Below are 115,343 nucleotides of genomic sequence, written 5' to 3'. Positions count from 1 at the left end.
GGCGCCGAGATCGTCACCGTCGCGGTGCGCCGCGTCAATATCGGCCAGGACGCCGGCCAGCCGAATCTGCTCGATGCCGTGCCGCCGTCGCAATTCACCATCCTGCCCAACACCGCCGGCTGCTACACGGCCGACGACGCGGTGCGCACGCTGCGTCTGGCGCGCGAACTGCTCGACGGCCACCCGCTGTGCAAGCTCGAAGTCCTCGGCGACCCGACCAATCTTTTCCCGAACATGCCGGAAACCCTCAAGGCCGCGGCAACCCTGGTCAAGGAAGGTTTCGAGGTCATGGTCTACTGCGCCGACGATCCCATTCAGTGCAAGATGCTCGAAGACATCGGCTGCGTCGCGGTGATGCCGCTCGCCTCGCTGATCGGCTCCGGCATGGGCATCGTCAATCCGTGGAACCTGCGCCTGATCATCGATAACGCCAAGGTGCCGATCATCGTTGATGCCGGCGTCGGCACCGCTTCGGACGCCACCATCGCCATGGAACTCGGTTGTGACGGCGTCCTGATGAATACCGCCATCGCGCACGCCAGAAACCCTGTCCTCATGGCCAGCGCCATGAAAAAGGGCATCGAGGCCGGGCGCGAGGCTTTCCTGGCCGGCCGCATGGCCCGCAAATACTACTCGGCCGACCCTTCGTCGCCGACCACCGGACTGATCGGCTCATGAGCGATACCCCCCTGATTCAACCTGCCGTCGAAGGCGACGGCACCTACACCGAGGGCCGCGAGGGCCACGGTCATATCAAGAGCTACGTGCGCCGCGCCGGCCGCATGTCATCTGCGCAGGAAAACTACTACGCCGACATGATGCCGAAGATCGGCATCGTCTATGCGCCACAGCAAATCGACCTGGCAGCGGTCTACGGCCGAAATAACCCGAAAATCCTCGAAATCGGCACCGGCATGGGTGAAACCACCGCCAGGATCGCCGATGCCAATCGCGACAACGACTACCTCGGCGTCGAAGTGCATGTGCCGGGCGTCGGCGCGCTGTGCAAGCAGATCGCCGAACGCGGTCTGACCAACCTGCGCATCTGCCAGCACGATGCCGTGGAAGTGGTGCGCGATATGCTGCCGGAAGGCTCGCTCGACGGCGTCCATATCTTCTTTCCCGATCCCTGGCACAAGACGCGCCACAACAAGCGCCGCCTGATCCAGTCGCCGTTTGTCGCGCTGCTCGCCTCGCGCCTCAAGCCGGGCGGCTATTTCCACTGCGCCACCGACTGGGAAAACTACGCGCTGCAGATGCTCGACGTGCTCGGCCGCGAAGCCAGCCTGGAAAACAGCGTTTCCGGTCCGTCGACCGCTGCGCTGGCTGCCGCGATCGAGGCAGACCGCGCCGAAGGCCTGGCCGGCTTCGCCCCGCGTCCGGAATACCGGCCGCTGACCAAGTTCGAGAATCGCGGTCTGCGTCTCGGACACGGGGTCTGGGACGTCATCTTCCGGAAGCGTTAAGCCGGCATGCTGGTCCGCAACGCCCAGGCCGAACTTGCCATCGTGATTCGTCACGACGGCGAAAACGTTCGCCTGGTGCCGATGAAAAGCGGCCGGCTGACGGTCAACCGCCGTAGCAAGCAGGAATTCAACGCCGTCTGGCGGGAATCGGAGGCGCCGCTCATGCCGGCGCTGAGCGATTTTCTCGCGCATGCGGCACGCCAGGGGGCCTCTGCCGAAGTCGTCAAAGGCCTGGAAAAACTCGCCCTGCGTGAACAGCAGGCGATCAGCAAACTTTTTTGAAAGCATCAATACTGTCATGTGGTTCAAGAATCTTCAGGTTTACCGGCTGCCGACGCCGTGGAATATCGATCTCGCCAAGTTCGAGGAATTGCTGGCGCGCGGCCCCTTCGTGAAATGCCCGAGCAACCAGCCGATGAGTCGCGGCTGGGTGTCGCCGCGCCGCGACGGCGCGCTGGTCTTTTCGCTCGGTCGGCAGTGGATGATCGCCCTCTCGGTCGAGCAGCGCCTGCTGCCGTCCTCGGTGGTCAATGAGGAAGTCAAGGAACGCGCCGAAGCGATCGAGGCGCAGCAGGGTTACGCGCCGGGCCGCAAGCAGCTCAAGGAACTGCGCGAGCGCGTTACCGAAGAGCTGATGCCGCGCGCCTTCACGCGCCGCCGCACCACCTTCGTCTGGATCGATCCGCAGAACGGCTGGTTCTGCGTCGATGCCGCCAGCCCGGCCAAGGCTGAGGAAGTCATCGAGCACCTGCGTCACTGCCTCGACGAGTTCCCGCTCAGCATGCTCCACACCAAGCTTTCGCCGCAGACGGTGATGGCCGACTGGCTGGCCGGCGGCGACGTCCCGGCCGGTTTCACCATCGACCGCGACTGCGAACTGAAGGCGGCCGGCGAGGAAAAATCGGCGGTGCGTTACGTCAAGCATCCGCTCGACGGCGACGAGATTGCCGGCGAGATCAAGGCCCACCTGGCGAGCGGCAAGCTGCCGACCAAGCTGGCCCTGACCTGGGACGACCGCATCTCCTTCGTGCTCGGCGAAAAGCTGGAAATCAAGCGCCTCGCCTTCCTCGACCTGTTGAAGGAAGAAGCCGAGAAGAGCGCCGAGCGCGCCGACGAGCAGTTCGATGCCGATTTCGCGCTGATGACCGGCGAATTCGCGCGTTTCCTGCCGCAAATCGTTGAAGCTCTGGGCGGCGAAGTCGTCGACACGCCATGAAGCCGGCAGCGGCTTGTCCCTGCAATAGTGGCAAGCCCTACGCGGCCTGTTGCGGTCCACTGCACGCCGGGGCCGAAAATGCCCCGACCGCCGAAGCGCTGATGCGCTCGCGTTACAGCGCCTACGTGCTCAGCCTGGAACCTTATCTGCTGAGCAGCTGGCACGCCTCGACGCGCCCGCCCGAACTCGATCTGAGCGACGACGGCACGAAATGGCTGGGCCTCAACATCAAGCGCCACCAGGTGATCGACGAGAATCACGCCGTCGTCGAATTCATCGCCCGCTACCGCATCGGCGGGCGCGGCTACCGCCTCTATGAAATCAGTCGCTTCGTCCGCGAGGACGGGCGCTGGTTCTACGTCGACGGCGACCTCAATCCCCAGGAAAAGAATTCCGCATGATCATTCTCAAGAACGTCACCCTGCGCCGTGTTTCCAAGGTGCTGCTCGACAAGGCCTCCGTCACCATCAATCCAGGTGAGAAGGTCGGCCTGGTCGGGCGCAACGGCGCCGGCAAATCGACGCTGTTCGCGCTGCTCAACGGCACGCTGCACGAGGATGGCGGCGACTATTCGATTCCCAAGCAATGGCAGATGGGCCAGGTGGCGCAGGACATGCCGGAAACCGCGCAATCGGCCACCGACTTCGTCATCGACGGCGACACCAAGCTGCTCGCCGCCCGCAACGAGGTGCACGACGCCGAAGCGAGCGACGACGGCATGCGCATGGCCGAAGCCTACATGGCCTTGAACGACGCCGGCGAGCACGATGCCGAAGCGCGCGCCCAGTCGCTGATCCTCGGTCTCGGCTTCAAGGTTTCCGAACTGCACAACCCGGTGGACAGCTTTTCCGGCGGCTGGCGCATGCGCCTGCAACTGGCGCGCGCCCTGATGTGCCCGTCCGACATCCTGTTGCTCGACGAGCCGACCAATCACTTGGACCTGGATGCCCTGGTCTGGCTCGAAGCCTGGCTCAAGCGCTATCCGGGCACGCTGATCATGATCAGCCACGACCGCGAATTCCTCGACGCGATCACCGGTGTCACGCTGCACATCGACAATGCCAAGCTGGTCCGCTACGGCGGCAATTACAGCAAGTTCGAAGACATGCGTGCCGAACAGATGCTGCTGCAACAGGCGGCGATGGCCAAGCAGGCCGACAAGATCGCCCACCTGCAGTCCTTCATCAACCGCTTCAAGGCCAAGGCGAGCAAGGCCAAGCAGGCGCAGAGCCGGGTCAAGGCACTGGAGCGCATGGAGAAGATCGCGCCGGTGCTGGCCGATGCCGAATTCACCTTCGAGTTCCAGGAACCGCAGAACCTGCCCAACCCGATGCTCTCGATGATGGACGTCAGCATCGGCTACGCGCCGGCGGAAGATGCGCCGGCCGGCACGCCGCCGACCACCATCGTGCGCGGCATCAACCGCTCGGTGATGGCCGGCCAGCGTATCGGCATCCTCGGCGCCAACGGCCAGGGCAAGTCCACGCTGGTCAAGACCATCGCCCGCGACATCGCGGCGATCAGTGGCGACGTCACCGAAGGCAAGGGCCTCAACATCGGCTACTTCGCGCAGCAGGAACTCGACGTGCTGCGGCCGCAGGACACGCCGCTCGAACACATGGTGCGCCTGGCCAAGGAAGCCATCGCCAACGGCCGCAGCAACGTGCCGGGCCGCGAGCAGGAACTGCGCAATTTCCTCGGCACCTTCAATTTCGGCGGCGAAATGGTCAAGCAGGCGGTCGGCACCATGAGCGGCGGCGAAAAGGCGCGCCTGGTGCTTTGCATGCTGGTCTGGCAACGCCCCAACCTGCTGCTGCTCGACGAGCCGACCAATCACCTCGACCTCAATACCCGTGAGGCACTGGCCGTGGCGCTCAACGAGTTCGAAGGCACCGTCATGCTGGTCAGCCACGACCGCGCCATGTTGCGCTCGGTATGCGACGAGTTCTGGCTGGTTTCCAAGGGCGGCGTCGAACCCTTCGATGGCGACCTCGAGGATTACCAGCGCTACCTGCTCGAAGAAGCCAAGCGCGTGCGCGAAGAGGCTGCCTCCGCGCAGAAGAAGCTGGCCGCCTGAGCGCCGGGAACGCCGTCGGATGGACGGGGAATGTTCGCAAATTTTCACATTTCCCGTCATGTTGATCGGCTAGCATGCCCTGACAATCATTCATTGGAGCAACAGTCATGGGCTTATTTGATCAGGTAGTTGGTGCGCTCTCCGGCGGCCAGTCCGGCGGCGGCAATGCCTTGCTGGAAACGGTGCTGCAACTCGTCAACAACCCGCAAACCGGCGGCCTGGGCGGTCTCGTTCAGTCCTTCCAGCAGGGCGGCCTGGCGGAAATCGTCAATTCCTGGGTGTCGACCGGTCAGAACCTGCCGATCTCGGCCGAGCAGATCCAGTCCGTGCTCGGCAACTCGACGCTGCAGGATCTCGCCGCCAAACTCGGCATGTCGAACGAGCAGATCTCGGGCGGCCTCGCTTCCATGCTGCCGCAGGTCGTCGATCAACTGACCCCGAACGGTGAAGTCCCGCAAGGCGGCGACTTGCTGGCGCAGGGACTGGATCTGCTCAAGGGCAAGCTGTTCAGCTGAGTTGGTTTGCCAGACCCGAAAAGCCTCGCCGGAATGGCGGGGCTTTTTTGTTTTTGGGGCGGAATCTGGCCGATTCGAGAAGATATGAATATGCCAAATATGAACGGCCGATTTAGAATGTTGCGGTCATTAATATTCTCGAGGCATTAAATGTTGCTGCGTGCCCTTTGCTTTCTCCTGTTCTTGCCAATTTCTTCGGCGCTGGTCATGGCCCAATCGGTTAGCCAGCCGCAAATCCGTGTTGGCGATTCATGGCTCTTTCAGCAGACGCTGCAAACAGCCAAGGATGGCTGGAAACAAGTCCGCTTCCAGTTGGATGTTTCACGCGTCACTCCCTCACGAATCTATTATTCAGTTGCCCAGGTGGGTTTGGCGCGTCCCCCGGTTGAATTGATGGCGGCCCATGACTGGAGTGTTGCCAAGAGTGTGAATGGTAAAGAAACCATCGTTGCGAGACCGCTCGATTTTCCGCTGAAAACGGGGAAGGACTGGAAGGTCGAACTGGAGGAAAAGGAAAACTTGGGGAGCGAGAGTTTCAAATCAAGGAGTTCGAATCTGCTTTATCAGGTTGTTGGCATGGAGAATGTTGATGTCCCCGCCGGTAAGTTCAAGGCCTGGAAAATCGAGGCGGAAGGTAACTGGACTGAAACCAGGCCCCCTGCTGTTTCCTCGTCCCAGCAAACGCAGATGACGGCGAACCAGGTTGTGACTGTCACTGCTGCGAAAAAGGCAGGCGAGACGACTGTGACCGGTCGTATTTACGAAGCGGTGTGGTACTCGCCCGAGACAAAAAATTACGTCAAGTATGTCAAGGAGCGCTTTGATCCTGCCGGAGTGCGCTATTTCAGCGACGTGAGAGAGCTGGTTTCGTTCAAGGAAGGTTTGCCACCTTCAAACGATTGATTTTCTCGGTTTGGTGACTGTCATAACGTCCGGGCTGGCCGCGATCCGGCCTATTCCCGTTCCAGAAACCGCTCCAGCAACACATTCAAAAAGCGCCGTCCCTTGAGCGTCGGCGCAATCTTTTCCGGGCCGACCTCAAGCAGTCCTTCGGCTTCCGCCGCTTTCAGTTGCGGCAGGATCAGGCCGAGCGGTTGCGCCGTGCGCGCTTCGAACAGGCTTGGGTGAAAGCCGTCGGCCAGGCGCAGGGCGTTCATCATGAATTCGAAGGGCAGGTCGGTGGCGGCGACTTCGTTCGATTCCTGCACCGGATTGCCGCTGGCGATGTTTTCCAGATAGGCCTTGGGGTGTTTCCAGCGCATCTGGCGCAGCACGCGGTCGTGCAGCGTCAGTTTGGAGTGGGCGCCGGCGCCGATGCCGAGGTAGTCGCCGAAATACCAGTAATTGAGGTTGTGGCGGCATTGCCGGCCGGGCTGGGCAAAGGCCGAGGTTTCGTAATTCGTGAAGCCGGCGGCAGCGAGCTTTGCCTCGATCGCATCCTGCATGTCGGCACAGGTGTCGCCTTCCGGCAGTTCGGGCGGGAAGGCGGCGAAGCGGGTGTTCGGCTCCAGGGTCAGCTGGTAGCACGAGAGATGGCTGGGCTTGAAAGATAGCGCTGTATCGACGTCGCTGAGCGCCTGCTCCAGCGTCTGGCCGGGCAGGCCGTACATCAGGTCGAGATTGAAGGCGGGGAAATGCTCGCCGGCCAGTTGCGCGGCGCGTTTCGCTTCGCCGGCATCGTGGATGCGGCCGAGCGCCTTGAGATGGCCTTCGTTGAAGCTCTGGATGCCGAGCGACAGGCGATTGACGCCGGCAGCGCGAAAGCCGGCGAATTTCTCCGCTTCCACCGTGCCGGGATTGGCTTCGAGCGTGATTTCGGCTTCCGGCGCCAGCATGGCGAGGGTGCGGAAGGCGGTGATCAGTTCGTCGACGGCCGCCGGCGAGAGCAGGCTGGGTGTGCCGCCGCCGAAGAAGACGCTGACCACCGGCCGGCCCCAGATCAGCGGCAGGGCGGATTGCAGGTCGGCAATCAGCGCGTCGACGTACTGCCGTTCGGGAATCTCGCCGTTGGCCTCATGCGAGTTGAAGTCGCAGTAGGGGCATTTCTGCACGCACCACGGCACATGCACGTAGAGCGCGAGCGGCGGCGAGACGCGGAATTCGAGCGCCTGGGCGGTCGACACCGCTTTTTGGGCAAAAATGGGAATGGTGCGGGCCATGGGCTTTCCGGAATGGGGCAATCGGACAGAGAGCGGTCAGCGCGCCCGGAAGTTCAGTTTTTGCGGTTTTCGGGGCGTCGACCGCTGGCCGGGTCAGAGCGCCGGCAGCCGCTCGATCAGCTTCTGCATGGCCTGGCCGCGATGCGAGACACTGTTCTTGGTGTCGGCATCGAGTTCGGCCGCGGTCTGGCCGAAGGCCGGCACGAAGAACAGCGGGTCGTAGCCGAAGCCGCCATCGCCGCGCGAGGCGGGCAGGATTTCGCCGTGCCATTCGCCTTCGGCGATCAGCGGTTGCGGGTCGTCGGCGTGGCGGACGAGGACCAGTACCGAGACGAAATGGGCGCGACGGTCCGGGTTGCTGCCGAGTTCGGCGAACAGTTTCTCGTTGTTGCGCGCATCCGATTTCGGCTCGCCGGCATAGCGTGCCGAATAGACGCCGGGCGCGCCGCCGAGCGCCGCGACGCACAGGCCGGAATCGTCGGCGAGGGCCGGCAGGCCGGACAGCTTGGACGCATGGCGCGCCTTGGCCAGCGCATTCTCGACGAAGGTGCAGTGCGGCTCTTCCGCTTCCGGGATGCCGAGCTCGCCCTGCGCGATGACCTCGAAGCCGAGCGGCGCGAGCAGCGCGTTGAGTTCTTTCATCTTCTTGGCGTTGTTGGAGGCGAGGACGAGTTTTTTCATGGTTCAGGTAGCGGAAAAAGTGCCTTTTCCAGCGGTCGACCGCTGGAAAACAGTAAAAATGCTCAACTGGCCAGCGCGCTTTGCTGCGCGGCGATTAGCTGACGGATGCCGGCTTCGGCGAGGTCGGTCAGCACGTTCATCTGCTGGCGGGTGAACGGTTCGCCCTCGGCCGTGCCCTGGACTTCGACGATGCCGCCAGCGCCGGTCATGACGACGTTCATGTCGGTATCGCAGTTGGAGTCTTCCGGGTAATCGAGGTCGAGCACCGGGGCGCCGTTGTAGATGCCGACCGAAACGGCGGCGACGTGGTCGCGCACCGGGTTGGCGGGCAGCTTGCCGGCGGTGACCAGCTTCTCGCAGGCTTCGTAGAGCGCGATCCAGGCGCCGGTGATCGAGGCGCAACGCGTGCCGCCGTCGGCCTGCAGCACATCGCAGTCAAGCGTGATCTGGCGTTCGCCGAGCGCCTTGAGATCGACCACGGCGCGCAGGCTGCGCCCGATCAGACGCTGGATTTCCTGGGTGCGGCCGGTCTGCTTGCCCTTGGCGGCTTCACGCGAGCTGCGCGAGTGGGTGGCGCGCGGCAGCATGCCGTACTCGGCGGTGACCCAGCCCTGGCCCTTGCCGCGCAGGAAGGGCGGCACGTTTTCTTCGACGCTGGCATTGCACAGGACGCGTGTGTCACCCATCTCGATCAGCACCGAGCCTTCGGCATGGCGGGTGAAGTTGCGGGTGATGCGGACCTGGCGGAGCTGGTCGGCCTGGCGTTGGCTGGGGCGCATGGGGATTCCTTATTTTTTCGGGTTGTATTTGTCGATGGCGTTGCGGATTTCCTCAATCGCCTTTTCAATTTCGTCTTCGGTCAGATCGCTCTTGTAAGCCGGGTTGCGCCCGAACTCTTCAAGTCGCGTCGTCACTTCGCCCTGGGTCATGGTCTGCGTCGAGATCGAGCTGGTTGCTTCCTCGACATAGCTTTGCTCCCAGCGCACGGCAACCACGGAGAGGTTGTCGCCATGCGGTCCACCCTTGATTTCGGCCTGTTTCATCAGGGTCGGTACGGCTTCGAGCAGGTTGGTGCCATGCAGGCTGATCGCCATCTGCTCGCCGGAGGTGACGCCCCACAGGCCGTCGCTGCACAGCAGCAGGATGTCGCCGTGTTCGAGTGGTGTCTTGCGCGAAAACTCGATTTCCGGCGGCGTCGGGCTGCCCAGGCAACTGTAGATCTTGTTGCGATCCGGGTGGTGCGCAGCCTGGATTTCGGTAATCAGGCCTTCCTCGATGAGCAGGCGGACGCGCGAGTGGTCGCGCGTCTGGGTGATCACCTTGCCGTCGCGCATCAGGAACAGGCGCGAGTCGCCGGCGTGTGCCCAGTAGGCGACATTGTCCTGGACCAGGCAGGCGACGCAGGTCGTGCGCGGCGAGTCTTTCAGGTGATGCAGGGTCGCGTAGTCGAGAATGGCGTGGTGCGCATTGCTCATTGCTTTTTGCAGGAAGCGGAACGGGTCGCCGATCAGCGGCTGCGCTTCGTGCTGGAAGCTGTCGGCCAGCGTCTGGATGGCGATCTGCGCGGCGATCTCGCCGTAATGGTGGCCGCCCATGCCGTCCGCCACCGCCATCAGCAGTGCGTCGCGCGAGTAGCAATAGGTGGTGCGGTCCTCGTTGTTGGCGCGGCCGCCCTGCAGGCTGTCCTGATAAATGCTGAATCTCATTTAGTCGGCTTCCGGAATTTTCCGACCAGGCGGTCCAGCCAGTGCTCGGCATCCTTGGGGCTGGGCGGCGTAATCGTTTCGACCAGTGCCTTCTGCAGCGTGAAGACACTTTGCGGCCGGTAAAGATGGTTGAGGTTCAGGCACCAGTCGATGATCTCGAGCAGGCGGTCGGAGTACTGGCCTTCCCAGCGCATCATCGCCGGGCCCAGGGTGTCTTTTTTCATGCGCTCGTCGGCCGCCTGCGGCGCAGAGCCGGCCAGGCAGGCGTACATCGAGGCGCCGACGCTGTAGATGTCGCTCCACGGCCCGAGATCCTTGCGCGAACCGTAATGCTCGGGCGAGGCGAAACCCGGCGTGTACATCGGCTTGAGGATCGGCTGGTCGGTGATCAGGGTCTGGCGCGCGGCGCCGAAGTCGATCAGCACCGGCGTGTTGTCGCTGCGCAGGTAGATGTTGGAAGGCTTGAGGTCGAGGTGCAGCAGCTTGTGCGCATGCACCTCGCGCAGGCCGTTCAGCATGCGGGTGAATACGCCGCGGATGAAACGTTCCGAAATGTGGCCCTGGTGCTTGTGGATGAATTCCTGCAGCGTGCGGCCATGCTCATATTCCATGACCATGTACACGGTGTCGTTGGCGCGGAAGAAATTCAACACGCGGATCACGTTCGGGTGCGACAGCTTGGCCAGCGAACGGCCTTCTTCGAAGAAGCATTTCATGCCGTAGCGGAAGGCGCCGAGGTGTTCGGCGGTAATCACCGGTTTGACGTCGCCGTCATTGCGCAGTGCCAGACTGTTCGGCAGGTACTCCTTGATCGCGACCTGCTGGTCGTCGGCATCGGTCGCCAGGTAGACGATGGAAAAGCCGCCGAGCGAGAGCTGGCGGTCTATCGTGTACTCTTCCAGTTGGAAGCCGTTGGGTAACGGCTGATTGGCTTGTTGCGCCATTGGGCTCGCGGTTATGATGCGTATCAGGCATTTTCGGGCGTGTTGTCCGGCCTGTAAAGCGGAGACACTCCAGACATGATTTCCAGTATGACCGGTTATGCAGTTAAAACGCGCGATATCGAGCGCGGAACGCTGCAACTTGAGCTTAAAAGCGTCAATTCCCGCTATCTCGATTTTCATTTTCGCATCAGCGAAGATTTGCGTGCGCTCGAGATGCCGTTGCGTGAACTGCTTGCCTCGCGTCTGGCGCGCGGCAAGATCGAGTGTCGGCTGTCCTTCAATGCGTCGGCGGCACGCGCCGATCAGCTCGAACTCAACGCCGACCTGCTCGGCTCGCTGACCGTGCTCAACGCGCGCGTTCGCGAAGCGATGCCGGAAGCGCGACCGCTCTCGGTCAATGACGTGCTGCGCTGGCCGGGCATGTTCGGCGACCAGTCGATCGACTTTGCCACCTTCAATGCGCCGGTGCTGGCGCTGGCCCGCGAGGTGCTGGACGAATTCACCGCCAGCCGCGGCCGCGAAGGTGAAAAACTGGCTGCAATGATCGTCGACCGGGTGAACGCCATGCGCGACATCGTCCGCAACGTGGCGCCGCGCATTCCCGAAGCGCAGGCCCTGTTCGCCGACAAGCTGCGCCAGCGTCTGCAGGAAGCCCTCGGCAACGCCAGCGACGACCGCATCATGCAGGAAGTCGCCGTGTTCGCGACGCGCATCGATGTCGCCGAAGAACTGAGCCGTCTCGGTACCCATCTCGACGAAGTCGAACGTGTTCTCCGTCAGGGCGGCGCCAGCGGCAAGCGCCTCGATTTCCTGATGCAGGAACTCAATCGCGAAGCCAATACGCTCGGTTCCAAATCGGCGATTACCGAGGTGTCGCAAGCCTCGGTCGATCTCAAGCTGCTCATCGAGCAGATGCGCGAACAGATCCAGAATCTGGAGTAGTTCCGGCGTTTCCCGGTCGGGCAAAAGTCCGGCCGGTTCTTGCTCTCGGGCGTCGCATGCCCGATGCATTCCTGCTGTGCAGCGGGGCCTCTTTTTGCGCTAGACTGGCAATGCCTTTTTCATAAGGGTGTTTGCTTCCCAGGTGCGTTCTTCATTCGCATTTCGGGTTTTTCAGGTCTTGCAAAGGAGGCTGTCCGGCATGCCGACCCCGATTCAAAATGCCTCGACGGTTTCGCCGCGGACGCTGGCCTGGCAACTGTTTGCCGGCTGGCTGACGGTGGTCCTGTGCATTTGCGCTTTCGCCGGCTTGTTCCTGCAAAGCGGGCTTGAGCACGTTCGCTCCAGTGCCACACTGGAGGCAGAGAACCTGACCCAGGTGCTCGAGCGCGATGTCGCGGCTTCGCTGGAAAAGGTTGATCTGATCCTGCGCTCGGTGGCCGATGAATATGAGCGGCGGGCGCAGCTTGGTCCGGTGGGGCGCAGCGACATGGATGCGTTCCTGGCGCGTCTGGCGGCGCGCCAGGAGTCGATGCAGCGCCTGAGCATTGCCGATGCCGGCGGCGAGACAGGCGCCAGTTCAAGCCTGGCGGATCGCGACTATTTCAAGCTCTTACGCGCTGACGCCAGCACCGGGCTGGTCATTTCCAAGCCGATCGTTGGCCGGATCAGCGGCAAGTGGGCGATTGTGCTGGCGCGTCGACTCAGTGACCGGCATGGCGCGTTTGCCGGGGTTGCCTACGCCAGCCTGAGCCTCGAACATTTCGAAAAACATTTCGGCGCCTTGCAACTGGGGGCGCATGGCACGGTCAGTCTGCGTGATGCCGATCTGGGGGTCATGGTTCGCCTGCCGAAGATCGGGGCGCTGGTGAACTATGGTTCGACGGTAGTTTCCGATGATTTTCACACGGCGCTGGCGGCGAATCCCCTGCACGGGGTTTACCGGGCCGGCGTCAGCAGTGTTGATGGCATGCCGCGCCTGCACGTTTTTCGTTTCAATCCGCAGTACCGCTTCTACGTCAATGTCGGGGTGGCCGAGGACGATTACCTGGCCCCCTGGCGCAACCAGGTGCTGACGACGCTCGTGCTGCTGCTCGTCTTCATCGTGCTGAGCGGTCTGTGTGTGCTGCTCCTGCAGCGCTATGCACGGCGTCTGGCGGATCGCGAGGGCATGCTGCGGACCATCTTCGAGGCGTCCGACGGCGCCATCTTTCTGCTGGATGCGCAGGGGCGGATCACGCATGCCAACGAGCGCATGGCCGGCATGCTGGCTTGCCGTCTCGAGCAGCTGATGGGCAGCGATTACCTGACCTATGTCGTTGATGCCGAGCGCGCGGAGGCCGCAGACTGGTTGCGGCGCCTGCTCCGTGCCGAAGTCCCCTTTGCCCGTCACGAACGGGTCTATCGGCGGGCTGATGGCGGTGTGTTCTGGGGCTTTCTCTGTGCCCGGCCCTTGCAGGATGGGCGCGGTTGTCCGGTCGGGCTGGTCGGGCTGATGACCGATATCGACGAGCAGAAGAAAAATGCGAAGGAGCTGGAAAACTATCGCCTGCACCTCGAATGCCTGGTTCGCGAGCGAACGGTCGAACTGGAGAGCGCCAAGGACGCCGCGGAGTCGGCCAGTCGCGCCAAGAGCAGCTTCCTGGCCAACATGAGTCACGAGATCCGCACGCCGATGAATGCCATCATCGGCCTGACTCACCTGTTGCAGCGTGAATTGCTGGTGCCGGCGCAGGTCGACCGTCTGGACAAGATTTCGAGCTCGGCCCATCATCTGATGGCGATCATCAACGACGTGCTCGATATCTCGAAAATCGAGTCCGGCAAGCTGGTCATCGAATCGGCGCCTTTCGCCGTGGCCGATGTGCTGGCGGAACTGAGTGGTCTTTACGCCGGTCGGGCGCAGGTCAAAGGCTTGTCATTCACGACCTCGACGGGTGATCTGCCGGCGCTGCTGGTGGGCGACCGGACGCGTTTGTCGCAGGCGCTGCTCAATTACCTGGCAAATGCGATCAAGTTCACCGCGACGGGCGGCATCGAACTGCGGGCGCGGGTGCTTGAAGAAAATGAAAGCTCGCTGCTCGCCCGTTTCGAAGTGCAGGACAGCGGGATCGGCATTGCGGCAGAGGTATTGCCACGCCTCTTCATGGCCTTCGAGCAGGCGGACAACTCAACGACTCGCCAGTATGGCGGTACCGGTCTCGGGCTGGCGATCAACCGGCGTCTAGGTGAGTTGATGGGCGGCGCCGTTGGTGTCGAAAGCACACCGGGTGTCGGTAGCACCTTCTGGATCAATGTCCGTTTTGGCAAGCTGGCAGCGGTCGACCGTCCGGAAGAGGCGGATTCCGCAGTGCTCGCCGACAATGAAGCGACGCTTCGGGAAAACTGCTGCACTGCCCGCCTGTTGCTGGTGGAAGACGACCAGATCAACCAGGAGGTGGCGCTTGAGCTGCTGCGCGATTTCGCCGGGCTGCAGGTCGATCTGGCCGAAAACGGCGCGCTTGCCGTGCGCATGGCCAGTAATGCCTGCTACGACCTGATCCTGATGGATCTGTTGATGCCGGAAATGGATGGTTTCACTGCCACGCAGCAGATTCGCGCCTTGCCTGCGTACGGCCAGACACCGATTCTGGCGATGACGGCCAACGCCTTCGATGCCGACCGGGCACGCTGTCTGGCGGCGGGAATGAACGATCACATACCGAAGCCGGTCGACCCGGAGCTACTTTTCAGTAAACTGCTGCACTGGCTGCCGCGGGCAGTCGCTGATCAGAAACGTCCAACCCAGGAATAAACCATGGCCGGAAATCTTTATGTCGTCGCCGCCCCGTCCGGCGCCGGCAAGACCACGCTTGTACGCCTCCTGCTCGAAGCCGAGCCGGTGCGCCTGTCGATCTCCTTCACCACCCGCCAGCCGCGGCCGGGCGAGCAGGACGGCCGCGAATACCATTTCGTCGACACGACAACTTTCCGCGCCATGATCGAGCGTCAGGAGTTTCTCGAATGGGCCGAAGTGCATGGCAATTTCTACGGCACTTCGAAAAAATGGATTGCCGACCAGCTGGCGGTCGACGCCGATGTCCTGCTCGAAATCGACTGGCAGGGCGCGCAACAGGTGCGGCAGCAGTTTCCCGAGGCGATCGGCATCTTCATTTTGCCGCCCTCGATGGAAGAGCTGGAACGCCGTCTGACCGGGCGCGGCACCGATGCCGCCGACGTCATCGCGCGTCGTCTGGCCGCAGCACAGGCCGAGATGCTCCATGTCGGGGAATTCGACTATGTTATTATTAACAACCAACTGGAAGAGGCGCTGCTTGATCTGCGCGCCGTGGTGCGTGCATCCCGTTTGCAGTACGCCGCGCAAGCTGCCCGGCACGCTGCCCTCTTCGACCGAATGATCTGATTTTCCGAGGTTTTACATGGCTCGCGTTACGATTGATGACTGCCTGAAAAGAATTCCCAACCGCTTCCAGATGACCCTGACGGCGGCCAACCGTGCCCGTCAGCTGGCCAATGGCGCGACCCCGCTGGTCGAAGCCGGCAAGCACAAGCCGACGGTTGTTGCCCTGCGCGAAGTCGGCGCCGGCAAGGTCGGCATCGAAATCCTCAACCGCAGTCTGGGCTGAGTTCGGCGCGGTGAATGCTGATGGGGTCAACGCCGTCATCACCACCGCCTGCCATGGAAGAACCCGCCTACCGGGTTTTTCTCGATAGTCTCGACTATCTTTCTCCGGAAGAAGTAGCGCAGATCGAGAAGGCGTATGCCTTCTCGGCCAAGGCGCATGCGCACCAGAAGCGCATGTCCGGCGAAGCCTACATCACGCATCCGCTGGCTGTGGCCGGCGCCGTCGTCGAATGGCGGATGGATGCCGATGCCGTGATGGCGGCACTGCTCCACGACGTGCTGGAAGACACCGGCACCAGCAAGCGCGAACTGGCCGACCTGTTCGGCAAGGAAGTCGCCGAGCTGGTCGATGGCCTGTCCAAGCTCGACAAGATGGAATTCGCTTCCTACCAGGAGGCGCAGGCCGAGAATTTCCGCAAGATGCTGATGGCGATGGCGCGCGACCTGCGCGTCGTGCTGATCAAGCTCGCCGACCGCCAGCACAATCTGGCGACGATGTCGGCGATGCGTCAGGACAAGCGCGCCCGCATCGCCCGCGAAACCCTGGAAATCTACGCGCCGATCGCGCTGCGTCTGGGCTTGAACAAGCTGTACCGCGAGTTGCAGGACACCTGCTTTCGCCTGATCCACCCGCATCGCGCCGAGGTGCTGACCAAGGCGATGAAGGCGGCACGCGGCAATCGCAAGGAACTGCTGTCGCGCATTCTCGACGGCATTCGCGACAAGCTGACGAGTGCCGGTCTGAAGTCCGAGGTGTTCGGGCGCGAAAAGAGCCTGTACTCGACCTTCTGCAAGATGAAGGAAAAGCACCTCTCCTTCTCACAGGTGCTCGATATCTATGGTTTCCGGGTCGTCGTCGAGAATGTGCCGACCTGCTACCTGGCGCTCGGCGCCCTGCATGCGCTGTACAAGCCGGTGCCCGGCAAGTTCAAGGACTACATCGCGATTCCCAAGGCGAACGGCTACCAGTCGCTGCACACGACGCTGATCGGTCCGTACGGTACGCCGGTCGAGGTGCAGATCCGCACGCACGAGATGCATCATGTCGCGCAGGAGGGCGTTGCCGCTCACTGGCTGTACAAGGACATCGAGGATAGCGGCGCCGATCTGCAGATCAAGACGCACAAGTGGCTGCAGTCCCTGCTCGAAATGCAGAGCGGCGACTCGTCCGAGTTCTTCGAGAACGTCAAGATCGACCTCTTCCCGGACGAGGTTTACGTGTTCACGCCCAAGGGCAAGATCATGGCCCTGCCGCGCGGCGCCACCGTGGTCGACTTCGCCTACGCCGTGCATACCGACGTCGGCCACCACTGCTCGGCGGCACGCGTCAATCACGAACTGGCGCCGCTGCGCACCGAGATGCGCAATGGCGATCTGGTGGAGATCATCACCTCGGCGCAGGCCAGCCCGAATCCGGTCTGGCTGACTTACGTCAAGACCGGGCGGGCGCGCAGCAAGATCCGCCACTTCCTGCGCACGATGCAGAACGAGGAATCGTCGCGTCTGGGCGAACGCCTGCTGCGCCAGGAACTGCTCTCGCTCGGCGTCGTGCCGATCTCGATCCCGGCCGATGCCTGGGACCAGATGGTCAAGTCGAGCGGCCAGAAGAACATCGAAGAGATCTACACCGACATCGGCCTCGGCAAGCGCCTGCCTTCCGTGGTTGCCCGTCGCCTGCTGGCGCGCGAGGACATGGGCACCGACCTGCCGGGCAACATGGCGCTCGCCATCCACGGTACCGAAGGTATGGCCATCCAGCTGGCGCGCTGTTGCCAGCCGATTCCGGGCGATCCGATCATCGGTTCGATCAGGAAGGGCAGCGGTCTGGTGATTCATACCCATGACTGCCCGAGCATCCGCAAGTCGCGCTCGACCGAGCCGCAGAAGTGGATCGATGTCGAATGGGAGCCGGAAGAAGGCAAACTGTTCGACATCCGGATCAAGGTCGAGGTCAAGAACACGCGCGGCGTGCTCGCCCAGGTCGCCGCGGCGATCGCCGAAGCCGGCTCGAACATCGAGCATGTTTCGATGGATGCCGATTCCGAGCATCTGTTCACGCTGCTCCGCTTCACCATCCAGGTCGCGCACCGCAACCATCTGGCAGCCGTGATGCGCGGCATGCGCCATATTCCGGAAGTCACCCGCATCGTGCGGGAGCGCGGGAGCGAAGTTTGAGGGTACTCGTGCTGGGCGCCGGCGTCGTCGGCACCACGACCGCATGGTATCTCGCCCGCGCCGGACACGAGGTGACGGTCGTCGATCGCCAGCCGGTGGCCGGCAACGAAACCAGCTTCGCCAACGGCGGCCAGATTTCCGTCTCGCATGCCGAACCCTGGGCCAATCCGCATGTCCTGCCGCGCCTGCTGAAATGGCTGGGGCGCGAGGATGCGCCGCTTCTCTGGCGCTGGCGGGCCGATCCGGCGCAACTCGCCTGGGGCCTGCGTTTCCTGCGCGAATGCCTGCCCGGCCGGACGCGCCACAACATCGCGGCGATCGTCGCCCTCGCGCTTTACAGTCGCAGCCAGCTGCAGGCGCTGCGCCAGGAGCTCGATCTGCGCTACGACCATCTCGAGCGCGGCATCCTGCATATCTACACCGAAGCCGACGAGTGCGAACGCGCCGTCGAGGCGGCGCGCATCATGCGCGAATTCGGGCTGGATCGCGAGACGGTCGACGTCGAAAAATGCCTGGAAATCGAACCGGCCCTGAGCGGCGCCCGTCATCTGCTGGTCGGTGGCGATTACACGCCGTCGGACGAGTCGGGCGACGCCCACAAATTCACGCGCGCACTGGCCGACAAGGCGCAGGCGGCCGGCGTTGATTTTTGCCTGAATACGACGGTCGACCGTATCGTCGCGGCCGACGGCAAGATCAGCGGCGTGCAGGTGCATGACGCCGACGCTGCGCGCATGCTGCAGGCCGATGCCTACGTGCTGGCGCTGGGCAGCTATTCGCCCTTGCTGCTCAAGCCGCTCGGCATCGGCTTGCCGGTCTATCCGGCCAAGGGCTATTCGGCAACGCTGACTTTGGCCGATGGTTGTGTCGCGCCGACGGTCAGCCTGACCGACGACGAGCGCAAGCTGGTCTTTTCCCGCTTCGGCAATCGCCTGCGTATTGCCGGCACGGCCGAGTTCAACGGCTACAACCTCGAACTCAATCCAGTGCGCTGCCGCGCCTTGATCGAGCGCACGCAACGCCTGTTTCCCGGCCTTGATCTGGCGGCCGAACCGGAATACTGGTGCGGCCTGCGTCCGGCGACGCCGTCCAATCTGCCGTACATCGGTCGCACGCGCTACGCCAACCTGTGGCTCAACACCGGCCACGGCACGCTGGGCTGGACGCTGTCCTGCGGTTCGGCGGCGGCATTGGCCGACTTGATGAGCGGCCAGCGCGCGGCACCGGATTTCCCCTTCATCCGATGCTGATCGACACCCACTGTCATCTCGATGCGGCCGAGTTTTCGCCGGATCGCGATGCAGTGCATGCGGCGGCACTGGTCGCCGGCGTCGAGCGCATCGTCGTGCCGGCCGTAGCGGTCGACAACTTTCTGGCGGTCAAAACCACGGTCGCCCGCTATCCCGGTTGTGTCGCCGCTTACGGTATTCATCCGCTCTACGTGATGTCGGCCAAAGACGAAGATCTGGCCGTATTGCGCGACTGGCTGCGCGCCGAGAAGCCAGTCGCGGTCGGCGAGATCGGGCTCGATTACTACGTTGCCGGACTCGATCCCGAGCGCCAGGCATTTTTCTTCGTCGAACAACTGAAACTGGCGCAGGAATTCAACTTGCCGGTATTGCTGCATGTCCGGCGGGCGGTTGATCAGGTGCTCAAATACCTGCGCCGGCATCCGGTTCGCGGCGGCATCGCGCATGCCTTCAATGGCAGCCGGCAGCAGGCGGAAGAATTCATCAAGCTCGGTTTCAAGCTGGGCTTCGGCGGCGCCATGACCTTCAGCGGCTCGACGCGTATCCGTGATCTGGCGGCGACTTTGCTGCTCGACGCCATCGTGCTTGAAACCGATGCGCCGGACATCCCGCCGGCCTGGTTGGCGCGCGGCCGCAATGCGCCGGCTGAACTGCCGCGCATCGCCAAGGTGCTGGCCGGCTTGCGCGCCATGGCGCCGGACGAACTGGCGGCGATCACCGCTGCCAACGCCCGGCACGTATTGCCCGGGCTGGGCTGACTCAGTCCTTATTCCGCAACGACCTTGCGGCGGACTTCCGGCCTGGCTTCGATAGCGGTCAACACGCCGTTTTCGTCAAAAATGGCGTCGAAGCCCTCAAAACTGCTCAACCAGTAATGCCAGGTCTTGCTCTCGATCAGCGGGTTCTCGTCATAGACCGGATAGCCGACCGCCATCAGCACCTGTTCGCGATTCATGCCGCGAACCAGGCGGGCGCTGCCGATCGCTTCCTGGATTCTTTTCGGATAAGACTTCAGTTTGATCAGCGGGTCCTGCTCGACGATATAGCGTTTGGCGAAGGCATCGAGCGACATGTTGCGGCTGTAGTCGTTGCCGATTGCCTGGCGGCGGCCATTGATCGTTAACAGGACGCGGTGCTTGCCGTAGCCGTCCATCGACAGAGGCGTGCCGGCCGGGAGCATCGTCTTGCCGCTGTCGGCATAATTGATGTCGCTGATCCAGCTCCCGTCGGTGCGCATGTTGCAGCACAGGAAACCGTAACCCTCGGCGGCGGCGTTTGCTGCGCTCAGCGCGGCGAGGCAAAGGAATGCGGCAAGTTTCAAGGTGGTAACTCCTTTGAAGGGGGCGGATGGCAATCCTAGCAGCTTCGTTTGCGAAATGAGCATGGCATTGGCGAGTCCAGCCTGCATCAACAAAAAGGGGAGCCGAAGCTCCCCTTTCTGGATGTCCTGTACGGGATCAGGCCGCTTCAGCCAGTGCGCCGCGCATCTTTTGCAGCGCCTTGACTTCGATCTGGCGAATCCGCTCGGCCGACACCGAGAACTCGTCGGCCAGGTCGTGCAACGTTGCCGCTTCGCCGTCATGCAGCCAGCGTGCCTCGATGATGCGGCGGCTGCGCGCATCGAGTGTGCCAAGCGCTTCCTGCAGGCCTTCGTTCTGCTGCCGGGCAATCGCCTTGTTCTCGATGACGCGGGTCGGCTCGTAGCGCGAGTCGGCGAGGTAATCGATCGGCGCAAAAGCTTCGTCGCTGTCGTCCGGGCTGCCTTCCAGTGCCAAGTCGCGGCCGGTCAGGCGGGTTTCCATCTCGACCACTTCTTCCGGCTTGACGCCGAGACGGGTCGCCACTTCGCCGGCCTGCGTGCCGGACAGCGTATCGACGCCTTCGTAGTCGTTCTTCAGGCTGCGCAGGTTGAAGAACAGCTTGCGCTGCGCCTTGGTCGTCGCCACTTTGACCAGGCGCCAGTTCTTCAGGATGTATTCGTGGATTTCAGCCTTGATCCAGTGCATGGCAAACGAAACCAGACGCACGCCGCGCGTCGGGTCGTAGCGTTTGACTGCCTTCATCAGGCCGATGTTGCCTTCCTGGATGAGGTCGGCATGCGGCAGGCCGTAGCCGAGATAGCCGCGGGCAATGGAGATGACGAGGCGAAGATGCGAGAGCACGAGCTGGCGGGCCGCTTCCACATCACCTTCATCATGGAAACGCTCGGCCAGCCTGATCTCCTCAGCCTCGGAAAGCATGGGATAACGGTTCGCGGCCTGGATATAGGCATCGATGTTACCGACTGCTGACGGGATGGGAAGCGCCAAGGCGTGGGTCATAGCGTGGTTTTCTCCTGCAAGGGTTGCAAATACATTCTAGCACTCGCTGCCTGTGAGTGCTAATAGTGGAAAAAGTTTCCCGAAGCGTGTTGTCGCCATAGCGAATCAAGGTGTGCCGATTCGTCAGACGGTGGCTGTGAGTCTCTATTTTGTCGTCGCCTCTTGAAATCCCCGGGGGGCGACCTTATTATTTAGCACTCACCGGTTGCGAGTGCTAACAATAGCCCGCTCCGTTCCCGGGCGCCTTTAGGTGTGCCGGCCAATTTCATCTCTGTGAACCACGAGGAGTTAGCCTTATGAATATCCGTCCTTTGCACGACCGTGTGATCGTCAAGCGCGTTGAAGCCGAACGCACCACCGCTTCCGGCATCGTCATTCCTGATTCCGCTGGCGAAAAGCCGGATCAGGGCGAAATCCTGGCCGTTGGCCCGGGCAAGCGCGACGACAACGGCAAGCAGATCGCCCTGGACGTCAAGGTGGGTGACCGCGTTCTGTTCGGCAAGTACGCCGGCCAGTCCGTCAAGGTCGATGGCCAGGAAGTCCTGGTCATGCGTGAAGAAGACATCATGGGCGTTCTGCAGAAGTAATTCCTGCACCCCGGCAAAACTTCGGTTGGCCAGCGGTCAACCGGAAAAACAGATCAAAATTCAGGAGCTATAAATGGCAGCTAAAGAAGTCAAATTCGGTGATTCCGCCCGTGCCCGCATGGTCGAAGGCATCAACATCCTGGCTGATGCAGTCAAGGTTACCCTCGGCCCGAAGGGTCGCAACGTTGTGCTCGAGCGTTCCTTCGGCGGCCCGACCGTCACCAAGGACGGCGTTTCCGTCGCCAAGGAAATCGAACTGAAGGACAAGTTCGCCAACATGGGCGCCCAGATGGTCAAGGAAGTTGCTTCCAAGACCTCCGACATCGCCGGTGACGGCACCACGACCGCCACCGTTCTGGCCCAGGCCATCGTCCGCGAAGGCATGAAGTACGTTGCCGCCGGCATGAACCCGATGGACCTGAAGCGCGGTATCGACAAGGCTGTGGTCGCCACCATCGCCGAACTGCAGGCTTTCTCCAAGCCCTGCACGACGACCAAGGAAATCGCCCAGGTCGGTTCCATTTCCGCCAACTCCGATGCTGACATCGGCGAAATCATCGCCAATGCCATGGAAAAGGTCGGCAAGGAAGGCGTCATCACCGTTGAAGACGGCAAGTCCCTGGCCAACGAACTCGACGTCGTCGAAGGCATGCAGTTCGATCGCGGCTACCTGTCGCCCTACTTCATCAACAACGGCGACAAGCAGCAAGCCCTGCTCGAAAACCCGTTCGTCCTGCTCTTCGACAAGAAGATCTCCAACATCCGCGACCTGCTGCCGATCCTGGAACAAGTCGCCAAGGCCGGCCGTCCGCTGCTGATCATCGCTGAAGATGTCGATGGCGAAGCCCTGGCTACCCTGGTCGTCAACAACATCCGTGGCATCCTGAAGACCGTTGCCGTCAAGGCCCCGGGCTTTGGCGATCGTCGCAAGGCCATGCTCGAAGATATCGCCATCCTGACCGGCGGTACCGTGATCGCCGAAGAAACCGGCCTGACGCTGGAAAAGGCTGTCCTGAAGGATCTGGGCCAGGCCAAGCGCATCGAAGTCGCCAAGGAAAACACCACGATCATCGACGGCGCCGGCGAAGCTGCTGCCATCGAAGCTCGCGTCAAGCAGATCCGTATCCAGATCGAGGAAGCCACTTCCGATTACGACAAGGAAAAGCTGCAGGAACGTGTTGCCAAGCTGGCTGGCGGCGTTGCCGTCATCAAGGTTGGTGCAGCGACCGAAGTCGAAATGAAGGAAAAGAAGGCTCGCGTTGAAGATGCGCTGCACGCTACCCGCGCTGCCGTGGAAGAAGGTATCGTCGCCGGCGGCGGCGTTGCCCTGATCCGCGCCCGTGCTGCCGTTGGCAAGCTCAAGGGTGACAACCACGATCAAGATGCCGGCATCAAGATCGTGCTGCGCGCCATGGAACAGCCGCTACGCGAAATCGTCGCCAATGCCGGTGACGAGCCGTCTGTTGTGGTCGACAAGGTGCAGCGTGGCAAGGGTAACTACGGTTACAACGCTTCCACCGGCGAGTACGGCGACATGGTTGAAATGGGCGTGCTGGATCCGACCAAGGTCACCCGCACCGCACTGCAGAACGCCGCTTCCGTGGCTGCTCTGATGCTGACCACCGAATGCATGGTTGCTGAACTGGCCGATGACAAGCCGGCCGGCGGCATGCCTGACATGGGCGGTATGGGCGGCATGGGTGGTATGGGCGGCATGGGCATGTAATTGCCCCGTCCAGGCCTCACCGCTTGAGAAGAGCCCCGCCTTGTGCGGGGCTTTTTTTGTCCGGCAATTAATTAATGCTTACTGCAATAAATTAACTATTTCGAAATCGCTTACGCGCTGTAAGTTGGCTGTAAGACGCTCCGCCTAAATTACGCTCCGCAGCAATGCCTCTATAAACAATATAGTCTGAGGAGCAAATCAATGTCACAGCACACCGGCAGCTATGCGCAGATTCGGGACAACCCGAAATTCAAGTCGCTGATCGCCAAGCGTAACGCCTACGCGTTCATGATGACTTCGCTCATGATGATCGTGTACTACGGCTACATCCTGTTGATCGCTTTCAACAAGGAATGGCTGGCCACGAAGATCGGCGAGGGTTACACCACTTCCATCGGCATCCCGATGGGTCTGGGTGTCATCATCTTCACCATTGTTCTCACCAACATCTACGTTCGTCGTGCCAATACGGAATTCGACGACGAAGCCGCCCAAGTTCTGAAGGAGGCCGGTCAGTGAACGCCAACTACAAACACATCCTGGGCGGCCTGGTCGCCCTGCTGGCAGCCGGTGCTGCCGCTGCTGCCGGTGCTGATCTGGGTCAGACGACCCAGCAGGCTACCAACTGGACCGCGATCGCCATGTTCGGCGCCTTCGTCGGTTTCACCCTCTACATCACCAAGTGGGCTGCCGGCAAGACCAAGACCGCTGCTGACTTCTACACGGCCGGCGGTGGTATCACCGGTTTCCAGAACGGCCTGGCAATCGCCGGCGACTACATGTCTGCCGCTTCCTTCCTGGGTATTTCCGGTCTGGTGTTCGCCAACGGCTTTGACGGCCTGATCTTCTCGATCGGCTGGCTGGTCGGCTGGCCGATCATTACCTTCCTGATGGCTGAGCGTCTGCGCAACCTCGGCAAGTTCACGTTCGCTGACGTGGCTGCCTACCGTTTTGCCCAGACCCCGGTTCGTTCCTTTGCCGCTACCGGCTCCCTGGTCGTCGTCGCTTTCTACATGATTGCGCAGATGGTTGGTGCCGGTCAGCTGATCAAGGTTCTCTTCGGTCTGGAATATCACTACGCCGTGATCATGGTCGGCATCATCATGATGATGTACGTGCTGTTCGGCGGTATGACCGCAACGACCTGGGTGCAGATCATCAAGGCCGTCATGCTCCTGACCGGTGCGACCTTCATGGCCGTCTCCGTGCTGCTGCAGTTCGGTTTCAGCCCGGAAGCGCTGTTCACCAAGGCTGTTGAAGTTCACTCCAAGCACGACGCCATCATGTCGCCGGGTGCCCTGATCAAGGATCCGGTTTCCGCGATCTCGGTCGGTATGGCCCTGATGTTCGGTACGGCTGGCCTGCCGCACATCCTGATGCGCTTCTTCACGGTGCCGTCTGCCAAGGAAGCTCGCAAGTCCGTGGGCTGGGCGACCACCTGGATCGGCTACTTCTACATCCTGACCTTCATCATCGGTTTTGGCGCCATCGTCAATCTGGTGCAGAACCCGGCTGACTACTACGTCGGCGGCGAAATCGCCAAGGGCCTGAAGGGCGGCGGCAACATGGCTGCTGTGCATCTGTCCCGGGCTGTTGGTGGCGACCTGTTCCTCGGCTTCATCTCTGCCGTGGCCTTCGCAACCATCCTGGCTGTGGTGGCTGGTCTGACCCTGTCCGGTGCTTCTGCCGTGTCGCACGACTTGTACGCTACGGTGTTCAAGAAGGGCCAGGCTTCTTCCGAAGACGAACTGCGCGTTTCCAAGATCACCACCATCTGCCTCGGCGCACTGGCTGTTGTTCTCGGCATCCTGTTCGAAAAGGAAAACGTCGCTTACATGGTGATGCTGGCTTTCGCCATCGCTTGTTCTGCCAACTTCCCGGTTCTGTTCATGTCTGTCCTGTGGAAGAACTGCACGACCAAGGGCGCTACCATCGGTGGTTTCGTCGGCCTCTTCGCCGCCGTTGCCCTGACCGTGATGTCGGCCAACGTCTGGGAAGCCGTGCTGCACAATCCGAAGGGCTCGGCTCCGTTCCCGTACTCTTCGCCGGCCATCTTCTCGATGACCCTGGCTTTCTTCACGATCTGGCTCGTGTCCATCCTGGACAACTCCGAGCAGGCCAAGAAGGAACGTGCCCTGTTCCCGGATCAGCTGATCCGTTCGGAAACCGGCCTGGGTGCATCCACCTCCGGCGGTCACTAAGCCGACAGCTCGCTGTCAGTAAAAAAGCCCGGGTTTCGACCCGGGCTTTTTTTCGTCCTGATTTTGGCATGAAACAGGCAGTCGACCGCCTGGGAGGCAAATACAGTGGACGTGCTTGTGCACTGCGGAAATTGCAGTGCAGTTTATTTGTTAGACTTGTCAGGCTTTTTGGGGAAAAAAACGGTAGGGGGTCACCCAGTGCAGGATCGGGTCACCCCCTGAGCTGCGGCTGAGCCGCAGACTCCGAGACCATAAAAGGAGAACAGCCCGCTCAGAATAATGCAGCAGGCTTACAAAAATCTTACGCGAGTACAGGCAACGAACACATGCGCATTCTTATCGCTGAAGACGACACCATTATTGCCGACGGTCTGGTGCGCTCACTGCGCCAGGGCGGCTACGCTGTTGATTGGGCGCCCAATGGCCTGGAGGCCGATGCGGCGTTGATGACGGTTTCCTATGACTTGCTGATCCTCGATCTTGGCTTGCCCAAGCTGCCCGGACTTGAGGTGCTCAAGCGCCTGCGCTCGCGCAATTCGCAGGTGCCGGTGCTGATCCTGACGGCGCTGGATGGCACGGGTGACCGCGTCAAGGGGCTCGACCTGGGGGCGGATGACTACATGGTCAAACCGTTCGAGCTGGTCGAGCTGGAGGCGCGCGTGCGGGCCTTGACCCGGCGTTCGGCGGGTACGACGCCGACTATCCAGTGCGGCTTGCTGACCTATGACCAGGTCGGGCGGGTGGCGCAGATCCAGGGGCACTCCCTGGACCTGTCGGCACGCGAAATCGGCCTGCTCGAGGTTCTGCTGACGCGCATGGGGCGCCTGGTCAGCAAGGATCAACTGGTCGATCATCTTTGCGGCTGGGGTGAAGAGGTCAGTCACAACGCCATCGAGGTGTATGTGCATCGGCTGCGCAAGAAACTGGAGGCGGGTGGGGTCAAGATCGCGACCGTACGCGGTCTGGGTTACTGTCTTGAGCGGCCGCAGGGTGAGTAATTGAGCAATCTCTCCGGCAGCGAAACCGAGCGTTCCCTTTTTGGCGAAATCCTTGACTGGATGCTGGCGCCGCTGCTTTTTGTCTGGCCGCTCAGCATCGCCTTCACGCATTACTTCGCCAACAACGTCGCCAACTTTCCCTACGACCAGGCGCTGCGTGAGCATGTTGCGGCGATAGCCCGCCAGGTCAAGCTGGTCGGCGGCAAGCCGGTGCTGACTCTGCCGGCGTCGGCGCGCGCGTTGTTGCGGGCGGACGAGACAGACAGCGTCTATTTTCATGTCGTGACGCAGGATGGCAAGTTGCTCGCGGGTGACAAGGAATTGCCGATGCCGCCGGTCGATATTGCCGGCGACTCGCCATTCTCCGGTGAAATCTATCTGCGCGATGCCGACTATAACGGCCAGGATCTGCGGATGGCCTATACCTATCTGGCCGACGCCCAGTTGCCGCGTGAGCGCTGGATCGTGGTCGAAGTTGCCGAAACCACCGAAAAACGCACGCAGCTTGCCAACAAGATTGTTGCCAGCGTGATCCTGCCGCAATTCATCATCATTCCGCTCGCCGTCATGCTGGTCTGGTTCGGCCTGTCGCGCGGCTTGCGGCCGTTGACCCGGTTGCGCCAGATGATTGAGACACGCGAGCCGGCGGATCTTTCGCCGATCGCAACGCGGCGGGTGCCGGAAGAATTGGAGCCGCTGGTCGAGGCTTTCAATGCCATGCTCGAGCGCATGAAGAAAAACGTCGAGGCGCAGCAGCGCTTCGTGGCTGATGCGGCGCATCAGATGCGTACCCCGCTGACCGGTCTCAAGACACAGGCCCAGTTCGCGATGCGGGAAACCGATCCGGCGGCATTGCGGCATGCCCTGCGCCAGATTGCCACCGGTGTCGATCGGGCCGGGCGTCTGGTCAACCAGTTGCTGACCCTGGCGCGCACCGAGGGTGGTGAACCGGCACAACAAAAGCATGAGCCACTTGATCTTGCCTTGCTGGTCAGGGAAGTGGTCGAAGACTGGGTCATGCAGGCCATCGAGAAGGGCATTGATCTCGGCTACGAGGCAGACGGTGAGGCGATGATCGTCGGCAACGCTTTCCTGTTGCGCGAACTGGCCAAGAACCTGGTCGACAATGCCCTGCGCTATACGCCTTCCGGGGGGCATGTCACCTGTCGGATCCTGGCCAATCAGGCGACGGTTCTGCTCGAGGTTGAAGATGATGGCGTCGGGATCAGCGAGGAACAGGCGGAACTGGTTTTCGAGCGTTTCTACCGCGTTGATGATGCAACGACCGAAGGCAGCGGTCTCGGTTTGGCCATTGTTCAGGAGATCGCCATGCAGCACGGCTCGCGTGCCAGTTTGCGGCCCAATCCGCGTGGCCATGGGGCCGTGGCCCATGTGCTCTTTGCCGCCTGGCAGCCGCCACCGCCACCACCGCCGGAGCCGGATGACTATTCCGAGCTCTATCGTCAGTCGCCTCCGATCGGGACCTAAGGGCAGCGCAAGACAATCAATTTTGTATCCGGAGTCCGGAAAATTGCGCTTTTCTCTTGCCAGGGGCGACTCGCATCGCTATAATGCGCCCTCCTTTTGGCCAATTAGCTCAGTTGGTAGAGCAGCGGATTGAAAATCCGCGTGTCCGTGGTTCGATTCCGCGATTGGCCACCAGAATACTTCCTGGTAACTCAGGGAAAAACGCCAACCGCAAGCGGTTGGCGTTTTGCATTGCGGATCCGTATTGCGTGTGCCCGGCATCTTGCCGGCGCAATCTGCTTGTTGTTCCAGACGCCGATCGGCGAATAGAGGATGCATCTTGGCCAAACCTAACTACCAGTTCGAAAAGCGCCAGAGAGATCTCGCCAAGAAGAACAAGCAGGAAGAAAAGCGCCGGCAGAAGCTGGCCGGTAATGCCGGGGCCAACTCGAACGAGGCCGTGCCACATGACGAACTTCCCGTGGCGACGGCTGCCGTGCCGGAAGGCAACGACTCGCTCTAGCCGGCAAGACTCCCGGTGCGGGCTGGCCGGGGAAGTTGCACATTGATCTGACGCACGACATGAATATCAAGGCAAGCATTCGTATCGAAGCACTGGCGCCGGAATTTTCCGACGCAGTTGCGGCATTGGCTGATGTGCTTGATTTGCCGCTGGGCGAAGATGCTGATTTTGCCCTGCAACTGGGTGATGCCGGCCTGCAACTGCAGGAGCTTGGCGCAGATGCGGCAGGCCCGGTGCGCGTCGATTTTCTCGAAGGAGCAATGGCGCATCGTCGCCAGCAAGGCGGTGGTGCTGGCCAGATGATTGCCAAGGCGGTGGGCATCCAGTCCGGTATTCGGCCGGCTGTTTTCGATGCCACGGCCGGTCTGGGGCGTGATGCTTTTGTGCTTGCCCAGCTTGGCTGCGATGTGGTGCTGACTGAGCGCCATCCGGTCATTGCGGCCTTGCTTGCCGACGGTCTGCAACGCGCTTTGCTGGATGCCGAAGTCGGTCCAATCGTGCAGCGCATGCACCTGAAAAAGGGTAATGCGATCGAGTTGATGGCGGCATGGCAGGGCGAACCACCGCAGGTCATTTATCTTGACCCGATGTTTCCGCATCGCGACAAAAGCTCTCTGGTGAAGAAGGAAATGCGCCTGTTCCGGCCTTTGGTGGGAAATGATGATGATGCGCCGCAACTTCTGGCTGCCGCGCTCGATCTGGCGACACACCGGGTTGTCGTCAAACGGCCGCGCAAGGCGCCTGGCGTACGTGGGCAAACGCCGAGCTACGTGCTCGAGGGCAAGTCCAGTCGCTTCGATATTTACACCAAAAAAGCATTGAAGCTTCGGGACTGAGCAGATGCTGAGGATTTCCAGGGCTTGCCGGGGAGCCGGCCGGAATTGCCGCTGTTTTGATCCCGCGCAAGCCCGGGGCGGGTGATCCTTTGACTGAGAGTCTGCAGCAGTTTTCCGGACTTGCGTGGGCGGCGATCAATCGCCTCGCTGCGTATGCCCTGCTCAATTTGCTCGATGATCCGGCAATGCTCGCACTGGCTTTTTGTGCCTCTTGATCCGGATGAAAAAATGGCAACCTGAACCGGTTGCCGTTTTCTCCAGTGCTTAGCTGCCCTGACGATGGCTGCCTAGTGCATGTTCGGCACTGGCTTTTCCCGCCATCAGTTGCAGGTTGTCTACAACGCGCAGGCTGGCACTTTCCATCGCTTCGACGTGGCGCAGCATGGCGTCCATGTCACCGAATCCTTTTGCCTCAAGGGCGGCGATGCCGAATTTATGGACGTCGACGTGAGGTGCTTCGATTTCGCGATAGCCAGGTAGTTTGCTGAAACAGTCGTGTCCCTCACCTTCGTAATACCATTTGCCGAGCCGGCAGGTCTTGTGTGAGGCGACGGAGCTGGGGGCGATGTTTTCCAGGCCGAACAGCCCGAGATAGATGCGGAACTTGAAGACCAGATGGTCGACCTTCGCCAGCTCGATAAAACTCTTCAGGGCGCTGCCGGCGATGACTTCTTCCATCTTGTGGGAAAGCCCCATCAGGCGCTGCATGTCTTCCGTTGCCTGATTGCCGCGCTCGCTGAAGTTTTCGGCGGTTTTTGACAGCGACTCCATGGCGTTCTTGGCGGAGTTGGAGTTTTGTCGGATGCTGGTAACCAGGCCGTCAATGTCCTTGGTTGCCTTCGAGGTACGCTCAGCCAGCTTCCTGACTTCATCGGCGACGACTGCGAAGCCGCGCCCGGCTTCACCGGCTCGGGCGGCTTCAATGGCGGCGTTGAGCGCCAGCAGGTTGGTCTGGTCGGCAATTTCGTGGATCAGCTGGACAATCGCACTGATTTCGCTGGCCTCGCGGGCAAGTGCGTCGACTTCTCCGGCTGTGTGGGCCGAGTCACGGGCCAACTGGTGCAGGTTGGCGGCAATTTCAGTGGTCGTTTGGCCGCTGCTGATCGAGACTTCTGCCGCTTCGACAGCCTGGATTTTTTCATTATTAAGCAGCAGCGCCATCTGGCTCAGGCTGCTTTGCGAACCGGAGAGGGTTTCGCTGAAGGAAGCCAGATTGCGCAAGATGGAACGCAGTGTTTCGCATTCGCGTTCCTTGCTCGCCGCCGCTTGCGCATTGCTGTCGAGCCTGAACTGCAGGCTGGTGAGTTCATCGCGCAGTGCCTGCTCGCGGTCTTTTGTTTCGGCTAGCTCCCGGTGCAGGGCCTCCTGTTTGCTTGAACTGCTCCAGAACATCGGTCCATCTCCTATTTTTATATATTTTGCATTTTCGAAATGACCGATCTGGTCAGCCCTCGATTGTCTCACGGGGCGTTTGATTTGACAGGGATTTTCGCCATTTTGCGGCGATTTGGCGACCCGTTTTGTCTTGCTCAATTGTGACAAGTGGGTGTTTTTGCTAGCCGGGTCCTTCATGTCAATAAGGAATAGGCTATAGTTTCGCGGCAAAAAAGCGTAGCAGCTCTCCATGGTGCCGATCAGGACAAGTGTCGTTTATGACTGCGAAAACAAACAGTAAGGAAAACCAGCCGGTTGCTGCGAAGGCTTGTCCTTCCCGCCGCAAAGCGGCATTGGCAGTTTCTGACAATGTTTCAGCACAATCTGCGATCCTCTTGCGTCCCTACCTGGGCGGGATTGGTACCCCTGCCGGGGCGCGTATCCGCGATGGCGGTACGGGGAGTCGAGCATGGCGGGTAGCCCGAATCCGACACGATTTATGTGGCGCCCGCCAGTCGCAACGTGATTATCAAGGATGGCTGCTTCGTGCTGATCGAAGGACCGCGTGAGGCGATGCCGCGGCCCTCGGTCAGGGCCCTTGCCAGCCGAGGAGTTGGTCAGTCGTTATTGTGCCCGTTGAGGAGGAGAGAGGGATCCCGGCATCACTGATCCCTCCCGGGTTTTTTTAATTCAGGGCCTTGCCATGCAGGTGGGCCATTTTTTGCTGTCCTGTCATGCGCAAGTTTGCTCCCCTGCTGTTTCTCTTCCTGGCGGCCTGTGCCACGGTCGTTTCCCTGCGCCTCGACGACCGTTTCGGCCTGCCCGACCCGGCGCGTTTCGATCGCTTTCCTGTTCTCGCCAACGCTTCGGCGCCGGATTACTGGAAAGAGGTACGGCCGATCCTCGACCAGCGCTGCGTCAGTTGCCATGCCTGCTACGACGCGCCGTGCCAGCTCAATCTGAGCAGCTATGCCGGGCTGACGCGCGGCGCCAATACCGACGTCGTCTACTCCAGCATCCGCCTGCTCGCCGATCCGCCGACCCGCCTTGGCATTGATGCCGCGACCACCGTGCAGTGGCGGCAGATGGGCTTTTTCCCGGTGCTCAACGAGCGTGTCTCGACACCGGAGGCCAACCGGGTGGGTGGTGTGCTGCATCGCCTGCTGGAAATGAAGCGCCTCAATCCGGGGCCGGCGAGCGGTCCCTTGCCGGATGATGCTTTCGATTTTTCGCTGGACCGTGCCCAGATGTGCGTTCGGGCCGAGGGGCTCGACGACTACGCCTTGCGCCATCCGGCGCGCGGCATGCCCTTCGGTCTGCCGCCGCTGAGTGGTAGCGAACATCAGACCCTGAGTCGCTGGCTGGAGGCGGGCGCGCCCTATCAGCCTCCGGCTGTACTGCCGGCCAATGTCCAGCTCCGGCTGGCCGACTGGGAGCGCTTCCTGAATGGCGACAGCCTGAAGGAACAGCTGATGGCACGCTATATCTACGAGCACTGGTATATCGGGCATCTGTACTTTGACGAAATGCCGCGGCAGTTTTTCGAGCTGGTGCGCAGCCGGACGCCGGCCGGTCAGCCAATTGACCTGATCGCAACGCGTCGACCGTATGACGATCCCGGTGTCGAGCGGGTTTACTACCGTTTGCAGCGCATGGAGGCGAGTTCGGTCGCCAAGAAGCACATGCCGCTGAAGCTTGATGCGGCGCGCATGGCGCGTCTGCGCGGCTGGTTCCTGGCGGCGGACTATCCGGTCGGCGATCTGCCTGGCTATGCGCCGGAGGTGGCGGCGAATCCCTTTGTCACTTTTCGGGCGCTGCCGGTCGATGCCCGTTACCGCTTCATGCTTGATGACGCCCAGTTCACGCTGATGGGCTTCATGAAAGGCCCGGTCTGTCGCGGCCAAGTCGCGCTCAACGTCATCAACGATCATTTCTGGGTGGTTTTCGTTGCGCCGGACAGCAAGGAAACCAAGTTGATGAATGCCATGCTCGACGCGGCAATGCCGAACCTGCGTCTGCCTGCCGAGCGCGAAGGCTCGATCGGGCCGCTTACCTGGCGCCAGTATGCGCGGCTGGAAAACCAGTATCTGGAAGCGAAGAGCGCGGTTCTCGCCAAATTTGCCAGCAAGGACTACCTGCCGGCGCCGGACAAGCTGTGGAATGGCGATGGTCAGAATCCCAATGCCGCTTTGACGGTGTTCCGCCATTTCGACAGCGCCTCGGTGCTGCGCGGCCTGGTCGGCGAGCGGCCGCAAACCACTTTGCTGCTCGGCTATCCGTTGTTCGAGCGCATGCATTACCTGCTGGTCGCCGGCTTCGATGTTTACGGCAACCTCGGGCACCAGGTCGCGACCCGCCTGTACATGGACTTCCTGCGCATGGAGGGCGAGCAGAACTTCCTGACCTTGCTGCCGCTCAAGGACCGGCAGGCGGTGCTCGATCATTGGTATCGCGGGCGCAGCGAACCGCATATCCGCCAGTTCGCCGATGCCGCGGCATTTTTCCCGAAAGAGAGCGGCATGCGTTATCGCAGCCAGGATCATCTCGGCGAACTGTATGCCGAGTTGCGGGCCCGGGTCGAGCCGGTGCGTGAGCGCAACCTGGACTGGTCGGCAAATGGCTGGTCGGGCCGGGAAGTGGCGCAATTCCAGCGGCTCAACCAGGTGCGCGGCATTCCGGCGTCGGTCTTGCCGGAAAACAGCCTGCTCTCCATCCGTTATCCGGACGGCAGGCTGCGTCTGATCTCGCTGGTGCGCAACAGTGCGCACAGCAACGTCGCCGAACTGTTCGGCGAGTCGGCCCGCCGTCTGCCGCAGGAAGACACGTTGCTGGCGCTGAACGGGGTGGTCGGTGCCTACCCCAATGCCTTCTATACGGTCGACGTCGCAGAATTGGCCAATTTCACCGATGCCATCGCCCGCCTGGGCAGCGAGGACGACCTGATCGCCCTCACCGACCGTTTCGGCGTGCGCCGCACTGACCCCCGCTTCTGGCCGCTGAGCGATGCGATCCACGCCGAATGGCGACGGAGCGCAGCGCAGGAGTCGGCCATCCTCGACTACAGCCGCTTCGAGAACCGTTAGCCGTTCTTCCGCTCGCGGGCTTCCTTGCGCAGGGAAGCCCACACCGAGGCACCGATGATGGTGGCGACGACAGCCAGCGAGAAGCCGACCGGGATCGTGTAGATGTCGAGCAGCAGCATCTTGACGCCGATGAACATGAGGACCATGGCCAGACCGTACTTGAGCAGCGAGAAACGGTCGGCGACGCCGGCGAGCAGGAAGTACATGGCGCGCAGGCCGAGGATGGCGAAGATGTTCGAGGTCAGCACGATGAACGGATCGGTGGTGATCGCGAAAATGGCCGGGATCGAATCGACGGCGAAGATCAGGTCGGACAGTTCGACGAGCACCAGGGCAAGGAAGAGCGGTGTCGCGTAGCGGACACCATTTTGCCGCGTGAAGAAGCGTTGACCGTCAAAGCTCGAACTGATGTTCATGTGGCGGCGCAGCCAGTTGATCAGGCGATTGTTCTCGAGGTCGGGCTGTTCGTCGGCGAACCAGTACATCTTGATGCCGGTGAGCAGCAGGAAGCCGCCGAAGACATAAAGAATCCAGTGGAACTGCGTGATCAGCCAGGCACCGGCGAAGATCATGCCGGTGCGCATGACGATGGCGCCGAGCACGCCGTAGAGCAGCACGCGCTTCTGCAATTCCAGCGGTACGGCGAAGAAGGAGAAGAGCATCAGCCAGATGAAGACGTTATCGACGGCCAGCGCCTTTTCGATCAGGTAGCCGGTGATGAACTCCAGTGCCTTGGTATTGGCGATTTCGCGTCCCAGACTGCCGTCGAGGTACCACCACAGTCCGCCGGCAAAGGCCAGCGTGATGCTGATCCAGATTACCGACCAGACGGCGGCCTCCTTGAAGCTGACGCGGTGTTCCTTGCCGCCGCCGACCACGAAGAGGTCGATCGCCAGCATGACGAGGACAATGCTCGTGAAGGCGAGCCACAAACCGGTACTGCCGATGGTTTCCATATCAATTTCCTTTTTCGCATTCCACAAAACAAACGGCCCGTGCCGGATGGGCTGGGGCCGTGGAATGCCAAAGGAGCCTCGCCGTCGCGGCAAAGGTCTTGCTCGCAGCGTGGTGCGCTGCCCGGTTGCCGGAAGCTTGCGCTTCGTGATGACGACAGGCCGGAAGTGAGCTACTCCCCCTTGGGATTCGCGAACTGTAATAAAGCCGACTACGTCTGTCAACTATTCAACTGTGCAGTTCATGCTGTTGCAATATTGTCGTAACATGCGCGCCTCATGATGATGCACTTTCCAAAAAGGGGCTGAACGATGGATCTGTTGCTGTGGCGCCATGCCGAAGCCGAAGATGGCGAAGATGACCTCAAACGGCGTCTGACCGAGCGTGGCGAAAAACAGGCGCGCAGCATGGCCGCCTGGCTGCACCGGCATCAGCCCAAGGATATGCGCATCATCGTCAGCCCGGCGATCCGCACGCAGCAGACCGCCGAGGCGCTCAAGCTGCCTTTTGAAACGCACCGCAAGATCGGCCCCGACGCCTGTGTCTCGGAATTGATTGCCGCCTCCGGCTGGCCGAATGCCAATGGTTCGGTGCTGATCATCGGCCACCAGCCGTCGCTCGGGCGCATGGCCTCCCTGCTGCTCGCCGGCCATGAGTCGGAGTGGACGATCAAGAAAGGCGCCTTGTGGTGGCTGAGCAACCGCGTCCGCCGCGGCGAAACGCAAACCGTGCTGCGTGCGGTCATTCCAGCCGAATTGCTGGACTAGACAAGCGGGCCGCTTAGGCGTGAAATAAACCCTTTCGCTTCAACGCTTGGAGAAGAGGGTATGGTTTCAACAAAAAAGACAAAGGTAACCTCGCCGGCAGCGTCTGCTGCCACCCCGAAAAAGACAGCGGTTCGCAAGCCGCGTCAGCGCTCCGTCGCCAGCGGTGATATTCCCCCGGTACTGACCCCGGAAGGGATAGAAGGATTTACCGTGCACGCAGCGGTCGACGCTGCCCAAGAGTCGAAATTGGGCGCCATGCGTGATGTCATCGCCGGCATGCCGGCCGATGAAAAAGTTGCCTTGTTGCGCGACCTGCTCAAGCAGCAAGGCCTGCGCAACGAGCAACTGCCGGTCAGCCCGGATGAAGAACTGGTCAAGGACTGGCGCGAAGGCGGTTATCCCTACAAGAACCTGATGCAGCGCCGCAACTACGAGCGGCAAAAATACCGTCTGCAGGTCGAGCTGCTGAAGCTGCAGGCCTGGGTCAAGGAAACCGGGCAGAAGGTCGTCATCCTCTTCGAAGGTCGCGATGCGGCCGGCAAGGGCGGCACCATCAAGCGCTTCATGGAACACCTGAATCCGCGAGGCGCACGCGTCGTCGCCCTGGAAAAGCCGAGCGAGATGGAGCGCGGCCAGTGGTATTTCCAGCGCTACGTGCAGCACCTGCCGACCAGCGGCGAGATCGTGCTGTTCGACCGTTCCTGGTACAACCGCTCCGGCGTCGAGCGGGTGATGGGTTTTTGCACCGATCAGGAATACAGCGAGTTCGTGCGTCAGGCGCCGGAATTCGAGCGCATGCTGGCGCGTAACGGTACCCACCTGATCAAGTTCTGGTTCTCGGTCAGTCAGGAAGAGCAGCGTCGCCGCTTTGGCGAGCGCAAGGTGCATCCGCTCAAGCAGTGGAAACTGTCGCCGATCGACATGGCCTCACTCGACAAGTGGGACGATTACACCAAGGCCAAGGAAGCGATGTTCTTCCATACCGATACCGCCGATGCGCCGTGGACGGTGATCAAGTCGAACTGCAAAAAGCGCGCACGCCTCAATGCCATGCGTTACGTGTTGCACAAGCTGCCCTACACCAACAAGGACACCGACCGCATCGGCAATCTCGATCCGCTGATCGTCGGCCGCGCCAACGTCGTTTTCGAGCGTGGCGAGCAGCAGGGCGTGCCTATCCTCTAACTGATCACGTAGGAGGCGCAGCCGGTCGCGATCAAGAGGCCGGCTTCGTTCTCCAGCGTCATCTGCACCGAGGCCAGACGGCCACCGAGACGGGTTACCCGGCCGGTGGCCGTAAATTTTTTGCCGATGCCCTGGCGCAGGAAATCGGTGCGCAGGTCGATGGTGCCGATGCGCCCGAAACGATGGGCAACCTGTTCGGTACTCTCATCGTTGAATTTCTCGGCAATCGCCACCGTCGCGGCCAGACCGCCAACGGTATCGAGGACCGTGGCGATCACGCCGCCGTGCAGGCGACCATGCAGGAAGTGGCCGATCAGGTCCTTGCGCATGGCAAAGCTGATCTGCGGCGCTTCCGGGTCAAGCGACTCGATCTTGAAACCGAGCAGTTCGTTGAAACAGAGCTTGTGTTCGAAGACGTCGCGCAAGGAGGCGTCGAGGCGGGCTTGTTCTTCGGGCGAGCGGCGAGGCAGTGCGGGGTGGGCGGTCATTGTTTTCTACAGACAGGGATGGGGAGCGACGGGTTCCCGTCAGGCGCAAGTTTAACCTGCGCTGCCGGCCGGGCCGTTGATCAATGCCGCCAGACCCCGTGCATCGCGAATCAGGCTGCGGCCACGCCCGGTCTCGATCAGGCCAGCGCCGACCAGTTCGCCGATCAGGCGCGCGACGACCTCGCGGCTGGTGCCGAGGTGGCAGGCCATCTGCTGCTGCGTCATGCGCAATTCACCGTTGCCTGAGGCATGGACCAGCAACAGGTTGGCCAGGCGCTGGTTGAGCTTGTAGGAGTGCACTTCCTCGAGTTCGGCCATGAGGCGGAAAACCAAGGTGGACAGCGTGCGCACCGTGAGGTCGCGAATCACCGCTTCGCCGGCGAACAGGTGGTGGAAGAGCGGGCCGGGCAGCAGCGCGATGGTGGTCGTGTCGACGGCCTGCACCCAGGCCGGGTAGAGCAGGTCGTTGAACAGGCTGTTCAGCGCGAAGACGCAGGTTTCGCCGGGATCGATGTAATACAGCGTCGCCTCGTTGCCGTTCGGGGCCAGGGAGAAAACGCGCAGGCGCCCCTCGAGCACGAAATAGGCGCCCGAGACGCGCTGGCCTTTGACCAGTAGCGGCGTCGCCGAGGCGCAATGGCGGCTGACCTGGGCCTCGCGCAGGCGCGCCCTGCCCGCAGCGCTGAGTTGGCAGAACGGGTTGCAGTCTTCCAGTGTCGGCATTTTCCCCTCCCGGGCGGGGTTGACCGCTGGCGTTCCGGCCGGCGGCGGATAGAGGAGGGGAATTCTAGCTCCGTCGGGCCGAGCGCATGCATTCATCTTGATTTTTCCGCCTGCATGCGGGCGCGCAGGGAGTCGCTGCTCAGGGCTTCGAGAAAGGCAACGAGGTCGGCGACTTCCTGTTCGCCGAGCGGCGAGCGGTCGACTTTGCCGAGTGCGCTTTTTTCATCCAGCCACGTGGTCAGGCCAGCCGAGCGTCCGAGCTGGGCGCCAGCCATGATGCGGACGACCTCGGGCAGCGAGTCTACGGCTCCGTTGTGCAACCAGGGGCCGGTCAGCGCCACGTTGCGCAGCGATGCGACGCGCCAGATGCCGCGCTCGCCGTTGTTGAGCAGTCCGTACTTCGTTTCGTAGGGCGTGGCATTGGCCGGAAAGATGCGGCGCGCGCTCTCGCCGCCGAGCAGGCTGGCGTCGCTGAAATTGGGGCCGCGGTGGCAGAGCACGCAGCCGACCGTTTCGAACAGCGCCATGCCGCGCAGCTGGGCGCGCGTCAGCGCCCTGGCCTCGCCGCGCACGAAGCGATCGTAGGGGCTATCGGGCGTGATCAGGGTGCGTTCGAAGGCGGCGATGGCCTGGGCGATGCGCGCGAAGCTGATCGGCGCCGCATCGCCGAAGGCGGCCTGGAATTCGGTGCGGTAGGCGGCATCGGCATTGAGCCGCCGCTCCGCCTCGGCCGGCGAAGCGAGGCCCATTTCGAGCGGGTTGAGGATGGGGCCCATGGCCTGCGCTTCGAGCGAAGGGGCGCGGCCGTCCCAAAACAGCACGGACTGGAAGGCGGCATTCCAGACGGTCGGCGTGTTGCGCGTCCCGAGTTGGCCGGCGATGCCCTTGGCGGTCGGCCGGCCGTCGGCGCCGGCGGAGGCAAACAGGTCGTGGCAGGAAGCGCAGGCCAGCTTGCCGTCACCGGACAGCTTTTTCTCAAAAAACAGGCGTCGACCGAGCGCCACCCGCTCTGGCGTGGTCGGGTTGTCGACCGGGGCCGGCGCGACCTCGGGCAAGGCCGTCCACACGTGGCGTGCGCTGCGCGGTGGCGCCGGGTTGGCAAACTCGGCATCGGACGCGGCGGCCGGCCGCGCGAAGAGCGGAAGCGACTCGCCGAGCGGCGCAGGGCCGTTTTCGATGGCGACGGCGACTGCCATCTTCAGCCCGAAGGCGAGTAGCCCCATGCCGAAGGTGGCGCTGAGCAGCCACTTCCCGGCGCGGTCGAGGCCGGCGAAGGGGCCGAGTTCCTGGTGGATCATCAGGGCGAGCGCGGCCATGCCGAGTCCGGTGACCGGGATGCCGATGGCGAGCAGGTCGGTGAGTTCGCTGTTCATGTCGTGCTCCGCGAGAGGGAATGGGGCGAACGATAGCGGCCGGCCGGCGCCGGATATGTAGCAAAAGTCACGCAAGGCGCCGACTGGTCTTGTGTAACCCTTGCTACAGACCGACTCCGGGCGGCCGGGCAGGATGCGGCGCACGGCCGGGCGTTCCGGCCGCCTATTTCAACCGTATCGAGGAAAGGTCTGCATCATGAAAAATCGCTTGTTTGGCTTTGCTTTTGCCCTGCCCATCCTGTTCTGCGCCCTGCCTGCCGAGGCCGGCGGCGGTCTGGCGCCGCTCGACCGGGCGCGCACCGCCGTGCTCATCACCGATCCGCAAAACGATTTCCTGCGCGAGGACGGCAAGTTGTACGGCCTGCTCGCCGATAACCTGAAGGCGCTCGGCACCATCGACAACATCGCAATGCTGATGCGCGCCGCCAAGGACAAAAACGTGCTCCTGGCGGTCGACCCGCTGGTTTTCGGCAAAAGCGATAGCAACTGGACGCAGGCCGGTGCGCTGCAGCGCCAGTTGCTCGATATGCAGGCCTTGCGCGCCGGCAGTACGGGGGCGGATTTCTACGCGCCCTACAAACCCTACATCGATGACGGCAAGACGGTGATTGCCGCGCCGCACAAGATGTACGGGCCGGAGAGCAACGACCTGATTTACCAGTTGCGCAGCCGCGGCATCGATACCGTGATTCTCGGCGGCATGGTTGCCAACCTGTGCGTCGATTCGCACCTGCGCACGCTGATGGAGAACGGGTTCAAGGTCTATGTCGTCAAGGATGCCGTCGGTGCGCCGGGCGAGGCCGCCTACCAGGCGGCGCTGCTCAATTTCGGCATGATCGCGAGCGGCGTGTGGACCACCGCCGAGGCGCTGGCGGCGCTGGCCCGCTGAACGGTGGACGTGAAAAAGGCGACGGATTCCGTCGCCTTTTTTGGGACTCGGCGAAAACGCCGGGTTTTACTTCTTGCGCGATGCCGGCACGTCGGTGCAGGAACCGTGCGCGACTTCGGCCGCCATGCCGACCGTTTCACCCAGCGTCGGGTGCGGGTGGATGGTCTTGCCGATATCGACTGCGTCGGCACCCATCTCGATCGCCAGGCAGACTTCGCCGATCATGTCGCCGGCGTTCGGGCCGACGATGGCGCCGCCGATCACGCGATGCGTTTCGGCATCGAAGATCAGCTTGGTGAAGCCGTATTCGGCACCGTTGGCGATGGCGCGGCCGGAGGCTGCCCACGGGAACTTGGCGGCTTCGACCTTGCGGCCTTCCTTCTTGGCCTGGTCCTCGGTGTAGCCGACCCATGCCACTTCCGGATGGGTGTAGGCAACGCCCGGAATGACCTGCGCGTCGAAGGCGGCCTTGTGGCCGGCCGCGACTTCCGCCGCGACGTGCGCCTCATGTACCGCCTTGTGGGCGAGCATCGGATTGCCGACGACGTCGCCGATCGCGAAGATGTGCGGCACGTTGGTGCGCATCTGCGCATCGACGTTGATGAAGCCACGGTCGGTGACCGCGACGCCGGCTTTCTCGGCACCGATCTTCTTGCCGTTCGGCGCGCGGCCGGCGGCTTGCAGGATCATGTCGTAGCGCACGGCATCGGCGTTCGGTGCGCCTTCGCCTTCGAACTTGACCCACAGGCCATCGTCCTTGGCATCGACCGCAACCGTCTTGGTCTTCAGCATGATCTTGTCGAAGCGATGCGTGTTCTGCTTTTCCCAGACCTTGACCGCATCGCGGTCCGGGCCTTGCATCAGCACGTCAAGCATTTCGACGACATCGACCTTGGCCCCCAGCGTCGAATAGACGGTAGCCATTTCCAGGCCGATGATGCCACCGCCGATGACCAGCATCTTCTTCGGTACGAAGCGCAGTTCAAGTGCCCCGGTCGAATCGACGATGCGCGGATCCTTCGGAATGAAGGGCAGATGCACGGCCGCCGAACCGGCGGCGATGATGCACTTCTGGAACTTGATGACCTTCTTGGCACCGGTCTTGTCCTGACCCGTGCCGTCGGTGACTTCGACCTCGATGTGATGCGGGTCGAGGAAGGTGCCGAAACCGCGCACGATGTCGACCTTGCGGCCCTTGGCCATGCCGGCCAGACCGCCGGTCAGCTTGCCGACGACCTTGTCCTTGTGGGCGCGCAGCTTGTCGATGTCGACCTGCGGCGCGGCAAAGGTGACGCCGAGATCATTGGCATGTTCGGCTTCCTCGATCACTGCGGCAACGTGCAGCAGGGCCTTGGACGGGATGCAGCCAACGTTGAGGCAGACGCCGCCGAGCGTTGCGTAACGCTCGACGATGATGGTCTTCATGCCGAGGTCGGCCGAGCGGAAGGCGGCCGAATAGCCGCCGGGGCCGGCGCCGAGCACGAGCATTTCGCACTCGAGATCGGCACCGCCGGCATGGCTGCCGGCGACCGGCGCGACGACCGGCGCTGCCGCAGGAGCAGCCGCCGGCGCGGCGGCTTGCGGAGCGGGGGCGGCCGCCGCTGCACCGGTTTCGACCTTGATCAGCAGGGCGCCTTCGGCAACCTTGGAACCGAGCTGGACCAAAACCTCCTTGACCACGCCGTCGACCGTCGAGGGCACATCCATCGTGGCCTTGTCGGATTCCAGCGTGACGATGGCGTCGTCGACCTTGATGGTGTCGCCGACCTTCACGAACAGGTCGATGACCGGCACTTCGGCGAAATCGCCGATGTCGGGGACTTTGACTTCTACCAGATTGCTCATGGTGTTCTCCCCTTACAGCGCGACGCGGCGGAAATCGGCCAGCAGCTGGGCGATATAGACATTGAAGCGGGTCGCCAGTGCACCGTCGATGACGCGGTGGTCGGCGGTCAGCGACAGCGGCAGGACGAGGCGCGGCACGAATTGCTTGCCGTCCCAGACCGGCTTCATGGCCGACTTGTTGACGCCGAGGATGGCGACTTCCGGCGCATTGACGATCGGTGCGAAGTAGGTGCCACCGATGCCGCCCAGGCTGGAAATCGTGAAGCACGCGCCGGACATGTCGGCCGGCTTGAGCTTGCCGTCACGTGCCTGCTTGGCCAGATCGCCGGATTCCTGCGCCAGTTCGAAGACCGACTTCTTGTCGACGTTCTTGACTACCGGCACGACCAGGCCGTTCGGGGTGTCGGCTGCGAAGCCGATGTTGAAGTACTTCTTCAGCACCAGATTGTCGCCGTCGAGCGAGGAATTGAATTCCGGGAATTTCTGCAGACCCTTGACGCAAGCCTTCATCAGGAAAGCGAGCATGGTCAGCTTGGCGCCGCCACCCTTTTCATTTTCCTTGTTGAGCAGCACGCGGAAAGCTTCGATATCGGTGATGTCGGCATCTTCGTGATACGTGACGGCCGGGATCATGACCCAGTTGCGCGACAGGTTCTGGCCGGAAATCTTCTTGATGCGCGATAGCGGCTTGACCTCGATCTCGCCGAACTTGGCGAAGTCGACCTTCGGCCAGGGCAGCAGATCGAGTACGCCACCGCCGGTGACGCCACCGGTCGACGCTGCCACAGGGCCGGAAATGGCACCGGACATGACGCCCTTGACGTACTTGGTCAGGTCTTCCTTGACGATGCGGCCTTTCGGACCGGTGGCCGGAACCTTGGACAGATCGACACCGAGTTCGCGGGCATAGGCACGGACCGACGGCGAGGCATGCACCTTGGCGCCGAGCGGCAGGGCCGGGGCAAGCGCGGCGGGGGCGGCGGCAGCCGGAGCGGCGACCGGCGCCGCTGCCGGGGCTGCAGCAGCAGGAGCCTGAGCCGGAGCAGCGGCCGGCGCTGCGGCGACCGGGGCCGAGGCACCGGTTTCAACCTTGATCAGGACCGTGCCTTCGCCGACCTTGGAGCCGAGCTGAACCAGCACTTCCTTGACGATACCGGCGACGGTGGACGGCACGTCCATCGTGGCCTTGTCGGATTCGAGCGTGGCGATCGCGTCGTCGACCTTGATGCTGTCGCCAACCTTGACGAACAGGTCGATGACCGGGACTTCGTCAAAGTCGCCGATGTCCGGCACCTTGACTTCGACCACGCCGCCGCCGGCCGCGGGGGCGGCTGCCACCGGTGCGGCAACCGGCGCCGGCGCTGCGGCCGGAGCGGGAGCGGCTGCGGCCGGGGCGGCGACGGCAGCGGCGCCACCGGTTTCGACCTTGATCAGCAGGGCGCCTTCGGCAACCTTGGCGCCGAGCTGGACGAGAACTTCAGTGACCACGCCGGCAACCGTCGAGGGCACGTCCATCGTGGCCTTGTCGGATTCCAGCGTGACGATGGCGTCGTCGACCTTGATCGTGTCGCCGACCTTCACAAACAGTTCGATAACCGGAACTTCGTCGAAATCGCCGATGTCCGGGACTTTGACTTCAATGATTTGGCTCATGTCGTCTCTCCCTCGTTAAACCGACATCGGGTTGGGTTTGTTCGGGTCAAGGTTGTACTTGACCAGGGCGGCGGCAACCTTCTCGCGTTCGATCTCGCCGTTGTCGGCCAGTGCCTTGAGGGCAGCCAGCGTCACCCAGTGACGGTCGACCTCGAAGAAGTGGCGCAATTTCTCGCGGGTGTCGGAACGGCCGAAACCGTCGGTGCCCAGCGTGACATACGGTGCCTTGACGAAGGGGCGGATCTGCTCGGAGAACAGCTTGATGTAGTCGGTGGCAGCGATGACCGGGCCCTTGGCGCCAGCCAGCTTTTCCTCGACGTGCGACAGCTTCGGTGCTTCGAGCGGATGCAGCAGGTTCCAGCGCTGCACGTCTTGGCCGTTGCGGGCCAGTTCGTTGAAGCTCGGGCAACCCCACAGGTCGGCCTCGACACCCCAGTCGTTCTTGAGCAGGTCGGCAGCGGCGATGACTTCGCGGAAGATGGTGCCGGAGCCGAGCAGCTGGACGCGCGGGCCGGCGGACTCGGCACCCTTCTTGAACGAGTACATGCCCTTGATGATGTCGGCTTCCGAGCCGGCCGGCATTTCCGGGTGCTCGTAGTTCTCGTTCATCACCGTCAGGTAATAGAACACGTCTTCCTGTTCCTGGAACATGCGGCGCATGCCGTCCTGCGTCACGACGGCGACTTCGTACTGGAAGGTCGGGTCGTAGGAGAGGCAGTTCGGGATCAGGTTGGAGAGGATCAGGCTGTGGCCGTCTTCGTGCTGCAGGCCTTCGCCGTTCAGCGTCGTGCGACCGGCCGTGCCGCCGATCAGGAAGCCGCGGGCGCGCTGGTCGCCAGCCGCCCAGCACAGGTCGAGAACGCGCTGCATGCCGAACATCGAGTAGCAGATGTAGAACGGAATGGTCTGGACGTTATGCACCGAGTAGGAGGTGGCGGCGGCGATCCAGTCGCTCATCGCGCCGGATTCGTTGATGCCTTCCTGCAACACCTGGCCGGTCTTCGATTCCTTGTAGAACATCAGCTGGTCATGATCTTCCGGCACATAGTTCTGGCCTTCCTGATTCCAGATACCGACCGAGCGGAACATGCCTTCCATGCCGAAGGTGCGCGATTCGTCCGGCACGATGGGCACGACGTTCTTGCCGACATTCTTGTCCTTCAACATCATGTTCATGATGCGGACGATGGCCATCGTCGTGGACAGCTCGCGGCCTGCGCCGGAAGCCTTCAGCAACGCAGCAAAGGTGTCGAGCGCCGGAATCTGCAGCGGCTCGGCCTTGCGGCGGCGCTGCGGCAGGAAGCCGCCGAGGTCGACGCGACGCTGCATCATGTACTTGTATTCTTCCGAATCTTCGGCGAACTTCAGGTAAGGCAGTTCTTCCAGCTGGTCGTCGGCGACCGGCAGGTGGAAGCGGTCGCGGAAGCGGCCGATCTGATCCTTGTCCATCTTCTTCTGCTGGTGCGAGGTGTTCATCGCTTCGCCAGCCTGGCCCATGCCGAAGCCCTTGATGGTCTTGGCCAGGATCAGGGTCGGGGCGCCCTTGGTCTTGATGGCGCGGTCGTAGGCAGCAAAAATCTTGAAGATGTCGTGGCCGCCACGGTTCAGGTTCCAGATTTCATCGTCGGTCCAGTCGGCAACCAGCTCGCGCAGTTCCGGCGTGTTGAAGAAATTCTCGCGGACGTAGGCGCCGTTCTTGGCCTTGAAGGTCTGGTACTCGCCGTCGCACAGTTCCATCATGCGTTTCTTCAGGATGCCCTTCTTGTCGCGCTGGAAGAGGGCGTCCCAATGGGTGCCCCAGACCAGCTTGATGACATTCCAGCCGGCACCGCGGAATTCGGATTCGAGTTCCTGGATGATCTTGCCGTTGCCGCGTACCGGGCCATCAAGACGCTGCAGGTTGCAGTTGATGACGAAAATCAGGTTGTCGAGCTTTTCGCGACCGGCCATGCCGATGGCGCCGAGCGATTCGACTTCGTCGGTCTCGCCATCACCCAAAAAGGCCCAGACCTTGCGATCACCGGCCTTGGCCAGTCCGCGCGAGTCGAGGTACTTCATGAAGCGGGCCTGATAGATGGCCTGGATCGGGCCGAGGCCCATCGACACGGTCGGGAATTGCCAGAAATCCGGCATCAGCCAGGGGTGCGGATAGGACGAAATACCCTTGCCGCCGGTTTCCTGGCGGAAGTTGTCCATCTGCTCTTCGCTCAGGCGACCGAGCATGAAGGCGCGGGAATAGACGCCCGGTACGGAATGGCCCTGGAAGAAGATCAGGTCGCCGCCGGACGGGTCGTTGATGCTGCGCCAGAAATGCGAAAAGCCGACGTCGTAAAGCGCGGCGGCTGAAGCGAAGGAGGCGATGTGGCCGCCGACGTTGGTGTCCTTGTTGGCGCGCACGACCATGGCCATCGCGTTCCAGCGGATGTAGGAGTGCAGCTTGATTTCCATGTCCGCGTTGCCCGGGTACTTGGGCTGCTGATCGGCGGGAATGGTGTTGATGTATTCGGTATTGGCCGAGTAGGGGATGTCCACACCCTGCAGGCGCGCCTGGCCGATGACTTTCTCGATCAGGTAGTGGGCGCGGGTCGGGCCTTCCTGGGAAATGACGCCGTCGAGGGCATCAATCCATTCTTTGGTTTCCTGCGGATCGACATCAGCAGGGTCAGGCAGTGCGTTGGGCTGGTTGGCCATTTTTGTCTCCAAGATTGGTTTTTCATTCGTTTTGCCTGTTGAGCAAAACAACTCTAGCGCTTTATGGGCCGCTTCGCGAGCCCGTGTTTACACCTACTTGATTTTTCGCATTGTAAAAACAAAATTCGCATCGTGCAATATCCTGTGCGTATTTTTCCTGCCGTGAAAGTCATTCAAAAAAAATCCGTTGAGGGGTTGCGCTGTATCAAATCGGGCCGCGTCCCGCGCTTCTAAAATCGAAGGTTTTGCGATTGATTACGGGAGTTTTCATGGCGGCAGTTATGCCTGCACCGGCGGCCAGCCGGTTGTTTTTGTCCGGCAACGAAGCAGTGGCACGTGCCGTCTGGGAATCCGGCGTCAAGGTGGCTGCGGCCTACCCGGGCACGCCAGCGACGGAAATGCTGGAAGTCATTTCGACCTATCCGGACCTCTATGCCGAATGGTCGGTCAATGAGAAGGTCTCGCTGGAAGTCGCGATTGGTGCCGCCTATGCCGGCTCGCGCGCCTTCTGCTGCATGAAGCATGTCGGCATGAACGTCGCTTCCGATGCGCTGATGACCCTGACGCTGACCGGCGTGGTCGGCGGCCTGGTGATCGCGATTGCCGACGACGTCGGCCTGTCGTCCTCGCAGAACGAACAGGATTCGCGCTACTGGGGGCGTTTCGCCCACATTCCGCTGTTCGAGCCGGCCGATTCGCAGGAAGCCTACGAGATGACCCGGCAGGCGTTCGAACTTTCCGAACAATTCCAGGTGCCGGTCATCCTGCGCATGACGACGCGTATCAACCACGTCAAGGCGTTGGTCACGGTCGGCGAGCGCGTGCCGCATAGCGCAGCGGGTTTCAACAAGGAGCCGGGCCGTTTCGTGATGGTGCCGGGCAATGCCGGCAAGCGCATTCCGCTGATGTTCGCGCGTGACGGTCAACTGCGTGAAATGGCCGAAAACTCGGCGCTCAATGTGATCGAGCCGGGCAGCGACAGGCGCGTCGGCTTCATCGCCTCCGGCCCGGCCTACATGCATGTCAAGGAAGCCTTCCCGGATGCGCCGGTATTGAAGCTGGGCTTTTCCTGCCCGCTGCCGATTGAAAAGTGCCGTGCACTGGCGGCGCTGGTCGACCAGGTCGTGGTTGTCGAGGAAGTCGAGCCGCTGGTCGAGACCGAACTCAAGGCCGCCGGCATCGCCGTGCTCGGCAAGGAGATCCTGCCGCGCCAGGGCGAGCTGTCGCCGAATGTGCTGAAACCGGCAATTGCCAAACTGCTCGGCGAAGAAGTGCCGGCCGCCCAGGCCGTCGCGCCGCTGCCGGTCTTCCCGCGGCCGCCGACGATGTGCGTCGCCTGTCCGCACCTCGGCGTCTATTACACGCTGTCGCAGGTGCGCAACCTGACCATCGCCGGCGACATCGGCTGCTACACGCTGGGCGCCGGGCATCCGTGGAATGCGCTCGATACCTGCATCTCGATGGGCGCCTCGATGGGCGTCGCGCTCGGTCTCGACAAGGGCCGCGGCGAAGCCGACAAGGACAAGCGCATCCTCGCCGTGATCGGCGACTCGACCTTCCTGCACATGGGCATGCAAGGCCTGCTCGACATGGTCTACAACAAGGGCAACGTCACGGTGCTGTTGCTCGACAACCGCGCCGTCGGCATGACCGGTGGCCAGAATAACCCGGGCAACGGCTACGGCATCCATGGCGAGGAGGCGCCGCGTGTCGATTTCGTCAAGCTGGTCGAGGCGCTCGGCGTCAAGTCGGAGCGCGTGCACAAGGTCAATCCCTACGAATTGCCGGTGCTGTTCAAGACCATCCGCGACGAAGTGAAGGTGCCGGAAGTCTCGGTGATCATCACCGACCAGCCTTGCGTGCTGGTCAAGGATTATCACAAGCTGAAGCCGTTTACCGTCGTCGAGGACAAGTGCACTGGTTGCGGCAACTGTATCGACGTCGGCTGTCCGGCCATCCACGTTACCCGGCGCGGCCAGGAAACCAAGCCGAACGGGCGGGTTGTCGATCTCGCCTTCGTACGCATCGAGTCCTCGGTATGTACCGGTTGCGGCCTGTGCGTGCAGCCCTGTGCACCGAAAGCCATCGAGCACTACGTCCCGGTCTCGCCGATTGCGCTGGTCAAGGGAGGCTGTCACTGATGAGCGCTACGACCAATATTCTTGTCGTCGGCATCGGCGGCCAGGGCGTCATGACCGCGACCGAAATCCTTGCCGAGGCGGCGATCGCGCTCGGCCAGGATGCCAAGAAAACCGAAGTCGCCGGCATGGCGCAGCGCGGCGGCGTCGTTTCGTCGCACCTGCGTTTCGGCGCCAAGGTGCTGTCGCCGCAGATCACGCCGGGCACGGCCGATGTGCTGCTCGGTTTCGAGTCGGCCGAAGCGATGCGTTGGCAGCACATGTTGAAGCCGGGCGGTATCACCTTGATGAATACGGCGCGCCTGGTGCCGCCGGTGGTCGAGCTCGGTTTGTTCGACTACCCGGTCGACCCGATTGCCGAGGTCAAAAAGGGCGGCAACAAGGTCGTCGCTTTCGATGCGACGACCATCGCGCTCGAACTCGGCGACATCCGTCTGGGCAATACCGTGATGCTCGGTGCGATTGCCGATCACCTGCCGTTCTCGGCCGATGATCTGCTCACCTGCGTGCTGCAGCGTTTCCAGCGCAAGGGCGAAAAACTGGTCGAGCTGAACCGGCGCGCTTTTGCCGCCGGCCGGGCGGCGGTGGGTGCGGCCGAGGCTGCACTGGCCTGATTCTGGTAAAATTCAGCCAATTCAAAGGGAAAGGCGCCCGCCTTTCCCCTTTTCATTTCTGGTGGAGGCGACGATGACGGCACAAATTATCGACGGCAAGGCCCTGGCTGAAGAACTGCGCCAGGGATTCAAGGCGCGCGTGGAAGCGCTCACGGCCAAGGGCCACAAACCCGGCCTGGTGGTCATCCTGGTCGGAGCCGATCCGGCCTCCGAAGTCTATGTCCGCAACAAGGTCAATGGTTGCCTGGCGATCGGCATGCACTCCGAGAAGATCACCTATGACGCAACGGTCGACCAGGAAGTCGTGCTCAAAAAGATCGCCGAGCTGAATGCCGATCCGGCGATTCACGGCATCCTCGTGCAACTGCCGCTGCCCAAACATTTCGACGAAGAAAAAGTGCTCGAAGCCATCGCTGCCGACAAGGATGTCGACGGCTTTCACGCCGAGAACGTCGGCGCACTGGCCCAGGGCAACCCGCGCTTCATTCCCTGTACGCCCTACGGCGTCATGAAGATGTTCGAGAAGGGCAATGTCGATCTGAACGGCAAGGAGGCCGTCGTCATCGGCCGCTCCAACATCGTCGGCAAGCCGATGGCCCTGCTCCTGATCAATGCCGGCGCGACGGTCACCGTCTGCAATTCGCGCACGCGCGACCTGAAATTCCACACCAGCCGTGCCGACATCGTCGTTGCCGCGGTCGGCAAGCCGAAGTTCGTCACCGGCGACATGATCAAGCCGGGCGCCGTCGTCATCGACGTCGGCATCAACCGCCTGCCGGACGGTAAACTCTGCGGCGACGTCGATTTTGCCGACTGCCTCGCCACCGCCGGCCAGATCACGCCGGTGCCGGGCGGCGTCGGCCCGATGACGATCACCATGCTGCTCGCCAACACCATCGAGGCGGCCGAGCGCAAAGCAGCCGGAAACTAATTTGCCGGATTGCTGACCAAGGCCTGCCGACGCGGGCCCGGTCCTGCGACTTTTATCTATCCCCTTATTCCTGAAGGAAAAAACATGAGCAAAGAAGTCCTGGTTGGTATCGTCATGGGCTCGGACAGCGACTGGCCGATCATGAAGGCCGCCGCCGAAACCCTGAAGAACCTGGGCATTCCTTACGAAGCCAAGGTCCTGTCGGCCCACCGCACGCCGGATCAGGCGCTGGACTACGCTGCCACCGCTGCCGAACGCGGCATCAAGGTGCTGATCGGCGCTGCCGGCGGTGCTGCCCACCTGGCCGGCGTGCTCGCCGCCAAGACGCAGATCCCGGTGCTCGGCGTACCGATGCCGTCCAAGCACCTGATGGGTCTCGACTCGCTGCTCTCCATGGTCCAGATGCCGGGCGGCATTCCGGTCGCCACCTTCGCCGTCGGCGAAGCCGGTGCGACTAATGCCGCGCTGTTCGCCGTCTCCATCCTCGCCCTGGGCGATGCCGGTGTGGCTGACAAGCTGACCCAGTTCCGTGTCAACCAGACCGAAAAGGTTCTGGCCAAGACCCTGCCGGATCTGGTCTGAGCCATTGTTGCCACTGAGCCCGGACTATGACCGCGCTGTCGCGCTGCTGCGCGCCGGCGAACTGGTCGCCTTGCCGACCGAGACGGTCTACGGTCTGGGCGCGGATGCCGCCAATCCGGCGGCGGTCGCGAAAATCTTTGCCGCCAAGGGGCGGCCGGCCGATCATCCGCTGATCGTGCATTTATCGGGTCACGACGCGGTCGACCGCTGGGCCGAGCAGGTTCCTGCCGTCGCCTGGGAATTGATGGAAACCTTCTGGCCCGGTCCGCTTACACTGATTCTGAAGAAACAGGCCTGGGTGCCGGACGCCGTGACCGGCGGCCAGGACACTGTCGGCCTGCGCGTTCCCGGCCACCCGGTGGCGCTCGAATTGCTCCGGCGTTTTGCCGCGGCAACCGGCGAACACGCCGGTATCGCCGCACCCTCGGCCAACCGCTTCGGGCGGATCAGCCCGACCACGGCCGAGCATGTGCGCGAAGAACTCGGCGACCGCATCGCCATGATCCTCGATGGCGGACCCTGCGCGGTCGGCATCGAGTCGACCATCGTCGACTGCTCGCGCGGCGAACCGGTGGTGCTGCGCCCCGGCCACATCGCGCCGGGCCATCTCGAAGCCGTGCTCGGGCGTCTGCCGCAAATCGAGACGGCGAGCGGCGCGCCGCGCGTCTCCGGCTCGCTGGCCGCACATTACGCGCCGCAGACGCCGATGCGCCTGGTCGCTGGCGAACGTCTGCTCGATTTCATCAATGCCCAGCGTCACAAGGGCGACCGCTGCGGCGTCATCGCCCACAGCCAGCCGCCGCAAGCCGGCATGCCGCACGCCTGGCAACTGCTGCCGGCCGATCCGGTCGGCTACGCGCACGGTCTGTATGCCGCCATGCGCGACATGGACCATGCCGGTGTCGACCTGATTGCCGTCGAAGCGCTGCCGGAAACCCCGGCCTGGGCGGCCGTCGCCGACCGCCTGCGGCGCGCCGTGGCGGGGGCCGGCCAGGCCTGAGTTCAGGTTCATGCCTTGCGCGCCACTCCCCGCTTGCGCACCGGATTGGTGCGTGCTATGGTGACTCACCTGAGGTGATAAATTCCATGTTCAGCCAAAGTTTTCGTTTCCTGCCGGCGCCCTTTGTTCTAGGTGGCCAATTGCTCGATAGTCAGCACGAAGGGCTGTTCGAGTGTCTGGACGCATTGAAGAAAGTTTCCGACGACGTGTCCGGCTACAAGTGCAATGAAATCATGTCGGAGCTGACCGGGAAAATGGCCCAGCACTTCGATTACGAAGAAGCACTGATGAAAAAGATCGGCTTGCCGGGCGAATTGTTCGAGCAGCATGTTGCGGCCCATACCGCGATCATGAACGAGATGTCCCTGATACACCTGACCTCGATTTCCGATGGCTATGGTGCAGCGGAGTTCCTGGCGCCCAAGGTTTCCGGCTGGGTGCTGCAGCACATGATGAAGTTCGATCTGCTGCTCAAACCGCTGATCGATGATGCACGGCAGCGGCGCTGATTGCTGTTTTTGTCCGGGTAGCGAATGTCCGCCGCGAGCGGACATTTTTGTTTCCGCAGCTGCGAAAACCTGAGCATGCATGCAAGGTCATGCATGGTGGAGACGGGCGGGATCGAACCGCCGACCTATTGATTGCGAACCAATCGCTCTCCCAACTGAGCTACGCCCCCATGCCGTCTATTCTAGCGGCTTAGGGCGCCAACGGGAATAGCTTGAAATGCGTGTTGTGACGTCGGGTTTTTGCTCTTAGGGTTTTCCCGCGCCCCCCTTGTCAAGCCTGTCGCTTCTGCCAATACTGCAAGCGGGCGTCGGGAACAATAAGACCAGCTTGCCGCCTGCTGCCGTTGCGCTTGCCGCTGCGGCCAAAAACAACAGACCAATGGAGTCGAGACATGACACTTTCTACCAAAGTGCGTACGCACAAGCTATCTTCCAACGCCACCCTGTGTACCTCCGGTTACAACCAGGTCGGCGCCGATTCGCCGGCGATCGAGGCGATGACTGACTTTTCCCGCGTGCATGCGGTTACGATCAGCGCCGCGGCTTCGCTGCCGGAAGCCAATGCCACGATGATTTCGCGTGGCGTCCGCCTGTTGATGGTGGTTAGCGCCGATGAAGAGGTGCTGGGACTGATCACCGCCCGCGACATCCTCGGCGAACGGCCGTTGCAACTGGCCCAGGCCCGCAATGGCAAACGCGACGATCTGACGGTCAAGGACCTGATGTGTCCGCTCGCCAATATCGACACGCTCTATCTCAACGAAGTGATGCACGCCCGTGTCATCGACATCCTCAATGCCCTGAAGAACCAGGGCCGGCAGCACATCATGGTGGAAGACGTCGATCCGGCAACCGGTCTGCCCCGCGTGCGCGGCATCTTCTCGGCGACCCAGATCGGCCGCCTGCTTGGCGTGCCGGTCCTGGGTTTCGAGCTGGCCTCGACCTTTGCCGAAATCGAAGCCGCGCTCGCCAACTGACCACGTCCAGATGACTACCCGGGAAGAGCTTCAATTACTGGCCAACCAGTCGCTGTTGGCGCATTTTGCCGATGTCTGTGCCGGTGTGGTGATTGTCGATGCCAGCGCCAATGTGGTCTGGATGAACGATCACTACCCGCGCCGCCTGCATATCGCCGACCCGGCGGCGATGATCGGGCAGCCAGTCGAGAAGATCATCCCGAACAGCCAGATGCGCCAGGTGGTCGAGTGTGGCCGGCCGATCATGCTCGATGTCATGGATTTCGAGGGTGACTCCTTTGTCGTCACCCGTCTGCCGCTGCGCAATGCCGAGGGCACCGTCGTTGGCGGGGTCGGCTTCATGATTTTCGACGACCTGCGTCATCTGGCACCGGTGGTCAGCCGCTATCAGAAGCTGCGTCTGGACCTGGCTGAGGCCGAGCGCAAGCTGGCCGATGCCCGGCGTACCAAATACACCTTTTCCAGCTTCATCGGCGCCGGACCGGCCTGCAGCAATCTCAAGCAGGCCGCCCGGCGGGCGTCGCGGACTTCTTCGTCGGTGTTGATCCTCGGTGAAACCGGTACCGGCAAGGAATTGCTGGCGCAGGCAGTGCATGCCGCCAGTCCGCGCGCCAACAGCCCCTTCGTTGCGGTCAACATTGCTGCGGTGCCGGAAAACCTGCTTGAAGCCGAATTCTTCGGTGTGGCGCCGGGCGCATTCACCGGCGCCGAGCGGCGCGGCCGTGACGGCAAGTTCAAGCTGGCCGATGGCGGAACGCTGTTTCTCGATGAAATCGGCGACATGTCGCTGGCGCTCCAGGCCAAGTTGTTGCGCGCCCTGCAGGAGCGCGAGTTCGAGCCGGTCGGTTCGAACAAGCTGATTGCGGTCGATGTCCGCATCATCGCCGCGACCAGCCGCAATCTGGAAGAAATGGTTGCTGCCGGCAGCTTCCGCGCCGACCTCTATTACCGGCTGAACGTCATCCTGCTGCGCACTCCGGCCCTGCGCGACCGGCCGGAAGACATGGCCTTGCTGGCCGAACATCTGATCGAGTCGATCTGCCGCCTGCAGGGCATGGCTCCGCACGGGATCAGCCTGGCGGCGCTGAGTCGGTTGCAACAGCACGACTGGCCGGGCAATGTCCGGGAGCTGGCCAACGTACTCGAACGGGCGCTGCTGATGAGTGATGGCGATGTGCTCGAGGCCGAGGATCTCGACCTGGTCATGCCGACCCCGAAAGCGCCAGCGAGTTTCGCTGGTGGCAACGTGATCGGCATCGCCGAGGCGGTGGCCAGCGCCGAACGTGCCGCGATTCTTGCCGCCTTGCGCAACAGCCATGGCAACAAGGTCCAGGCGGCCCGCCTGCTGGGTATTTCGCGCGCCGCACTTTACGAGAAGATCGCCATACTGGGTGTGGACGCGCACGCAGCTTGAGCTGTCCGTCATTGCGGACACAATGTCCGGACCGGCTGACAGAAGCGGGAAGTCCCCGGCATCGGAAAAATGGTGATATCCAGCCGATTCAAAGACTTGAACATGCTGGCATGGGCCGTGCACTGAGGGTTGCTCCGCAATAAAATCCAAAGGAGACAACAGTGGACTTTCTGATCGTTCTGGCCGCCCTGGCCTGCCTGATGCTCGTCGCCTATCGTGGCTACAGCGTCATTCTTTTTGCTCCCATCTGCGCCCTTGGCGCCGTTCTGTTGATCGACCCCAGCCTGGTCGCGCCGATGTTTACCGGCCTGTTCATGGACAAGATGGTCGGTTTCGTGAAGAACTTCTTCCCGGTCTTCCTGCTGGGTGCGGTGTTCGGCAAGGTGATCGAGCTGTCCGGTTTTTCGAAGGCGATTGTCGCCTCGGTGATCAACCTGATCGGGCGGGAACGGGCGATGCTGGCCATTGTCGTCGTCTGCGGCCTGCTGACCTATGGCGGCGTCTCGCTGTTCGTCGTGGTCTTCGCGGTCTATCCGTTTGCCGCTGAAATGTTCCGTCAGGGCGGCATTCCGAAGCGCCTGATTCCGGGCACGATTGCGCTCGGCGCCTTCACCTTCACGATGGATTCCCTGCCCGGTACGCCGCAGATCCAGAACATCATCCCGACCACTTTCTTCAAGACCGATATCTATGCCGCACCGTGGCTGGGGACGATAGGCGCGCTGTTCATCCTGGTCTGCGGTATTTCCTATCTCGAATGGTGTCGCCGGCGTGCGGCTGCCGCCGGTGAAGGTTATGGTGACGGTCACAGCAACGAGCCGGAAGCCTTCGAGCACGAAAAGCTGGTTCACCCGCTGATCGCCATCCTGCCGCTGGTCATGGTCGGCGTCATGAACAAGGTGTTCACCAATGCCATCCCGCTGCTCTATGGCGAGAAGGTTTCCTTCATTCCGGCGGTGATCGGCAAGGCCGCCCCGGTGGTGCAGCAAACCAAGGCAGTCGCCGCCATCTGGGCCGTTGAAGGTGCCCTGCTGGTCGGTATTGCCACCGTCTTCATCTTCGGCTGGCGCGCCGTTTCAGCCAAGTTTGCCGAAGGCAGCAAGAACGCCATCGGCGGCGCCCTGCTCGCCACCATGAACACCGCTTCCGAGTACGGTTTCGGTGCCGTGATCGCCGCGCTGCCGGGCTTCCTCGTGGTCGCCAATGCGTTGGGTTCGATTCCGAATCCGCTGATCAACGAAGCCATCACCGTCACCGCGCTGGCCGGCATCACCGGTTCCGCTTCCGGCGGCATGGGCATCGCGCTGGCAGCAATGGCCGATACCTTCATCGCCAATGCGCAGGCGGCCGGCATTCCGCTCGAGGTTTTCCACCGGGTGGCCTCGATGGCTTCCGGCGGCATGGATACGCTGCCGCACAACGGCGCCGTCATCACGCTGCTGGCGGTGACCGGCCTGACCCATCGCCAGTCGTACAAGGACATCTTCGCCATCACCTGCATCAAGACGCTGGCTGTCTTCGTGGTGATTGCCGTGTTCTACATGACTGGTATTGTCTGATCAGCGATAAAAACAAATAGCGAGGAGATTGATCATGGCCCTTTCCCGTCACCCGATGGCGAGTTCGTTGCGTGCTTCCGATACCGGCAAGGTGGTATCGGCCGCCGACGCCGTTCGTCTGATCAAGGACGGCGACACCGTTGCCACCGGCGGTTTCGTCGGCATCGGTTTTGCCGAGAACATTGCCGTGGCGCTCGAGGAGCGCTTTCTCGAGGCGGTCGAACGCGACATTCACGGCCTCGGCAGCCCGCGCAACCTGACCCTGGTTTACGCGGCCGGGCAGGGTGACGGCAAGGAACGCGGCCTCAACCATCTCGGCCACGACGGCTTGGTGGCGCGGGTCATCGGCGGCCACTGGGGCCTGGTGCCGAAGTTGCAGCAACTGGCCGTGGCCAATCGCATCGAGGCCTACAACCTGCCGCAGGGCGTGATCGCGCATCTCTTTCGCGACATCGCGGCCGGCAAGCCGGGCTCGATCACCAGCGTCGGCCTCGGCACCTTCGTCGATCCGCGTTTCGGCGGCGGCAAGCTCAACGAGAAGACGACGGCCGATCTTGTCCGCCTGATGGAAATCGACGGCGAGGAATACCTGTTCTACAAGGCCTTCCCCATCCATGTCGGCATCATCCGCGGCACGACGGCCGATCCGGACGGCAACATCACCATGGAGAAGGAAGCGCTGACCCTGGAAGCGCAGGCGATCGCGATGGCGGCGCGCAATTCGGGCGGCCTGGTCATCGCCCAGGTCGAGCGCATTGCCGAACGCGGCACGCTCAACCCGCGCCAGGTGAAGATTCCCGGCATCCTGGTCGACTGCGTCGTGGTTGCCGAAAAGCCGGAATATCACATGCAGACTTTCAGCGAGCCTTACAGCGCGGCCTTCGCCGGCGAGCTCAAGGTGCCGATGTCGGCGATTCCCGCGATGCCGATGAGCGAGCGCAAGATCATCGCGCGCCGCGCGGCGCTCGAGCTGACGGCGAACGCCGTGGTCAATCTCGGCATCGGCATGCCGGAAGGTGTGGCCAGTGTCGCCGCCGAGGAACAGGTCATCGACCTGCTCACCCTGACCGCCGAACCCGGCGTGATCGGCGGTGTGCCGGCCGGCGGCCTGAGTTTCGGCGCCGCGACCAATGCCCAGGCGATCATCGACCAGCCCAGCCAGTTTGACTTCTACGACGGCGGCGGTCTCGACATTGCCTTTCTCGGCCTGGCCCAGGCTGACAAGGAAGGCAATCTCAATGTCTCGAAATTCGGCCCGCGCCTGGCCGGCGCCGGCGGTTTCATCAACATCTCGCAGAAAGCCAAGAAAGTCGTCTTCGTTGGCACCTTTACCGCCGGCAATCTCGACGTAGCGGTCAACGCCGGAAAACTGGCCATTTTGCAGGACGGCGCCTCGGTCAAGTTCGTCGATGAAGTCGAGCACCGCACCTTCAGCGGTTCGCAGGCGGCCAAGGTCGGCAAGAGCGTGCTCTACATCACCGAGCGCTGCGTCTTCCGCCTGACGGCGGCCGGCCTCGAACTGATCGAGATTGCGCCCGGCGTCGATCTGCAGAAGGACATCCTCGACCGCATGGACTTCCAGCCGCTGATGCCGCAGCCACCGGCCTTGATGGATGCGCGCATCTTCACCGAGGAACTGATGAGCCTGCGCCCCGACATGCTGGAGCGGCCGCTCGCCGAGCGTCTTTCCTACGATGCTGCGCAGAACCTGTTCTTCGTCGATTTCGCCGGCCTCTCGGTACGCAGTGCGAGTGATATCGCGCGCATTCTCGAGGCGGTCGAGGCGCACCTCGCGCCGCTCGGTCACAAGGTCAACGCCATCGTCAATTACGACCGCTTCGCCATCGCGCCCGAACTGATCGACGACTACATCGCCGTCGTCAAGGGCATCATGGCGCGCCACTACCATCACGTCACGCGCTACACGGCGAGTTCCTTCATGCGTCTCAAACTGGGCGAAGCGCTGGCGCGCCAGCAGATCACGCCGCATCTCTACGAAAGCGCCGACGAGGCGCAGGGGCAGCTCGGCGCGCACTGAATCCGGCGGTGCGGCCGCCGGCGATGACATTGGCGAGGGGCAAGGTATCATTCGCCAATTCTTGGCGGTCGACACAGGTTTTTCTATGAAATTCATTTCCACGGGCCCGCTTGCCGGGCGCAAGACGCGCATTGCCCTTGCCCTGGCGGCGCTGCTTGCGCTCGGTGTTTTCGTCTTTCCCGGTTCCGGCGAGGCGCCGTCGGGCGAGTCGGCCAAGCCCGCGGCCGCCGTCCGCCCGGCGCTGACCGTCAGTCTGATCACGCCGCAAAGCGAAGACTGGGCGCAGGTGCTGCCCGCCAACGGCAATGTGCTGGCCTGGCAGGAAGCGGTGATCGGTCCCGAACTGAGCAATTACCGGATCACCGAAGTGGCCGCCCAGGTCGGCGACAAGGTCAAAAAGGGCCAGGTCCTGGCGCGCATCGCCAGCGACACCGTGGCCAGCGAACTGGCCGAAGCCAAGGCGGCGGTGGCCGAGCTGGCCGCGACGGCGGCCGAAGCCAAGGGCAACAGCGAGCGGGCGACCGAGCTGAAAGCCAAGGGCTTCTACAGCACGCAACTCAACACCCAGTACCAGACGGCAGAACACACGGCGCAGGCACGTCTCGCCGCGGCACAAGCCCGCCTGCAGGCGGCCGAAGTGCGGATGAGCAAGACGGTCGTGCTGGCCAGCGATGACGGCGTGATCTCGGCCCGTTCGGCCGTGGTTGGTTCGCTGACCCAGGCCGGACAGGAACTGTTCCGCCTGATTCGCGGCAGTCGTCTCGAATGGCGCGCCGAAGTGCCGGCCGCCGATCTGGCGCGCGTCAAGCCGGGCGCCGTTGCGGCGCTGGTCAATCCGAACGGCGAGCGCGTCGTCGGCAAGGTGCGCACCGTGGCGCCCAGCGTCGATCCGCAGACGCGCAACGGTCTGGTCTATGTCGACCTGCCGACCGATGCGCCGATCAAGGCCGGCATGTTTGCGCGCGGTGAATTCGAATTGGGGCGCAGCCCGGCGTTGACCGTGCCGCAGGGGGCTGTCGTGCTGCGTGAAGGTTTCGCCTATGTCTTCCGTCTCGAAAACCCGACGGCCGACGGCGGCCGTGTCGCGCAGACCAAGGTCGGTGTCGGTCGCCGTCTTGGCGAGCGTCTGGAAATCACCTCCGGCCTGGCGTTGACCGCGCAGATCGTCGAGAACGGCGCTGGCTTCCTGGCCGACGGCGATGCGGTCAAGGTCGTGGCCGGCGGCAAGCCGCAATGAACGTTTCCGCCTGGTCGATCCGGAATCCGACCCCGGCCATCCTGCTCTTCATCATGCTGACGCTGTTCGGCGTCATGGCCTTCAAGGCGATGAAGGTGCAGCAGTTCATGGACGTCGATCTGCCCACCGTGACGGTGACCGCTTCGCTGCCCGGCGCGGCGCCGGCGCAGATGGAAACCGAAGTGGCGCGCAAGATCGAGAATTCGGTCGCGACGCTGCAGGGCATCAAGCACATCTACACCAAGGTGCAGGACGGCGTCAGCGTCGTTACCGTCGAATTCCGCCTCGAAAAGGCGACGCAGGATGCGGTCGACGACGTGCGCGACGCCGTTTCGCGCATCCGCTCCGACCTGCCCGGCGACCTCAAGGATCCGGTGATCGCCAAGGTCGACCTGGCCGGCAGCCCGATCCTGACCTACACCGTCGCGTCGAGCCGGATGGACGACGAGGCGCTGTCGTGGTTCGTCGACAACACCGTTACCAAGTCCGTGCTCAGCGTGCGCGGCGTCGGCTCGGTGGCGCGCGTCGGCGGCGTGACGCGCGAAATCCGCGTCGAACTCGACCCGGCCCGCCTGCTCGCGCTCAACGCCACGGCTTCCGATATTTCGCGCCAGCTGCGCAAGATCCAGCAGGAAGCCTCGGGCGGCAAGGCCGACGTCGGCGGCATCGAGCAATCGGTGCGCACCATCGCCACCGTCGCCTCGGCGAGCGAGCTGGCGGCGATGGACATCCTGCTCTCGGACGGGCATCGCGTGCGTCTCGACCAGGTCGCGACGGTCAGCGACACGGTCGGCGAAAAACGTTCGGCGGCGCTGCTCAACGGCAAGCCGGTGGTCGGTTTCGAAATCGTGCGCAGCCGCGGTGCCGGCGAAGTCGAACTCGCCGACAACGTGCGTGCCACGCTGGCCAAACTGCGCCTCGAACACCCGGACATCGAGATCACCGAAGCCTTCAATTTCGTCGATCCGGTCGAGGAGAATTTCGAAGGCTCGATGTCGCTGCTGATCGAAGGCGCCATCCTCGCCGTGATCGTCGTCTGGCTCTTCCTGCGCGACTGGCGCGCCACCTTCGTTTCGGCGACGGCGCTGCCGCTGTCGATCATCCCGGCCTTTGCGGTGATGCACCTGATGGGCTTCACGCTCAATGTCGTGACCCTGCTCTCGATGTCGCTGGTGGTCGGTATCCTGGTCGATGACGCCATCGTCGAGATCGAGAACATCATGCGCCACCTGCGCATGGGCAAGACGCCGTTTGCGGCGGCGATGGAAGCGGCCGACGAAATCGGCCTGGCGGTGATCGCCACCACCTTCACGCTGATCGCGGTCTTTCTGCCGACCGCCTTCATGAGCGGCGTGGCCGGCAAATTCTTCGTCCAGTTCGGGTGGACCGCTGCGATTGCCGTTTTCTTCTCGCTCGTCGTCGCCCGCCTGCTGACGCCGATGATGGCCGCCTACATCCTCAAGCCGCTCATGCATGAGGATCACGAACCGCGCTGGCTGACGATCTACGGCGGCTGGGCCGCCTGGTGCCTGAAGCATCGCCTGCTGACGATGGCGGCAACCGTCGTTTTCTTCGTCGGCTCCTTCGCGCTGGTGCCGCTCTTGCCGACCGGCTTCCTGCCGCCCGACGACCTGTCGCAGACGCAGGTCTACATCTCGCTACCGCCCGGCAGCACCTTCCCGGAAACCCTGGCCGCCGCCGAGCAGGCGCGCGCCCTCGTCGAGCAGAACAAGCACGTCAAGATGGTCTATACCGCGGTCGGCGGCGGTGCGGCCGGCAGCGACCCGTTTGCGCCGCGTGGTGCCAACGAGGTGCGCAAGGCAACGCTGACCATCAACCTGACGCCGCGCAAGGAACGCGGCGGCGTCACCAAGCAGGACGTCGAGGCCGATTTCCGCGCCCGTCTGGCGGCGCTGCCCGGCGTTCAGCTCAAGGTCGGTTTCGGCGGCTCGAACGAAAAATACGTGTTGGTGCTGGCCAGCGAAAACGGCCCGGTGCTCTCCGCCCACGCCCGTCTCGTCGAGCGCGACCTGCGCAGCATTCCCGGCATCGGCAACGTGACCTCGACGGCCAGCCTGGTCCGGCCGGAACTGGTCATTCGCCCCGACTTCGCGCGCGCCGCCGATCTCGGCGTGACTTCGGCCGCCATCGCCGACACGCTGCGCATCGCCACCGCCGGCGACTACGATCAGGGCCTCGCCAAGCTCAATCTGGCGCAGCGTCAGGTGCCGATCATCGTCAAGCTGCCGCCGGCGGCACGCCAGGATTTGAGCCTGCTGGAACGGTTGACCGTGCCGGGCAAATACGGCCCGGTGATGATCGCCAATGTCGCGACCCTGAGCATTGCTGGCGGCCCGGCCGAGATCGACCGCTACGACCGTCTGCGCAACATCAATTTCGAGATCGAGCTGAACGGTCAACCGCTCGGCGAAGTCGAAAAAGCCGCGCTCGCCATGCCCAGCCTGAGCAAGCTGCCGCCCGGCGTGATCCAGACCACGGTCGGCGACGCCGAAGCGATGGGCGAACTGTTTGCCAGCTTCGCCCTGGCCATGGCGACCGGCGTGCTCTGCATCTACATCGTGCTGGTGCTGCTGTTCAAGGATTTCGTGCAGCCGGTGACCATCCTGGCGGCGCTCATTCTTTCCGTGCCGGGCGCTTTCCTTGCGCTCTTCCTGTCGCACACGGCGCTGTCAATGCCGTCGATGATCGGCCTGATCATGTTGATGGGCATCGCCACCAAGAACTCCATCCTGCTCATCGACTACGTCATCCTCGCCCGCCGCGAACACGGCCTCGACCGCTGGAGCGCGCTGCTCGACGCCTGCCGCAAGCGGGCGCGGCCGATCATCATGACCACCATCGCGATGGGCGCCGGCATGATGCCGATCGCACTCGGCATCGGCACCGACCCAAGCTTCCGCGCCCCGATGGCCATCGTCGTCATCGGCGGCCTGATCACCTCGACCTTTTTAAGTTTGCTGGTGATTCCGGTGGTGTTTACCTATATCGATGATTTGATCGGCAAGGTCAGGGGCGGGTTGGGGATGAAGGGGCATTGAGGGGGCTTGATGCTCCGCTATCGGTAAGGAGCGGCCGATGGACAAGCCGACTGAAAGCGATCGTACAATGCCATTGGCAATTCTGTCGTTTGCAGGGTTTGGCGGATCGTTTAGTACTGCATACCGGCTTACAGAGTAATAAATTCTTCTTATAAACAAATGGTTTTGCCAATGAATGCTGCAAGGTTATACATCACAAATCCGAGTAGCCCTGCAATACTTCTGTCCACTTCACGTTGGGCGTCAGAAGAGTTTATGGGAGTGAATCGATGAAGAAACTTGTGCTGAGCTTCATGCTGCTTGTCTATGGAGTTATTGTTTTTGCGCAAACCCAAGACGACGCGGCAATTGCAGCGAATGCGATAACAGAGCACTCTTGGAAAACCACAGAGTCATCTATGCCTTTCGTTATTGCTAACATGGAAAACGTAATTCGAAATAACGGTGCAACTGAGAATGCAGCAAAGGCGCTTAGTGCGGAGGTTAGCAAAGCATTCAGCAGAGAAAGTATCACTCGAATTCTTGCTGAAAATCTTCGCAGTGAACTTACCGTGGAAGAGCTCCGCGAGCTAAGTGCCTTTGTCGAGTCATCAGCCGGCAAGAAATACCTTCGTATTAATTTCGAAACAGAAGCAACTCAAAAAATGTTGAAGCCGATCATGCGCGAGGCGTGTAAAGCAGTAAATCAACAACTAGGTTTCTTTGACCGCGGCAGTCTTCACAAGATTTGTCGAGATTTCTAGAGTCGGGCACAGCTGACGCCCAACCCTTTATTCGAGAGGGCGCGCCCCAGTATGCCGGGTGTCGCTCCTAATCTCCAACGTTGAAGGGCTGCTTTCTCAGTCTAGCTACTTCCGCTTAGGGTCGATAGCTGACTCAGCTGTCAGCACCTGCGGGTGCCTTTTTCTTTTCCTGGTCGTCCTCTTTCCTCCCCCATCCTGACCCCCAACAACGAACCCGGTTACTATCCGCCTTCGCCAAAAAGAAAGTAGCCCGCCAGGAATGCAAACCGAAGTCAAAGAGAAGCCCGTCTACGCCGTTGCGGCGTCCGTCCAGTTGCCGCACGTCAGCGACATCGAATTCGAGGCCTCGCTGGCCGAGTTGCGCGAGTTGGCCAAGACGCTGGGCTACACCGTGGTGCGCACCTTCATCCAGAAGCGGGCCAGTTTTGATACGACGGGTTATCTCGGGATCGGCAAGCGCCAGGAAATCGAGCATTACGCGGCGCACGAAGCCGAGTGCGAGATCGAGGCCATTCTTGTCGATCATGAAATCTCGCCGTCGCAGGCGCGCAATCTGGAGAAGGAAACCGGCTGCGGCGTCATGGACCGCACCATGGTCATCCTCGAGATTTTCCACAACAACGCGCGTTCGCGTGCCGCCAAGGCGCAGGTCGAAATCGCCCGCCTCGGCTACATGGCACCGCGCCTGCGCGAAGCCGCCAAGCTGGCCGGGCCGCAGGGCCGGCAGCGCAGCGGGGTCGGCGGCCGCGGCGCCGGTGAATCGCATACCGAACTCGACCGGCGCAAGATCCGCGACCGCATCGCCGAATTGCAGCTCGAAATCGTCGCCATGGAAGCCGAGCGCAAGACGCAGCGCGCCCGGCGCCACGAACGCCAGGGCCTGGCCAGCGTTGCGCTGGTCGGCTACACCAATGCCGGCAAATCGACGCTGATGCGGGCGTTGACCGGTAGCGAGGTGCTGGTTGCCAACAAGCTGTTCGCGACGCTCGACACCACGGTGCGCACCCTGCATCCGGAAAGCGTGCCGCGCGTGCTGGTCAGCGACACCGTCGGCTTCATCAAGAACCTGCCGCACGGCCTCGTCGCGTCCTTCAAGTCGACGCTGGACGAAGCGCTCGATGCCGGTCTGCTGCTGCATGTCATCGACGCCAGCGATCCCGGTTTCGAGCGTCAGCTCGAAGTCACCGATCACGTGCTGGCCGAAATCGAGGCCGATACCCTGCCGCGCCTGCGCATCTTCAACAAGATCGACCACGTCGGCGATGCCGTCGCCCAGGCCGCGTGCGAGGCCGAACTGCGCACGCGCTATCCGGGTTGTGTCGTGATGAGCGCGCGCCGGCCGGAAGAGGTCGCGCAACTGCGCCTGGCCATCATCGCCTTCTTCCAGAAGGACCTGATCGAGGCCGAACTCTTCCTGCCCTGGTCGGCGCAGCAACTGCGCAAGGACATCTACGCCGCCTGCGAAGTGCTCGGCGAAAGCGCCGACGAAGCCGGTGCCTTGTTCAAGGTGCGCGGCGAGCCGGCCGCCATCGAACGTCTGCGCGAAGCATTTTCGGGCATTTCCGGCGGTTGACCGCTGGCGGCGGGGCAAAACCGTTTTGCCCTGCCAGTCTCCTTAACACTCGCTCCACTGCCGCATGGAATTCATCGATCCCCGCAGTTTCCTGTTCACCGCCAGCCTGCTCGGCCTGCTCTGCGCCATGGTGCTTGCCGTGCAGGCACGCAGCTTTCCCGGCGAAATCGAAGGCCTCGGCGACTGGGCGAAAGCGGTCGCGCTGATCGCCTGCGCCTCGGGACTGGCCTGCCTGCGCGGCAACCTGCCGAGTTTCTTCACCGTGGTTGTCGCCAGCGCCATGTTCCTGTTCGGGCAACTGCTGCTCATCGTCGGCCTGCGCCGCTACAGCGGGCGCGCCATCCACTGGCGGCCGGCGCTCGACATCCTCGGCGCGCTGGTCCTGGTCATCGTCTGGCTGACCTACGGCTCGCAGCATTACCAGGGCCGCTTGTTCGTCATGGCCCTGGCCCATATCGTCTTCTCCGCGGCCGGCGCCTTCCTCGCCTGGCGCGCGCCGCCGCAGGGCTTCGGCAGCCGCTTCCTGAGCGGCTTCTTCCTGCTCGGCCTGCTCGTCGCGCTGTATCGCATCGCGACGCTGCCGGCCGTCGTCGACCTGACCGACGACCTGTTCGACCACAGCCTGATCCAGCAGGTCTACCTCGGCTTCTTCTCGCTCGGCGTGCTCGGCCTGTCGATCGGCCTGATCCTGCTCGCCAACGAGCGCCTGCGCGTCGAACTCGAATTCATGGCGACGCGCGACCCGATGACCGGTGCCCTCAACCGGCGTGCCTTCTTCAGCCGCGCCGAACTCGAATGGGCGCGCGGCAAGCGCTCGCGCCAGCCGCTCGCGGCGATTGCCGCCGATATCGATTTCTTCAAGAAGGTGAACGACACGCACGGCCACCATGTCGGCGATCTGGTGATCAAGGACTTCTGCCAGCGCACCGGCCAGATGCTGCGCCTGCCTGACGTGCTGGCCCGCTTCGGCGGTGAGGAATTCGTCATCCTGCTGCCCGACACCGGCCTCGCCGAAGCGCGCCAGGTCGCCGAACGCATCCGCAAGGAAATCCAGAAACGGCCAAACAAGAGCCTGCCCGCGTACACCGTCAGTCTTGGTGTCGCGGTCAGCCAGGGCGCGCCGGGGCAACCGGCCAGTATCGAAGCGCTGCTCGCGATGGCCGACGAGAAGCTTTACCAGGCCAAGGAAAGCGGGCGCAACCGGGTGGTGGGGTAGGGGGGATTTGACCGCGCGAGCGTTGGTGTCTGGCGAATCATCGCTGGCTCTTTACTGTGTTTCACCGCTCGCAAGCCGCGCTCATGCTTCTGCTGCCAGGTGTTAATTTAGGTAAATCCGTCGCGGGCAGGTAGGCGGGGAAGCGCAGCTGGTCCGCTGTCCTGGAAACTGTCGCGAATGCCCGATCGGCCGCCTGCTGCGGCATCTTGTATCGGTCGCGAGCCCGGCCCGGGGGCCGTCGGTCTGCTGGAATCACCTTGCGGTCCGGCTTTCGACCGGAGATGTTCGCCCGCCGGCTTTCCTCTCTGGCCGGGCAATACGGTAATATCGGCGCCCACGTCGGGGGCGATGCGATTTGCCCTTGCGTCTGACCTCAAGCGAACCCAATTCATCGATACTTGCCGCGACATGATCCAGCAATTTGCGACCGCCTTTCGCGGCCTGGCGCCATTTCTGCGCCTGAACCTCGCCGGCGGCGACCTGCGCCCGATTGCACAGGCCTTGCTGGCGCAGGCTAACGACGAGCAGGACAACGCGCCTCTGTGGATGAATCTGGCGACCGTCTTTTTTGCCATAGGGCAGCGCGAAACCGGCCTGGCGATCCAGGCGCAGGCGCTGCTGATGCGTCAGACCTACTTGCTGCCTGCCGTCCGGCAGCCGGCTCGCTTGCGTTTGCTGCTGCTGATGGTGGCGGGCGACATCGCCGCAAACACGCCGCTCGACTGCCTGCTCGAAGATTGCGACATCGACCTGATCTGTCATTACGCCACACTGGAGCAGCCCTTGCCGGCCGAGCTGCCGGCGCACGATGCGGTGCTGGTGGCGATCGGCGAGGGGGCGGAGAACCTGGCCGTGCTGAAACTGCTGGCTGCCCGCTTGCGCAACTGGTTCCGGCCGGTGATCAATGCGCCGGAACATATTCCGAATACCGAGCGCCGCGCGGCCAGCGATCTGCTGCAGGGCGTGCCCGGTCTGCTCATGCCGCCAACCCGCGAGGTCAGCCGCGATTTCCTGCTCGCCATGCTCGCCGGCGAGGCAAACCTGGACGAGGTATTTGCCGCTTGCCGCTTGCCGATCATCCTGCGTCCGGTCGGCTCGCACGCCGGCCGCGATCTGGTGCGCATCGACGATCTGGCGGGTGTCGCCCGCTATCTCGAAGCCGTGCCGGATGTCGGTTTCTATCTGTCGCGCTTCATCGACTACAGCGATGCGAATGGCGTGTTCCGCAAGTTCCGGATCGCGCTCATCGACGGTCAGCCGTTTGCCTGTCACATGGGCATTTCGACGAACTGGATGATTCACTACCTGAATGCCGGCATGTACGCCGATGCCGCCAAGCGCGCCGAGGAAGAAGTTTTCATGGTTGCTTTCGCGGCCTTTGCCGAGCGGCATGGCGAGGCGCTTGAGGCGATCTGGCAGCGTTCGCAACTCGACTACTTGTGCATCGATTGTGCCGAAACGGCGGATGGCGCCTTGCTGGTCTTCGAGATCGGCCATGCCATGGTGGTTCACGCCATGGACCCGGTTGACCTCTTCCCCTACAAGCAGGAACACATGGGCAAGGTCAAACGCGCTTTCGAAAATTACCTGTACGGCCTGTACCGCGCCCGCCCGGCGCATGTCGCCTGAGACCTGCCGATGGATCTGATACCCGCAAACCCGCTGAATCGCCTGAATTTCTCCGGCGGCCCCGGCGTGCTGCCGGAGAGCGTCCTGCAGCAGGTGCAGGAGGCGATCATTGCCGTGCCCGGCGTCGGGCTGTCGATACTCGGCATCAGTCATCGTTCCGACTGGTTTGCCGCCGTCGTCGCCGAACTGGAAGCCAACATCCTGAGCCTGATGGGCCTGGACACGAATTACCGCGTGCTCTTTTTGCAGGGCGGCGCGACGCAGCAGTTTTCCATGCTGCCGATGAGCCTGCTGGCCGGCGCCGAACGGCCGGCGGATTACCTGCATACCGGCTACTGGAGCGGCAAGGCGCTGCCCGAGGCACGCCGGGTCGGGCCGGTGCGGGTCGCCTGGAGCGGCGAGTCCTGCGGCTTTGCACAACTGCCGGGCGATGCCGAACTCGATCTGCAGCCGGATGCGCCCTATCTGCATTACGTTTCCAACGAAACGGTCGAAGGCCTGCAGTTCCATCGCGTGCTCGGCGGCGACCGCGTGCCGCGCATCTGCGACATGTCGTCCGACTTTCTCTCGGCGCCGGGTGATTTCAAGCGTTTTTCGCTGATCTACGCGCATGCCCAGAAAAACATCGGGCCGGCCGGCGTTACCGTGGTCGTCCATCGCAAGGATCTGTTCGCGGCTGCACCGGACAATCTGCCGGGCTTTCTCGACTACCGCGCGCAAGGCGCAGCGCATTCCATCCTCAACACGCCGCCGGTGTTTGCCATCTACGTCGTGCTGCTGATCAGCCGCTGGCTGCGCGACGAAATCGGCGGTCTCGCGGCGATGGACAGGATCAATCGCCGCAAGGCGGAGCTGCTCTACGGTGCACTCGACGACAGCGACGGTTTCTACCACGGCCGGGCGGCAAGCGGCGATCGCTCGCTGATGAATGTCGCCTTCAACCTGCCGACCCCTGCACTGGAGCACGAATTCGTCAGCGCCGCGTTGGCCGCCGGCTTCTCCGGCCTGGCCGGGCACCGCAGCATCGGCGGTATCCGCGCCTCGCTCTACAACGGCCTGCAGTTGCCGGCGGTCGAGCAACTCGCCGGTTTCATGGCCGATTTCAGCGCGGCGCACCGCTAGCGGGTGGCGCCGGTTTTATCCGGCGCGCTATGCATCACCTTGTTCCTGTGTTCAAGGCTTTGCAGTGTCTGCACGCTCGGCTACGGTCAACCGGGAAAAATGGCCAAAATTGAAATCGGGTTGAGATGGGGCGGTAATAGCCAAATTCACCCGATCCCGGTTTTCGCCGCTCAAACAAACACAATATTTACTAATAATCTACTAATGCGGTTGAGAATTAGTAGATGATTGCTGATGGAGCCGGCAGGCTCTCGTTCACCTGCGGGCTATCAGAAGAAAATATCGATCTACTAATTGCTGCTGTGTTTAGTAGACATTGATATGAAAGGGGCTCTAAACTCGGTCATACTAATTCGCCGTCAGTTTAGTAAAAAATGAAAATCCCTCTCACCCCGCCTGATATTGACGTGCTTCTTCTCAGCTTGAAGCCCGAGTTGTTCAGACACCTCTACGCTGCCAGCACGCCAACCGTGGAGGGGGCCTATTTGCACTGGGACCAGCTTCGGCATCGTGCTCCTCCCGAGGGAATGACGTCCGAACTGTGGTGGGCTGCGCTCAAACTGGCCCGGACCGGGATGCTTCAATCCTTGCCGCTACTAGACAAAGCAGGCAAACCATTCCAGATCGCCACTCCCGAAGATGTCCTGATTCACTTGCATCACATCGATAAGGATGCAGCGGGACAAATACAGTCTGCGGCTGAAGTGACGACTTCGGAGAACCGGGACCGATATCTTTTCCAGTCCATGGCCGAAGAAGCGATTACTTCCAGCCAGATGGAAGGAGCCGCAACAACGCGCCAGGTGGCTGAAGCCATGTTGCGCGAGGGCAGGAAACCCCGAGATCACAGCGAATGCATGATTTTCAACAATTTTCACGCCATGGAGCTGATCAGGGAAATCAGGAATGAGCCGATTACGCCAAGCCGGATTCTTGAACTGCATCGTATTCTGACCGAGGGCACTCTGGATGATCCTGCCGGTGCTGGCCGCTTACGGATGAGCGACGATGTCCATGTCGCGGACAATCGCGACGGCACCATCATTCACCAGCCGCCCAGCCATACGGAACTTGGCGCACGCCTCGAGAAGCTATGTGCTTTTGCCAATGCGGATGAAAACACCAAGCCTTTCGTACATCCGGTCCTGCGCGCGATCTTGTTGCATTTCATGATCGGCTACGATCACCCGTTTGTTGACGGTAACGGGCGAACGGCACGGGCTTTGTTCTACTGGGCAATTGTGCGTAGCGGCTATTGGTTGATGGAATTCGTTTCGATTTCGCATTACTTGCGGAAGGCGCCAGGTAAATACGTGCGCTCCTATCTTCATACGGAAACGGATGGAAACGACACGACGTATTTCCTGATTCATCAACTGGAGGTCATGCGCAATGCCATTCAAGGCTTGCATGAGTACCTGGCGCGCAAGGTCTCCGAGCAGAAATCGATGGAACGCCTCCTGGTCGGCTCGGGAAAGCTGAGAAATCGGCTTAATCATCGTCAATTGGCGCTTTTGACGCATGCTCTCAAATATCCGGGGGAAGTTTATAAAATTGACGGGCATCAACGCAGCCATGCCGTTGTGTACCAAACGGCACGTTCCGATCTATTGGGTTTGAGCGAGCTTGGGCTGCTCGACAAGCAAAAAATCGGCAAAAGTTTTTTGTTCCAGGCACCGCAAAATCTTCGGAAAACCATCGCCGATCTTGCCGATTAACAAGCGCCTGTTCGTAGGCTTCCTGGCCGACTTCCGGGCCGCCAGCCGCTAGCGGCTGGCGCCGGTTTTATCCGGCGCAGTACAATCCGATCTCCTTGTCATCAACCGATCAGGCGGCGCCGATGTCCAGAATCATCCAGGGGTTGTTTCTTTTTTGCGTGTTCGCTTCCGGTGTTGCCCGGGCAACTCCCTTGCAGGACTGCAATGCATTGGCATCCGAGCTGAACAAGATGACGCCGATGCAGGTCGACAAGATCACCTTGTGGAAGACGACGGCGTGTTTGCCGCAGGGTCGCAATGTCGTGCTGACCTACATTTACCTGCTCGACGTCGACAAGGGGCAGGTCAGCCAGACGGCGCTCGACTCATTGCGCCCGGCGCAACTGGCGAGCTGGTGCACCAATCCGCAGCAGCGGCAGCTGATCAACCTGTACGACGTCCAGTACCAGTACAGCAGCCGCGACAGTACCTTCATCGGCAAGCTCGAGTACAGCGCCAAGCTGTGCAAGTAAGTTTCGCCTAAGGCGCGCCCGCTTTGTCCGGGCGCCCGAAAGTCAGCGTGTAGAACAGGTCGACCGCGTTGTCGCTGCCGGCGCGGCCGATTACCGAGATCTGCCGGCTCAGGCTGATGGTCAGCTTGACGACGCTTTCCGCCTTGCCCAGCGCCTGTTCGTAGGAGAGCATGGCATTCGATGACAGGCGTTTGCCGACGCTGAAAATCTGCGCGCCGGTGCTGGCCGTGCTGTCGAAGGTGCCGGCGGCGACGCGGCTGATCTGCTGGCGGCTGCCGTTGTCGCCGATCTGGCCGGTGCGCACACCGAGCTCATCGAAACCGAAATTCTTCTTCAATTGCTGCACGACATTGCCCGAATCGTTGCCGAGCAGGCCGCCGGCCGCCGAGAGCAGCACCGTCGCGTCGCCGGCGCCCATCTGCTCCGGGCCGTGGCCGAGGACCAGCCAGGCGAGTTTTTCCGAGTCGGGCAGTTCGGGGTCGGAGATCAGCTTGATGACCGGGCGCTGCGCCGTGCCGGTGATATGCACGCCGGGCTCGACGGACAGGCCCTGGCGCACGGCGCGCACGTCGAGCGCGGGGTTGTCGGGCAGGCCCTGGAAAGTCAGGATGCCGCGCTCGATGGCGAGTTGCTGGCCGTAGGCCTCGAAACGCCCGGCGCGGGTGCGGATCGTGCCGCTGGCGCGCGGCAGGTCGCGGCCGCTGGCGCGCAGGCGGATGTCGCCGGACAGCCGCGTGTTGAGGCCGGCGCCGGAGAACAGGAAGTTGTCGCCGAGCTCGGTGCTGACGTCGAGATCGAGCTTCGGGCGCAGGCTGGTGTTGGCTTTTTCCTGGCCGGCACGGCGCACGACGACATCGTCGGAGAGACGCGGCGCGCCGCTGCGTGCCAGTTGCCAGTAGCCGGCATCGACCGCGAGCTTGCCCTTGGCGCCGAGCGTGCCGTCCTGCCAGCTCAGGCGGCCGCTGCCGGAAACGCTGACCCACTGGTCGGGCAGTTGCCAGGCACCGAGGCGGTCGAGATGCACGTCGAGGAAGGCATGCTCGGCGCCGGCTGGGCGGTCGACCTGCATTTCGCCGGTGATTTCGAGGCGACCGGGCTTGCCGGTCAATGCCGCCAGATCGCCGCGCCCGGAGAGTTGCAGGGGGCGCGGCGCCGCCTGCAGCACGCTGTCGAAGCCGAGCTTGCCGACGCGCAGCAGGTTGTTGTCGAGATCGACGGCAAGCTCGCCGCGATTCAGGTTGAGGCCTTGTTCGGGCAGGCGCAGGGCCAGCTCGCTGCCGCGGAAACGGCCGCTGGCGATGGGTTTGTCAGGCGTGCCGGCGAGCTTGAGTTCGCCGCTGAAACGCCCGCCGGTGCGCCATTGCTCGCCGATCAGTTCGCCCAGCCAGGCGAGGTCGGCGATTTCGCTATTCAGTTTGCCCTGCCAGGCGGCCTGCCGGTTGAGCGCCCAGGCGCCCTGCATGCCGGCGTTCAACTGGGCGTCGATCCGGCCGACGCGCGAGCCGCGCGCCTGCAGGTTGGCGGCCAGTTGTTTCGCATCGGCGCCGACATCCAGCGTCGCCTGCCAGTCGAGCGGTTCGCCGGCCAGCCTGGCCGGGCCAAGATGCCAGCGCTCGGCAGCGAGTTGCAGCGGCGCCGGCGCGACCAGGCGGACATTGCGCGCCGGGTCGGCGGCGAGCAGGCTGGCCTGTTCGAGCTGGCCGCGCCAGCTTAGGGCACCGGTAGTCTCGGGCAGGCCGCCGGCGAGTTCGAGCAGCAGGTGGTTCTTGCCGGCGAGGTCGGCGCTGGCGTTCAGGCGGTGCGCCAGCCGGTTGCCGTTGATCTGGATGCGCAACTGGCGGAGCAGGGCGGGGCGCTCCGGCGTTTCCAGCGTGCTGGCGGCAAGGTCGAGCTTGAGCGGGGCATTGGCGCCGCCGCCGGCCGTGGCGTCGAGCTTGAGGCCGCTGACCCGGACGCGGCCGGGCAGACCGAGGCGGGCGGCTTGCAGGCGGGCGGCGAGTTGCAGCTGCTGCGGCGTGCCGGCCAGTTCGAAGTGGCCGCTGGCGCCGCCGTCAATGCCGTAGGGGCCGAGTTGCGGCGCGTCGAGCTCGATTTGCAGGCGGTCGCCGGGGCGGCCGAAGGCGCCGTGCGTGTCCAGGCGGTTGACGCCGGCCTGGAGGTGAATTTCGGCCAGCGGCACCTGCGGCCAGGCTATCTTCAGCTGGCCCTGGCCGGTCAGCGGCTGGCCGGCCCACAGTGAGTCCTTGAGTTCGAAATGGCCATCTACCTGCGGCTGCGGCTGCAGCTTGCCGCTCGCTGCAAAGCGCGCGTTGATGCGCGCCGGCGTGACTTGTGCGAAGCGGCTCGGGTCGAACTGCTCAAGCTCGCCGTCGCCGCCGAAGGCCATCTCCTTGCCGAGCGCCAGCTTGCCGCGCGCCTTGAGGCGGGCCGGGCCGCTGCTCAGTTCGAGGCTGGTCAGGTCGATTGCGCCGGCTGCCTGGCTGGCCTCGGCGCGGATGGCGAAACGTGTGTCCTTGAGGTCGAGCTGCAGGCTTTGCCGGTTGGCGTCGATATTGGCTGAAATCGGGCCGTTCAATTGTGTAGCCCGCAGGGCGGCGACCAGTTGCGCCGCATCGAGGCGGCTCGCCTGCAACTCGAGGTGCAAAGTGCCGGCCTGCCAGCGGCCGCTGCCGTTCAACTCGCCCTTGCCGGGCAGCGTCGCGTGCAGGGCGTCGAGGCGGGCAATTTCGTCCTGCCAGACGAGTCGACCGTCGAGCCGTTCGAGCGGCAGGCGCTGCTGGTCGAGCGGGCCGGGAATGCGGTTGGCGAGCGAGAAGCGGCCGCCGATGCCGGACGCGTCCGGCTTGAGGTCGGCGCGCAGGGCAAAGCGGGCGCTCGGTGCGCCGGTTTGCCAGGCGGCCGGGTCGAAGTCGTCGATGGCGATCCGGGCGCTGGCGAAGGCAGTTTTTCCGAACGGCGTCAGCACGGCGTCGGCACGCCCGCTGATGCCGCTTTCGGCAACGGCGGCGAGGGCGATTTTTTCCAGCGGGCCGCTCGCCTGCAGGCTGAGCGCCAGGGCGTGTTTTTCCAGTTGGCCAGCAATCGCGGCGCTGGCCTCCAGCGCGAAGGGTGCCGTGCCGGCCAGTTTGGCGTGGCCGCTCAGGGTCGCGTCGCCGAGCGTGGCGCGCAGGTCGTCGAGGGCGTGCTTGAGTCCGTCGCTGTGCAGGCGGCCGGCAAGATCGCGCACGAGCAGCAGGTTGCCGTATTCGAGGCGGGAAATCGCTGTTTTTTCGAGGTCGACCGATAGCGGCAGGCTGAGGTCGGTCGGCAGCGTCGGCGGCGTGCTGCTCGCGGCGCTGGTGATGTGCAGGCGTTCGATGCGCAGTTCGCCGATCCGCAGATGGCCGTGCAGCAGCTCGGTCGGCGACCAGTCCAGGTGCAGGCCGTCGATGTCGACTTGCAGCGTCGGGCTGGTCCAGCGCACCTGGCCGAGTGTGAGCGGGCCGAGCAGGCGGCCGCTGGCCTGTTCGATGTGCAATTGACCGCCGCTGGCGCCGCTTGCCAGTTCGCTCAGCGTCTGCAGGCCGCTTTCGCTGGCCGTCAGCCAGGCCGCGCCGCCGCACAGTGCACCCAGCGTGGCGAGGCCGGCGAGCAGCGTGCGGGATTTGGGCAGCAGCTTCATGTCAGAACGGAATCGCCAGCGAAAAATGCAGTTGTACGCTGCCGGTGCGTTCGCCATAGGCGAGATCGGCGCCGATCGGCCCGGCCGGGCTGCGCCAGCGCGCGCCGAGGCCGTAGCCGACGGCCATTTTGAGGTTTTCCAGGGCGTCGACCGCATCGCCGGCATCGACGAAGGCGGCGATGCCCCAGCTATCGCTCAGCCAGTGCGTGACTTCGGCGCTGGCGATGGCGAGGTAGCGGCCGCCGACCACGGCGTTGCCTTCGCGGATGCCCAGGCTCTGGTAGGCGTAGCCGCGCACCGAGCCGGTACCGCCGGTGCGGAACAGGTAATCCTGCGGGATGCCCTGGCGCGAGTCGGCGACGGTGTAGCCGATTTCGCCGCGCAGGGTCAGCGTGTCCTGCCGGCCGAGCGGGATGAACTGCTGGTAGCGCCCGTGCAGGCGGACGAAGTTGCGGTCCGACAGCGCCGCCTTGGCGCCGCCGCCGACCTGGCCCTGGAGGACGAGACCTTCGTGCGGGTCGAGCACGCTGTCGACGCGGCGCCAGGTCCACATCACGTTGGGCACCAGCGCCTGGCTGGTACTTTCGGCGGCGCCTTCCGGCTCGCGTCTTTCCGTCTGCCAGCTCAGCGACGTGCGCTGTTCGAGGCGGCCGCGCTGCTGCACGTCCTGCGCGCCGAAGGCGTAGCGGCTGGTGCGCAGGCTCTGGATGTCGGTGTTTTCCAGCATCAGGCCGAAGCTGTTGCGGTGCTGGCGCTCGCTCGGCGGCAGGAAAATGTCGGCGTAGGCGGTCTGCTTCTTCTGCTCCAGGCGCAGGCCGCTGTCGAATTCCCAGGCGCGGTTGAAGGCGTCCGGCGTGTGGTAATTGGCTTCGACGCGGGCGCCGGTGTTAGAGCTGAAACCGACGCCGAAGGCGACGCGGTGCGGCGCCCGCTCGCGCACGTGGACGACGACCGGGGCCGTGGCGATGCCGTCGGTGACGCTGGCCTCGGCGGTGTCCAGCGTCGCCTGCACCGAGGCGAAGTAGGGCGTCGCGAGCAACGTTGTCTGCAAGGCGTTCAACTGCGCTTCACGGTAGGGCTGGCCGGCGTGCACGCTGCGGTTGTAGCGCTCGACCAGTTCCGGCGTGTAGCGCTGCAGGCCCTCGACGCGCAAGGCGCCGAAACGATAGCGCGGCCCGGCGTCGTAATGCGCGCGCAGTTGCGCCTGGTGGCTCTCGGCATCGATCTCGGCCTGGCTGTCGAGCAGCTTGGCGTCGGCATGCTCGACCGCGAGCAGCTCGGCCAGCACCTGCTGCTTGGCTTCGTTCCAGTCTTCCTGACGAAAGGGCTGGCCGACCGGCAGGCGCCAGTCGGCGCGCAGGGCGGCGAGGGCTTTGGCCTCGACCGGGCCGTCGACCGTCAGGGCGACTTGGCTGATGGTCGTACGTGGGCCGGAATCGAGTTGCAGGCGCAATTCATTGTCGCTCTCGCTGAATTCGAATTGCGGCGCGAAATAACCCTCGGTGGCGAGGATCTCGCCGAGCTGGGCCTGCAGTTTCAGGCTGCTGCCGGCTTCTTCCGGCAACCACGGGCGGAGCAGGCGCTCGATGGCGTCCGGCGCCTGCAGCACAAGCTCATTCGCCCCGGCCGGCAGGGCAAGGGCGAGCAGGAGCGGCGGCAGCAGGCGACGGAAATTCGGAATCGGCACGCCGCCAGTTTACCCGCCTGGCGCGGTGTCGACCGCTGGCCGTGGCGGCAACAGGAAACTGCGCGGCTGGCGCCGGAAACGGCGGCCGATGGCGCGCAACAGCAGACCCCAGTGGCCGAACTGGATGCGACGGGCACCGAGCGCGGTGCGCAGCGCCAGCGCAAAGCTGACCGCGAGATTGGTCAGGCCGATCGCGGCAATGCCGAGTGCCGCCCAGAACACCGCCTGCAAGGGCAGTTCGAACTGGAAGCCGACCAGCGCGTAGCCGAGGTTGGCCGACGAAAAGGCGATGTGGCGAATGTCGAGCGGCAGGCCGAGGATGGTGCCGATGACGCCGGTCGAACCGAGCATGCAGCCGAACAGGAAGTTGCCCATGATGCCGCCCAGGCGTTCCTGGATGTAGTCGCCGACACGTGTCGCGCGCGCCTCGCCGGCGAGGTGCTTGAGCCAGCGCAGGCGGCCGATGCGCCGGCCGACGTCGGCATAGGCCGCCTGGTTGTCGAAATAGCCGGTGATCAGGCCGGACAGGAACAGGTAGAAACCGGCAATCGCCGCGTGCGGCAGGGCCCAGCTCAGGAGATCGAGATCGGCCAGCAGGTGGGCGCCTTTGTCCGTGCTGATCACCGGCGTACCGAGCAGTCCGCCGAGTCCGGCGCCGAGCGCGATGGCGACCGGCAGCGCGATCATGACGTTGCCGGCAATCGCCGCCAGCTGGCTGCGGCTGACCGCGGCGACGACATCGACCATGCGTTCGAGATCGGCGCTGCGGTTCGGCTTGAGATCGCCGAGCAGGCCGGCCAGCGTCTGCGCCGTCATCGCCGGCTGCTTGGTGGCGACAGTCATGCCGAGCAGGAAGATGACGACGAAGCCGAGGCCGTAGATCATGCTGAACAGGAAGGCCTCGACGAAGAGCGGTGCGTGCAGCCCGGCGGTGAAGATCTTGAGCAGCGCCATGCCGCCGATCAGCACGCCGGCGCCGGCCGCCGAACGCCACATGCCGCGGTAGTCGGCAGCGGTCTCGCAGATGTAGTGCTCGCCCGAATGCGCGGCGTTTTCGGTGATGCGCACAGCGAGCAGGCTGGACAACTGGCTCAGGTAATAGCGCAGGCTGTTGCGCCGGTTCTCGGCGAGCAGCGCCGCGCCGGCGAATTCTGCCCAGGCGTCGAGCGCGGCATGGCGACCGGTCGACGTGCCGGCGGCGGTCAAAATGGCGACCAGCTCGTGCAGGCGCCGCAGGCTCTGCTCGCTGCGCGTCAGGATGTAGGTCAGGTGCAGGCTGGTGCCGACCGTGAGCGCGCGCTTGCGGATGCGCTGCAGGGTGTCCAGGCACTGGTCGGCGATGACCAGCAACTGGCTGCCGTCGTCGCCGGGTTGGTCCGGATCGTCGAGCGCGGCGCGCAGGCCGTTGGCGAAATCGAGCGCTTCCGCCGAGAGGGCGATGAAGCGTGGCCGGTCGTCATCGAAGCCGGGCGAGGCGCGCATCAGCTCGCTCTCGACGCCGAGGCCGCTGACCCGGTGAGCGAGCAGCAGCACGGCATCGAGCATCTGTTCCTGGATGGCGCGCCAGTCCACGCGACGCAATTCGCGCGACGGCGCGAGCAGCGCCCAGAAGCGCTCGCCGAGTTCGGGCGGGATCTGTTCCAGCCAGCGCCAGTCGTCGCTGCGTTCATAAATGATGTGCAGGCAATCCTTGAGGCGGCGCTCGTCGGGCACTTCCGGCAGGATGCGATTGCCGAGGATGCGCCACCACTCCGAGAAAAAGCCGGTGCCGGGCAGGATGCCGCTGTCGGTGAAAAAGGTCATCAGCCGGCGGCTGGCGACGAAGTGCACAAGATGGCCGATCACCGCGGCGCGCAGTTCGGCGTCGTCCTCCAGGCGTTGCAGCAGGCGTGCGTGGCGTTCGACATGGCCGCTATCGCCGTGCCCTTGCGGGCGCAGGGCGGCGACCAGGCGACGCACCAGTTCGAGCGGCTCGGCCGCGGGGTCGAGAAAGGCGACGAGGGCGCGTTCGAGGGCGAGGTCAGGATCGGGCCGGGGGGCAAACAGGCCGCGGAAAAGTTTGCTCAGTGCAGCCATTGGGCGCGGATTTCCATTCTTGTGCCGGATGAGTATGCCCCGATCTTAGCGGACCGACCGAAAAAGGGGGTAACGGCGCGTTACCGCGCTCAGGCAATAACAAAGCGTCATGGAGAATGGTCGTTTCGGCTTACAATACGCCGTCTAAATTCACTCACCGGGATAATCTTATGATCAAGAACATCGCCAAGAATTCACTCGTTTTCGCCCTGCTGGCCGGCATCGGCTTCTCTGCTGTTGCCCAGGAACGTGTTTACGCCATCGACCAACGCGACACCGTCGTCAAGAGCGGTTTCGGCCTGTGCTGGCGTGATGGCTACTGGACCCCGGCTGCTGCCGCCAAGGACAAGGCCGGTTGCGAATGCGACAAGGACCTGCTGCCGGCTGAAGCCTGTGCCGCCCCGGCCGCCAAGGGCGCCGCTGCTGCTCCGGCCGTTGCCGGTGTGAAGCCGTCCGGTGAAAAGATCACCGTCGCTGCCGACGCCCTGTTCGACTTCAACAAGGCTGTCCTGCGCCCCGAAGGCAAGGCCAAGCTCGACGACGTCGTTGCCAAGTCCAAGGCCATCAAGCTCGAAGTGATCCTGGCCGTTGGCCACACCGACCGTATCGGTGGTGATGCCTACAACCAGAAGCTGTCGGAAAAGCGCGCTGCTGCCGTCAAGGAATACCTGGTTGCCAAGGGTATCGAAGCCAACCGTGTTTACACCGAAGGCAAGGGCGAAAAGCAACCGGTTACCGGCGACAAGTGCAAGGGCAATGCCAAGACCAAGGCTCTGATCGACTGCCTGCAGCCGGATCGTCGCGTTGACATCGAAGTCATCGGCACCAAGTAAGCTGCCGACGCTTCAGCAAAAGCCCCGCGCCGCGGGGCTTTTTTATGACCATGGATTTCCTCGCATGTTTGCCAGTCATCGCCTCCTTCGTTCCCTGATCTTCTGCCTGCTTGCCGGTGCAAGTCTCGCCCAGGCGAGCGATGCGCCGCCCCGGCCGCGCATCGGCCTGGTGCTGGGCGGCGGCGGGGCGCGCGGTGCGGCGCATATCGGCGTGCTCGAAGTGCTGGAGAAACTGCGCGTGCCGGTCGATTGCGTGGCCGGCACCAGCATGGGGGCGCTGGTCGCCGGCTCCTACGCGGCCGGCATGGCGCCCGGCGTGATGCGCGACAACCTGGCGCGGGCGGACTGGAACGACATGTTTGTCGACAATCCGGAATACTCGGAGATGAGTTACCGCAACAAGCTGGTGTCGCGCAACTTCCTGCCCGGTTCCGAATCCGGCGTCACGGCCGATGGCGTGCGCTACCAGCCGGGCGTCGTCGCCGGCCAGAAGATCAAGCTCTTCTTCAACCATCTGGTGCGCGCCAATCAGGGCGAGCGCAGCATCGAGGAGTTGCCGCTGCCGCTGTCGATCATCGCCACCGACATCGGCACCGGCGAGCGCGTCGTCTTCCGTGACGGGCCGCTCAGCAGCGCGATGCGCGCCAGCATGTCGGTGCCCGGCCTGCTCGCGCCGCACGATGACAAGGGGCGCAAGCTGGTCGATGGCGGCTTGGTCGACAACGTGCCGATCGGCGAGGCGCGCGAGCGCTGCCAGGCCGACGTGGTGATCGTGGTCAATGTCGGCTCGCCGCTGCTCAAGCCCGAGGAGGTCGGTTCGCTGCTCACCGTCTCGGCACAGATGGTCAATATCCTGACCGAACAGAACGTCAGCCGCTCGCTGGCCACGCTGAAATCTGGCGACATCTACATCAAGCCCGACCTGCAGGGCTTTACCGCCGGCGACTTCTCGCGCAACGGCGAGATCGCCGATCGCGGCCGCGCCGCCGCCGAAGCCATGGCACCACAACTGGCCCGCCTGGCGCTTGATGCGCCGGCCTACGCCACGTGGTGGAAGGGCATCGAAGTGGCCAGCCGCGTCTCGCCGCGCATCGACGCGGTCGAGATCGTCGGTCTCGGCCGGGTCAATTCGGCGATGGTCGAGCGCCACCTGCATGTCGAGCCGGGGCAGACCATCCGGCCGTCCGAAATCAATCGCGACCTGTTGCGCATGTACGGCGACGGCTATTACGAGCGGGTCGATTACACCGTGCTCAGCCAGCGTGAGCGCACCATTCTGCGCGTCATGCCGGTGGAAAAGAGCTGGGGGCCGGATTACCTGCGTTTTGCCGTCAATCTCAATGCCGACAACAGCCAGGGCTCGACCTTCGGACTGCGCCTCGGTTATCACAAGACCTGGCTGAATTCCCTGGGCGGCGAACTGCTGGTGACCGGCGATATTGGCTCGACCAACCGGGTTGCTGCCAGTTTTCACCAGCCGCTCGATGTGCGGCAGCGCTACTTCATCGAGACGACGGGCAGCATCGAGCAGTCGCGCTTGAATATTTATGAAGACGATCAGCGCATCGCGCAGTACCGGCAAACCAACAACCAGCTCGGTCTCGCCATCGGCGCCAACATTGGTCTGCTCGGCCAGGTCAGCCTGGGTTGGGAGGTGCACAAGCGGCGTTTCGACCGCGACATTGGCGCGCCTTCTTTGCCCTCGGCTGAATCGCGTTTCGGTGGCTGGAAGGCTGCGCTCGATTTCGATCAGTTCGACCGCATGTATTTCCCGACCCGCGGCTGGGCGGCGAAGGCGAGTTACTTCGATTCGGCGAGCGCCGGCTATGCGCGGGCCGACCTTGACCTGAGCGCCGCCTACGCGCTGGGCGGCACCGTGTTCAACGGCCGCGTCAGTTACACCGGTTCGCCGCAGGGCCGCCTGCCGGTATTCGACGCGGCGCGCCTGGGCGGTTTCCTCAACCTGAGCGCTTACGCGCCGAACCAGATCATGGGTGACGACATCCTCTACGCCGGCCTGCGCGCCGAACAGATCGTCGGCAGCCTGCCGCTCGGCCTGCGCGGCGACATGCGGGTCGGGATCGCGATCGAGGCGGCGCAGGTCGGCACGCGCTACACCGAGACGCAGCGCAATGGCCTGCTCGACTCGTTCTCCCTCTATTTCGGCGGGCAAACGCCGCTTGGTCCGGCCTACCTGGGTTTCGGCTACTCGACGAGCAAGGTGTCCAATATTTTCCTCTTCGTCGGCAAGCCCTGACTGCGGTCGGGGCGGCCGGCTGGCATACTGCTGCCTTACTGTTTCCCGGAGAAATTCATGCGTGCACGTTTCCTGATGATTCTGGCCGCCGGCCTGCTGTGGACCGGTCTGGCACTGGCCCGTGTCGATCTCAACAGCGCCGGTGTCGAAGAGCTTGACGGCCTGAAGGGCATCGGCCCGGCCAAGGCGCAGGCGATTGTCGATTACCGGCGCCAGCATGGCCCGTTCAAGTCGGTCAGCGACCTGCGCCAGGTGCCCGGTATCGGCGAAAGTACATTGCAGGGCCTGCGCCGCGACGTAACGGTCAATCCCGCTGCGGCAACGCCTGCCCCGGCCCGGCGCGAGCTGGCACCCGTGCCGCCGCCGCGCAGCGAACCCAGTCTCGCCCCGGTCATGCCGCGCAGCGCCCCGGCGCCAGCCCGCCCGGCGATGCCGCAGGCCGGCAGCCGGCCGGCCGTACCGGCCACGGTTGCCGCTGAAGCACCGCGCCCGGCCGCCCCGGCTCGCCCCGCCCAGCCGGGCAAGGCTGCCGAACCGGGCAGCATGGCCGCTCCCGCGCCGCAGTCCGCCGCTCCGGCCCGCCCGGCGATGCCCGGCAAGGCGCAAGCCGCGCCGGCAAGCTCGGCACCGAGCATTGCCAAACCGGCTGCCCCTGCGGCGCCGGCCCGTCCCGCCATGCCGGGCAAGCCGGCTTCGGTCGCGCCGCCGGCGCATCCAGTCGCACCCGCCGGTGCTGCGCCGGCCCATCCGGCGGCGCCAGCGCGTCCCGCCGCTCCGGCGCGGCCGGCAGCGGTCAACTGACTTTTTTCGGCCTTTTCCAATTTTCAACATGAGTTCGTTGCTGCTCTGCGCCACCACCCGCCTCGCCCAGACCCGGCGCAGCCAGCGCCCGGCTGATGCCGCGGTATGGCTGACGCCGCAGGCGCTGACTGTCGGTCAGTGGCTGGCGCAGCTTGCCGACGAGGCGCTGCTCTGTGGCATCGCCGAACTGCCGCTGGCGCTCGATCCCTTCGCCGAACGCCTGCTCTGGGAGGCGGTGATCGCTGCCGGGCTGGACGATGCCGCGGCACCGCTCTTCGACATTCAGGGCATGGCCGCTTCGGCGGTCGAAGCGCAGGCTCTGGCGCGCATCTGGCAGATCGACCCGGCTGGCGCGCAGTCCGACGAGGCGCGCCTGTTTGCCGGCTGGCAGGCGGAGTTTCTCAAGCGCTGCCGCGCCGGCGGCTGGATCGACCTGGCCGGCCTGCAGTTGCAGGTGATCGGCCTGATCGAGGCCGGTCATTTCGCTCTGCCGGCCAGCGTCGCGTTTGCCGGTTTCGACCGCTACACGCCGCTCGAAAAGCGCCTGATGGCAGCGCTCGCGGCGCGTGGCTGCGCAGTTGAAAATGCCCCGAAAAATCCGGTCGACCGCAGCGAACAACAGGTTTTCGCCGCCGCCGACAGCAGCGCCGAATGCGCCGCCGTCGCCGCCTGGGCCGGCGAGCAACTGGCGGCCAACCCGGCGGCTCGCCTCGGCATCGTCGCGCCCGATCTGGCCAGCGTGCGCGACCGCCTCGAATTCATGCTCGACGATCTGCTGCATCCGGCGCTGATTCGCCCCGAGGCGGCTGAAACGCCGCGTCGTTTCAACTTCTCGCTCGGCCGGGCCCTGGCCGACCTGCCGCTGATCCGCACCGGCCTCGACTTGCTGGCGCTCGGCAGCGGCCGCGCCAAGCTCGAACAATCCCGTCTTTCGGCCTTGCTGCTCGGCGGCGGCTGGTCGGCCGCCGAAATGGAAGCCGACGGCCGTGCCCGCCTCGATGCCGCGCTGCGCCGCGACCTGCCGTATTTCACGACCTTGCCGGCCTTGCTCCGGCTGGCCGAGCGCCTGGCGGAGCAGGAACCGGCGCTCTGCCCGCGCAGCACGGCGGCGCTGCAGGCTTTCGTTGAAGCGGCCGGCAACGCGCCGCGCCGCCAGTTGGCCGGTCAGTGGGCGCTCACCTTCCGGCAGGCCTTGCAGGCGGTCGACTGGCCCGGCGAGCGCGAATTGTCCAGCCACGAATTCCAGGCGCGGCGCGCCTTCGGTGAAGTGCTCGACGGCTTCGGCCGCTTCGACGCGCTGCTCGGGCCGCTGACTCAGAGCGAAGCGGTGCGCCGCCTCAGCCAGCTCTGCCGGCAGCGCATCTTCCAGCCGGAAACGCGCGGCCAGCCGGCGATCCAGGTGCTCGGCGTGCTCGAAAGCGCCGGCCTCGGCTTCGATGCGCTGTGGGTCATGGGCATGAACGACGACCTGTGGCCGCCGCCGCCGCGGCCCAATCCTCTGCTCCCGGTCGAGGCGCTGCGCGCCGCGGGAGCGGCGCACGCCAGCGCCGAGGTCGAGCTCGATTTCGCGACGCGCGTCCAGGCCCGCCTGGCACTTGCCGCGCCCGTGGTCAATTATTCCTGGGCGCGCGCCGACGGCAACCGCGTGCGTCGGCCGAGCCCGCTGCTTGCCGGCCTGCCGGAAGGCGACGCCTGCCCGCAACTGCCGCCCAGCCTGGCGCGACAGCAGGCAGCGACGGCCGGCGCCGATCTCGAACAACTGGCCGACCACGCCGCGCCGCCGGTCGGCGAGGGCGAAAAGGTGGCCGGCGGCAGTTGGCTGCTGCGCGCCCAGGCGATCTGCCCGGCCTGGGCCTATTACCAGTTCCGCCTCGGCGGCGCGGCGCTCGACGAAGCGGTCGAAGGCCTCGACCCGGCGGCGCGCGGCACGCTGGTGCACGAAGCGCTCGAAGCCTTCTGGTCGGAAGTGCGCAGTTCCGATGCCTTGGCCGCGCTCGGCGAAAGCGGCCAGCGCGCCGCGGTCGCCGCCGCCGTCCAGCAGGCGCTGACGCATTTCGAACTGGAACGCCGCCTGACTTTGCCGGCCCGTTTCCGCGAACTGGAAGCGGCGCGCCTGGAAAAGCTGCTCGCCGTCTGGCTGGCGCTCGAGGCCAAACGCGGCGTCGCTTTCGAAGTCATCGCCTGCGAGGAAGAGGCGATCGTCGAGATCGAGGAAATCCGCGTCAAAATGATCGTCGACCGTATCGACCGCCTGGCCGACGGCCGCCAGATCATCATCGACTACAAGACCGGCGCCGCCATCGATTTCAAGAACTGGGCCGCGGCCCGCATCACCGAGCCGCAACTGCCGATCTACGCCGCGCTGGTCAATGAAGACGTCGCCGCCGTCGTCTTCGCCAAGGTCCTGCCCGACAAGCCCGCCTTTGCCGGTGTGGCCGACGCAAAGGACATTCTGCCCGGCGTCCAGGGCATCGGCGACGAAAAACAGAAGGTCTTCGACCCGGCCGAATTCCCCGACTGGATCGCCGTCATCACCCACTGGCGCGAGGCGCTGCACGCCGTCGCCCGCGAAGTGAAAGCCGGTCGCGCCGGCGTCGTCTTCGCCGACGAAAAGGCCCTGCAATACTGCGAAGTCCTGCCCCTGCTGCGCCTGCCCGAACGGCGCCGGCTGCTCGCGGCGGCGCGGCATGCGGTGGAGGCATGATGCGGCGGCCGCTCTCTCAAATCATTTCGTTCCTGTCGTACTCATGATCCTGCCCTTCACCTCTCTCGCCTGTCCGCTCGACGGCGCGCCGCTGCGCAGCCAGGGCGCCGCCTGGCGCTGCGCCAACGCGCACAGTTTCGACATTGCCGCCCAGGGGTATGCCAACCTGTTGCCGGTGCAGCAGAAGCGTTCGCGCGATCCCGGCGACAGCAAGGAAATGGTCGCGGCGCGCCGGCGCTTCCTGAATGCCGGGCATTACCAGCCGATTGCCGCCGCCGCGGCGCGCGCCGTGCTCGTCGACCTGCCGGTCGAGCGCACGGCCTGCTGTCTCGATGCCGGTTGCGGCGAAGGCTATTACCTGCGCCAGTTGGCCGCTGCCGTGCCGGAGGCGCAACGCGTCGCGCTGCTCGGCCTCGATATTTCGAAATGGGCGGTGCTCGTCGCCGCCAAGCAGGACAAGCAGCCGACCTGGCTGGTCGGCACCAATGCGCGCCTGCCGGTGCAGGCCGGCACGCTCGACCGCGTGCTGTGCATGTTCGGCTTCCCGGTTTATGCCGAGTTCGCGCGCGTCCTCAAGGCGGGCGGCGAGTTGCTGCAGGTCGATGCCGGGCCGGATCACCTGCGCGAATTGCGCGAAATCATCTACCCGACCTTGAAGCCGGAGCGCCCGGTCGACTCCACGCCGCCGCCCGGCTTTGCCGAACTGGCGACGGAAAGCCTGCGCTACACGCTGCAACTCGATGGCGCCGAACAGATTGCCGACCTGCTGGCGATGACGCCGCATCTTTATCGCGCCAGCGCCGAGGGCCGGGCACGCGCGGCGGCGCTGACGGCGCTCAGCCTGACCGTCGATGTCCGGCTGACGCGCTTTGCCAAGGCCGGCTGATCTTGCGGAAAATGCCATGAATCCAGCGGTCGACCGTCTAGAACAGGACAAAAGCGCGCGCCTGCGCGCCCTCGATCTCGCCTCCTTCATCGTCGAGGCGCCGGCCGGGGCCGGCAAGACCGAACTGCTGACGCAGCGCTACCTGCGCCTGCTCGCCGTCGTCGACAACCCGGAAGAAGTGCTGGCGCTGACCTTCACCAACAAGGCGGCGACCGAGATGCGCGACCGCATCCTGGGCAGCCTCGAAGTCGCGGCGGCCGGCGTCATGCCGGAAGCGGCGCACAAGCAGCTGACCTTCGGCCTGGCGCAGCAGGTGCTGGCGCACGACCGCAAGCTGGCCTGGAGCCTGCTCGGCCATCCCGGCCGCCTGCGCATCACCACGCTCGACGCGCTGTGCGCCAGCCTGGCGCGCCAGATGCCCTATCTCAGCCGCTTCGGCGCGCAGCCCGGCGTCGCCGACGATGCCGAGGCGCATTACGCGACCGCCGCCCGGCGCACACTGGAAATGCTCGAAGGCGAGGGCGCCGAAGCCGAGACGGTGGCGCAGGCGCTCGCCTTCATGGACAACAATGCCGGTCGCCTCGAACGCCTGCTGATCGCCATGCTCGGCCGGCGCGACCAGTGGTTGCACCACGCGACGCGCATCGAGAACGGCGAGATGCAGGCCGAGGTCGAAGCCGGCTTCGCGGCGCTGGTCGAGCGCGATCTGGCCGAAGTCGCCAGCCGGCTCGACGGCTACTGGCAGCAGCGCCTGATGCCGCTTGCCCGTTTCGCCGCGGCCAACGTGCCGGAGATACTCGCACCGCTGCTCGACTGGGAACTGACGCTGACGGCGGATATCGCCGACCTGCCGACCTGGCAGGCGCTCGGCAATTTGCTGCTGACCGGCACCGGGACGCTGCGCAAGGCGCTGACCAAGAACATCGGCTTCCCGGCCGGCAAGGAATTCGCGGCGCAAAAGGCGGCGATGGGCGAACTGCTCGAAGAACTGGCCGGCCTGCCCGGTCTCGAGGAAAAGCTCGGCCTGCTTGCAGGCATGCCGCAGCCGGAACTGAGCGACGCCGAATGGGCCACCGTCGAATGCTTCTCGCGCCTGCTGCGTCTCGCCGCCGGCCAGTTGTGGCTGGCTTTCCAGGAAATTGGCGAGGTCGATTTCATCGAGATCGCGGCGCGCGCCGGCCTGGCGCTCGGCGAGGACGAGGCGCCGACCGATCTGGCGCAGGCGCTCGATTACCGCATCCGCCACCTGCTGGTCGACGAATTCCAGGACACCAGCCCCGGCCAGGTCGGCCTGATCGAAAAGCTGACCCGCGGCTGGATGCCGGATGACGGCCGCACGCTGTTCGTGGTCGGCGACCCGATGCAGTCGATCTACCGCTTCCGCAAGGCCGACGTCGGACTCTTTTTGCGCGTGCGCGAGCGCGGCATCGGCGACATCCGCCTCGAACACCTGCAGTTGTTCCGCAACAACCGCTCCTTCCCTGGCATTGTCGACTGGGTGAATACGGCCTTCCCGACCATCTTCCCGGCTGCCGACAGCCCCGAGGCCGGCGCCGTGCGCTATGCTGAATCGGCGGCGACCCGGCCGGCGCACACCGACAGCGGCGTCGTCGTGCACCCGGTGATTGCCGACGTCGACAACGATCCCGCACTCGACGAAGCGCGCTGCGTCCTCGACCTGATCCGCACCGCGCGCCGTGATTACCCGGCCGAGCGCATCGCCGTGCTGGTCCGGGCGCGCAGCCATCTCGACGCACTCGTCGCGGAAATCCGCCGCAGTGCGCCCGACTTGCGTTTCCAGGCCGTCGATATCGAAGGTCTCGATGGCCGCCAGCACATCCAGGACCTGCTCACCCTGTTCCGCGCCCTGCAGCATCGCGCCGACCGCGTGTACTGGCTGGCGCTGCTGCGCGCCCCGTGGTGCGGCCTGACCCTGGCCGATCTGCATGCGCTCGCCGCCGACGACCGGAAGCAGACCGTCTGGCAATTGATGCACGACGAAAACCGCCTGGCGCGGCTGTCGACCGATGGCCGACAGCGCCTGCTGCACGTTCGTGAAATCCTGGCTTTGGCCTTCGCGCATCGCGCCCGGCAGCATCCGCGGCGCTGGCTGGAAGGCGTCTGGTTGATGCTGGGCGGGCCGCGCTGTCTGGAGGCGCCGGAAGCGCTGAATGACGTCGAGGCCTTCTTCCTGCTCGTCGACAAGCTGGTCGCGGCGCGCAGCCTGAGTGCCGAAACGCTGGCCGCACAGGCCGCCGAACTCTACGCGCCGGCCGATCCGCTCGGCGACGCGGTGCAGATGATGACCATCCACAAGTCGAAAGGCCTGGAATTCGAAACGGTCATCCTGCCCGGCCTGCACCGTGAAACCGGCATGAACGAAAGCAGCCTGCTGCTCTGGGACGAAGTCGCCGGCCCGGACGGGCGCGAGCACCTGCTGGTCGCGCCGCTCAAGCAGAAGGGCGCCGGCAGCAACGCGGCGAGCGCCTACGACTATCTCAAGAAGCTGGAAAACGAACGTGCCGGGCACGAAGACGAGCGCCTGCTCTACGTCGCCGCGACGCGCGCCATTCGCCGTCTGCATCTGCTCGGCGTCGCCGTTGCCGACGACGCCAAGGATGACGGCCTCAAGCCGCCGGCCGCCGGCAGCCTGTTGAAACTGCTCTGGCCGGGCGTCGCGCAGGCGCCGTTCGCCGCCGCGCTGGCCAGCCGGGTGGTGGCACCGGCAGCGGTCGACCTGCTGAATCCGGCCGAATTCGCGCCGCCCCTGTTGCGTCTGCGCGATTGCACGCCGGCCGCGGCGCTGCACTTGCCGGAAGGCGCCGTGCGTCCGGCCGGCAATGCGCTCGATGCCGACGCCACGGCCAGCGAGCTGTCGCTCGAAGCCTCGGTCGGCACGCTGGTGCATCGCTGCTTCGAACTGATCGTCGGTCAGGGCCTGGCGGCCTGGCCGCTTGAACGTATCGCGCCGCTGGCGCCGGCCTGGCGGCGCTGGCTGCAGGCACAGGGGCATGGCGACGCCGCAGCCGCATCGGGCGCGGCGGAAGCGGTGCAGGCCGTGCAGGCGACGCTGGCCAGCGAGGACGGGCGCTGGGTGCTCGCCGGGCATGATCAGGGTGCTGCCGAACAGGCATGGAGCAGCCTGCGCGACAACCAGACGGTCAACCACGTCATCGACCGCATTTTCATCGCCGACGGCGTGCGCTGGATCGTCGATTACAAGACCGTGCGCCTGGCGCCGGGCGAAGATGTCGATGCCGCGCTGCGTCTGCGTGCCGAAGGTTTCCGGCCGCAACTGGCGCGCTACGCGGCGCTCTTCGCCGGCCAGGAAATGCCGCTGCGCCTGGCGATCTATTTCCCCGTGCAGGCCCGCCTGCAGATCCTGCCGGATCTGACACAATGAGTGAGGCTGCCGGTTATACTTTCGTCGTAGTTTTGCTGGCGCAGCCCTGGCCACCAGAAAATCATGCCCTGGCATCCGGGCCGAGCAGGCGCCACGGGATGCCTCTGTTCGAGGCTGTTTGCCATTTTCACCGGATCGATTGATGCGCTTGGCTTTCCTTCTCCTGTTGCTGTGTTTTTTCCGGAGCGTTTCGGCCCAGCCGACGATGCCCGCCGAGTTGCGTGTCGGCCTGGCCTTCTTCTCAGCGCAGGGCAAGGCGTCGGTGCCGCCGGTTGGCCGGGTGCGGGCTTTCAACGAAGAGCAGGCCCGGGAGATCTGTCGCCGGATCAACGTGGTCTGTCGGGTCGAGCACATGCCGTTTGCCGACATGTTGCCCGCTGTCGAAGCCGGGCAGCTTGATCTCGCTTTCGGTTTTTATCTGCGCACGCCGGAGCGCGAGCAGCGGGTTGCTTTCAGCGACTCGATCGGGAATTCCTCGTCGCGCCTGCTCGGTACCGTTGAAGGCAATCGGCGCCTGACCAGCCGCTTTGGCCAGGCGATTCAACTCGATCACCTGCGTGATGTCCGCCTGGCGGCGATTGCCGGCTCGCAGCAGGCGACGCATATCGAAGCGCTGCCGGCCGCGCAGCGCCTCAAATTGATACAGGCCAGGAGCATGACGGAGGTGCTGGCGCTGTTGCGTGAGGGCAAGGTCGATCTGTGCCTGGTGCCCATGTTGTTTGCCTTCGACAGTCTGCAGAATCAGGAAGTCGGGCGCTTCGAGTTCGTCGGTCCGGCGATGATGGATGGCGGCCTCGGCGGCAGTGTGCATATCCTGCTGCCGAAGAATCGCGAACCCTTGCGCCTGGCAGTCAATCAGGCGCTGACGGCAATGCGCTCGGATGGCTCCTATCATCGCTTGATCCGGCGCCATTTCCCGTTCAACCTGGATTGAGGCGATGCATGTGAACCTGAATCCTTTCCCCGCCTTGCACGGCATTCGCGCCAGCCGCGCCTTTGCCCTGCTCGCCGGCCTGTTCGTGCTGACCTTCGGGATCATGGTCGTGCTGCTCGGCCTGGATCAGCAACGCGTACTCGACGCAACCAGCCGCCTGCAGGATGCAACGGTGCCGGAAATCGTTCGCTACCAGCGTCTGGCGCGCAATCTCGAACAATTGCGCCTGGAGGGCGAGCGGGTGTTTACCGCGGCAACGCCGCAGGCCCGGCAGCAGGCGATGTTCGTCGTGATGCTGGTCGCCAGTCACCCGAGCGTGCTGGAGGATGCCGAGTCGGCGACGCTGGCGCGCGAGACGGAACGTTTCCTCAGCGACCTGCTGCATCGCGGGGCGAGCGATGCCAGCGTCTTTGCGACCTATTACGGCGAGTGGCAGCGTCTGGCGGCCCGTCTCAGCGTGCGGGTCGATGATGTCGCGATCCAGGGCATCAACCTCGCCAATGCCGATCTCAACGACGTTGCCGCGATCATGCGACTCGCCGGCTACAAGCTGGCCGGGGCGCTACTGCTGGTCGGGCTGTTCCTGCTGATTTTCCTGTTCTTGCTGCGCCGCCACCTGATCCACCCGCTGCAGCGCATCGACCGTGAACTGTCGCACCTCAGCGTCGACCAGCCGGCGCCGACTTTCGAGCCGTCGGCGATGCGTGAAATTCACGCGGTCGAGGAGGCGATCGGCGAGTTGCACGCTTCACTGATGCAGAACGAGCAGGCGCGTTTCGCGCTCGAGGAACTGGCCAACAAGGATGCCTTGACCGGCTTGACCAACCGCCGGCATTTCCAGTTGCTGGGGCATGCCGAAGTGCTGCGCGCCCAGCGCTACCAGCGCCCGGTCACGGTCGGCATGGCCGATCTCGACAACTTCAAGCATCTCAACGATACCTACGGGCATGCCGCTGGCGATGCCGTGCTGCGTGCCGTTTCCCAACTGATGCGCGACAGCTTCCGTCAGTCCGACCTGATCGCGCGCTACGGCGGCGAGGAATTTGCCTTCCTGTTCCCGGAAAGCACGTTGGCCGAGGCCTACATCCAGGCCGAGCGCCTGCGCCAGCGCTGTGCCGGGAACGATGTCACGCTGCCCGATGGGCGCGTGCTGCGGGTGACGATGAGCATCGGCCTGGCCGATGCCAGCGCCGCATCGCTCGAAGTGTCACTCAACCGTGCCGACGATGCGCTCTACGAAGCCAAGCGTAACGGTCGCAACCGGGTCGTCCTGGCGCCCGGTCTGGCCCCGGCGCAGGAGCAGGGGGCCTTAGCCCTTTCGGTCGAGTAGCGGTTTCAGGAAGCGGCCGGTGTGGCTGGCCTTGCATTTGGCTACCGTCTCCGGCGTGCCGGCGACCAGGATGCGGCCGCCGCCGTCGCCGCCTTCCGGCCCGAGGTCGACCAGCCAGTCCGCCGTCTTGATCACGTCCAGGTTGTGCTCGATGACGACCACGGTATTGCCGTTATCGGCCAGGCGCTGCAGCACGGAAAGCAGCATTTCGATGTCCTGGAAATGTAGACCGGTGGTCGGCTCGTCGAGGATGTACAAGGTGCGGCCGGTGTCGCGCTTGGAGAGTTCGAGCGCCAGTTTGACGCGCTGCGCCTCGCCGCCCGACAGCGTCGTCGCCGACTGGCCGAGCGTGATGTAACTCAGGCCGACATCGACCAGGGTCTGCAGCTTGCGCGCGATGACCGGCACCGCATCGAAGAACTCGCGCGCCTGCTCGACGGTCATGCCGAGGATGTCGTAGATGTTCTTGCCCTTGTACTGCACTTCCAGCGTCTCGCGGTTGTAGCGCTTGCCGTGGCAGACGTCGCAGGGGACGTAGATGTCGGGCAGGAAATGCATCTCGACCTTGATCATGCCGTCGCCCTGACAGGCTTCGCAGCGCCCGCCCTTGACGTTGAAGCTGAAACGGCCCGGCCCGTAGCCGCGGGCGCGCGATTCCGGCACCTGTGCAAAGAGGTCGCGGATCGGCGTCAGCAGGCCGGTGTAGGTCGCCGGGTTGGAGCGCGGCGTGCGCCCGATCGGCGCCTGGTCGACGTTGATCACCTTGTCGAACAGGTCGAGGCCGACGATTTCCTGGTGCGGTGCCGGTTCCGTCGTCGAGCCGTAGAGATGGCGCGCCGCTGCGGCATACAGCGTGTCGTTGATCAGCGTCGATTTGCCGGAGCCGGAAACGCCGGTGATGCAGGTGAGCAGGCCGCCGGGGATTTCCAGCGTGACGTTCTTCAGATTGTGGCCACTGGCGCCGACCACTTGCAGCATTTTGTCCGGGTTGACCGGTCGACGCGTTTTTGGGGCACGAATTGACCGGCGGCCGGAAAGGTAATCGCCGGTCATCGACAGCGGGTTGGCGGCGACCTCGGCCGGCGTGCCCTGAGCGACCACGGCGCCGCCGTGGATGCCGGCGCCGGGGCCGATGTCGACGACGTAGTCGGCGGAGCGGATGGCGTCCTCGTCATGCTCGACGACGAGCACCGAGTTGCCCATGTCGCGCAGGTTGCGCAGGGTTTGCAGCAGGCGGTCGTTGTCGCGCTGGTGCAGGCCGATCGAGGGTTCGTCCAGCACATACATGACGCCGGTCAGGCCCGAGCCGATCTGCGAAGCCAGCCGGATGCGCTGCGCCTCGCCGCCCGACAGCGTTTCCGCCGAGCGTTCCAGGCACAGGTAATCGAGGCCGACGTTGATCAGGAAGGACAGCCGCGCCGTGATTTCCTTGAGGATCTTGTCGGCGACCTGCGCCTTGTTGCCGGTCAGTTCGAGACAATTGAAGTAGTTGCGCGCCTCGCCCAGCGGCAGGCGGCTGATTTCGTGCAGGGTCTTGCTGCCGACGCGCACATGCCGCGCCTCGACGCGCAGGCGGGTGCCGGCGCAACTCGGGCAGCTCTGGTTGCTGATGTATTTCGAGAGTTCCTCGCGCACCGCCTGCGAATCGCTGCCGCGGTAACGTCGCTCGAGGTTGGGGATGATGCCCTCGAAACTGTGGCTGCGGTCGAAGCGCGTGCCCTTGTCGTTCTGGTAGCGGAAGTTGATCTCGGTCTTGCCCGAGCCGAACAGGATCAGGTTGCGGGTCTCGTCGGAAAGTTGCTCAAAAGGCGTGTCGACCGAGAAGCCGTAATGATCGGCAATCGATTCGATGATCTGGAAGTAGAACTGGTTCTTCTTGTCCCAGCCGCGGATCGCGCCGCCGGCCAGCGAGGCGGCCGGGTTGGTGACGACACGCTTGGGGTCGAAGAACTGGATGACGCCCAGGCCGTCGCACTTCGGGCAGGCGCCCATCGGGTTGTTGAACGAGAACAGGCGCGGTTCCAGCTCCTGCAAGGCAAACGAGCAGACCGGGCAGGCGAACTTGGCGGAGAACATGTACTCCTTCGCCGTGTCCATCTCGAGAGCGATGGCGCGGCCCTCGGCATGGCGCAGCGCCGTCTCGAAGGATTCGGCGAGGCGCTGGCGCATGTCGTCGCGCACCTTGAGGCGGTCGACGACGACATCGACATTATGTTTCTGCGACTTGGCGAGCTTGGGCACATCGTCGATTTCATAGACCGTGCCGTCGACGCGCACGCGCGCAAAACCCTGGGCGCGCAGCTCGGCGAACAGGTCCATCTGCTCGCCCTTGCGGTTGGCGACGACGGGTGCCAGGATCATCAGCTTGGTTTCGGCCGGCAGCGCGAGCACGGTATCGACCATCTGCGACACGGTCTGCGCTTCGAGCGGCAGGTTGTGGTCCGGGCAGTAAGGCGTGCCGGCGCGGGCGTAGAGCAGACGCAGGTAATCGTGGATTTCGGTGACGGTGCCGACCGTCGAACGCGGATTGTGCGAAGTCGCCTTCTGCTCGATGGAAATCGCCGGGCTCAGGCCTTCGATCAGGTCGACGTCGGGCTTTTCCATGAGCTGCAGGAACTGGCGCGCATAGGCCGACAGCGATTCGACATAGCGGCGCTGGCCTTCCGCGTACAGCGTGTCGAAAGCCAGCGACGACTTGCCCGAGCCGGACAACCCGGTGATCACGATGAGCTGGTCGCGCGGCAGATCGAGATTGATGTTCTTCAGATTGTGCGTGCGCGCGCCACGAATGCGGATGCTTTCCATCGCTGTTCTATTCTCGGTTGGAGAAGGGAGACTATACGCAAAACCCGCTAGGCTTGCACGAGATACTGTATGAAAAAACAGCTTAGCCGACGTGGGGCTGGTTAGCAAGGTGGCTCCAGGCGCACCGGCGTCGGTGAAATACTTCGTTTGGCTGATGAGGGGGAGTGAGTGTTCAGCATTCCAACATGCGTGCATGTAGTTGGGATACTTTTGCAAATGGCTTTGCCAAGTCGTGACGAATACCGATACCGAAATGAAGAAGGCCCGGCAGGTTTCCCTGCCGGGCCGGATTCGGTCGTCACCCGAAGGTGACACCTTATTGTAGCAACGGCTCTCACCCCGGAAAGCTACATGGCGTTATTCTACGCACTTCGAATAACAAACCGCAAATCATGAGTGCGACATATACCATCGGACTGGACATCGGCATCGCCTCGGTAGGCTGGTGCGTTCTCGGCGAGACTCACATTCTCGATTTGGGAGTCAGGGCTTTCGACAAGGCCGAAACCGCGAAGGAAGGCGAATCGCTAAACCTTGCCCGGCGCAGTGCCCGCCTGATGCGGCGACGTTTGTTCCGGCGGGCATGGCGTTTGAAGAAGCTGGCCCGGCTGCTGAAAAATGAAGGCCTGATCGCCGATACGAAACTATTCAAACCCGAACAACCTTTCTCGAATTCGCTCTGGCAACTGCGCGTCGACGGCCTTGACCGACTGCTTAACAACGAAGAATGGGCGCGCGTTATTTACCACTTGTGCAAGCACCGTGGCTTTCACTGGATCAGTCGTGCCGAAGCCAAGCAGGCTGAAGGCGACAGCAAGAGCGAAGGCGGCAAGGTGAAACAGGGTTTGGCGGGGACGGCCAAGCTGATGGACGACAAGGGTTATCGCAGCACGGCCGAAATGGTCGTCAATGAATTTGTGAAGCTGCAACTAGACAGTAGCGGGCAGCTCAAACTGGATACTCAAGGAAATCCCATCCCTCGGGGCGCTGCGCGCAACAAGCAAGGCGAATACACCAAAGCACTGTCGCGGGAACTGCTCGCCAAGGAACTGGCCCTGATATTCGCCAAGCAACGTGAATACGGCAATCTGCATGCGTCGGCTTCTCTTGAAAATACCATTCTCGGCAACGGCGACAAAAAAAGCGGCTTGTTCTGGCAGCAAAAACCTGCACTGGCTGGCGTCGATCTGCTCAAGATGCTCGGCGCTTGTACGTTTGAGAAAACTGAATACCGTGCACCAAAGGCCAGTTTTACCGCCGAACGTCATGTCTGGCTGACGCGCCTGAACAATCTACGTATCGTTACCGACGGCGTCGCCCGCCAACTCACTGAGCAAGAACGGCAACTCGCTTTGTCCTTGCCATACCGACAAGCAGGCGACCTCACCTATAAACAGCTTGGCACGGCACTGATCAAAGCCGGATTGCTGGAAGCCGGCAGTTTCAAATTCATCGGCCTCGCCTACCCGACTGAGGCACAAAAGGCCGAAGGCAAGGCCAAAGACCCGGAATCGGCCACGCTGGTGAAAATCCCGGCCTGGCAAGAACTCCGGCAAACGCTCACCAAAGCCGGCCTCGATGATGAATGGGAAAAGCTGTCGGGGGACGCGCTGTGCGGTCAACCGGGACTTTTCGACCAAATTGCCTGGGTAGTGAGTGTTTATAAGGACGATGACGAGGTCCGCACTGAACTTGCCAAACTGACGCTCCCAAGCGCAGAAGCCCTGATCGAAGCCCTGCTCAACATCCGTTTCGACAAGTTCCACGCCTTGTCGCTGAAAGCCTTGCGCGCCATCGTGCCACACATGGAAAAAGGCCTGCGCTACGACGAAGCCTGCGTACAGGCCGGCTATCACCACAGCCAGTTGCACAAGGTCGGCGAAGGCGAACACAAATATCTGCCGCCGCTCTACGACGGGCGCGACAAGGATGGCCGGATGATCTTCGCCGAGAATGCCGACATTCCGCGCAACCCGGTTGTTCTGCGTTCGCTGAACCAGGCGCGCAAGGTGGTCAATGCCATCATTCGCCGCTATGGCTCACCGTCGGCGGTGCATATCGAAATGGCCCGCGATCTGTCACGGCCATTCGATGAGCGCAACAAGATCAAGAAGGAGCAGGAGGAGTACCAAGCAAGAAATCAGCGCGACCGGGAACAATTCATCGAGCTATTCGGCCATCCGCCCAAAGGTCTTGAGTTCGAAAAATGGCGCCTGTACCGGGAACAGAACGGCCAGTGTGCCTACTCGCAAAAGCCCCTCGCATTCTCGGGCGATGTCGCTGAAATCTTCCTTGATGGCTCGACCGAAATCGACCACGCACTCCCCTATTCGCGCAGTTTCGACGACAGCAAGAACAACAAGGTTCTGGTGCTGACCAGCGAGAATCGCGACAAGGGCAATCGCACCCCTTACGAATATCTGGGTGGTGCCGAGAACAGCGAACGCTGGCAACGCTTCGTTTCCTTCGTCGAATCGAACAAAGCCTATCGGCTGGCCAAGCGTACCCGGCTGCTGCGCAAGGATTTCGGTGCCAAGGAATCCGAAGAGTTTCGCGAACGCAACCTGAACGACACCCGCTACGTTTGCCGCTTCTTCAAGAACTACGTCGAACAACACCTGAAACTCGCCGAGGGCAGTGAAGCCAAACGCTGCGTCGTCGTTAGCGGCCAACTGACCAACTTCCTGCGCGCCCGCTGGGGACTGCTCAAAGTGCGTTCCGACAGCGACCGCCACCACGCCCTCGATGCCGCCGTCGTCGCGGCCTGTAGCCACAGCATGGTTCAGCGCCTTTCCAATTACTCGCGCACCCGCGAACTGGAACAGGCGCGTGATGGCTTCGTCGATATCGAAACCGGCGAAATCGTCAATCCGGCCATGCACCAGCAACTGCGCGAACACTTCCCCGACCCGTGGCCCTACTTCCGGCACGAACTCGAAGCGCGCCTGAAAATTGATTCGCCAGAGTTACTGCGCGAAGAAATGGCACGCTTGGGCAGCTACAGCGACGAAGAACTCAAGGCGTTGAAACCGCTATTCGTTTCCCGCGCACCGCAACGCCGCAATGGTGGCGCTGCGCACAAGGACACCATCTACGGTCAACCGGAAAGATTGAAGAGGAAGGGCGGCGTCACGCAGAAGATCGCACTCGCCAATCTGACGCTGAAAGACCTCGACTTGCTCGCCGACCCGCACCGCAACGCCAAACTCTATGGCGCCATCCGCGAACGTCTCGAAGCCCACGGCGGCAAAGGTGACAAGGCATTTACGGCAACGAACCCGCTACGTAAGCCAGACAAGGAAGGCAACCCGACCGGCCCCATCGTTCGTACCGTAACCAAGGTTATCGACAAGCTGTCCGGTATTCCGGTGCGCGGCGGCATTGCCAAGAACGACACCATGCTGCGGGTAGATGTTTTCACCAAGGCGAGCAAGTTCCACCTGGTGCCGGTTTATGTGCATCATCGGGTGACAGGGCTCCCAGATCGGGCGGTTGTGGCGTTCAAGGATGAAGACGAATGGACATTGATTGATGACAGCTTTGATTGGTGCTTTTCGCTATATCCAAATGATCTTGTCCAGATACGTCTCAAGACTGAGAGTTTTTTGGGCTACTACTCAGGAACTGATCGATCTACCGGCGCTGTAAGCATATGGGCTCACGATAGAAATCAGGCGGTTGGAAAAGATGGTTTGATTCGCGGAATTGGCGTTAAAACAGCCCTCAAAATCGAGAAACTCCACGTCGATACCCTCGGCAACATCTACCCCGCCCCTCCGGAGAAACGCCGTGGGCTGGCGTAGTGTGATGATTTCCCGGCCAGCCAAGCTGCGCCGGGAACATTTCTCCCTGGCCATTGAGCAGGAACAGACGGCTTTCGTGCCATTCGAGGACATCGCGATCATTGTCCTCAACCATCGTGAAATCCAACTCACCCACCCGGTCCTCTCCGCCTGCGCAGACTACGGTATCGGCCTTTACGCCACCGGCGACAACCATCAGCCCAATGGTGTTTTCCTGCCGTTTCTCGCGCACTCCCGCACCACGCGCCTGATGCGCAAGCAGATGGAGATTCCCCGACCGCTGGCCAAGCAAGCCTGGGCCAATATCATCCGGCGAAAGATCGAAAACCAGACGGCCGTTCTTCGTTTTTGCGCCAAAAACGGCGTTGACCGTATGGATTCCTATGCCCGACGCGTGCGTTCTGGCGACACGGAAAACCTCGAAGGCCAAGCGGCTGCGTTTTACTTCACCCAACTTTTCGGCCAGGGCTTTTATCGGGCTGAAGAACGCTGGGCCAATGCCGCGCTCGACTATGGCTATGCCGTGTTGCGCGGAGCCATCGCCCGTGGACTGGTTGCCCACGGCATGCACCCGCCCATCGGCCTCTTCCATGCCAGCGAACAGAATGCCTTCAATCTGGCCGACGACCTGATCGAACCTTTTCGCCCCTTGGTCGACCTGCATGTTGCCAAACACCCTGCCAGCACTGAAGGCGATCTCGCCCCGGATGAGAAGGCAGCATTGGTGGCCTTGCTCAACGTCGATGTCGGCATGCCGCAAGGCAAAATGTCTGCACTTTCAGCCATCGAATACGCCGTCGAAAGCCTCGTTCGGCTCTTCGAGCAAGGCAATAGTGAGTTGGAACTACCCACCTTGATCGGCTTGCACGCTCACAGGCTGGAATGCTGAGGCATGGGACTGGAGACGCGACGCTTCATGCGACTCATCGTCTTTTTTGACCTGCCCATGGTCACCAAAACCGAGAAGCGCGCCTACGTGCAATTTCGCCGGTTCCTGCTCAATGACGGTTATGACATGATCCAGTGGTCCGTCTATGCCCGCCTGCTAAATGGCAACGACGATCACGAAAAACACCTGAAACGCCTGGTCGACAGCCTTCCCCCCGCCGGGTCCATTCGCTGCATGACCGTCACCGAAAAACAATTTGCCGGCATTCGCCTGCTGGTTGGCATGCCGCTTTTTCAGGAAAAAAAGGTTCCGGCGAACCAGATGTTGCTGTTCTGATACCGAAATTTAGCCAAAAAAATTCTCGCCCAGCTAGGCTAGGCGGGAATTTGGGGGCTGTCAGATTGTAGCTTTCCGGGGTGAGAGAGGGAGCTACAACCATGCGAACCAACTAGCAACTCGCCAATAGGATTGTAGCTTTCCGGGGTGAGAGAGGGAGCTACAACAATGACGTTGCGCAGGCGGCGCGTGACCTCGATTGTAGCTTTCCGGGGTGAGAGAGGGAGCTACAACTTTCGGTCAGCTTGTCCATCACTTGCTCCCGATTGTAGCTTTCCGGGGTGAGAGAGGGAGCTACAACAGTGGGAACAATAGAACCCCCCATGCTTTAGATTGTAGCTTTCCGGGGTGAGAGAGGGAGCTACAACTTTACGGCATAGATAGCGGCGACCGACCGTGATTGTAGCTTTCCGGGGTGAGAGAGGGAGCTACAACGTTTTAACAGAGTTATCCACCTCATGATCGGATTGTAGCTTTCCGGGGTGAGAGAGGGAGCTACAACGCGCGTGCGCTATTACCGGTCGGTGGTCAAGATTGTAGCTTTCCGGGGTGAGAGAGGGAGCTACAACTTTCCGCCCCGCTGGTGCGCCCGGTGGTGGGATTGTAGCTTTCCGGGGTGAGAGAGGGAGCTACAACTGCTCGCCGCCGGGCGATGTGGATCTGGTCGATTGTAGCTTTCCGGGGTGAGAGAGGGAGCTACAACGCTTCGATGATATCCAGTTCGTGCAGTGAAGATTGTAGCTTTCCGGGGTGAGAGAGGGAGCTACAACTTATCTGTATTCATTAGCGTTACTAGAAGGGATTGTAGCTTTCCGGGGTGAGAGAGGGAGCTACAACCGATGCGGTTCGATGGGTCATACCGGCCAAGATTGTAGCTTTCCGGGGTGAGAGAGGGAGCTACAACGGCCCTGCATTACTGGCGAGAAGGCTACCGGATTGTAGCTTTCCGGGGTGAGAGAGGGAGCTACAACCCTGACACGTGAGCATCGCGTGTTCATTGAGATTGTAGCTTTCCGGGGTGAGAGAGGGAGCTACAACCCGCATAGATCGTGGATTTCGCTGCGCCTCGATTGTAGCTTTCCGGGGTGAGAGAGGGAGCTACAACCAATTACGAGGGCGAGCTGGTCATCAAGCGGATTGTAGCTTTCCGGGGTGAGAGAGGGAGCTACAACAGTCGAGGGTGAGCTGCAGGTCGACTGTTGGATTGTAGCTTTCCGGGGTGAGAGAGGGAGCTACAACGCTTCTGCCCAGGCTTCGATCTCGCGCATCGATTGTAGCTTTCCGGGGTGAGAGAGGGAGCTACAACGCCCTTCATCGTGCCAGTCATGGGTCGAAGATTGTAGCTTTCCGGGGTGAGAGAGGGAGCTACAACTGGGCGGACGAGTGGATGGCCAAATACAAGGATTGTAGCTTTCCGGGGTGAGAGAGGGAGCTACAACAATCGTTGAATGCTCAATGAAACAAGGCGCGATTGTAGCTTTCCGGGGTGAGAGAGGGAGCTACAACCTACCGGTAGCTGGTCAGATCATCGGACGGGATTGTAGCTTTCCGGGGTGAGAGAGGGAGCTACAACGCTGCAGGAGAAGATGGGGACGCGCGGCATGATTGTAGCTTTCCGGGGTGAGAGAGGGAGCTACAACATCGGGATGAACTTTTCGTCATGCTGCACCGATTGTAGCTTTCCGGGGTGAGAGAGGGAGCTACAACGAATGCCGGCGATGGTTTCCTCGTCGCGATGATTGTAGCTTTCCGGGGTGAGAGAGGGAGCTACAACTCGAAGAGCGCAAGGGCGAAGTGCCGGAAGGATTGTAGCTTTCCGGGGTGAGAGAGGGAGCTACAACAGCAGTCTCGCCATAGCAACGGCCGCACTGGATTGTAGCTTTCCGGAGTGAGAGAGGGAGCTACGACACCTACATTCAAATGCCACGGTGTTTGGCGATCCTGGCGCGGGCACGGGCAATCGATTCATCGAAATCGATGGCGCCCATTTCGCCTCGATCGTAAGCGTCTCCCCGACGTTCGGCTTCTTCGACCCAGCTAGCGAGGATTGAGTCGTCCAACTCCATATCGTCCTGCTCCAGACTGAGTAGTAGGCACCTTGCTAATCTAGTGCGCTCGGCCGCTGAAAGTTGCAAGGCAGCGACTTCGATGTCTTCAATAGATAAATTGATCATGGTGCAACCTCCGCTTATCTCAAGAAAGGCTACCTCAAGGATGTTGGCCGCGCCATAAGTGGTGTTGAGCGATGTGTGCCGACGCGCTTGATCTGATTGCCTGAACCAGCCCTTGCTGGCTTGACTCGCGCTGAAGTGTTGTTCTCAGCCCATCTCGTCCAGCCCGTATTTCCGGATCTTGTCGTGCAGCGTCGTCTTGGCGACGGCGAGGGCTTCGGCGGTGCGGCCGAGGCTGCCGTGGCGGCGCAGGGCGTCGGCGATCAGGGCGCGTTCGAAGGCATCGACGGTGGCGGCGAGCGGCGTCGGGCCGTCGGCGGCGGGCTGGCCGAAGGGCGGAGAGCCGCTTTCGATGCCAAGGACGCAGCGGTCGGCGACGTTTCTTAGTTCGCGCACGTTGCCCGGCCAGGCGTAGCCGACCAGTTGCTGGATGCGGGCGGCGGGAATCTCGGGCACCGGCCGCTGGTGGCGGGCGGCGGCGAGGAGCAGAAAATGTTCGAAGAGGAGCGGGATGTCTTCGCGCCGTTCGCGCAGCGGCGGCAGATTGAGCGTCGCGACGTTGAGGCGGTAGTAGAGGTCGGTGCGAAAGCCGCCCTTGGCCGAGAGTTCGAGCAGGTCGGTCTTGGTCGCGGCGATGACGCGGCAGTCCATGGCGATGGTCGTGTTCGAGCCGAGGCGCTCCAGTGTGCGTTCCTGCAGCACGCGCAGCAGCTTGATCTGCATGGCGAGTGGCATGCTCTCGATTTCGTCGAGGAAGAGCGTGCCGCCGCTGGCGTATTCGATCTTGCCGATGCGGCGTTTGCCGGCGCCGGTGTAGGCGCCCGCTTCGTGGCCGAAAATTTCGCTGTCGAACAGGGTTTCCGGCAGGCCGCCGCAGTTGATCGCGACGAAGTTGCCGTTCCGGCGCGGGCTGGCTTCGTGCAGGCTGCGCGCGACGAGTTCCTTGCCGCTGCCGGTTTCGCCGTGGATGAGCACGTCGGCGGCGCTATCGGCAAGGCCGGTGAGCATCTGGCGCAGCTTCTGCATGCCCGGCGAGCGGCCGATCAGCTTGCCTTCGAGCTGGTCGCGCTGGGCGAGCTGGCGGCGCAGGTCGCGCACTTCGAGGACGAGGCGGCGCTTTTCCAGGGCGCGGCGGACGACTTCGACGAGGAATTCCGGGGCGAAGGGTTTCTGGATGAAATCGTAGGCACCGTCCTTCATCGCCTGCACCGCCATCGTCACGTCGCCGTGGCCGGTGATCAGGACGACCGGCAGTTCCGGGTCGAGGGCGAGCAGTTCGCGCAGGAAGGCCATGCCGTCCATTTTCGGCAGGCGCACGTCGCTGACCACGATGCCGCGGAAGTCGGGGCCCAGCTTCCGGCGCGCCTGTTCGGCCGAGCCGGCGCATTCGGCGGCGATGCCTTCGAGCTGCAGCGCCTGTTCGCAACCCAGCGCGACGTCGGGGTCGTCTTCAATGATCAGTACCTTGAGCGCTTCAGTCATCAGCGGTCGACTCGTCAAAAAGAGGCATTTCCAGTGTGAATACGGCGCCGCCGGCGGGGTGGTTGCTGCCCGTCAGTGTGCCACCGAAATCGCGGATGATGCCGGCCGAAATGGTCAGGCCGAGGCCCAACCCATCGCCGGCCGGCTTGGTCGTGAAGAAGGGCTCGAAAAGATGGGCCTGCGCCGCATCGTCGAGGCCGGGACCGTGGTCGCGCACGGCGAGGCGGGCGCTGCCGCTTGCGCCGCTGCAGTCGATTTCGATCTGCGGCGCGGCCTGGCCGGCCATCGCGTCGAGCGCGTTGCCGATCAGGTTGATCAGCACCTGTTCAAGGCGGTTGGCGTCGCACAGGGCGCGCGGTTCGGGCAGCGGGCAATGCCGGACGATCTCGGCATTGGCCTGGCGCAGGCGCGGTTCGAGCAGGGCCAGCGCGTTGTCGATGGCGTGGCAGAGTGCCACCGGCTGCAACTGGCCGCTCGACTTGCGGGCGAAATTGCGCAGCTGGCCGGTAATCTGGCCCATGCGATCGACGAGCTGGGCGATGCGTTCGAGATTGGTGCGCGTCGTCGTCAGGTCGCCGCGTTCGAGGAAGCGCACGCTGTTGCCGGAGAGCGTGCGCAGCGCCGCGAGCGGCTGGTTGAGTTCGTGCGCGATGCCGGTCGACAACTGGCCGATGACGGCGAGCTTGCCGGCCTGGACCAGTTCGTCCTGGGCGGCGCGCAGGGTGCGTTCGGCGCGGATGCGCTCGGCGATCTCGTCCTGCAGCAGATGGTTGGCGGCGGAAAGGTCGGCGGTGCGTTCGTCGACCTTGCGCTCCAGTTCGTCGTGCGCCTGTTGCAGCGCCTGTTGCGCGGCCAACCGGTCCTTCAGGTGGCGGCGGCGCTCGACGAGCATCAGGCCGAACATGAAGAGCAGCACGGCAACGACGCCGGCGACCGTGGCGCGGCTCTGCGCGATGTCGTCGACCTGTTCGAGGTGCGAGAAGACGGTCAGCGTCCAAGGCGTGCCGGGCAGCGGCCGCGATTGCGCGAGAAAGCGGCCGGTCACCGGGTACACCGAGACCATTTCCGGGCTGTCGCCGCTGATCCGGACCAGTCGGGCGCCGTGGTCGAGTTCGCGGATTTCCTTGAGGCCGAGCGGCTTCAGGGCGCGCCGGTTGTATTGCTGGGTCTGGTCGAAAGCGCTGCGCGTCGCTTCGTCGAGCGGGCGCAGGGTGGTGAATTTCCAGTCGGCGACCGAGCCGAGGATGACGACGCCGTTCTCGTCGCTGACCATGGCCGGCGCCTCGCCCGTGCTCCAGGATTTTTCCAGTTGCTCCAGGCTGACTTTGATGACCGCGACGCCCAGCGTCTGGCCGCGGTCGGCGAGGCGCGACGACAGGTAGTAGCCGGGTTCGCCGCGCGTCGTACCGATGCCGAAGATGCGGCCGCTGCCGTTGTTCAGCGCATCGCGGAAATAGGGGCGAAACGACAGGTCCTCGCCGACGAAACTGTCGTCGCGCTGCCAGTTGCTCGAGGCGCGCACCCGGCCGCCGGCGTCGATGACGTAGATCGACAGTGTGCCGGCGCGTTCGTTGAGTTGTTCGAGATAGGCGTTGACTGCCGGCTGGCGCTTGTTCTCCTGCGGCTGGCGGAGCAGCTCGACGACATCGGGTTCGAGGCCGAGGGTGCCGGGCAGGAAGGCGTACTTGCCGATTTCGCGCTCGAGGCTGGCGGTGTACAGGTCGAGGCGGTGCAGGCCGGTGGTCTGCAGGTCGGCGATGCCCAGTTGCTGCGCGACGCGGTGCGTGCCGAAACCGCTCAGCGCAGCAAGGGCGGCGAGCAGCAGGAACAGCGTCAGGTAGCGCAGGGGCGAGTGGCTGGGCATGGTCGGTCGGCGGTGGGGCCTATGGTAGCGTCAGAAGAGGTCGGCCAGTTGCTTGACGATGAGGATGGCGACGACGAGCAGGAAGGCCTTGCGGATGAAACCGGCGCCGTGCTTCAGGGCGAGATGGGTGCCGACTTGCGCGCCGGCCAGGTTGCAGGCGGCCATGATCAGGCCGACCGTCCACATGATCGGTCCGTGGCTGGCGAAGAAGCCGATCGCCGAGATGTTGGTGGCGACGTTGATGACCTTGGCGCTGGCCGAGGCGCGCACGAAATCCATGCCGAAGACGCGGACGAAGCCGAAGATCAGGAAACTGCCGGTGCCCGGCCCGAAAAAGCCGTCGTAGAGGCCGATCAGCAGCCCGAACAGGGCGCCGCGCCAGGGATCGCCGGGGCGCATCTCGTGCGTTTCGCTCTGCCCGAAATCCTTGCGTTTGAAGGTGTAGGCCGCTACGACCAGCATCAGGATGACGATCAGCGGGCGCATCGCCTCGCGCGAAATCCAGGCAACCAGCGCGGCGCCAATCCAGGCGCCGAGTAGCGCGGCGGCGGTGGCGGGCAGCACCAGGCGCCAGGGAATCTGCACGCTGCGCGCGTAGCGCCACAGCGAGGAGGCGGTGCCGGCGATGCTCGATACCTTGTTGGTGCCGAACAGCGTCGGGATGGCGGTCTGCGGGAAGGTGGAGAGCAGCACCGGAATCTGGATCAGGCCGCCGCCACCGACCACGGCATCGACCATGCCGGCAAAGAAGGCGGCGGGAGCAAGGATGTACCAGTCGATCATGGTCGTTTCAGCAATCGGGAAAAAAGAACCCGGTGCAGGGCACCGGGTTGGCAAAAAGGTTCGCCCATATTGTGCCTGAGCGAACCCGGAGGAGAGGTTGCGTCAGGCGGATTGGGTCAGGAACTCGTCGTCCGGTACCGGCAGTGCATCATCGGCCTCGGCCAGTGACGCATCGACCGGGTCGATGGCGTTTTCCCACTTGGCGACAACGGCGGTGGCAATGGCATTGCCGAGCACGTTGGTGACGGTGCGCCCCATGTCGAGGAAGTGGTCGATGCCGAGCACCAGCAGCAGGCCGGCTTCCGGCAGGTTGAACATGGGCAGCACGGCGGCGACGACGACCAGCGAGGCGCGCGGCACGCCGGCAATGCCCTTGGACGACACCATCAGCACCAGCAGCATGGTGATCTGCGTGCCGAGGCTGAGCTCGATGCCGTAGGCCTGGGCGACGAACAGCGCGGCGAAGGTGGTGTAGATCATCGAGCCGTCAAGATTGAAGGAATAGCCGAGCGGGAGCACGAAACCGATGACGCGGTTCTTGATGCCGAATTTTTCCAGTTGTTCCATCAGCTTGGGGTAGACCGATTCGCTGCTTGCCGTCGAGAAGCCGACCAGCATCGGGCCGCGCACCAGCTTGAGCAGGCGGAAGACATCCTTGCCGAGCACGAAATAACCGGCCGCGATCAACACCAGCCAGAGTGCGGCGAGGGCGATGTAGAAGCTGACCAGCAGCTTGCCGAAAACGAGCAGCATGCCCAGGCCCTGGGTCGTGATGATGCCGGCAACGGCACCGAAGACGCCGATCGGGGCGACGCGCATGACGTAATCGGTGACCTTGAGCATGACATGGACGATTTCTTCCATGGTGCCGACCAGGCTGCGCGCCATCTGGTTGTGCAGGTGGCCGAGCGCCAGGCCGAAGAAGACGGCGAAGACGAGGATCTGCAGGATTTCATTGGCAGCCATGGCTTCGAAGATGTTCTTCGGGAAGACGTGGGTGATGAAGTCCTTGAGATTCAGCGCGCTGGTTTTCAGATTCACGGCGCTGCCCACTTCCGGCAGCGGCACGCTCAGTCCTTCGCCCGGGTGCAGCAGATTGGCGAAGACCAGGCCGAGCAACAGCGAGCAGAGCGAGGCGCCGACGAACCAGGCCAGCGCCTTGCCGCCGATCCGCCCGACCGTGCGGCTGTCACCCATGCCGGCTAGGCCGGCGACCAGGGTGGCGAAAACGAGCGGTGCGATGATCATCTTGATCAGGCGCAGGAAGATGTCGGTCAGGATGCCGAAGTAACCGGCGATCTCCTTGGCTTCGGCGGGGCTGCCGGCGAGCGTGTGGCACGCGTAGCCGACAATGACGCCGAGCACCATGGCGATCCCGATCAGGGTCGTCAGTCGGTTCATTTTCATGATGTTTTCCTTGTGGTGTGCATTGAATTGGGAACAGTCCGCTCAGGCGGTGTGGGCAGGAATCATTTGCGGCTTGGTCAGGACTTCCGGGCGCAGAACTTCGGCCAGTTGCTCGGGGCTCATCAGCTTGCGTTCAAGCACGATCTCGGCGACGCCGCGCCCGCTCAAGTGGGCTTCGGCAGCGATTTCGGTGGCGTTGGCGTAGCCGATGTAGGGGTTCAGCGCGGTGACGATGCCGATCGAGCGTTCGACGCTGGCGCGCAGTGCATCGCGGTTGGCCGTGATGCCATCGACGCAATGGTCGGCCAGCGCCTTGCAGCCCTTGCGCAGGTGCAGCACGCTCTTGAACAGGCTGTGCGCGATGATCGGCTCGAAGGCGTTGAGTTGCAGCTGGCCGGCCTCGGCGGCGAAAGTCACGGTGGTGTCGTTGCCGATCACTTCGAAGGCGATCTGGTTGACCACTTCCGGGATCACCGGATTGACCTTGCCCGGCATGATCGATGAACCAGCCTGGCGCGGCGGCAGGTTGATTTCGCCGAAACCGGCACGTGGACCGGATGAAAGCAGACGCAGGTCGTTGCAGACCTTGGACAGTTTGACGGCAACGCGTTTGAGCACGCCGGAGAGTTGCACGAAACTGCCGCAGTCCTGCGTTGCTTCGATCAGGTTGGGGGCGGTGACGACCGGTACGCCGCTGATTTCGATCAGGCGACGGCAGACCAGCGGGGCGTAGTCGGGGTGGGCGTTGATGCCGGTGCCGATCGCGGTGGCGCCGAGATTGATCTCGCGGATCAGCATGGCTGCCTCTTTCAGGCGCTCCTCGTCCTCGCCGAGCATCACGGCGTAGGTCGAGAATTCCTGGCCGAGCGTCATCGGCACGGCATCCTGCAACTGGGTGCGGCCCATCTTGAGCACGTCGGCGAATTCCTCGGCCTTGCGCTCGAAGGCGCGGCGCAGGTAGGCCATGGCGTCGACCAGGCGGAAGATGCCGACATAGGTGGCCAGCTTCAATGCCGTCGGATAGACGTCATTGGTCGACTGGCTCATGTTGACGTGTTCGTTCGGGTGCAGGTGCTTGAACTCACCCTTGGCGTGGCCGAGGATTTCCAGGGCCCGGTTGGCGATCACCTCGTTGGCGTTCATGTTGGTCGAGGTGCCGGCGCCGCCCTGGATGACGTCGACGACGAAATGCTCATGCCACTGGCCGTCGATCACTTCCTTGCAGGCGGCGACGATGGCATCTGCCTGTTTGCCATCGAGCAGGCCGAGTTCGTGGTTGGCCTGGGCGGCTGCCTGCTTGATCTGGGCCAGGGCGCGGATCAGGTCGGGATAGACGGCAATCGAGATGCCGGTGATGGCGAAATTTTCCAGAGCCCGCAGGGTATGGACGCCGTAGTAGGCGGTGCCCGGGATCTCGCGGTCGCCGAGCAGGTCGTGTTCGATGCGGCTGGTGGGTGGCGTGTTCATTTTGTCTCCTGTGTTGTCGTTGACCGCCAGGATTGCTGGGCGGCAGCTTTTCTATCGCACGTCCCATGCCAGTCGGCGGGAATTTGTCGGGTCTTGATTTGATGGGGTTTTTTTGTTCGAGGCGGCGCGCTTGCTACGGGTTTCCGACCCTCTTGGCATCCGGGCTGTTCGGATTTCCGAACACGTTTGCCGCGAAGTCGGCGCTTTGCGATCTGTTAAGATTCCCGCTTCGCTGCAACGCAACAATTACAAGACAAAATGACCTCCCCCTCCGATCGCATGAGTCCCGAAGAACGCCGAGCCGGCGCTTCGCTGGCTTCCATCTTTGCCTTGCGCATGCTGGGGCTGTTCCTGATCCTGCCGGTGTTTTCGGTCTATGCGAAAACCCTGCCCGGCGGTGACAACCTGGCCCTGGTCGGTTTCGCGCTGGGCGCCTATGGCCTGACCCAGGCCGTGTTCCAGATTCCCTACGGCATTGCTTCCGACATCTTCGGACGCAAGCAGGTCATCGTGATCGGCTTGCTGCTCTTCGCGCTGGGCAGTTTTGTCGCGGCCTGGGCGCCGGACATGACCTGGATCATCGTCGGGCGTGTGCTGCAGGGCGCCGGTGCGATCTCGGCCGCAGTCACCGCGCTCGCCGCCGATCTGACGCGTGAGGAACACCGCACCAAGGTGATGGCGATGATCGGCTCTTCGATCGGTCTCGTTTTCGCGCTGTCGCTGGTTGGCGCTCCGCTGCTTTATGGCTGGATCGGCATGGGCGGCCTGTTCTGCATGACCGGTGGCCTGGCGCTCGCCGCCATCGTCTTGCTGCTCAAGGCGGTGCCACCGGCGCCGCCGCCGCATGGTCACGAAAAGTTGCCGCTGCGCCGGGTGGTGTTCGATGCCGACCTGCTGCGCCTGAATCTGGGGATCTACGTCCTGCACCTGGTGCAGATGGCGATGTTCGTCGTGCTGCCGCACGCCCTGGTCAATCACGGCGGCCTGCCGGCCGCCTCGCACTGGATGGTGTATTTGCCGGCGGTGCTGGTGTCCTTCGCGATCATGGTGCCGGCGATCATTGCTGCCGAGCGCAAGGACAAGATGCGCCCGATTTTCCGCGCCGCCGTCGCGCTGCTCGTTATCGTCCAGCTTGGCCTGCTCGCCTTCGGCCAGAGTTTGTGGGGGCTGGCGCTGTGGCTGCTGCTCTTCTTTGTTGCCTTCAATGTGCTGGAGGCGACCCTGCCCTCGCTCGTCTCGCGTACTGCGCCGCCCGCCGCCAAGGGGGCTGCACTTGGTGTCTACAACACGACGCAGGCACTGGGCTTGTTCACCGGTGGCGCATTGGGCGGTTATATCGCGCAGCATTTAGGCGATAATGCCGTTTTTGCCATGTGCGCCGGATTGCTGCTGATCTGGCTGGTGGTGACGAATTCGATGAATTTCCCGCAGCGGCGCGTGCCGCCGGCTGCGGCTCAAACTGTTTAGGGAGACGTGGGTATGGCTTCGGTTAATAAATGGATCGGTATCGGTAATTTGGGTCGTGACCCGGAGATGCGCTATACGGCCAGCGGCGAGGCAATCTGCAATTTCAGCATTGCCTGCACGGATAGCTGGAAGGACAAGCAGACCGGTGAAAAGAAGGAACAGACCGAATGGGTCCGCATTTCCTTCTTCGGCAAGCTGGCTGAAATCTGCGGCCAGTATCTGAAAAAGGGCTCGCAGGTTTATATCGAAGGCAGCCTGCGCACGCGCAAGTGGACCGACAAGGATGGCCAGGAGCGCTACACGACCGAAATCCGCGGTGACGAGATGAAAATGCTCGGCTCGCGTCAGGGCATGGGTGCACCGGCGTCTTCCGGTGGCGGTGGTGGTTACGACAGCGAGCCGACCGATTACGCCCCGGCCCCGGCCCGCAACAAGCCGAAACCTTCGTTCGACGATCTGGGTGACGACATCCCGTTCTGAACGATTGGTGCGACTTGTGCTCGTCGTATCGGCCGCCCCGCCTGTGGTGGCCTGCGCCGGGCGTCGTTTTCATCTAAGGGTTAATTCACCATGTCCAACGCCGTCACTTTCAAGATTCTCGAAGATATCGCCAGGGATTTGTCCGGCAGCGAGATTTCTTTTCCGACCTTTCTCGATATCACCTTTCAGGTGCGGACGGCACTGAAGGACCCCAATCTGAACGTCGAGCAATTGGCCAAGCTGGTCGGGGCCGAGCCGTTGATGAGCGCCAAGATCATCCGCATGTCGAACTCGGTCGCGATGAATCCGTCCGGGCGCGAAATTGCCGACGTCAAGAGCGCGATTGTCCGGGTCGGTATGGAGGCGGTGCGCACGGTTTCTTTTGCCGTGGCCATGGAGCAGTTGCTCAAGTCGAAGCAGATGCAGCCTTTCGAGGGCATCTCGCAGCGTCTGTGGGAACATACTTCGCACGTCGCTGCGCTGTGCCGCGTGCTGGCGCGCAAGATCGCCAAGATTAACGGTGACGAAGCAATGTTTGCCGGCCTGGTGCACGATATCGGTGTCTTCTACCTGATGTCGCGCGCTGCCAACTTCCCGGAACTGGTCAACGACAAGCCGGAGTTGCATGCGCTGCTGGTCGGCTGGCACGACAACATTGGCCATGCCTTGCTCTCGGCCTTGAGTCTGCCTGAGTCGGTGCTGGTGGCCGTGCAGGAGCACGAAACCGATCGCGAAATCAAGGAAATCCGCTCCTTGTCGGATGTGCTTTACATCGCCAACAAAATTGCCAATCGCGCTGCCCGCTGGCGCGATCCGGCGCTTGATGGCGAGGTCGATACCTCGATGCTGGAATCCATTCTCGATGCCGAGACTTTGGCCGAGATCATCGAGGAGTCGCAGGAAGAAGTGCAGTCGCTGAAGTCTGCGCTGGGCGGTTGACGCTCTCCGGGCGCCGTTTTTCGGCGCCTTTATTGTTTGGAGTGCATAGAGCGGCCACGAAGCCGCCGGCGATTCTGGGGTAAATATGAGTAGCAGTCACCAACAGGCCGGAGAACTTACCGGCAAACGCCTCGCTGTCATGGCCCTGGCCGCCCTCGGGGTGGTCTATGGCGACATCGGCACCAGTCCGCTGTATGCGGTCAAGGAAGTCTTTGCCGGCAATCATCCGATTCCGGTCACCGAAGCCAATATTTTCGGCAGCCTGTCGCTGTTCTTCTGGGCGCTGGTCATCATCGTCTCGATCAAGTACGTGATTTTCATCATGCGCGCCGACAACCGCGGCGAGGGCGGCATCATGGCGATGATCGCCCTGGCGCTGCACGATGCGCAGGGCAAGCCGCTGCAGATGAAGCTGATCATGATCGTCGGCATCCTGGGGGCGGCGATGTTCTACGGCGATGGCATGGTGACGCCGGCCATGTCGGTGCTGTCGGCGGTCGAAGGCCTGGAGGTGGCGACGCCGGCTTTCAAGCCTTTCGTCATTCCCTTGACCATGGTGGTGCTGTTCGGCCTGTTCTTCGTGCAGCGCAGCGGCACGGCCGTAGTCGGTGCCTTCTTCGGGCCGATCATGGTGCTCTGGTTCAGCACGCTTGCCTTGCTTGGCCTGTACAGCATCGTCGAGCATCCAGCCATCCTGACTGCGCTCAACCCGCTGTATGGCCTCGATTTCCTGCTCTCCAACAAGGCCCTGGCGCTGGTCGCGATGGGTAACGTCGTGCTCGCCGTGACCGGGGCCGAGGCGCTTTACGCCGATATGGGGCATTTCGGGCGCAAGCCGATCCAGCGCGCCTGGTTTACCTTTGTGCTGCCTGCCCTGGTGCTCAATTATTTTGGCCAGGGTGCGCTGATCCTGGCCGAGCCGGAGGCAGCCAAGAATCCCTTCTTCCATCTTGGTCCGGACTGGGCGCTCTATCCGCTCGTTGCGCTGGCGACCGTGGCGACGGTGATTGCCTCGCAGGCGGTGATTTCCGGTGCTTTCTCGGTAACCCGCCAGGCCATGCAACTCGGTTTCGTGCCGCGCATGGAGGTGCAGCACACTTCGGAAAAAGAGGCCGGGCAAATCTACTTGCCGGCGGTGAATTGGGGATTGATGCTGGCCGTGATGATCCTGGTGCTCGGCTTCAAGTCCTCGAACAACCTGGCTGCCGCCTATGGCATCGCGGTGACCGGCGACATGGTGATCACCTCCATTCTCGCCACGGTGGTTGTCGCCCGCTCCTGGAAATGGGGGTGGACCAAGGCTGTCCTGTTGTTCTCGTGCTTCCTTGCCGTTGAGTTGGTGTTCCTTGCGGCCAATATCCTGAAGATTCCCGACGGCGGCTGGTTCCCTCTGGTCGCCGGAATGGTCGTTTTCGTGCTGATGACGACCTGGAAGCGCGGCCGGCAACTGCTGTCCGATCGCCTCAAGGGCGAGCGCCTTGAGCTTTCGATGTTCCTTGACTCGCTGGCAACGTCGATGCCGACCCGGGTGTTTGGTACTTCGGTATTTCTCAATGCCGACCCGAAAGGGGTACCGCACGCCTTGTTGCACAACCTGATGCACAACAAGGTGCTGCATGAGCGGGTCGTGCTGGTTTCCGTGCAGTTTTACGATGTCCCGTATGTGCCGGATATCGATCGTGTCGAGGTTCGCCAGTTGAAAGAGAACTTCTGGAGTGTCATCGTCCAGTACGGGTTCAAGGACGAACCGGACATTCCAGCGGCCATGCTGCTCTGTGCGGACTCGGGACTGGAGTTCAGCGCACTCGAGACGTCCTACTTCATTGGCCGCGAAACGCTGATTCCTCGACTCAACTCGGAAATGGCTTTCTGGCGCGAAAAGATTTTCATCGCCATGTTCCGCAACGCCGGATCAGCGACGGCCTTTTTCAAGATTCCGAGCAACCGGGTGGTTGAACTGGGAACGCAGGTGGTTCTCTAGGCGGGATCCAGATAAAACAAAGGCGCCTCTTGGCGCCTTTGTGCATTAGAGCCTGCGGATTTTTTCGAGCAAGGCGGTCGTCGATTTCTGGTGAATGAAGGGAATCGAATGCACCGTGCCTCCCCAACTGCGCACCTCGGTGCAGCCGACAATCTTTTCCACCGGCCAGTCGCCGCCCTTGACCAGGATTTCTGGTTTGCACTCGAGGATGCGCTGTAGTGGCGTGTCTTCATCAAACCATGTGACCAGGGCCACGCAGCCTAGCGATGCCATCACCGCCAAACGGTCTTCCAATGCGTTGACCGGGCGGTCATCCCCTTTGCCCAGGCGTTTTACTGACGCATCGCTGTTGAGCGCCACAATCATGCTGGCACCAAGCGCTGCTGCCTGTGCCAGATAGGTGACGTGGCCGCGGTGCAGGATATCGAAGCAGCCGTTGGTGAAGACCAGTGGGCGGGCTATCTGTGATGCGCGGGCGGTCAACTGTTCCGGCGGGCAGATTTTCGATTCGAAGGAAGGGGGGGCGTAGGTCATGGTGGGGTTCAATGTGAAAACAGGCGCTTATTCTAGTGCGAGGGTGTTCGGATAGGTGTGGTTTGGAGTTTGTAGATCAGATGGGGCGGGTTGTCAGTCTCTGTGTGATGCTGGCTGGCGCCAAGGACAAGAGTGGGCAAAAATCGGTGTTTTCAACTTTTTTAAAGGAAAATGCAAAAAGTTGTTGACGAGGTGTTTGTCGCTCGTTAGAATTCGCCCCCTTCGCTGCTGACGAAACGAAACAAACGGCGCAGCGAAACAAGCGATCTTTAACAATTTGAACAACCGATAGGTGTGGGTGCCTTGATGCTAGTGACTTAGGTCACACAAAAGTATTAAAGGCAATCACACGGATGGAGAGATCCATCGAGGTAGAAGTTAAATTCTACCGTCAGTGAATTGTGAGTAGTAATGTTGGATTGAACTGAAGAGTTTGATCCTGGCTCAGATTGAACGCTGGCGGCATGCCTTACACATGCAAGTCGAACGGCAGCACGGGAGCAATCCTGGTGGCGAGTGGCGAACGGGTGAGTAATGTATCGGAACGTACCATTGAGTGGGGGATAACGTAGCGAAAGTTACGCTAATACCGCATATACCCTGAGGGGGAAAGCAGGGGATCGCAAGACCTTGTGCTCTTTGAGCGGCCGATATCAGATTAGCTAGTTGGTGAGGTAAAGGCTCACCAAGGCGACGATCTGTAGCGGGTCTGAGAGGATGATCCGCCACACTGGAACTGAGACACGGTCCAGACTCCTACGGGAGGCAGCAGTGGGGAATTTTGGACAATGGGGGCAACCCTGATCCAGCCATGCCGCGTGAGTGAAGAAGGCCTTCGGGTTGTAAAGCTCTTTCGGCCGGGAGGAAATCGCATCAGTTAATACCTGGTGTGGATGACAGTACCGGAATAAGAAGCACCGGCTAACTACGTGCCAGCAGCCGCGGTAATACGTAGGGTGCGAGCGTTAATCGGAATTACTGGGCGTAAAGCGTGCGCAGGCGGTTTTTTAAGACAGGCGTGAAATCCCCGGGCTCAACCTGGGAACTGCGCTTGTGACTGGAAGGCTAGAGTATGGCAGAGGGGGGTGGAATTCCACGTGTAGCAGTGAAATGCGTAGAGATGTGGAGGAACACCGATGGCGAAGGCAGCCCCCTGGGCCAATACTGACGCTCATGCACGAAAGCGTGGGGAGCAAACAGGATTAGATACCCTGGTAGTCCACGCCCTAAACGATGTCAACTAGGTGTTGGGTGGGTAAAACCATTTAGTACCGGAGCTAACGCGTGAAGTTGACCGCCTGGGGAGTACGGCCGCAAGGTTAAAACTCAAAGGAATTGACGGGGACCCGCACAAG

87 protein-coding genes, 2 tRNA genes, 1 rRNA gene, 1 pseudogene and 1 CRISPR repeat array (2 of these 92 cut by a window edge) are annotated in these 115,343 nt (G+C 63.0%); of the genes and pseudogenes, 63 read left to right on the top strand and 28 right to left on the bottom strand.

Annotation, left to right across the window (positions count from 1 at the left end; genetic code table 11):
* The 8 genes from KIG99_RS08490 to KIG99_RS08455 all read left to right on the top strand — a co-directional run.
* A protein-coding gene (locus KIG99_RS08490) for a thiazole synthase (protein WP_226459766.1) crosses the window boundary here: on the top strand, nucleotides 1-678 show its 3' portion. 105 nt of this gene lie to the left of the window's left edge; the window shows 678 of its 783 coding nt (coding positions 106-783); the start codon falls outside the window, past its left edge; it ends in the stop codon at nucleotides 676-678.
* Nucleotides 675-1,466 carry a tRNA (guanosine(46)-N7)-methyltransferase TrmB gene (gene trmB / locus KIG99_RS08485; RefSeq protein WP_226459765.1) on the top strand — a complete coding sequence of 264 codons (792 nt, stop codon included), beginning with the start codon at nucleotides 675-677 and terminating at the stop codon, nucleotides 1,464-1,466. Before KIG99_RS08490 ends, trmB begins: the two co-directional genes overlap by 4 nt.
* A gap of 6 nt (nucleotides 1,467-1,472) precedes the next feature.
* Nucleotides 1,473-1,748, top strand: coding sequence for a hypothetical protein (locus KIG99_RS08480; RefSeq protein ID WP_226459764.1), 276 nt, complete (start codon nucleotides 1,473-1,475; stop codon nucleotides 1,746-1,748).
* Nucleotides 1,749-1,764: 16 nt separating this feature from the next.
* On the top strand, nucleotides 1,765-2,682 hold the full coding sequence (locus tag KIG99_RS08475) for a recombination-associated protein RdgC (protein WP_226459763.1): 918 nt from the start codon (nucleotides 1,765-1,767) through the stop codon (nucleotides 2,680-2,682).
* Entirely contained in the window at nucleotides 2,679-3,083 is a 405-nt protein-coding gene (locus tag KIG99_RS08470) for a YchJ family protein (protein ID WP_226459762.1), read from the top strand. The genes KIG99_RS08475 and KIG99_RS08470 overlap by 4 nt, the downstream gene beginning before the upstream one ends.
* On the top strand, nucleotides 3,080-4,759 hold the full coding sequence (locus KIG99_RS08465) for an ABC-F family ATP-binding cassette domain-containing protein (RefSeq protein WP_226459761.1): 1,680 nt from the start codon (nucleotides 3,080-3,082) through the stop codon (nucleotides 4,757-4,759). Before KIG99_RS08470 ends, KIG99_RS08465 begins: the two co-directional genes overlap by 4 nt.
* A 107-nt stretch (nucleotides 4,760-4,866) precedes the next feature.
* Nucleotides 4,867-5,274, top strand: coding sequence for a YidB family protein (locus KIG99_RS08460; RefSeq protein ID WP_226459760.1), 408 nt, complete (start codon nucleotides 4,867-4,869; stop codon nucleotides 5,272-5,274).
* A gap of 150 nt (nucleotides 5,275-5,424) precedes the next feature.
* Nucleotides 5,425-6,177, top strand: a complete 753-nt coding sequence (locus tag KIG99_RS08455) for a hypothetical protein (RefSeq protein WP_226459759.1) — start codon at nucleotides 5,425-5,427, stop codon at nucleotides 6,175-6,177.
* Nucleotides 6,178-6,227: 50 nt separating this feature from the next.
* Here the strand turns inward: KIG99_RS08455 and hemW are convergent, their stop codons facing one another.
* The 5 genes from hemW to KIG99_RS08430 form a co-directional block, all read right to left on the bottom strand.
* Nucleotides 6,228-7,433, bottom strand: coding sequence for a radical SAM family heme chaperone HemW (gene hemW, locus KIG99_RS08450; protein ID WP_226459758.1), 1,206 nt, complete (start codon nucleotides 7,431-7,433; stop codon nucleotides 6,228-6,230).
* Between the two features lie 93 nt (nucleotides 7,434-7,526).
* Nucleotides 7,527-8,114 (bottom strand): RdgB/HAM1 family non-canonical purine NTP pyrophosphatase, encoded by a 588-nt coding sequence (rdgB, locus tag KIG99_RS08445; RefSeq protein WP_226459757.1) that lies wholly within the window; start codon nucleotides 8,112-8,114, stop codon nucleotides 7,527-7,529.
* 62 nt (nucleotides 8,115-8,176) lie between these two features.
* Entirely contained in the window at nucleotides 8,177-8,893 is a 717-nt protein-coding gene (gene rph / locus KIG99_RS08440) for a ribonuclease PH (RefSeq protein WP_226441458.1), read from the bottom strand.
* Between the two features lie 9 nt (nucleotides 8,894-8,902).
* Nucleotides 8,903-9,820, bottom strand: coding sequence for a PP2C family protein-serine/threonine phosphatase (locus KIG99_RS08435; RefSeq protein WP_226459756.1), 918 nt, complete (start codon nucleotides 9,818-9,820; stop codon nucleotides 8,903-8,905).
* Entirely contained in the window at nucleotides 9,817-10,764 is a 948-nt protein-coding gene (locus KIG99_RS08430) for a serine/threonine protein kinase (RefSeq protein ID WP_226459755.1), read from the bottom strand. Before KIG99_RS08430 ends, KIG99_RS08435 begins: the two co-directional genes overlap by 4 nt.
* Nucleotides 10,765-10,839: 75 nt before the next feature.
* On the opposite strand from KIG99_RS08430, the gene KIG99_RS08425 reads away from it, so the two are divergent.
* The 7 genes from KIG99_RS08425 to KIG99_RS08395 all read left to right on the top strand — a co-directional run bounded on the left by KIG99_RS08425 (nucleotide 10,840) and on the right by KIG99_RS08395 (nucleotide 19,511).
* Nucleotides 10,840-11,706 (top strand): YicC/YloC family endoribonuclease, encoded by an 867-nt coding sequence (locus tag KIG99_RS08425; RefSeq protein ID WP_226441455.1) that lies wholly within the window; start codon nucleotides 10,840-10,842, stop codon nucleotides 11,704-11,706.
* 199 nt (nucleotides 11,707-11,905) lie between these two features.
* Nucleotides 11,906-14,497: a response regulator gene (locus KIG99_RS08420; RefSeq protein ID WP_226459754.1), complete on the top strand. Its 2,592-nt coding sequence runs from the start codon at nucleotides 11,906-11,908 to the stop codon at nucleotides 14,495-14,497.
* Between the two features lie 3 nt (nucleotides 14,498-14,500).
* Complete coding sequence (gene gmk, locus KIG99_RS08415; RefSeq protein ID WP_226459753.1) at nucleotides 14,501-15,106, top strand: guanylate kinase; 606 nt, start codon at nucleotides 14,501-14,503, stop codon at nucleotides 15,104-15,106.
* Nucleotides 15,107-15,122: 16 nt separating this feature from the next.
* Nucleotides 15,123-15,329, top strand: a complete 207-nt coding sequence (gene rpoZ / locus KIG99_RS08410; protein ID WP_226459752.1) for a DNA-directed RNA polymerase subunit omega — start codon at nucleotides 15,123-15,125, stop codon at nucleotides 15,327-15,329.
* Nucleotides 15,330-15,382: 53 nt separating this feature from the next.
* Entirely contained in the window at nucleotides 15,383-17,503 is a 2,121-nt protein-coding gene (locus KIG99_RS08405) for a RelA/SpoT family protein (protein ID WP_226459751.1), read from the top strand.
* Nucleotides 17,500-18,753 carry a D-amino acid dehydrogenase gene (locus tag KIG99_RS08400; protein WP_226459750.1) on the top strand — a complete coding sequence of 418 codons (1,254 nt, stop codon included), beginning with the start codon at nucleotides 17,500-17,502 and terminating at the stop codon, nucleotides 18,751-18,753. Before KIG99_RS08405 ends, KIG99_RS08400 begins: the two co-directional genes overlap by 4 nt.
* Nucleotides 18,747-19,511, top strand: coding sequence for a TatD family hydrolase (locus tag KIG99_RS08395; protein ID WP_226459749.1), 765 nt, complete (start codon nucleotides 18,747-18,749; stop codon nucleotides 19,509-19,511). The genes KIG99_RS08400 and KIG99_RS08395 overlap by 7 nt, the downstream gene beginning before the upstream one ends.
* 8 nt (nucleotides 19,512-19,519) lie before the next feature.
* Here the strand turns inward: KIG99_RS08395 and KIG99_RS08390 are convergent, their stop codons facing one another.
* A complete protein-coding gene (locus KIG99_RS08390) occupies nucleotides 19,520-20,074 on the bottom strand; it encodes an outer membrane protein assembly factor BamE (protein ID WP_226459748.1) in 555 nt (184 codons plus the stop codon).
* A 136-nt stretch (nucleotides 20,075-20,210) separates the two neighbouring features.
* The gene (gene rpoH, locus KIG99_RS08385) at nucleotides 20,211-21,074 is read right to left on the bottom strand and encodes an RNA polymerase sigma factor RpoH (RefSeq protein ID WP_226459747.1); all 864 of its coding nucleotides are present in this window, start codon (nucleotides 21,072-21,074) and stop codon (nucleotides 20,211-20,213) included.
* Nucleotides 21,075-21,370: 296 nt separating this feature from the next.
* On the opposite strand from rpoH, the gene KIG99_RS08380 reads away from it, so the two are divergent.
* The 9 genes from KIG99_RS08380 (at nucleotide 21,371) to KIG99_RS08340 (ending at nucleotide 29,412) form a co-directional block, all read left to right on the top strand.
* Nucleotides 21,371-21,661 (top strand): co-chaperone GroES, encoded by a 291-nt coding sequence (locus KIG99_RS08380; RefSeq protein ID WP_226441447.1) that lies wholly within the window; start codon nucleotides 21,371-21,373, stop codon nucleotides 21,659-21,661.
* A 73-nt stretch (nucleotides 21,662-21,734) separates the two neighbouring features.
* On the top strand, nucleotides 21,735-23,387 hold the full coding sequence (gene groL, locus KIG99_RS08375; RefSeq protein WP_226441446.1) for a chaperonin GroEL: 1,653 nt from the start codon (nucleotides 21,735-21,737) through the stop codon (nucleotides 23,385-23,387).
* A 201-nt stretch (nucleotides 23,388-23,588) separates the two neighbouring features.
* Entirely contained in the window at nucleotides 23,589-23,906 is a 318-nt protein-coding gene (locus tag KIG99_RS08370) for a DUF485 domain-containing protein (RefSeq protein WP_226441445.1), read from the top strand.
* Nucleotides 23,903-25,588 (top strand): cation acetate symporter, encoded by a 1,686-nt coding sequence (locus KIG99_RS08365; protein ID WP_404817877.1) that lies wholly within the window; start codon nucleotides 23,903-23,905, stop codon nucleotides 25,586-25,588. Before KIG99_RS08370 ends, KIG99_RS08365 begins: the two co-directional genes overlap by 4 nt.
* 326 nt (nucleotides 25,589-25,914) lie before the next feature.
* Nucleotides 25,915-26,586, top strand: a complete 672-nt coding sequence (locus tag KIG99_RS08360) for a response regulator transcription factor (RefSeq protein WP_226441444.1) — start codon at nucleotides 25,915-25,917, stop codon at nucleotides 26,584-26,586.
* Complete coding sequence (locus KIG99_RS08355) at nucleotides 26,587-28,074, top strand: sensor histidine kinase (protein WP_226459746.1); 1,488 nt, start codon at nucleotides 26,587-26,589, stop codon at nucleotides 28,072-28,074.
* Between the two features lie 98 nt (nucleotides 28,075-28,172).
* Nucleotides 28,173-28,248: transfer RNA gene (locus KIG99_RS08350), tRNA-Phe, on the top strand.
* A gap of 145 nt (nucleotides 28,249-28,393) precedes the next feature.
* Nucleotides 28,394-28,576, top strand: a complete 183-nt coding sequence (locus tag KIG99_RS08345) for a hypothetical protein (RefSeq protein ID WP_226459745.1) — start codon at nucleotides 28,394-28,396, stop codon at nucleotides 28,574-28,576.
* A 59-nt stretch (nucleotides 28,577-28,635) separates the two neighbouring features.
* The gene (locus tag KIG99_RS08340) at nucleotides 28,636-29,412 is read left to right on the top strand and encodes a class I SAM-dependent methyltransferase (protein ID WP_226459744.1); all 777 of its coding nucleotides are present in this window, start codon (nucleotides 28,636-28,638) and stop codon (nucleotides 29,410-29,412) included.
* A 264-nt stretch (nucleotides 29,413-29,676) separates the two neighbouring features.
* On the opposite strand, the gene KIG99_RS20865 is transcribed toward KIG99_RS08340, so the two are convergent.
* The gene (locus tag KIG99_RS20865; RefSeq protein WP_404817903.1) at nucleotides 29,677-30,090 is read right to left on the bottom strand and encodes a CZB domain-containing protein; all 414 of its coding nucleotides are present in this window, start codon (nucleotides 30,088-30,090) and stop codon (nucleotides 29,677-29,679) included.
* A gap of 45 nt (nucleotides 30,091-30,135) precedes the next feature.
* Nucleotides 30,136-30,573: pseudogene (locus KIG99_RS20860) on the bottom strand (methyl-accepting chemotaxis protein); the annotation flags it as partial.
* Nucleotides 30,574-31,520: 947 nt separating this feature from the next.
* On the opposite strand from KIG99_RS20860, the gene KIG99_RS08330 reads away from it, so the two are divergent.
* Nucleotides 31,521-33,869, top strand: a complete 2,349-nt coding sequence (locus KIG99_RS08330; protein WP_226459742.1) for a fatty acid cis/trans isomerase — start codon at nucleotides 31,521-31,523, stop codon at nucleotides 33,867-33,869.
* On the opposite strand, the gene KIG99_RS08325 is transcribed toward KIG99_RS08330, so the two are convergent.
* A complete protein-coding gene (locus tag KIG99_RS08325) occupies nucleotides 33,866-34,825 on the bottom strand; it encodes a TerC family protein (RefSeq protein ID WP_226459741.1) in 960 nt (319 codons plus the stop codon). The two genes, KIG99_RS08330 and KIG99_RS08325, sit on opposite strands and share 4 nt — an antisense overlap.
* Nucleotides 34,826-35,134: 309 nt before the next feature.
* Here KIG99_RS08325 and KIG99_RS08320 point away from each other — a divergent pair, with 309 nt between their 5' ends.
* On the top strand, nucleotides 35,135-35,590 hold the full coding sequence (locus KIG99_RS08320; protein ID WP_226459740.1) for a SixA phosphatase family protein: 456 nt from the start codon (nucleotides 35,135-35,137) through the stop codon (nucleotides 35,588-35,590).
* 60 nt (nucleotides 35,591-35,650) lie between these two features.
* The gene (gene ppk2 / locus KIG99_RS08315; protein WP_226459739.1) at nucleotides 35,651-36,775 is read left to right on the top strand and encodes a polyphosphate kinase 2; all 1,125 of its coding nucleotides are present in this window, start codon (nucleotides 35,651-35,653) and stop codon (nucleotides 36,773-36,775) included.
* Here ppk2 and KIG99_RS08310 read toward each other — a convergent pair.
* The 3 genes from KIG99_RS08310 to KIG99_RS08300 form a co-directional block, all read right to left on the bottom strand.
* Entirely contained in the window at nucleotides 36,772-37,263 is a 492-nt protein-coding gene (locus KIG99_RS08310) for a thioesterase family protein (protein ID WP_226459738.1), read from the bottom strand. The two genes, ppk2 and KIG99_RS08310, sit on opposite strands and share 4 nt — an antisense overlap.
* A 51-nt stretch (nucleotides 37,264-37,314) precedes the next feature.
* The gene (locus tag KIG99_RS08305) at nucleotides 37,315-37,986 is read right to left on the bottom strand and encodes a Crp/Fnr family transcriptional regulator (RefSeq protein WP_226459737.1); all 672 of its coding nucleotides are present in this window, start codon (nucleotides 37,984-37,986) and stop codon (nucleotides 37,315-37,317) included.
* Nucleotides 37,987-38,078: 92 nt separating this feature from the next.
* Nucleotides 38,079-39,359, bottom strand: coding sequence for a cytochrome-c peroxidase (locus KIG99_RS08300; protein ID WP_226459736.1), 1,281 nt, complete (start codon nucleotides 39,357-39,359; stop codon nucleotides 38,079-38,081).
* Nucleotides 39,360-39,555: 196 nt separating this feature from the next.
* Between KIG99_RS08300 and KIG99_RS08295 the strand changes: the two genes are divergently transcribed.
* The gene (locus tag KIG99_RS08295; RefSeq protein WP_226459735.1) at nucleotides 39,556-40,248 is read left to right on the top strand and encodes a cysteine hydrolase; all 693 of its coding nucleotides are present in this window, start codon (nucleotides 39,556-39,558) and stop codon (nucleotides 40,246-40,248) included.
* Nucleotides 40,249-40,314: 66 nt separating this feature from the next.
* Here KIG99_RS08295 and lpdA read toward each other — a convergent pair whose 3' ends face one another.
* From lpdA to aceE, 3 genes are read right to left on the bottom strand one after another with little or no spacing between them, the layout of a single operon-like run.
* Nucleotides 40,315-42,093 (bottom strand): dihydrolipoyl dehydrogenase, encoded by a 1,779-nt coding sequence (gene lpdA, locus KIG99_RS08290; RefSeq protein ID WP_226459734.1) that lies wholly within the window; start codon nucleotides 42,091-42,093, stop codon nucleotides 40,315-40,317.
* A 12-nt stretch (nucleotides 42,094-42,105) separates the two neighbouring features.
* Nucleotides 42,106-43,746, bottom strand: coding sequence for a dihydrolipoyllysine-residue acetyltransferase (gene aceF, locus KIG99_RS08285; protein ID WP_226459733.1), 1,641 nt, complete (start codon nucleotides 43,744-43,746; stop codon nucleotides 42,106-42,108).
* Nucleotides 43,747-43,761: 15 nt separating this feature from the next.
* Nucleotides 43,762-46,437 carry a pyruvate dehydrogenase (acetyl-transferring), homodimeric type gene (gene aceE / locus KIG99_RS08280; protein ID WP_226459732.1) on the bottom strand — a complete coding sequence of 892 codons (2,676 nt, stop codon included), beginning with the start codon at nucleotides 46,435-46,437 and terminating at the stop codon, nucleotides 43,762-43,764.
* A 269-nt stretch (nucleotides 46,438-46,706) separates the two neighbouring features.
* Between aceE and KIG99_RS08275 the strand changes: the two genes are divergently transcribed.
* The 6 genes from KIG99_RS08275 to KIG99_RS08250 all read left to right on the top strand — a co-directional run bounded on the left by KIG99_RS08275 (nucleotide 46,707) and on the right by KIG99_RS08250 (nucleotide 52,211).
* Entirely contained in the window at nucleotides 46,707-48,578 is a 1,872-nt protein-coding gene (locus tag KIG99_RS08275) for a thiamine pyrophosphate-dependent enzyme (RefSeq protein ID WP_226459731.1), read from the top strand.
* Nucleotides 48,578-49,189, top strand: a complete 612-nt coding sequence (locus KIG99_RS08270) for an indolepyruvate oxidoreductase subunit beta (RefSeq protein ID WP_226459730.1) — start codon at nucleotides 48,578-48,580, stop codon at nucleotides 49,187-49,189. Before KIG99_RS08275 ends, KIG99_RS08270 begins: the two co-directional genes overlap by 1 nt.
* Nucleotides 49,190-49,262: 73 nt before the next feature.
* Entirely contained in the window at nucleotides 49,263-50,120 is an 858-nt protein-coding gene (gene folD, locus KIG99_RS08265; RefSeq protein WP_226459729.1) for a bifunctional methylenetetrahydrofolate dehydrogenase/methenyltetrahydrofolate cyclohydrolase FolD, read from the top strand.
* A gap of 84 nt (nucleotides 50,121-50,204) precedes the next feature.
* On the top strand, nucleotides 50,205-50,702 hold the full coding sequence (gene purE / locus KIG99_RS08260) for a 5-(carboxyamino)imidazole ribonucleotide mutase (RefSeq protein ID WP_226441423.1): 498 nt from the start codon (nucleotides 50,205-50,207) through the stop codon (nucleotides 50,700-50,702).
* 7 nt (nucleotides 50,703-50,709) lie between these two features.
* Nucleotides 50,710-51,702: an L-threonylcarbamoyladenylate synthase gene (locus KIG99_RS08255; RefSeq protein ID WP_226459728.1), complete on the top strand. Its 993-nt coding sequence runs from the start codon at nucleotides 50,710-50,712 to the stop codon at nucleotides 51,700-51,702.
* 86 nt (nucleotides 51,703-51,788) lie between these two features.
* Nucleotides 51,789-52,211, top strand: coding sequence for a hemerythrin family protein (locus KIG99_RS08250; protein WP_226459727.1), 423 nt, complete (start codon nucleotides 51,789-51,791; stop codon nucleotides 52,209-52,211).
* A 94-nt stretch (nucleotides 52,212-52,305) separates the two neighbouring features.
* Here KIG99_RS08250 and KIG99_RS08245 read toward each other — a convergent pair.
* Nucleotides 52,306-52,381, bottom strand: a tRNA-Ala gene (locus KIG99_RS08245).
* A 222-nt stretch (nucleotides 52,382-52,603) separates the two neighbouring features.
* Here KIG99_RS08245 and KIG99_RS08240 point away from each other — a divergent pair.
* The 13 genes from KIG99_RS08240 to KIG99_RS08180 all read left to right on the top strand — a co-directional run bounded on the left by KIG99_RS08240 (nucleotide 52,604) and on the right by KIG99_RS08180 (nucleotide 71,008).
* Nucleotides 52,604-53,188 carry a CBS domain-containing protein gene (locus tag KIG99_RS08240; RefSeq protein WP_226459726.1) on the top strand — a complete coding sequence of 195 codons (585 nt, stop codon included), beginning with the start codon at nucleotides 52,604-52,606 and terminating at the stop codon, nucleotides 53,186-53,188.
* 10 nt (nucleotides 53,189-53,198) lie between these two features.
* A complete protein-coding gene (locus KIG99_RS08235; RefSeq protein ID WP_226459725.1) occupies nucleotides 53,199-54,602 on the top strand; it encodes a sigma-54 interaction domain-containing protein in 1,404 nt (467 codons plus the stop codon).
* Between the two features lie 161 nt (nucleotides 54,603-54,763).
* The gene (locus tag KIG99_RS08230; RefSeq protein WP_226459724.1) at nucleotides 54,764-56,161 is read left to right on the top strand and encodes a GntP family permease; all 1,398 of its coding nucleotides are present in this window, start codon (nucleotides 54,764-54,766) and stop codon (nucleotides 56,159-56,161) included.
* A gap of 34 nt (nucleotides 56,162-56,195) precedes the next feature.
* On the top strand, nucleotides 56,196-58,199 hold the full coding sequence (locus KIG99_RS08225) for an acyl CoA:acetate/3-ketoacid CoA transferase (RefSeq protein ID WP_226459723.1): 2,004 nt from the start codon (nucleotides 56,196-56,198) through the stop codon (nucleotides 58,197-58,199).
* Nucleotides 58,200-58,284: 85 nt separating this feature from the next.
* Nucleotides 58,285-59,436, top strand: coding sequence for an efflux RND transporter periplasmic adaptor subunit (locus KIG99_RS08220; RefSeq protein ID WP_226459722.1), 1,152 nt, complete (start codon nucleotides 58,285-58,287; stop codon nucleotides 59,434-59,436).
* A complete protein-coding gene (locus tag KIG99_RS08215) occupies nucleotides 59,433-62,495 on the top strand; it encodes an efflux RND transporter permease subunit (RefSeq protein ID WP_226459721.1) in 3,063 nt (1,020 codons plus the stop codon). Before KIG99_RS08220 ends, KIG99_RS08215 begins: the two co-directional genes overlap by 4 nt.
* A gap of 269 nt (nucleotides 62,496-62,764) precedes the next feature.
* Complete coding sequence (locus KIG99_RS08210) at nucleotides 62,765-63,238, top strand: DUF2059 domain-containing protein (RefSeq protein ID WP_226459720.1); 474 nt, start codon at nucleotides 62,765-62,767, stop codon at nucleotides 63,236-63,238.
* A 259-nt stretch (nucleotides 63,239-63,497) separates the two neighbouring features.
* Nucleotides 63,498-64,811 carry a GTPase HflX gene (hflX, locus tag KIG99_RS08205; protein ID WP_226459719.1) on the top strand — a complete coding sequence of 438 codons (1,314 nt, stop codon included), beginning with the start codon at nucleotides 63,498-63,500 and terminating at the stop codon, nucleotides 64,809-64,811.
* A 64-nt stretch (nucleotides 64,812-64,875) separates the two neighbouring features.
* Nucleotides 64,876-66,027: a GGDEF domain-containing protein gene (locus KIG99_RS08200; RefSeq protein WP_226459718.1), complete on the top strand. Its 1,152-nt coding sequence runs from the start codon at nucleotides 64,876-64,878 to the stop codon at nucleotides 66,025-66,027.
* A 408-nt stretch (nucleotides 66,028-66,435) separates the two neighbouring features.
* Entirely contained in the window at nucleotides 66,436-67,656 is a 1,221-nt protein-coding gene (locus tag KIG99_RS08195; RefSeq protein ID WP_226459717.1) for an ATP-grasp domain-containing protein, read from the top strand.
* 9 nt (nucleotides 67,657-67,665) lie between these two features.
* On the top strand, nucleotides 67,666-68,778 hold the full coding sequence (locus tag KIG99_RS08190; protein ID WP_226459716.1) for a phosphoserine transaminase: 1,113 nt from the start codon (nucleotides 67,666-67,668) through the stop codon (nucleotides 68,776-68,778).
* 374 nt (nucleotides 68,779-69,152) lie between these two features.
* Nucleotides 69,153-70,496, top strand: a complete 1,344-nt coding sequence (locus KIG99_RS08185; RefSeq protein WP_226459715.1) for a Fic family protein — start codon at nucleotides 69,153-69,155, stop codon at nucleotides 70,494-70,496.
* A 122-nt stretch (nucleotides 70,497-70,618) separates the two neighbouring features.
* Nucleotides 70,619-71,008 carry a hypothetical protein gene (locus KIG99_RS08180; protein ID WP_226459714.1) on the top strand — a complete coding sequence of 130 codons (390 nt, stop codon included), beginning with the start codon at nucleotides 70,619-70,621 and terminating at the stop codon, nucleotides 71,006-71,008.
* Between the two features lie 7 nt (nucleotides 71,009-71,015).
* Here the strand turns inward: KIG99_RS08180 and KIG99_RS08175 are convergent, their stop codons facing one another.
* The 3 genes from KIG99_RS08175 to KIG99_RS08165 are packed head-to-tail and all read right to left on the bottom strand — an operon-like array spanning nucleotide 71,016 to nucleotide 78,432.
* Nucleotides 71,016-74,669 (bottom strand): translocation/assembly module TamB domain-containing protein, encoded by a 3,654-nt coding sequence (locus tag KIG99_RS08175; protein WP_226459713.1) that lies wholly within the window; start codon nucleotides 74,667-74,669, stop codon nucleotides 71,016-71,018.
* Between the two features lies 1 nt (nucleotide 74,670).
* Nucleotides 74,671-76,356, bottom strand: a complete 1,686-nt coding sequence (locus tag KIG99_RS08170; protein WP_226459712.1) for an autotransporter assembly complex protein TamA — start codon at nucleotides 76,354-76,356, stop codon at nucleotides 74,671-74,673.
* Between the two features lie 9 nt (nucleotides 76,357-76,365).
* Nucleotides 76,366-78,432 (bottom strand): site-specific recombinase, encoded by a 2,067-nt coding sequence (locus KIG99_RS08165; protein ID WP_226459711.1) that lies wholly within the window; start codon nucleotides 78,430-78,432, stop codon nucleotides 76,366-76,368.
* Between the two features lie 170 nt (nucleotides 78,433-78,602).
* Here KIG99_RS08165 and KIG99_RS08160 point away from each other — a divergent pair, with 170 nt between their 5' ends.
* The 8 genes from KIG99_RS08160 to KIG99_RS08125 all read left to right on the top strand — a co-directional run bounded on the left by KIG99_RS08160 (nucleotide 78,603) and on the right by KIG99_RS08125 (nucleotide 91,580).
* Complete coding sequence (locus KIG99_RS08160; protein WP_226459710.1) at nucleotides 78,603-79,265, top strand: OmpA family protein; 663 nt, start codon at nucleotides 78,603-78,605, stop codon at nucleotides 79,263-79,265.
* Nucleotides 79,266-79,329: 64 nt separating this feature from the next.
* Complete coding sequence (locus KIG99_RS08155) at nucleotides 79,330-81,522, top strand: patatin-like phospholipase family protein (protein ID WP_226459709.1); 2,193 nt, start codon at nucleotides 79,330-79,332, stop codon at nucleotides 81,520-81,522.
* Nucleotides 81,523-81,579: 57 nt separating this feature from the next.
* Entirely contained in the window at nucleotides 81,580-82,323 is a 744-nt protein-coding gene (locus KIG99_RS08150; protein WP_226459708.1) for a ComEA family DNA-binding protein, read from the top strand.
* A gap of 28 nt (nucleotides 82,324-82,351) precedes the next feature.
* Entirely contained in the window at nucleotides 82,352-85,027 is a 2,676-nt protein-coding gene (locus KIG99_RS08145; RefSeq protein WP_226459707.1) for a PD-(D/E)XK nuclease family protein, read from the top strand.
* Nucleotides 85,028-85,070: 43 nt separating this feature from the next.
* Nucleotides 85,071-85,913 (top strand): putative RNA methyltransferase, encoded by an 843-nt coding sequence (locus KIG99_RS08140; RefSeq protein ID WP_226459706.1) that lies wholly within the window; start codon nucleotides 85,071-85,073, stop codon nucleotides 85,911-85,913.
* Nucleotides 85,914-85,929: 16 nt separating this feature from the next.
* Complete coding sequence (locus tag KIG99_RS08135) at nucleotides 85,930-89,316, top strand: UvrD-helicase domain-containing protein (RefSeq protein WP_226459705.1); 3,387 nt, start codon at nucleotides 85,930-85,932, stop codon at nucleotides 89,314-89,316.
* Between the two features lie 148 nt (nucleotides 89,317-89,464).
* A complete protein-coding gene (locus tag KIG99_RS08130; RefSeq protein ID WP_226459704.1) occupies nucleotides 89,465-90,250 on the top strand; it encodes a substrate-binding periplasmic protein in 786 nt (261 codons plus the stop codon).
* A 10-nt stretch (nucleotides 90,251-90,260) separates the two neighbouring features.
* The gene (locus tag KIG99_RS08125) at nucleotides 90,261-91,580 is read left to right on the top strand and encodes a GGDEF domain-containing protein (RefSeq protein ID WP_226459703.1); all 1,320 of its coding nucleotides are present in this window, start codon (nucleotides 90,261-90,263) and stop codon (nucleotides 91,578-91,580) included.
* Here the strand turns inward: KIG99_RS08125 and uvrA are convergent.
* Complete coding sequence (uvrA, locus tag KIG99_RS08120) at nucleotides 91,560-94,385, bottom strand: excinuclease ABC subunit UvrA (protein ID WP_226459702.1); 2,826 nt, start codon at nucleotides 94,383-94,385, stop codon at nucleotides 91,560-91,562. The genes KIG99_RS08125 and uvrA overlap by 21 nt on opposite strands.
* A gap of 392 nt (nucleotides 94,386-94,777) precedes the next feature.
* Between uvrA and cas9 the strand changes: the two genes are divergently transcribed.
* From cas9 to cas2, 3 genes are read left to right on the top strand one after another with little or no spacing between them, the layout of a single operon-like run.
* Complete coding sequence (gene cas9 / locus KIG99_RS08115; protein ID WP_226459701.1) at nucleotides 94,778-98,188, top strand: type II CRISPR RNA-guided endonuclease Cas9; 3,411 nt, start codon at nucleotides 94,778-94,780, stop codon at nucleotides 98,186-98,188.
* Nucleotides 98,189-98,192: 4 nt separating this feature from the next.
* The gene (gene cas1, locus KIG99_RS08110) at nucleotides 98,193-99,077 is read left to right on the top strand and encodes a type II CRISPR-associated endonuclease Cas1 (RefSeq protein ID WP_226461801.1); all 885 of its coding nucleotides are present in this window, start codon (nucleotides 98,193-98,195) and stop codon (nucleotides 99,075-99,077) included.
* 3 nt (nucleotides 99,078-99,080) lie between these two features.
* On the top strand, nucleotides 99,081-99,413 hold the full coding sequence (gene cas2 / locus KIG99_RS08105; RefSeq protein ID WP_205750593.1) for a CRISPR-associated endonuclease Cas2: 333 nt from the start codon (nucleotides 99,081-99,083) through the stop codon (nucleotides 99,411-99,413).
* A 63-nt stretch (nucleotides 99,414-99,476) separates the two neighbouring features.
* Nucleotides 99,477-101,321: a CRISPR direct-repeat array (repeat unit 37 nt; unit sequence GATTGTAGCTTTCCGGGGTGAGAGAGGGAGCTACAAC).
* An 8-nt stretch (nucleotides 101,322-101,329) separates the two neighbouring features.
* Here the strand turns inward: cas2 and KIG99_RS08100 are convergent.
* The 6 genes from KIG99_RS08100 to aspA all read right to left on the bottom strand — a co-directional run bounded on the left by KIG99_RS08100 (nucleotide 101,330) and on the right by aspA (nucleotide 108,587).
* The gene (locus KIG99_RS08100) at nucleotides 101,330-101,587 is read right to left on the bottom strand and encodes an addiction module protein (RefSeq protein ID WP_226459700.1); all 258 of its coding nucleotides are present in this window, start codon (nucleotides 101,585-101,587) and stop codon (nucleotides 101,330-101,332) included.
* A 144-nt stretch (nucleotides 101,588-101,731) separates the two neighbouring features.
* The gene (locus tag KIG99_RS08095; protein ID WP_226459699.1) at nucleotides 101,732-103,066 is read right to left on the bottom strand and encodes a sigma-54-dependent transcriptional regulator; all 1,335 of its coding nucleotides are present in this window, start codon (nucleotides 103,064-103,066) and stop codon (nucleotides 101,732-101,734) included.
* Complete coding sequence (locus KIG99_RS08090; protein ID WP_226459698.1) at nucleotides 103,059-104,930, bottom strand: sensor histidine kinase; 1,872 nt, start codon at nucleotides 104,928-104,930, stop codon at nucleotides 103,059-103,061. Before KIG99_RS08090 ends, KIG99_RS08095 begins: the two co-directional genes overlap by 8 nt.
* Nucleotides 104,931-104,960: 30 nt before the next feature.
* Nucleotides 104,961-105,713: a sulfite exporter TauE/SafE family protein gene (locus KIG99_RS08085; RefSeq protein ID WP_226459697.1), complete on the bottom strand. Its 753-nt coding sequence runs from the start codon at nucleotides 105,711-105,713 to the stop codon at nucleotides 104,961-104,963.
* Between the two features lie 102 nt (nucleotides 105,714-105,815).
* On the bottom strand, nucleotides 105,816-107,120 hold the full coding sequence (locus tag KIG99_RS08080; RefSeq protein WP_226441372.1) for a dicarboxylate/amino acid:cation symporter: 1,305 nt from the start codon (nucleotides 107,118-107,120) through the stop codon (nucleotides 105,816-105,818).
* 42 nt (nucleotides 107,121-107,162) lie between these two features.
* A complete protein-coding gene (gene aspA, locus KIG99_RS08075; protein ID WP_226459696.1) occupies nucleotides 107,163-108,587 on the bottom strand; it encodes an aspartate ammonia-lyase in 1,425 nt (474 codons plus the stop codon).
* Between the two features lie 258 nt (nucleotides 108,588-108,845).
* On the opposite strand from aspA, the gene KIG99_RS08070 reads away from it, so the two are divergent.
* The 4 genes from KIG99_RS08070 (at nucleotide 108,846) to KIG99_RS08055 (ending at nucleotide 113,454) form a co-directional block, all read left to right on the top strand.
* Nucleotides 108,846-110,054, top strand: a complete 1,209-nt coding sequence (locus tag KIG99_RS08070; protein ID WP_226459695.1) for an MFS transporter — start codon at nucleotides 108,846-108,848, stop codon at nucleotides 110,052-110,054.
* A gap of 12 nt (nucleotides 110,055-110,066) precedes the next feature.
* Entirely contained in the window at nucleotides 110,067-110,534 is a 468-nt protein-coding gene (ssb, locus tag KIG99_RS08065; protein WP_226441369.1) for a single-stranded DNA-binding protein, read from the top strand.
* 90 nt (nucleotides 110,535-110,624) lie between these two features.
* Nucleotides 110,625-111,473 (top strand): HDOD domain-containing protein, encoded by an 849-nt coding sequence (locus tag KIG99_RS08060; protein WP_226459694.1) that lies wholly within the window; start codon nucleotides 110,625-110,627, stop codon nucleotides 111,471-111,473.
* An 85-nt stretch (nucleotides 111,474-111,558) separates the two neighbouring features.
* Nucleotides 111,559-113,454: a potassium transporter Kup gene (locus KIG99_RS08055; RefSeq protein WP_226459693.1), complete on the top strand. Its 1,896-nt coding sequence runs from the start codon at nucleotides 111,559-111,561 to the stop codon at nucleotides 113,452-113,454.
* Nucleotides 113,455-113,499: 45 nt separating this feature from the next.
* On the opposite strand, the gene rfaE2 is transcribed toward KIG99_RS08055, so the two are convergent.
* On the bottom strand, nucleotides 113,500-113,988 hold the full coding sequence (gene rfaE2 / locus KIG99_RS08050) for a D-glycero-beta-D-manno-heptose 1-phosphate adenylyltransferase (RefSeq protein ID WP_226459692.1): 489 nt from the start codon (nucleotides 113,986-113,988) through the stop codon (nucleotides 113,500-113,502).
* 421 nt (nucleotides 113,989-114,409) lie between these two features.
* Here rfaE2 and KIG99_RS08045 point away from each other — a divergent pair.
* Nucleotides 114,410-115,343, top strand: a 16S ribosomal RNA gene (locus KIG99_RS08045) (it continues 604 nt past the right edge of the window).

The organism is Quatrionicoccus australiensis, from assembly GCF_020510425.1.
In the GTDB taxonomy this organism is placed as follows: Bacteria; Pseudomonadota; Gammaproteobacteria; order Burkholderiales; family Rhodocyclaceae; genus Azonexus; species Azonexus australiensis_A.
The sequence above is the reverse complement of the archived record's forward strand: the minus strand, read 5'-3'. Positions and strand labels throughout refer to the sequence as shown.

Bases quoted from the DNA above. Each gene is read 5' to 3' on its own strand.
- KIG99_RS08295 (WP_226459735.1), top strand. From the start codon at position 39,556: ATGAAAAATCGCTTGTTTGGCTTTGCTTTTGCCCTGCCCATCCTGTTC.
- KIG99_RS08340 (WP_226459744.1), top strand. From the start codon at position 28,636: ATGAATATCAAGGCAAGCATTCGTATCGAAGCACTGGCGCCGGAATTT.
- KIG99_RS08370 (WP_226441445.1), top strand. From the start codon at position 23,589: ATGTCACAGCACACCGGCAGCTATGCGCAGATTCGGGACAACCCGAAA.
- KIG99_RS08185 (WP_226459715.1), top strand. From the start codon at position 69,153: ATGAAAATCCCTCTCACCCCGCCTGATATTGACGTGCTTCTTCTCAGC.
- folD (WP_226459729.1), top strand. From the start codon at position 49,263: ATGACGGCACAAATTATCGACGGCAAGGCCCTGGCTGAAGAACTGCGC.
- KIG99_RS08060 (WP_226459694.1), top strand. From the start codon at position 110,625: ATGTCCAACGCCGTCACTTTCAAGATTCTCGAAGATATCGCCAGGGAT.
- uvrA (WP_226459702.1), bottom strand. From the start codon at position 94,385: ATGGAAAGCATCCGCATTCGTGGCGCGCGCACGCACAATCTGAAGAAC.
- aceE (WP_226459732.1), bottom strand. From the start codon at position 46,437: ATGGCCAACCAGCCCAACGCACTGCCTGACCCTGCTGATGTCGATCCG.
- KIG99_RS08140 (WP_226459706.1), top strand. From the start codon at position 85,071: ATGATCCTGCCCTTCACCTCTCTCGCCTGTCCGCTCGACGGCGCGCCG.
- KIG99_RS08180 (WP_226459714.1), top strand. From the start codon at position 70,619: ATGTCCAGAATCATCCAGGGGTTGTTTCTTTTTTGCGTGTTCGCTTCC.
- KIG99_RS08135 (WP_226459705.1), top strand. From the start codon at position 85,930: ATGAATCCAGCGGTCGACCGTCTAGAACAGGACAAAAGCGCGCGCCTG.
- KIG99_RS08305 (WP_226459737.1), bottom strand. From the start codon at position 37,986: ATGCCGACACTGGAAGACTGCAACCCGTTCTGCCAACTCAGCGCTGCG.
- KIG99_RS08070 (WP_226459695.1), top strand. From the start codon at position 108,846: ATGACCTCCCCCTCCGATCGCATGAGTCCCGAAGAACGCCGAGCCGGC.
- KIG99_RS08475 (WP_226459763.1), top strand. From the start codon at position 1,765: ATGTGGTTCAAGAATCTTCAGGTTTACCGGCTGCCGACGCCGTGGAAT.
- KIG99_RS08235 (WP_226459725.1), top strand. From the start codon at position 53,199: ATGACTACCCGGGAAGAGCTTCAATTACTGGCCAACCAGTCGCTGTTG.
- KIG99_RS08320 (WP_226459740.1), top strand. From the start codon at position 35,135: ATGGATCTGTTGCTGTGGCGCCATGCCGAAGCCGAAGATGGCGAAGAT.
- KIG99_RS08270 (WP_226459730.1), top strand. From the start codon at position 48,578: ATGAGCGCTACGACCAATATTCTTGTCGTCGGCATCGGCGGCCAGGGC.
- KIG99_RS08430 (WP_226459755.1), bottom strand. From the start codon at position 10,764: ATGGCGCAACAAGCCAATCAGCCGTTACCCAACGGCTTCCAACTGGAA.
- KIG99_RS08240 (WP_226459726.1), top strand. From the start codon at position 52,604: ATGACACTTTCTACCAAAGTGCGTACGCACAAGCTATCTTCCAACGCC.
- KIG99_RS08330 (WP_226459742.1), top strand. From the start codon at position 31,521: ATGCGCAAGTTTGCTCCCCTGCTGTTTCTCTTCCTGGCGGCCTGTGCC.
- KIG99_RS08480 (WP_226459764.1), top strand. From the start codon at position 1,473: ATGCTGGTCCGCAACGCCCAGGCCGAACTTGCCATCGTGATTCGTCAC.
- KIG99_RS08310 (WP_226459738.1), bottom strand. From the start codon at position 37,263: ATGACCGCCCACCCCGCACTGCCTCGCCGCTCGCCCGAAGAACAAGCC.
- groL (WP_226441446.1), top strand. From the start codon at position 21,735: ATGGCAGCTAAAGAAGTCAAATTCGGTGATTCCGCCCGTGCCCGCATG.
- KIG99_RS08470 (WP_226459762.1), top strand. From the start codon at position 2,679: ATGAAGCCGGCAGCGGCTTGTCCCTGCAATAGTGGCAAGCCCTACGCG.
- ppk2 (WP_226459739.1), top strand. From the start codon at position 35,651: ATGGTTTCAACAAAAAAGACAAAGGTAACCTCGCCGGCAGCGTCTGCT.
- KIG99_RS08085 (WP_226459697.1), bottom strand. From the start codon at position 105,713: ATGATCGACTGGTACATCCTTGCTCCCGCCGCCTTCTTTGCCGGCATG.
- cas9 (WP_226459701.1), top strand. From the start codon at position 94,778: ATGAGTGCGACATATACCATCGGACTGGACATCGGCATCGCCTCGGTA.
- rpoH (WP_226459747.1), bottom strand. From the start codon at position 21,074: ATGACCCACGCCTTGGCGCTTCCCATCCCGTCAGCAGTCGGTAACATC.
- KIG99_RS08425 (WP_226441455.1), top strand. From the start codon at position 10,840: ATGATTTCCAGTATGACCGGTTATGCAGTTAAAACGCGCGATATCGAG.
- KIG99_RS08465 (WP_226459761.1), top strand. From the start codon at position 3,080: ATGATCATTCTCAAGAACGTCACCCTGCGCCGTGTTTCCAAGGTGCTG.
- ssb (WP_226441369.1), top strand. From the start codon at position 110,067: ATGGCTTCGGTTAATAAATGGATCGGTATCGGTAATTTGGGTCGTGAC.
- KIG99_RS08200 (WP_226459718.1), top strand. From the start codon at position 64,876: ATGGAATTCATCGATCCCCGCAGTTTCCTGTTCACCGCCAGCCTGCTC.
- KIG99_RS08210 (WP_226459720.1), top strand. From the start codon at position 62,765: ATGAAGAAACTTGTGCTGAGCTTCATGCTGCTTGTCTATGGAGTTATT.
- KIG99_RS08460 (WP_226459760.1), top strand. From the start codon at position 4,867: ATGGGCTTATTTGATCAGGTAGTTGGTGCGCTCTCCGGCGGCCAGTCC.
- KIG99_RS08220 (WP_226459722.1), top strand. From the start codon at position 58,285: ATGAAATTCATTTCCACGGGCCCGCTTGCCGGGCGCAAGACGCGCATT.
- KIG99_RS08155 (WP_226459709.1), top strand. From the start codon at position 79,330: ATGTTTGCCAGTCATCGCCTCCTTCGTTCCCTGATCTTCTGCCTGCTT.
- purE (WP_226441423.1), top strand. From the start codon at position 50,205: ATGAGCAAAGAAGTCCTGGTTGGTATCGTCATGGGCTCGGACAGCGAC.
- KIG99_RS08090 (WP_226459698.1), bottom strand. From the start codon at position 104,930: ATGCCCAGCCACTCGCCCCTGCGCTACCTGACGCTGTTCCTGCTGCTC.
- KIG99_RS08435 (WP_226459756.1), bottom strand. From the start codon at position 9,820: ATGAGATTCAGCATTTATCAGGACAGCCTGCAGGGCGGCCGCGCCAAC.
- aceF (WP_226459733.1), bottom strand. From the start codon at position 43,746: ATGAGCCAAATCATTGAAGTCAAAGTCCCGGACATCGGCGATTTCGAC.
- KIG99_RS08215 (WP_226459721.1), top strand. From the start codon at position 59,433: ATGAACGTTTCCGCCTGGTCGATCCGGAATCCGACCCCGGCCATCCTG.
- hemW (WP_226459758.1), bottom strand. From the start codon at position 7,433: ATGGCCCGCACCATTCCCATTTTTGCCCAAAAAGCGGTGTCGACCGCC.
- KIG99_RS08095 (WP_226459699.1), bottom strand. From the start codon at position 103,066: ATGACTGAAGCGCTCAAGGTACTGATCATTGAAGACGACCCCGACGTC.
- KIG99_RS08160 (WP_226459710.1), top strand. From the start codon at position 78,603: ATGATCAAGAACATCGCCAAGAATTCACTCGTTTTCGCCCTGCTGGCC.
- cas1 (WP_226461801.1), top strand. From the start codon at position 98,193: ATGATTTCCCGGCCAGCCAAGCTGCGCCGGGAACATTTCTCCCTGGCC.
- KIG99_RS08300 (WP_226459736.1), bottom strand. From the start codon at position 39,359: ATGAACAGCGAACTCACCGACCTGCTCGCCATCGGCATCCCGGTCACC.
- KIG99_RS08100 (WP_226459700.1), bottom strand. From the start codon at position 101,587: ATGATCAATTTATCTATTGAAGACATCGAAGTCGCTGCCTTGCAACTT.
- rdgB (WP_226459757.1), bottom strand. From the start codon at position 8,114: ATGAAAAAACTCGTCCTCGCCTCCAACAACGCCAAGAAGATGAAAGAA.
- KIG99_RS08275 (WP_226459731.1), top strand. From the start codon at position 46,707: ATGGCGGCAGTTATGCCTGCACCGGCGGCCAGCCGGTTGTTTTTGTCC.
- KIG99_RS08165 (WP_226459711.1), bottom strand. From the start codon at position 78,432: ATGGCTGCACTGAGCAAACTTTTCCGCGGCCTGTTTGCCCCCCGGCCC.
- lpdA (WP_226459734.1), bottom strand. From the start codon at position 42,093: ATGAGCAATCTGGTAGAAGTCAAAGTCCCCGACATCGGCGATTTCGCC.
- KIG99_RS08175 (WP_226459713.1), bottom strand. From the start codon at position 74,669: ATGAAGCTGCTGCCCAAATCCCGCACGCTGCTCGCCGGCCTCGCCACG.
- KIG99_RS08080 (WP_226441372.1), bottom strand. From the start codon at position 107,120: ATGAAAATGAACCGACTGACGACCCTGATCGGGATCGCCATGGTGCTC.
- KIG99_RS08420 (WP_226459754.1), top strand. From the start codon at position 11,906: ATGCCGACCCCGATTCAAAATGCCTCGACGGTTTCGCCGCGGACGCTG.
- gmk (WP_226459753.1), top strand. From the start codon at position 14,501: ATGGCCGGAAATCTTTATGTCGTCGCCGCCCCGTCCGGCGCCGGCAAG.
- KIG99_RS08055 (WP_226459693.1), top strand. From the start codon at position 111,559: ATGAGTAGCAGTCACCAACAGGCCGGAGAACTTACCGGCAAACGCCTC.
- KIG99_RS20865 (WP_404817903.1), bottom strand. From the start codon at position 30,090: ATGGAAGAAGTCATCGCCGGCAGCGCCCTGAAGAGTTTTATCGAGCTG.
- KIG99_RS08145 (WP_226459707.1), top strand. From the start codon at position 82,352: ATGAGTTCGTTGCTGCTCTGCGCCACCACCCGCCTCGCCCAGACCCGG.
- rfaE2 (WP_226459692.1), bottom strand. From the start codon at position 113,988: ATGACCTACGCCCCCCCTTCCTTCGAATCGAAAATCTGCCCGCCGGAA.
- trmB (WP_226459765.1), top strand. From the start codon at position 675: ATGAGCGATACCCCCCTGATTCAACCTGCCGTCGAAGGCGACGGCACC.
- KIG99_RS08150 (WP_226459708.1), top strand. From the start codon at position 81,580: ATGCGTGCACGTTTCCTGATGATTCTGGCCGCCGGCCTGCTGTGGACC.
- KIG99_RS08395 (WP_226459749.1), top strand. From the start codon at position 18,747: ATGCTGATCGACACCCACTGTCATCTCGATGCGGCCGAGTTTTCGCCG.
- KIG99_RS08190 (WP_226459716.1), top strand. From the start codon at position 67,666: ATGGATCTGATACCCGCAAACCCGCTGAATCGCCTGAATTTCTCCGGC.
- KIG99_RS08250 (WP_226459727.1), top strand. From the start codon at position 51,789: ATGTTCAGCCAAAGTTTTCGTTTCCTGCCGGCGCCCTTTGTTCTAGGT.
- KIG99_RS08325 (WP_226459741.1), bottom strand. From the start codon at position 34,825: ATGGAAACCATCGGCAGTACCGGTTTGTGGCTCGCCTTCACGAGCATT.
- rph (WP_226441458.1), bottom strand. From the start codon at position 8,893: ATGCGCCCCAGCCAACGCCAGGCCGACCAGCTCCGCCAGGTCCGCATC.
- aspA (WP_226459696.1), bottom strand. From the start codon at position 108,587: ATGAACACGCCACCCACCAGCCGCATCGAACACGACCTGCTCGGCGAC.
- KIG99_RS08455 (WP_226459759.1), top strand. From the start codon at position 5,425: ATGTTGCTGCGTGCCCTTTGCTTTCTCCTGTTCTTGCCAATTTCTTCG.
- hflX (WP_226459719.1), top strand. From the start codon at position 63,498: ATGCAAACCGAAGTCAAAGAGAAGCCCGTCTACGCCGTTGCGGCGTCC.
- KIG99_RS08405 (WP_226459751.1), top strand. From the start codon at position 15,383: ATGGAAGAACCCGCCTACCGGGTTTTTCTCGATAGTCTCGACTATCTT.
- rpoZ (WP_226459752.1), top strand. From the start codon at position 15,123: ATGGCTCGCGTTACGATTGATGACTGCCTGAAAAGAATTCCCAACCGC.
- KIG99_RS08225 (WP_226459723.1), top strand. From the start codon at position 56,196: ATGGCCCTTTCCCGTCACCCGATGGCGAGTTCGTTGCGTGCTTCCGAT.
- KIG99_RS08380 (WP_226441447.1), top strand. From the start codon at position 21,371: ATGAATATCCGTCCTTTGCACGACCGTGTGATCGTCAAGCGCGTTGAA.
- KIG99_RS08195 (WP_226459717.1), top strand. From the start codon at position 66,436: ATGATCCAGCAATTTGCGACCGCCTTTCGCGGCCTGGCGCCATTTCTG.
- KIG99_RS08360 (WP_226441444.1), top strand. From the start codon at position 25,915: ATGCGCATTCTTATCGCTGAAGACGACACCATTATTGCCGACGGTCTG.
- cas2 (WP_205750593.1), top strand. From the start codon at position 99,081: ATGGGACTGGAGACGCGACGCTTCATGCGACTCATCGTCTTTTTTGAC.